The organism is Pseudomonas salicis, assembly GCF_057128705.1.
This window is the reverse complement of record NZ_JBSKHU010000004.1, coordinates 288,358-403,700: the sequence shown is the minus strand read 5'-3', so window position 1 is coordinate 403,700 and position 115,343 is coordinate 288,358. Positions and strand designations below refer to the sequence as shown.

104 protein-coding genes and 1 pseudogene are annotated in these 115,343 nt (G+C 60.3%); 46 read left to right on the top strand and 59 right to left on the bottom strand.

Annotated elements, in window-relative coordinates:
- Positions 1-163 precede the first annotated feature (163 nt).
- The 13 genes from glpK (at position 164) to ACWKWE_RS16560 (ending at position 14,876) form a co-directional block, all read left to right on the top strand.
- A complete protein-coding gene (glpK, locus tag ACWKWE_RS16620) occupies positions 164-1,669 on the top strand; it encodes a glycerol kinase GlpK (RefSeq protein ID WP_483851140.1) in 1,506 nt (501 codons plus the stop codon).
- Between the two features lie 185 nt (positions 1,670-1,854).
- Complete coding sequence (locus tag ACWKWE_RS16615) at positions 1,855-2,610, top strand: DeoR/GlpR family transcriptional regulator (RefSeq protein WP_166593474.1); 756 nt, start codon at positions 1,855-1,857, stop codon at positions 2,608-2,610.
- 325 nt (positions 2,611-2,935) lie between these two features.
- Entirely contained in the window at positions 2,936-4,474 is a 1,539-nt protein-coding gene (gene glpD, locus ACWKWE_RS16610) for a glycerol-3-phosphate dehydrogenase (protein ID WP_483851139.1), read from the top strand.
- A 434-nt stretch (positions 4,475-4,908) separates the two neighbouring features.
- Positions 4,909-5,826, top strand: a complete 918-nt coding sequence (locus tag ACWKWE_RS16605) for a glutamate/aspartate ABC transporter substrate-binding protein (RefSeq protein WP_483851138.1) — start codon at positions 4,909-4,911, stop codon at positions 5,824-5,826.
- A 115-nt stretch (positions 5,827-5,941) separates the two neighbouring features.
- Positions 5,942-6,688, top strand: coding sequence for an amino acid ABC transporter permease (locus ACWKWE_RS16600; RefSeq protein ID WP_166593477.1), 747 nt, complete (start codon positions 5,942-5,944; stop codon positions 6,686-6,688).
- On the top strand, positions 6,685-7,353 hold the full coding sequence (locus ACWKWE_RS16595) for an amino acid ABC transporter permease (protein WP_483851338.1): 669 nt from the start codon (positions 6,685-6,687) through the stop codon (positions 7,351-7,353). The genes ACWKWE_RS16600 and ACWKWE_RS16595 overlap by 4 nt, the downstream gene beginning before the upstream one ends.
- Entirely contained in the window at positions 7,350-8,084 is a 735-nt protein-coding gene (locus tag ACWKWE_RS16590; RefSeq protein WP_341959565.1) for an amino acid ABC transporter ATP-binding protein, read from the top strand. The genes ACWKWE_RS16595 and ACWKWE_RS16590 overlap by 4 nt, the downstream gene beginning before the upstream one ends.
- A 104-nt stretch (positions 8,085-8,188) precedes the next feature.
- The gene (gene aauS, locus ACWKWE_RS16585) at positions 8,189-10,081 is read left to right on the top strand and encodes a two-component sensor histidine kinase AauS (RefSeq protein WP_483851137.1); all 1,893 of its coding nucleotides are present in this window, start codon (positions 8,189-8,191) and stop codon (positions 10,079-10,081) included.
- Between the two features lie 130 nt (positions 10,082-10,211).
- Positions 10,212-11,537, top strand: a complete 1,326-nt coding sequence (gene aauR / locus ACWKWE_RS16580; RefSeq protein ID WP_166593481.1) for a two-component response regulator AauR — start codon at positions 10,212-10,214, stop codon at positions 11,535-11,537.
- Between the two features lie 473 nt (positions 11,538-12,010).
- Positions 12,011-12,931, top strand: a complete 921-nt coding sequence (locus ACWKWE_RS16575; RefSeq protein ID WP_483851136.1) for an arginase family protein — start codon at positions 12,011-12,013, stop codon at positions 12,929-12,931.
- On the top strand, positions 12,928-13,302 hold the full coding sequence (locus ACWKWE_RS16570) for a DMT family transporter (protein WP_166593484.1): 375 nt from the start codon (positions 12,928-12,930) through the stop codon (positions 13,300-13,302). Before ACWKWE_RS16575 ends, ACWKWE_RS16570 begins: the two co-directional genes overlap by 4 nt.
- 7 nt (positions 13,303-13,309) lie before the next feature.
- The gene (locus ACWKWE_RS16565; RefSeq protein ID WP_483851135.1) at positions 13,310-14,470 is read left to right on the top strand and encodes a GNAT family N-acetyltransferase; all 1,161 of its coding nucleotides are present in this window, start codon (positions 13,310-13,312) and stop codon (positions 14,468-14,470) included.
- The gene (locus tag ACWKWE_RS16560) at positions 14,463-14,876 is read left to right on the top strand and encodes a DMT family transporter (RefSeq protein WP_483851134.1); all 414 of its coding nucleotides are present in this window, start codon (positions 14,463-14,465) and stop codon (positions 14,874-14,876) included. The genes ACWKWE_RS16565 and ACWKWE_RS16560 overlap by 8 nt, the downstream gene beginning before the upstream one ends.
- 240 nt (positions 14,877-15,116) lie before the next feature.
- On the opposite strand, the gene ACWKWE_RS16555 is transcribed toward ACWKWE_RS16560, so the two are convergent.
- Positions 15,117-15,983 (bottom strand): fatty acid desaturase family protein, encoded by an 867-nt coding sequence (locus ACWKWE_RS16555; protein ID WP_483851133.1) that lies wholly within the window; start codon positions 15,981-15,983, stop codon positions 15,117-15,119.
- 376 nt (positions 15,984-16,359) lie between these two features.
- Between ACWKWE_RS16555 and ACWKWE_RS16550 the strand changes: the two genes are divergently transcribed.
- From ACWKWE_RS16550 to ACWKWE_RS16525, 6 genes are read left to right on the top strand one after another with little or no spacing between them, the layout of a single operon-like run.
- Positions 16,360-17,058, top strand: a complete 699-nt coding sequence (locus ACWKWE_RS16550; RefSeq protein ID WP_166593488.1) for an MtnX-like HAD-IB family phosphatase — start codon at positions 16,360-16,362, stop codon at positions 17,056-17,058.
- On the top strand, positions 17,051-18,445 hold the full coding sequence (locus ACWKWE_RS16545) for an aspartate aminotransferase family protein (protein WP_483851132.1): 1,395 nt from the start codon (positions 17,051-17,053) through the stop codon (positions 18,443-18,445). The genes ACWKWE_RS16550 and ACWKWE_RS16545 overlap by 8 nt, the downstream gene beginning before the upstream one ends.
- A complete protein-coding gene (locus tag ACWKWE_RS16540) occupies positions 18,442-19,365 on the top strand; it encodes an alpha/beta hydrolase (protein ID WP_483851131.1) in 924 nt (307 codons plus the stop codon). Before ACWKWE_RS16545 ends, ACWKWE_RS16540 begins: the two co-directional genes overlap by 4 nt.
- Positions 19,366-19,368: 3 nt before the next feature.
- A complete protein-coding gene (locus tag ACWKWE_RS16535; RefSeq protein WP_166593490.1) occupies positions 19,369-20,493 on the top strand; it encodes a GNAT family N-acetyltransferase in 1,125 nt (374 codons plus the stop codon).
- The gene (locus ACWKWE_RS16530; RefSeq protein ID WP_483851130.1) at positions 20,493-22,262 is read left to right on the top strand and encodes an ATP-binding protein; all 1,770 of its coding nucleotides are present in this window, start codon (positions 20,493-20,495) and stop codon (positions 22,260-22,262) included. The genes ACWKWE_RS16535 and ACWKWE_RS16530 overlap by 1 nt, the downstream gene beginning before the upstream one ends.
- Positions 22,259-23,656 (top strand): sigma-54-dependent transcriptional regulator, encoded by a 1,398-nt coding sequence (locus ACWKWE_RS16525; protein WP_483851129.1) that lies wholly within the window; start codon positions 22,259-22,261, stop codon positions 23,654-23,656. The genes ACWKWE_RS16530 and ACWKWE_RS16525 overlap by 4 nt, the downstream gene beginning before the upstream one ends.
- A 133-nt stretch (positions 23,657-23,789) precedes the next feature.
- Here the strand turns inward: ACWKWE_RS16525 and ACWKWE_RS16520 are convergent, their stop codons facing one another.
- The 7 genes and pseudogenes from ACWKWE_RS16520 to ACWKWE_RS16490 all read right to left on the bottom strand — a co-directional run.
- Positions 23,790-24,719 carry a PfkB family carbohydrate kinase gene (locus tag ACWKWE_RS16520; RefSeq protein ID WP_483851128.1) on the bottom strand — a complete coding sequence of 310 codons (930 nt, stop codon included), beginning with the start codon at positions 24,717-24,719 and terminating at the stop codon, positions 23,790-23,792.
- Positions 24,709-26,178, bottom strand: a complete 1,470-nt coding sequence (locus ACWKWE_RS16515; RefSeq protein WP_341959579.1) for a purine-cytosine permease family protein — start codon at positions 26,176-26,178, stop codon at positions 24,709-24,711. Before ACWKWE_RS16515 ends, ACWKWE_RS16520 begins: the two co-directional genes overlap by 11 nt.
- 180 nt (positions 26,179-26,358) lie before the next feature.
- Complete coding sequence (locus ACWKWE_RS16510; RefSeq protein WP_483851127.1) at positions 26,359-27,375, bottom strand: ADP-ribosylglycohydrolase family protein; 1,017 nt, start codon at positions 27,373-27,375, stop codon at positions 26,359-26,361.
- Complete coding sequence (locus tag ACWKWE_RS16505) at positions 27,372-28,085, bottom strand: GntR family transcriptional regulator (RefSeq protein WP_166593495.1); 714 nt, start codon at positions 28,083-28,085, stop codon at positions 27,372-27,374. The genes ACWKWE_RS16510 and ACWKWE_RS16505 overlap by 4 nt, the downstream gene beginning before the upstream one ends.
- A 170-nt stretch (positions 28,086-28,255) precedes the next feature.
- Positions 28,256-28,924 carry a DsbA family oxidoreductase gene (locus tag ACWKWE_RS16500; protein WP_483851126.1) on the bottom strand — a complete coding sequence of 223 codons (669 nt, stop codon included), beginning with the start codon at positions 28,922-28,924 and terminating at the stop codon, positions 28,256-28,258.
- Between the two features lie 171 nt (positions 28,925-29,095).
- Entirely contained in the window at positions 29,096-30,088 is a 993-nt protein-coding gene (locus tag ACWKWE_RS16495) for an alpha/beta fold hydrolase (protein ID WP_483851125.1), read from the bottom strand.
- 379 nt (positions 30,089-30,467) lie between these two features.
- Positions 30,468-31,103 (bottom strand): annotated as a pseudogene (locus ACWKWE_RS16490) (5-methyltetrahydropteroyltriglutamate--homocysteine S-methyltransferase); the annotation flags it as partial.
- Positions 31,104-31,293: 190 nt separating this feature from the next.
- On the opposite strand from ACWKWE_RS16490, the gene metR reads away from it, so the two are divergent.
- Positions 31,294-32,211: a transcriptional regulator MetR gene (gene metR / locus ACWKWE_RS16485; RefSeq protein ID WP_166593499.1), complete on the top strand. Its 918-nt coding sequence runs from the start codon at positions 31,294-31,296 to the stop codon at positions 32,209-32,211.
- 143 nt (positions 32,212-32,354) lie between these two features.
- Here metR and ACWKWE_RS16480 read toward each other — a convergent pair whose 3' ends face one another.
- Positions 32,355-32,759, bottom strand: coding sequence for an NUDIX hydrolase (locus ACWKWE_RS16480; protein WP_166593500.1), 405 nt, complete (start codon positions 32,757-32,759; stop codon positions 32,355-32,357).
- Positions 32,756-33,847 (bottom strand): D-alanine--D-alanine ligase, encoded by a 1,092-nt coding sequence (gene ddlA, locus ACWKWE_RS16475; RefSeq protein WP_483851124.1) that lies wholly within the window; start codon positions 33,845-33,847, stop codon positions 32,756-32,758. Before ddlA ends, ACWKWE_RS16480 begins: the two co-directional genes overlap by 4 nt.
- 201 nt (positions 33,848-34,048) lie before the next feature.
- On the opposite strand from ddlA, the gene ACWKWE_RS16470 reads away from it, so the two are divergent.
- The 3 genes from ACWKWE_RS16470 to tsaA all read left to right on the top strand — a co-directional run bounded on the left by ACWKWE_RS16470 (position 34,049) and on the right by tsaA (position 36,008).
- Positions 34,049-34,759 (top strand): rRNA pseudouridine synthase, encoded by a 711-nt coding sequence (locus tag ACWKWE_RS16470; protein ID WP_483851123.1) that lies wholly within the window; start codon positions 34,049-34,051, stop codon positions 34,757-34,759.
- Between the two features lie 66 nt (positions 34,760-34,825).
- Positions 34,826-35,287: a YehS family protein gene (locus ACWKWE_RS16465; protein WP_166593503.1), complete on the top strand. Its 462-nt coding sequence runs from the start codon at positions 34,826-34,828 to the stop codon at positions 35,285-35,287.
- 16 nt (positions 35,288-35,303) lie between these two features.
- On the top strand, positions 35,304-36,008 hold the full coding sequence (gene tsaA / locus ACWKWE_RS16460; RefSeq protein WP_483851122.1) for a tRNA (N6-threonylcarbamoyladenosine(37)-N6)-methyltransferase TrmO: 705 nt from the start codon (positions 35,304-35,306) through the stop codon (positions 36,006-36,008).
- Between the two features lie 189 nt (positions 36,009-36,197).
- On the opposite strand, the gene fpr is transcribed toward tsaA, so the two are convergent.
- A complete protein-coding gene (gene fpr / locus ACWKWE_RS16455) occupies positions 36,198-36,977 on the bottom strand; it encodes a ferredoxin-NADP reductase (RefSeq protein ID WP_005616041.1) in 780 nt (259 codons plus the stop codon).
- A 121-nt stretch (positions 36,978-37,098) separates the two neighbouring features.
- On the opposite strand from fpr, the gene ACWKWE_RS16450 reads away from it, so the two are divergent.
- A complete protein-coding gene (locus tag ACWKWE_RS16450; RefSeq protein WP_166593505.1) occupies positions 37,099-38,025 on the top strand; it encodes a LysR family transcriptional regulator in 927 nt (308 codons plus the stop codon).
- A 28-nt stretch (positions 38,026-38,053) separates the two neighbouring features.
- On the opposite strand, the gene ACWKWE_RS16445 is transcribed toward ACWKWE_RS16450, so the two are convergent.
- Together ACWKWE_RS16445 and erdR are read right to left on the bottom strand one after the other, a co-directional pair.
- On the bottom strand, positions 38,054-38,422 hold the full coding sequence (locus ACWKWE_RS16445) for a diacylglycerol kinase (RefSeq protein WP_166593506.1): 369 nt from the start codon (positions 38,420-38,422) through the stop codon (positions 38,054-38,056).
- Between the two features lie 107 nt (positions 38,423-38,529).
- Positions 38,530-39,177 carry a response regulator transcription factor ErdR gene (gene erdR / locus ACWKWE_RS16440; RefSeq protein ID WP_166593507.1) on the bottom strand — a complete coding sequence of 216 codons (648 nt, stop codon included), beginning with the start codon at positions 39,175-39,177 and terminating at the stop codon, positions 38,530-38,532.
- 227 nt (positions 39,178-39,404) lie between these two features.
- Here erdR and ACWKWE_RS16435 point away from each other — a divergent pair, with 227 nt between their 5' ends.
- Positions 39,405-40,289: a DMT family transporter gene (locus ACWKWE_RS16435; RefSeq protein WP_483851121.1), complete on the top strand. Its 885-nt coding sequence runs from the start codon at positions 39,405-39,407 to the stop codon at positions 40,287-40,289.
- A 4-nt stretch (positions 40,290-40,293) separates the two neighbouring features.
- Here the strand turns inward: ACWKWE_RS16435 and ACWKWE_RS16430 are convergent, their stop codons facing one another.
- Entirely contained in the window at positions 40,294-41,007 is a 714-nt protein-coding gene (locus ACWKWE_RS16430) for a tRNA-uridine aminocarboxypropyltransferase (RefSeq protein WP_483851120.1), read from the bottom strand.
- Positions 41,008-41,228: 221 nt separating this feature from the next.
- Between ACWKWE_RS16430 and ACWKWE_RS16425 the strand changes: the two genes are divergently transcribed.
- Positions 41,229-41,654, top strand: a complete 426-nt coding sequence (locus tag ACWKWE_RS16425; protein ID WP_166593510.1) for a PA3611 family quorum-sensing-regulated virulence factor — start codon at positions 41,229-41,231, stop codon at positions 41,652-41,654.
- A gap of 9 nt (positions 41,655-41,663) precedes the next feature.
- Here the strand turns inward: ACWKWE_RS16425 and ACWKWE_RS16420 are convergent, their stop codons facing one another.
- Positions 41,664-41,852, bottom strand: coding sequence for a hypothetical protein (locus ACWKWE_RS16420; protein ID WP_483851119.1), 189 nt, complete (start codon positions 41,850-41,852; stop codon positions 41,664-41,666).
- A 496-nt stretch (positions 41,853-42,348) separates the two neighbouring features.
- On the opposite strand from ACWKWE_RS16420, the gene ACWKWE_RS16415 reads away from it, so the two are divergent.
- Positions 42,349-43,461 carry an LOG family protein gene (locus ACWKWE_RS16415; protein ID WP_166593512.1) on the top strand — a complete coding sequence of 371 codons (1,113 nt, stop codon included), beginning with the start codon at positions 42,349-42,351 and terminating at the stop codon, positions 43,459-43,461.
- A 47-nt stretch (positions 43,462-43,508) separates the two neighbouring features.
- Here ACWKWE_RS16415 and recX read toward each other — a convergent pair whose 3' ends face one another.
- The 3 genes from recX to ACWKWE_RS16400 form a co-directional block, all read right to left on the bottom strand.
- A complete protein-coding gene (gene recX / locus ACWKWE_RS16410) occupies positions 43,509-43,979 on the bottom strand; it encodes a recombination regulator RecX (protein WP_483851118.1) in 471 nt (156 codons plus the stop codon).
- A gap of 8 nt (positions 43,980-43,987) precedes the next feature.
- Positions 43,988-45,049, bottom strand: coding sequence for a recombinase RecA (gene recA / locus ACWKWE_RS16405; RefSeq protein WP_166593514.1), 1,062 nt, complete (start codon positions 45,047-45,049; stop codon positions 43,988-43,990).
- Positions 45,050-45,134: 85 nt separating this feature from the next.
- Positions 45,135-45,653, bottom strand: coding sequence for a CinA family protein (locus tag ACWKWE_RS16400; RefSeq protein ID WP_483851117.1), 519 nt, complete (start codon positions 45,651-45,653; stop codon positions 45,135-45,137).
- Positions 45,654-46,132: 479 nt separating this feature from the next.
- Here ACWKWE_RS16400 and mutS point away from each other — a divergent pair, with 479 nt between their 5' ends.
- Together mutS and fdxA are read left to right on the top strand one after the other, a co-directional pair.
- A complete protein-coding gene (gene mutS / locus ACWKWE_RS16395; protein ID WP_166593802.1) occupies positions 46,133-48,700 on the top strand; it encodes a DNA mismatch repair protein MutS in 2,568 nt (855 codons plus the stop codon).
- Between the two features lie 228 nt (positions 48,701-48,928).
- The gene (fdxA, locus tag ACWKWE_RS16390; RefSeq protein ID WP_166593516.1) at positions 48,929-49,252 is read left to right on the top strand and encodes a ferredoxin FdxA; all 324 of its coding nucleotides are present in this window, start codon (positions 48,929-48,931) and stop codon (positions 49,250-49,252) included.
- Positions 49,253-49,830: 578 nt separating this feature from the next.
- Here the strand turns inward: fdxA and rpoS are convergent.
- The 8 genes from rpoS to ACWKWE_RS16350 all read right to left on the bottom strand — a co-directional run bounded on the left by rpoS (position 49,831) and on the right by ACWKWE_RS16350 (position 57,181).
- The gene (gene rpoS / locus ACWKWE_RS16385) at positions 49,831-50,835 is read right to left on the bottom strand and encodes an RNA polymerase sigma factor RpoS (protein WP_166593517.1); all 1,005 of its coding nucleotides are present in this window, start codon (positions 50,833-50,835) and stop codon (positions 49,831-49,833) included.
- Between the two features lie 104 nt (positions 50,836-50,939).
- Positions 50,940-51,851: a peptidoglycan DD-metalloendopeptidase family protein gene (locus ACWKWE_RS16380; protein ID WP_483851116.1), complete on the bottom strand. Its 912-nt coding sequence runs from the start codon at positions 51,849-51,851 to the stop codon at positions 50,940-50,942.
- Between the two features lie 190 nt (positions 51,852-52,041).
- Positions 52,042-52,719 (bottom strand): protein-L-isoaspartate(D-aspartate) O-methyltransferase, encoded by a 678-nt coding sequence (locus tag ACWKWE_RS16375; protein ID WP_166593519.1) that lies wholly within the window; start codon positions 52,717-52,719, stop codon positions 52,042-52,044.
- Complete coding sequence (surE, locus tag ACWKWE_RS16370; protein WP_166593520.1) at positions 52,719-53,468, bottom strand: 5'/3'-nucleotidase SurE; 750 nt, start codon at positions 53,466-53,468, stop codon at positions 52,719-52,721. Before surE ends, ACWKWE_RS16375 begins: the two co-directional genes overlap by 1 nt.
- Complete coding sequence (truD, locus tag ACWKWE_RS16365; RefSeq protein ID WP_483851115.1) at positions 53,456-54,514, bottom strand: tRNA pseudouridine(13) synthase TruD; 1,059 nt, start codon at positions 54,512-54,514, stop codon at positions 53,456-53,458. The genes surE and truD overlap by 13 nt, the downstream gene beginning before the upstream one ends.
- A complete protein-coding gene (gene ispF / locus ACWKWE_RS16360) occupies positions 54,511-54,984 on the bottom strand; it encodes a 2-C-methyl-D-erythritol 2,4-cyclodiphosphate synthase (protein ID WP_166593522.1) in 474 nt (157 codons plus the stop codon). The genes truD and ispF overlap by 4 nt, the downstream gene beginning before the upstream one ends.
- Before the next feature lie 139 nt (positions 54,985-55,123).
- Positions 55,124-55,969, bottom strand: coding sequence for an S-formylglutathione hydrolase (gene fghA, locus ACWKWE_RS16355; protein WP_166593523.1), 846 nt, complete (start codon positions 55,967-55,969; stop codon positions 55,124-55,126).
- A gap of 99 nt (positions 55,970-56,068) precedes the next feature.
- Positions 56,069-57,181, bottom strand: a complete 1,113-nt coding sequence (locus tag ACWKWE_RS16350; RefSeq protein WP_483851114.1) for an S-(hydroxymethyl)glutathione dehydrogenase/class III alcohol dehydrogenase — start codon at positions 57,179-57,181, stop codon at positions 56,069-56,071.
- Between the two features lie 103 nt (positions 57,182-57,284).
- Here ACWKWE_RS16350 and ACWKWE_RS16345 point away from each other — a divergent pair, with 103 nt between their 5' ends.
- Positions 57,285-58,178: a LysR substrate-binding domain-containing protein gene (locus ACWKWE_RS16345; RefSeq protein ID WP_166593525.1), complete on the top strand. Its 894-nt coding sequence runs from the start codon at positions 57,285-57,287 to the stop codon at positions 58,176-58,178.
- A gap of 189 nt (positions 58,179-58,367) precedes the next feature.
- On the opposite strand, the gene ispD is transcribed toward ACWKWE_RS16345, so the two are convergent.
- The 23 genes from ispD to rpsB all read right to left on the bottom strand — a co-directional run bounded on the left by ispD (position 58,368) and on the right by rpsB (position 84,484).
- Positions 58,368-59,078, bottom strand: a complete 711-nt coding sequence (gene ispD, locus ACWKWE_RS16340; protein WP_166593526.1) for a 2-C-methyl-D-erythritol 4-phosphate cytidylyltransferase — start codon at positions 59,076-59,078, stop codon at positions 58,368-58,370.
- An 11-nt stretch (positions 59,079-59,089) separates the two neighbouring features.
- Positions 59,090-59,368 carry a cell division protein FtsB gene (gene ftsB / locus ACWKWE_RS16335; RefSeq protein ID WP_074752716.1) on the bottom strand — a complete coding sequence of 93 codons (279 nt, stop codon included), beginning with the start codon at positions 59,366-59,368 and terminating at the stop codon, positions 59,090-59,092.
- A gap of 158 nt (positions 59,369-59,526) precedes the next feature.
- A complete protein-coding gene (gene eno / locus ACWKWE_RS16330) occupies positions 59,527-60,813 on the bottom strand; it encodes a phosphopyruvate hydratase (protein WP_166593527.1) in 1,287 nt (428 codons plus the stop codon).
- A gap of 168 nt (positions 60,814-60,981) precedes the next feature.
- Positions 60,982-61,827: a 3-deoxy-8-phosphooctulonate synthase gene (gene kdsA / locus ACWKWE_RS16325; RefSeq protein WP_483851113.1), complete on the bottom strand. Its 846-nt coding sequence runs from the start codon at positions 61,825-61,827 to the stop codon at positions 60,982-60,984.
- 15 nt (positions 61,828-61,842) lie between these two features.
- Complete coding sequence (pyrG, locus tag ACWKWE_RS16320; protein ID WP_166593529.1) at positions 61,843-63,474, bottom strand: CTP synthase; 1,632 nt, start codon at positions 63,472-63,474, stop codon at positions 61,843-61,845.
- Between the two features lie 268 nt (positions 63,475-63,742).
- Positions 63,743-65,080, bottom strand: coding sequence for a tRNA lysidine(34) synthetase TilS (gene tilS, locus ACWKWE_RS16315; protein ID WP_483851112.1), 1,338 nt, complete (start codon positions 65,078-65,080; stop codon positions 63,743-63,745).
- Between the two features lie 47 nt (positions 65,081-65,127).
- Positions 65,128-66,075, bottom strand: coding sequence for an acetyl-CoA carboxylase carboxyltransferase subunit alpha (locus ACWKWE_RS16310; protein ID WP_483851111.1), 948 nt, complete (start codon positions 66,073-66,075; stop codon positions 65,128-65,130).
- A gap of 128 nt (positions 66,076-66,203) precedes the next feature.
- Entirely contained in the window at positions 66,204-69,725 is a 3,522-nt protein-coding gene (gene dnaE / locus ACWKWE_RS16305; protein ID WP_166593532.1) for a DNA polymerase III subunit alpha, read from the bottom strand.
- A gap of 71 nt (positions 69,726-69,796) precedes the next feature.
- Positions 69,797-70,438, bottom strand: coding sequence for a ribonuclease HII (gene rnhB, locus ACWKWE_RS16300; protein ID WP_483851110.1), 642 nt, complete (start codon positions 70,436-70,438; stop codon positions 69,797-69,799).
- 11 nt (positions 70,439-70,449) lie between these two features.
- A complete protein-coding gene (lpxB, locus tag ACWKWE_RS16295) occupies positions 70,450-71,586 on the bottom strand; it encodes a lipid-A-disaccharide synthase (RefSeq protein ID WP_483851109.1) in 1,137 nt (378 codons plus the stop codon).
- Between the two features lie 2 nt (positions 71,587-71,588).
- Positions 71,589-72,365 carry an acyl-ACP--UDP-N-acetylglucosamine O-acyltransferase gene (gene lpxA / locus ACWKWE_RS16290; RefSeq protein WP_166593533.1) on the bottom strand — a complete coding sequence of 259 codons (777 nt, stop codon included), beginning with the start codon at positions 72,363-72,365 and terminating at the stop codon, positions 71,589-71,591.
- The gene (gene fabZ / locus ACWKWE_RS16285) at positions 72,362-72,802 is read right to left on the bottom strand and encodes a 3-hydroxyacyl-ACP dehydratase FabZ (protein ID WP_166593534.1); all 441 of its coding nucleotides are present in this window, start codon (positions 72,800-72,802) and stop codon (positions 72,362-72,364) included. The genes lpxA and fabZ overlap by 4 nt, the downstream gene beginning before the upstream one ends.
- Before the next feature lie 112 nt (positions 72,803-72,914).
- Positions 72,915-73,970: a UDP-3-O-(3-hydroxymyristoyl)glucosamine N-acyltransferase gene (lpxD, locus tag ACWKWE_RS16280; RefSeq protein ID WP_166593535.1), complete on the bottom strand. Its 1,056-nt coding sequence runs from the start codon at positions 73,968-73,970 to the stop codon at positions 72,915-72,917.
- A 4-nt stretch (positions 73,971-73,974) separates the two neighbouring features.
- The gene (locus ACWKWE_RS16275; protein WP_166593536.1) at positions 73,975-74,478 is read right to left on the bottom strand and encodes an OmpH/Skp family outer membrane protein; all 504 of its coding nucleotides are present in this window, start codon (positions 74,476-74,478) and stop codon (positions 73,975-73,977) included.
- 46 nt (positions 74,479-74,524) lie between these two features.
- Entirely contained in the window at positions 74,525-76,915 is a 2,391-nt protein-coding gene (gene bamA / locus ACWKWE_RS16270) for an outer membrane protein assembly factor BamA (RefSeq protein ID WP_483851108.1), read from the bottom strand.
- Between the two features lie 74 nt (positions 76,916-76,989).
- Positions 76,990-78,342, bottom strand: a complete 1,353-nt coding sequence (gene rseP, locus ACWKWE_RS16265; RefSeq protein WP_483851107.1) for a sigma E protease regulator RseP — start codon at positions 78,340-78,342, stop codon at positions 76,990-76,992.
- Positions 78,343-78,435: 93 nt separating this feature from the next.
- Positions 78,436-79,626, bottom strand: a complete 1,191-nt coding sequence (gene ispC, locus ACWKWE_RS16260) for a 1-deoxy-D-xylulose-5-phosphate reductoisomerase (protein ID WP_483851106.1) — start codon at positions 79,624-79,626, stop codon at positions 78,436-78,438.
- A complete protein-coding gene (locus ACWKWE_RS16255; protein ID WP_483851105.1) occupies positions 79,623-80,441 on the bottom strand; it encodes a phosphatidate cytidylyltransferase in 819 nt (272 codons plus the stop codon). Before ACWKWE_RS16255 ends, ispC begins: the two co-directional genes overlap by 4 nt.
- Positions 80,441-81,196, bottom strand: a complete 756-nt coding sequence (gene uppS / locus ACWKWE_RS16250) for a polyprenyl diphosphate synthase (RefSeq protein WP_166593541.1) — start codon at positions 81,194-81,196, stop codon at positions 80,441-80,443. The genes ACWKWE_RS16255 and uppS overlap by 1 nt, the downstream gene beginning before the upstream one ends.
- Positions 81,197-81,212: 16 nt before the next feature.
- On the bottom strand, positions 81,213-81,770 hold the full coding sequence (frr, locus tag ACWKWE_RS16245) for a ribosome recycling factor (RefSeq protein ID WP_166593542.1): 558 nt from the start codon (positions 81,768-81,770) through the stop codon (positions 81,213-81,215).
- Positions 81,767-82,510 (bottom strand): UMP kinase, encoded by a 744-nt coding sequence (pyrH, locus tag ACWKWE_RS16240; RefSeq protein WP_019692086.1) that lies wholly within the window; start codon positions 82,508-82,510, stop codon positions 81,767-81,769. The genes frr and pyrH overlap by 4 nt, the downstream gene beginning before the upstream one ends.
- Positions 82,511-82,703: 193 nt before the next feature.
- A complete protein-coding gene (gene tsf / locus ACWKWE_RS16235) occupies positions 82,704-83,567 on the bottom strand; it encodes a translation elongation factor Ts (protein WP_166593543.1) in 864 nt (287 codons plus the stop codon).
- 182 nt (positions 83,568-83,749) lie between these two features.
- A complete protein-coding gene (gene rpsB, locus ACWKWE_RS16230) occupies positions 83,750-84,484 on the bottom strand; it encodes a 30S ribosomal protein S2 (protein WP_166593544.1) in 735 nt (244 codons plus the stop codon).
- Between the two features lie 338 nt (positions 84,485-84,822).
- Here rpsB and map point away from each other — a divergent pair, with 338 nt between their 5' ends.
- From map to ACWKWE_RS16195, 7 genes are all read left to right on the top strand, one after another.
- Positions 84,823-85,605 carry a type I methionyl aminopeptidase gene (gene map, locus ACWKWE_RS16225; RefSeq protein WP_166593545.1) on the top strand — a complete coding sequence of 261 codons (783 nt, stop codon included), beginning with the start codon at positions 84,823-84,825 and terminating at the stop codon, positions 85,603-85,605.
- Positions 85,606-85,642: 37 nt separating this feature from the next.
- The gene (locus ACWKWE_RS16220) at positions 85,643-88,342 is read left to right on the top strand and encodes a [protein-PII] uridylyltransferase (protein ID WP_483851104.1); all 2,700 of its coding nucleotides are present in this window, start codon (positions 85,643-85,645) and stop codon (positions 88,340-88,342) included.
- Positions 88,343-88,419: 77 nt separating this feature from the next.
- Positions 88,420-89,616 (top strand): succinyldiaminopimelate transaminase, encoded by a 1,197-nt coding sequence (gene dapC, locus ACWKWE_RS16215; RefSeq protein WP_483851103.1) that lies wholly within the window; start codon positions 88,420-88,422, stop codon positions 89,614-89,616.
- Between the two features lie 250 nt (positions 89,617-89,866).
- On the top strand, positions 89,867-90,235 hold the full coding sequence (locus ACWKWE_RS16210; protein ID WP_483851102.1) for an ArsC family reductase: 369 nt from the start codon (positions 89,867-89,869) through the stop codon (positions 90,233-90,235).
- Between the two features lie 174 nt (positions 90,236-90,409).
- Positions 90,410-91,444 carry a 2,3,4,5-tetrahydropyridine-2,6-dicarboxylate N-succinyltransferase gene (gene dapD, locus ACWKWE_RS16205; protein WP_166593549.1) on the top strand — a complete coding sequence of 345 codons (1,035 nt, stop codon included), beginning with the start codon at positions 90,410-90,412 and terminating at the stop codon, positions 91,442-91,444.
- Positions 91,445-91,558: 114 nt separating this feature from the next.
- Complete coding sequence (locus tag ACWKWE_RS16200; protein WP_483851101.1) at positions 91,559-92,764, top strand: aminotransferase class V-fold PLP-dependent enzyme; 1,206 nt, start codon at positions 91,559-91,561, stop codon at positions 92,762-92,764.
- Positions 92,761-93,165, top strand: coding sequence for a SufE family protein (locus tag ACWKWE_RS16195; protein WP_166593551.1), 405 nt, complete (start codon positions 92,761-92,763; stop codon positions 93,163-93,165). The genes ACWKWE_RS16200 and ACWKWE_RS16195 overlap by 4 nt, the downstream gene beginning before the upstream one ends.
- A gap of 51 nt (positions 93,166-93,216) precedes the next feature.
- Here the strand turns inward: ACWKWE_RS16195 and tcdA are convergent, their stop codons facing one another.
- Positions 93,217-94,041, bottom strand: a complete 825-nt coding sequence (tcdA, locus tag ACWKWE_RS16190) for a tRNA cyclic N6-threonylcarbamoyladenosine(37) synthase TcdA (protein WP_166593552.1) — start codon at positions 94,039-94,041, stop codon at positions 93,217-93,219.
- 395 nt (positions 94,042-94,436) lie between these two features.
- Between tcdA and ACWKWE_RS16185 the strand changes: the two genes are divergently transcribed.
- The 7 genes from ACWKWE_RS16185 to ACWKWE_RS16155 all read left to right on the top strand — a co-directional run bounded on the left by ACWKWE_RS16185 (position 94,437) and on the right by ACWKWE_RS16155 (position 103,480).
- Complete coding sequence (locus ACWKWE_RS16185; protein ID WP_483851100.1) at positions 94,437-97,025, top strand: glycosyltransferase; 2,589 nt, start codon at positions 94,437-94,439, stop codon at positions 97,023-97,025.
- 99 nt (positions 97,026-97,124) lie between these two features.
- Positions 97,125-98,276: a succinyl-diaminopimelate desuccinylase gene (dapE, locus tag ACWKWE_RS16180; RefSeq protein ID WP_166593554.1), complete on the top strand. Its 1,152-nt coding sequence runs from the start codon at positions 97,125-97,127 to the stop codon at positions 98,274-98,276.
- Positions 98,276-99,085, top strand: a complete 810-nt coding sequence (locus ACWKWE_RS16175; RefSeq protein ID WP_166593805.1) for a putative RNA methyltransferase — start codon at positions 98,276-98,278, stop codon at positions 99,083-99,085. The genes dapE and ACWKWE_RS16175 overlap by 1 nt, the downstream gene beginning before the upstream one ends.
- Before the next feature lie 76 nt (positions 99,086-99,161).
- Positions 99,162-99,539 carry a hypothetical protein gene (locus tag ACWKWE_RS16170; RefSeq protein WP_483851099.1) on the top strand — a complete coding sequence of 126 codons (378 nt, stop codon included), beginning with the start codon at positions 99,162-99,164 and terminating at the stop codon, positions 99,537-99,539.
- Positions 99,540-99,787: 248 nt separating this feature from the next.
- Complete coding sequence (gene plsB / locus ACWKWE_RS16165) at positions 99,788-102,280, top strand: glycerol-3-phosphate 1-O-acyltransferase PlsB (RefSeq protein ID WP_483851098.1); 2,493 nt, start codon at positions 99,788-99,790, stop codon at positions 102,278-102,280.
- A gap of 63 nt (positions 102,281-102,343) precedes the next feature.
- Positions 102,344-102,745, top strand: a complete 402-nt coding sequence (locus tag ACWKWE_RS16160) for a YbaY family lipoprotein (protein ID WP_166593557.1) — start codon at positions 102,344-102,346, stop codon at positions 102,743-102,745.
- A 45-nt stretch (positions 102,746-102,790) separates the two neighbouring features.
- Positions 102,791-103,480: a DUF4197 domain-containing protein gene (locus ACWKWE_RS16155; RefSeq protein ID WP_166593558.1), complete on the top strand. Its 690-nt coding sequence runs from the start codon at positions 102,791-102,793 to the stop codon at positions 103,478-103,480.
- A 70-nt stretch (positions 103,481-103,550) separates the two neighbouring features.
- On the opposite strand, the gene ACWKWE_RS16150 is transcribed toward ACWKWE_RS16155, so the two are convergent.
- The 4 genes from ACWKWE_RS16150 to ACWKWE_RS16135 all read right to left on the bottom strand — a co-directional run bounded on the left by ACWKWE_RS16150 (position 103,551) and on the right by ACWKWE_RS16135 (position 109,895).
- Positions 103,551-104,117, bottom strand: coding sequence for a DUF4337 domain-containing protein (locus tag ACWKWE_RS16150; protein ID WP_166593559.1), 567 nt, complete (start codon positions 104,115-104,117; stop codon positions 103,551-103,553).
- Between the two features lie 132 nt (positions 104,118-104,249).
- Positions 104,250-105,617 carry a Fic family protein gene (locus tag ACWKWE_RS16145; protein ID WP_483851097.1) on the bottom strand — a complete coding sequence of 456 codons (1,368 nt, stop codon included), beginning with the start codon at positions 105,615-105,617 and terminating at the stop codon, positions 104,250-104,252.
- 96 nt (positions 105,618-105,713) lie between these two features.
- Positions 105,714-108,788, bottom strand: a complete 3,075-nt coding sequence (locus ACWKWE_RS16140; protein ID WP_483851096.1) for an efflux RND transporter permease subunit — start codon at positions 108,786-108,788, stop codon at positions 105,714-105,716.
- A gap of 6 nt (positions 108,789-108,794) precedes the next feature.
- Positions 108,795-109,895 (bottom strand): efflux RND transporter periplasmic adaptor subunit, encoded by a 1,101-nt coding sequence (locus ACWKWE_RS16135; RefSeq protein WP_166593562.1) that lies wholly within the window; start codon positions 109,893-109,895, stop codon positions 108,795-108,797.
- A gap of 93 nt (positions 109,896-109,988) precedes the next feature.
- Here ACWKWE_RS16135 and ACWKWE_RS16130 point away from each other — a divergent pair, with 93 nt between their 5' ends.
- Positions 109,989-110,636 carry a TetR/AcrR family transcriptional regulator gene (locus tag ACWKWE_RS16130; RefSeq protein WP_483851337.1) on the top strand — a complete coding sequence of 216 codons (648 nt, stop codon included), beginning with the start codon at positions 109,989-109,991 and terminating at the stop codon, positions 110,634-110,636.
- A 173-nt stretch (positions 110,637-110,809) separates the two neighbouring features.
- Here ACWKWE_RS16130 and ACWKWE_RS16125 read toward each other — a convergent pair whose 3' ends face one another.
- Positions 110,810-111,592 (bottom strand): class I SAM-dependent methyltransferase, encoded by a 783-nt coding sequence (locus tag ACWKWE_RS16125; protein WP_483851095.1) that lies wholly within the window; start codon positions 111,590-111,592, stop codon positions 110,810-110,812.
- Between the two features lie 98 nt (positions 111,593-111,690).
- On the opposite strand from ACWKWE_RS16125, the gene ACWKWE_RS16120 reads away from it, so the two are divergent.
- The gene (locus ACWKWE_RS16120) at positions 111,691-112,320 is read left to right on the top strand and encodes an energy transducer TonB (protein ID WP_483851094.1); all 630 of its coding nucleotides are present in this window, start codon (positions 111,691-111,693) and stop codon (positions 112,318-112,320) included.
- A gap of 118 nt (positions 112,321-112,438) precedes the next feature.
- Here ACWKWE_RS16120 and ACWKWE_RS16115 read toward each other — a convergent pair whose 3' ends face one another.
- From ACWKWE_RS16115 to tsaB, 4 genes are all read right to left on the bottom strand, one after another.
- The gene (locus tag ACWKWE_RS16115) at positions 112,439-113,137 is read right to left on the bottom strand and encodes an extensin-like domain-containing protein (RefSeq protein WP_483851093.1); all 699 of its coding nucleotides are present in this window, start codon (positions 113,135-113,137) and stop codon (positions 112,439-112,441) included.
- Positions 113,138-113,182: 45 nt separating this feature from the next.
- Positions 113,183-114,055 carry a DUF72 domain-containing protein gene (locus tag ACWKWE_RS16110; RefSeq protein WP_483851092.1) on the bottom strand — a complete coding sequence of 291 codons (873 nt, stop codon included), beginning with the start codon at positions 114,053-114,055 and terminating at the stop codon, positions 113,183-113,185.
- Entirely contained in the window at positions 114,052-114,348 is a 297-nt protein-coding gene (locus tag ACWKWE_RS16105) for a hypothetical protein (protein ID WP_166593566.1), read from the bottom strand. The genes ACWKWE_RS16110 and ACWKWE_RS16105 overlap by 4 nt, the downstream gene beginning before the upstream one ends.
- A 280-nt stretch (positions 114,349-114,628) precedes the next feature.
- The gene (gene tsaB / locus ACWKWE_RS16100; RefSeq protein WP_483851091.1) at positions 114,629-115,303 is read right to left on the bottom strand and encodes a tRNA (adenosine(37)-N6)-threonylcarbamoyltransferase complex dimerization subunit type 1 TsaB; all 675 of its coding nucleotides are present in this window, start codon (positions 115,301-115,303) and stop codon (positions 114,629-114,631) included.
- Positions 115,304-115,343: the final 40 nt, after the last annotated feature.

Sequence of the window (115,343 nt, the reverse complement as noted above, 5' to 3'; positions counted from 1 at the left end):
GAGGCACCGTTCACTTTCGACTTTGACAATGTTCGTTTACGTCTATATTTTTTCGAATACGAATATTCAGCCTTCAACGGTGAGGCCGCCTCATCACCTGACGGGTTTTCGCACGTACACTGACGACAGTCCCGAACACCCGCTTTATCACCAGGCAATCGACATGACTGACAACGACAACAAGAACTACATCATCGCCCTCGATCAAGGTACGACCAGCTCCCGCGCGATTATCTTCGACCGCGACGCCAACGTGGTGAGTACCGCCCAGAGCGAATTCGTGCAGCACTACCCCCAGCCAGGCTGGGTGGAGCACGATCCGATGGAAATCTTCGCCACCCAGACTGCCTGCATGACCAAAGTGCTGGCCCAGGCCAACCTGCATCACAACCAGATCGCTGCCATTGGCATCACCAACCAGCGCGAAACCACGGTGGTCTGGGAGAAAGACACTGGGCGGCCGATCTACAACGCCGTGGTCTGGCAATGCCGTCGCAGCACCGAGATTTGTCAGCAGCTCAAGCGCGACGGGCTGGAAGACTACATCCGAGACACCACCGGTCTGGTGATCGACCCGTACTTTTCCGGCAGCAAACTGAAGTGGATTCTCGACCACGTCGAAGGCAGCCGCGAACGTGCCCGTCGGGGCGAGTTGCTGTTCGGCACCGTTGATAGCTGGCTGATCTGGAAATTCACCGGTGGCAAGGTGCACGTCACCGATTACACCAACGCCTCGCGCACCATGATGTTCAACATCCATACCCTCGAATGGGATCAGCGGATGCTGGATGTGCTCGACGTGCCTCGGGAAATGCTGCCCGAGGTGAAGTCATCATCTGAAGTTTACGGCCACAGCAAAAGCGGCATCGCCATCGCCGGTATCGCAGGGGACCAGCAATCGGCCCTGTTTGGCCAGATGTGCGTGGAACCCGGCCAGGCCAAGAACACGTACGGCACCGGCTGTTTCCTGTTGATGAACACGGGCAAGAAAGCCGTGAAATCCAACCACGGCTTGCTTACCACCATCGGCTGCGGCCCACATGGCGAAGTGGCGTATGCGCTGGAAGGCGCAGTGTTCAACGGCGGCTCGACGGTGCAATGGCTGCGGGATGAGCTGAAGATCGTCAACGACTCCATGGACACCGAGTACTTCGCGACCAAGGTGAAGAACAGCAACGGCGTATACCTCGTGCCCGCGTTCACGGGACTTGGCGCGCCCTATTGGGACCCTTACGCCCGTGGCGCGCTGTTCGGCCTGACCCGGGGCGTGAAGGTCGATCACATTATTCGGGCGGCGCTGGAATCCATCGCCTACCAGACCCGCGACGTCCTCGACGCCATGCAGCAGGACGCTGCCGAACCGCTCAAGGCCCTGCGCGTGGACGGCGGCGCGGTGGCCAACAATTTCCTGATGCAGTTCCAGGCCGACATTCTCGGCACCCAGGTCGAGCGCCCGAAAATGCGCGAAACCACGGCCTTGGGCGCGGCGTATCTGGCGGGCCTGGCCATCGGTTTCTGGAGCGGGCTGGACGAGTTGAAAGACAAAGCGGTGATCGAGCGAAAATTCGAACCGCAATGCGACGAGGCGGAGAAGGAAAAGCTGTACGCGGGCTGGCGCAAGGCGGTGGAGCGCACGCGGGACTGGGAGCCGCACGAAGACGTCGAATAACCCACATACCCTGTAGGAGTGAGCTTGCTCGCGATAGCGATTTGTCTGTGACAGATTTGAGCTAACGGAACGCATCGCGAGCAAGCTCACTCCTACAGGACATCATTGGACTTCAGGTTCTTTTTCCGGCTGACAGGTAATGGCTGCCTGCGGCATCATGGGCGCTCTTGCCCGAAGGAAGAAAAATGAATCTGCCACCCCGTCAACAGCAGATCCTCGAGCTGGTCCGTGAGCGCGGCTACGTCAGCATCGAAGAAATGGCCCAATTGTTTGTCGTGACCCCGCAAACCATCCGGCGCGACATCAACCAACTGGCAGAGATGAACCTGCTGCGTCGTTATCATGGCGGCGCGGCCTACGATTCCAGCATCGAAAACACCGCCTACGCCATGCGTGCGGACCAGATGCGCGACGAGAAACAGCGCATCGCCGAAGCCATCGCGGCGCAGGTTCCCGATCACGCCTCGCTGTTCATCAACATCGGCACCACCACCGAATCCATCGCCCGCGCCCTGCTCAACCACAGTCACCTGAAGATCATCACCAACAACCTGCACGTGGCGTCGATCCTCAGCGGCAAGGACGACTTCGAAGTGCTGCTGGCGGGGGGCAACGTGCGCCGTGACGGCGGTGTAGTAGGTCAGGCAAGCGTTGATTTCATCACCCAGTTCAAGGTCGATTTCGCGCTGGTGGGCATCAGCGGCATCGACGAAGACGGCAGCCTGCTGGATTTCGACTATCAGGAAGTCCGCGTCTCCCAAGCGATCATCGCCAATGCGCGTCAGGTCATTCTGGCGGCGGACTCCAGCAAATTCGGCCGCAACGCCATGGTACGCCTGGGCCCGATCACCCTGATCGACTGCCTCGTCACCGACCAGCCCCCCGCGCCTGCACTGGCGCAATTGCTGACGCAGAACAAGATTCGGCTGGAAGTCGTTTAAGCCCCTTTCGTAGTGCGCCTCACCTTCATGTGGGAGCGAATTCATTCGCGACGCGGTGGTACATCCGACAAGCCTGCATCAGATGTACAGGCCTCCCGCGAATGAATTCGCTGCCACAGAGTGCAGCGTTTCTCCCGATCAGCAGCGGGAGCCTTTACGCGCTCTTTCATATTCGCTTTTGTTCCTTTCCCCCTCCTCCCATCAGTATTTTCAATCAATACTGAGTGGTGGCCTCGGTCTTATTGCGTTACTATTTTCGAAAATGAACGTAAATGTTCGAATTCGCCAATATCGAACGTGACCGAATTCTCGACAGGAGGCCCCGATGGCCCATTCCGCCTTGCCCACCCCACCGCTTTCCGAGGTCTATGACATTGCCGTGATCGGCGGTGGCATCAATGGCGTCGGTATCGCAGCGGATGCATCGGGACGCGGCCTGTCAGTGTTCCTTTGCGAAAAGGATGACCTCGCCAGCCACACCTCGTCGGCCAGCAGCAAGCTGATCCACGGCGGCCTGCGCTACCTCGAACATTACGAATTCCGTCTGGTGCGTGAGGCGTTGGCCGAACGTGAAGTGCTGCTGGAGAAGGCGCCACACATCGTCAAACCCATGCGGTTCGTGCTGCCCCACCGCCCGCATCTGCGCCCGGCGTGGATGATCCGCGCCGGTCTGTTCCTTTATGACCACCTCGGCAAACGCGAAAAGCTGCCCGCGTCGAAAAGCCTGCGCTTCGGCGCCAACAGCCCGCTCAACGCCAGCATCACCCGCGGTTTCGAATATTCCGATTGCTGGGTCGATGACGCCCGCCTCGTGGTGCTCAACGCCATGGCCGCACGGGAAAAAGGCGCGCACATCCACACCCAGACCCGCTGCCTTAGTGCCCGACGCAGCAACGGCCTGTGGCACCTGAACATGGAACGCGCCGATGGCAGCCTTTTCTCCATTCGTGCCAGGGCGTTGGTGAACGCGGCCGGCCCATGGGTCGCCAAGTTCATTCGCGAAGATTTGAAGCTGGAGTCGCAATATGGCATTCGCCTGATCCAAGGCAGCCATTTGATCGTGCCAAAACTGTACGACGGCGAAAACGCGTTCATCCTGCAGAACGAAGATCAGCGCATCGTCTTCGCGATTCCGTACCTGGAGCGGTTCACCATCATTGGCACCACCGATCGCGAATACACCGGCGACCCGGCCAACGTGGCGATCACCGAAGGCGAGACCGATTACCTGCTGAAGATTGTCAACGAACACTTCAAGAAGCAGCTCAGCCGCGACGACATCATCCGCACCTATTCCGGCGTGCGCCCGCTGTGCAACGATGAATCCGACAACCCGTCGGCGATCACCCGCGACTACACCCTGTCGCTGTCGGGTGGCGCGGGCGAGCCGCCGATCCTGTCGGTGTTCGGTGGAAAACTGACGACCTATCGCAAGCTGGCGGAATCGGCGATGCAACAGCTGGCGCCGTTCTTCACCCAGATGCGCCCGAGCTGGACCGCCAAGGCGAGCCTGCCGGGTGGGGAAAACATGACCACGCCAGCGGCCTTGGCAGCTGAGTTGCAACAACGCTCCCCTTGGCTGCCTGCAGACCTCGCCAAGCGTTGGTCGATCACCTACGGCTCGCGCAGCTGGCGCATCATCGAGGGCGCGCAAGGGTTGGCGGATTTGGGCGAACACCTCGGTGGTGGCCTTTACAGCCGCGAGGTGGATTATCTGGGCAGCGAAGAATGGGCGACGAAAGCTGACGACATCCTGTGGCGTCGGACCAAGCTCGGCCTGTTCACCACGGCGGAAGAACAGCAGAACGTGCAGGCGTATCTCGATAAAGTGGCGCGCAACAAAAGCGCTATAGAAGCTGCCTGATTTCTCACCGGCACCACTCGACCGGCGGACACGCCTCGGCCTCTCTGTGGGAGCGAATTCATTCGCGAATGATCCGACGGGCGATGCATCGTCATCGTCTGTAACCTCTTTCGCGAATGAATTCGCTCCCACAGACAGCGAGCGTTTTACCTGAGTCATCCACACACAGGCATTCGGTTTTCCGAACACCCCTCTCTCGCCTATTCGGCATTCCGTACGACTCATCCTCCCTCTATCGCAACAATAAAATAAAATTCCTTTATTTTCAGTGAGTTAAAACGTGTCACATGCTTGGCATGACTCATGCTCTACACTCAATCACGATTGCTCCGATGTAGCGTGCCGCCTGAATTGGGCCGCCGTTGTAGCGTTCTGAAACCGATAGGGCCGACCCAACACGGACCCATAAGAAAAACAAAGTCGAGGAGAAACAGATGCGTATCGTTCCCCACATTCTGGGCGTTGCCATTGCTGCAGCCGCTTTGATCAGCACCCCAGTGTCCGCCGCCGAGCTGACCGGCACTCTGAAAAAAATCAACGATTCCGGCACCATCACCCTCGGTCACCGCGACTCGTCCATTCCGTTCTCGTACATCGCTGATGCTTCCGGCAAACCTGTCGGTTACTCCCACGACATCCAGCTGGCCATCGTCGAAGCGATCAAAAAAGACCTGAACAAGCCAGATCTGAACGTCAAGTACAACCTGGTCACTTCTCAGACCCGTATCCCGCTGGTTCAGAACGGCACTGTCGACGTTGAGTGTGGTTCGACCACCAACAACGCCGAGCGCGCTCAGCAAGTCGACTTCTCCGTCGGCATCTTCGAAATCGGCACCAAGCTGCTGACCAAAGTCGGTTCGCCGTACAACGACTTCGATGACCTGAAAGGCAAGAACGTCGTGACCACCGCGGGCACCACGTCCGAGCGCATCATCAAAGCGATGAACGCTGACAAGCAGATGGGCATGAACGTCATCTCCGCCAAAGACCACGGTGAGTCCTTCCAGATGCTGGAATCGGGCCGTGCCGTTGCGTTCATGATGGACGACGCACTGCTGGCAGGCGAAATGGCCAAGGCCAAGAAGCCAACCGACTGGCACGTGACCGGCACCCCGCAATCCTATGAAATCTACGGCTGCATGGTTCGTAAAGACGACCCAGCGTTCAAGAAAGCCGTGGACGACGCGATTGTCGGCCTCTACAAGTCGGGCGAGATCAAAAAGATCTACGACAAGTGGTTCACCCAGCCAATTCCTCCAAAAGGCCTGAACCTGAGCTTCCCGATGAGCGAAGAGCTCAAAAAGCTGATCGCCAACCCGAACGACAAGCCAGCGCCGGACAAGAAGGCTTAAGCCCTTCGCTCCGTTATCACAAAAAGATAAGCCTGATTTCCGGGGACGTAATAAGTCCCCGGAAGCCGCTGCCTCTGGCATGCGCGCATAACGATCGATCAGAGGGGAGACCCTGATGAATTACAACTGGGACTGGAGCGTATTCTTCAAGTCCACCGGCGTCGGCACCGAGACCTATCTGGACTGGTATGTATCCGGTCTGGGCTGGACCATCGGCATCTCCATCGTCGCCTGGATCATCGCGTTAATCCTGGGCTCAGTGCTCGGGGTGATGCGCACGGTGCCCAATCGCATCGTGTCTTCCATCGCCACGGTTTACGTGGAAATTTTCCGTAACGTGCCACTGCTGGTGCAGCTGTTCATCTGGTACTTCCTGGTGCCGGATCTGCTGCCTGAGAACCTGCAGGAGTGGTACAAGCAGGACCTGAACCCGACCACCTCGGCCTTTCTGAGCGTTGTCGTGTGCCTGGGTCTGTTCACCGCCGCACGGGTTTGCGAACAAGTGCGCACCGGTATCCAGGCGTTGCCTCGCGGCCAGGAATCCGCCGCACGCGCCATGGGTTTCAAACTGCCGCAGATCTACTGGAACGTGCTGCTGCCGCAAGCTTACCGGATCATCATCCCGCCGCTCACCTCCGAATTCCTCAACGTGTTCAAGAACTCGTCGGTGGCCTCGCTGATCGGTCTGATGGAATTGCTGGCCCAGACCAAACAGACCGCCGAGTTTTCCGCGAACCTGTTCGAAGCCTTCACCCTCGCCACCCTGATCTACTTCACGCTGAACATGAGCCTGATGTTGCTCATGCGTCTGGTCGAGAAGAAAGTCGCCGTGCCGGGCCTGATCTCCGTGGGAGGTAAATAATGGACTTCTCTGGAATCATCCCCGCCATTCCAGGCATGTGGAACGGCATGATCATGACCTTGCAGTTGATGGTCATGGGCGTGGTGGGCGGCATCATCATCGGGACCCTTCTGGCCCTGATGCGCCTGTCGTCGAGCAAGTTGCTGTCGCGCATCGCCGGTGCCTACGTCAACTATTTCCGCTCGATCCCGCTGCTGCTGGTGATCACCTGGTTCTACCTGGCGGTGCCGTTCGTGCTGCGCTGGATCACCGGCCAGGACACCCCGGTCGGCGCGTTCACCTCCTGCGTCGTGGCCTTCATGATGTTCGAGGCCGCGTACTTCTGCGAAATCGTCCGTGCCGGTGTGCAGTCGATCTCCCGTGGCCAGATGGGTGCTGCGCAAGCGCTGGGCATGACCTACGGCCAGATGATGCGCCTGATCATCTTGCCGCAAGCCTTCCGCAAGATGACCCCGCTGCTGCTGCAGCAGAGCATCATTCTGTTTCAGGACACCTCGCTGGTTTACACGGTCGGTCTGGTGGACTTCCTCAACTCAGCCCGTTCCAGCGGCGACATCATTGGCCGTTCCAATGAATTCCTGATCATCGCGGGTCTGGTGTATTTCACGATCAGCTTCGTGGCCGCGCGTCTGGTCAAGCTCATGCAGAAAAGGTTAGCCGTATGATTTCCATCAAAAATATCAACAAGTGGTATGGGGACTTCCAGGTGCTGACCGATTGCAGCACTGAGGTCAAAAAGGGCGAAGTGATCGTGGTCTGCGGCCCGTCCGGTTCGGGCAAATCGACCCTGATCAAGTGCGTCAACGCGCTGGAACCGTTCCAGAAAGGCGACATCGTGGTCGATGGCACCTCGATTGCCGATCCGAAGACCAACCTGCCGAAACTGCGTTCCCGCGTGGGCATGGTGTTCCAGCATTTCGAGCTGTTCCCGCACCTGACCATCACCGAAAACCTGACCATCGCGCAGATCAAGGTATTGGGCCGCAGCAAGGAAGAAGCCACCAAAAAAGGCTTGGCCCTGCTGGAGCGCGTCGGTTTGTCGGCTCACGCTCACAAGCACCCTGGCCAGTTGTCCGGCGGCCAGCAGCAGCGCGTGGCGATTGCCCGTGCGCTGGCGATGGACCCGGTGGTGATGCTGTTCGACGAACCGACCTCCGCCCTCGACCCTGAAATGGTCAACGAAGTGCTGGACGTGATGGTACAGCTCGCCCACGAAGGCATGACCATGATGTGCGTGACCCACGAAATGGGCTTCGCCCGAAAGGTGGCCGACCGCGTGATCTTCATGGACAAGGGCCAGATCATCGAAGACTGCGTCAAGGACGAATTCTTCGGCGACGTCAGCGCCCGTTCCGAACGCGCTCAGCACTTCCTGAACAAAATCCTGCAGCACTAACCAGATCTGCCTCACGAGGGCAATGCCCCAAAAGGGCAAAAAACCACTGGCTGTCTGTGTCGCTATCAATGACACGGGCAGCTGGTCGGTCCAGGACGACTGTGATGAAATGCGATCCACCTCTTAGCGCGCCGCCATCACTTGCCGTGAAACCCCGCCTGATACGCCACCTGTTTCTGCCGCCGCTGATCATTCTGCTGATGATCGCGCTCGGCTACGTCACTTATCTGTACAGCGAAAAGAACGGCATCAAGGCCCTCGGCGAAAACGGCGAACGGCAGCTCGAACTGCACGCCCGCACCGTCGAAAGCGAAATCAACAAATACAACTACCTGCCCAGCGTGCTGGAGCTCGAATCCAATGTCTCGGACCTGCTCAACGACCCGTCACCGGAGTTGCGCTCGAAGGTCAACGATTACCTGGAAGGCCTGAATCGCCGCAGCCGCAGCCGCGCGATCTACGTCCTCGACACCACCGGCCGCGTGCTGGCCACCAGCAACTGGCGCGACGCCGACAGCTATCTCGGCGAAGACCTGTCGTTCCGCGCCTATTACCAGGACGCGATTCGCGGGTTGCCGGGCCGCTTCTACGGCATCGGCAGCACCACCGGCGAGCCGGGTTATTACCTGGCCCACGGGCTGGAAGAGAAAGGCAAGATCATCGGCGTCGCCGTGATCAAAGTGCGCCTCGAAGCGCTGGAAGAACGCTGGCAACGGGCGCGTCTGGAAGCCTTTGTCAGCGACGAAAACGGCATCATTATTCTGTCCAGCGACCCGGCGCGACGGCTGAAATCGGTTCGCCCCCTGACTCCGCAAATCAAGGAGCGTCTGGCCCGCAGCCTGCAATATTACTGGTGGCCGCTCAACGAGCTGGTGCCGTTGGAACGTGAGCTGATCGCCGACGGGGTCGAGAAGCTGACCTTCCCGGCCAACGTCAGCGTCGACCACGAACACTCGGCCGTCAGCTACCTCGCGCAAACCCGGGACCTGGCCGACACGCCGTGGCACCTGACGCTGCTGACTCCGCTGGAGGATTTACGGCGTGAAGCGGCCAATCAAGGCATGCTGGTGGCCGTGGCCTGCGCGCTGGCGATGTTTTTGCTGATCGCCTGGAATGAGCGGCGCAAGGTGATTTCGACCCGCCTCGCGGCCCGTGAAGCGCTGGAAGAAGCCAACAACGAACTGGAGCGTCGGATTACCGAACGCACCGCCGACCTGCGCGCCAGCAACGAGCGGCTCAAGGGTCAGATTCGCGAGCGGCGTCAGGCCGAAGAAACCTTGCGACAGGCCCAGGACGAATTGGTGCAGGCGGGCAAACTCGCGGCCATCGGGCAGATGTCCACCAGCATCGCCCACGAACTCAATCAGCCGCTGGCCGCTCTGCGTACGTTGTCCGGGAACACGGTGCGGTTCATCGAACGCGGTGCGCTGGATACGGCGAGCACCAACCTGCGCACGATCAACGACCTGGTCGATCGCATGGGTCGCATCACTGCCAGCCTGCGGTCCTTCGCCCGACGCGGGGAAGACAAGGGCCAGGCCTCGCTGGCCAAAGCGGTGGATGCGTCATTGCAGGTGCTCGGCGGACGTCTGGAAAACAGCGCGCTGGAATTGCATCAGGCCTTCGATGACGTCGAACTCGCCATCGACCAGACGCGGCTGGAGCAGATTCTGGTCAACCTGATTGGCAACGCGCTGGACGCCATGCAGGCGCAACCGCTGCCGGTGCTGTGGCTGCAAGGCGACCTGTGCGAAGGCCGTTACCGCCTGCGCGTGCGCGACAACGGCCATGGCATCGACGCCGAAGCGCGCAAGCATTTGTTCGAACCGTTTTTTACCACCAAGCCCGGCGAACAAGGGCTGGGGCTGGGCTTGACCCTCTCCGCCAGCCTCGCAGCCGCCGCCGGTGGCAGTTTGAACGCCGAAGACCCGGCCGAAGGCGGCACGATGTTTGTGTTGGTGTTGCCGTTGGTGGACGGGGGGGCGGCGAAGGTATGACGTACTTTTCGGACATTACCGTCGGCCGAAAAAAAATTGCGGATGAATCCGCTCCCACAGGGGCATGCGTTCTGTCTGTGGGAGCGAGTTCATTCGCGATGAAGGCAACGCTGACGCATTGGATTTGCACATGAACACTGAACTGACCGTCCTCATCGTTGAAGATGACCCCCACGTCCTGCTCGGCTGCCAGCAGGCACTCGCATTGGAAGACATCCACAGCCAGGGCGTAGGCAGTGCCGAAGAGGCGTTAGCGATGGTGGGCGACAACTTTGCCGGGATCGTCATCAGCGACATTCGTTTGCCAGGCATCGACGGGCTGGAATTGCTCAAGCGCCTGAAAGAACGCGACCGCAGCCTGCCGGTGGTGCTGATCACCGGCCACGGCGATGTGTCGATGGCGGTCGGAGCCATGCGCGACGGTGCCTACGACTTCATGGAAAAACCCTTCTCCCCCGAGCGTCTGGTGGACGTCGCACGCCGCGCCCTGGAACACCGCGGGCTTGCGCGGGAAGTCTCATCGCTGCGTCGCCAACTGGCCGAACGCGACTCGCTGGAAGGCAAGATCATCGGTCGCTCGCCCGCCATGCAGAACCTGCGCGCACTGATCACCAACGTCGCGGACACCTCAGCCAACGTGTTGATCGAAGGTGAAACCGGCACGGGCAAGGAACTGGTCGCCCGCTGCCTCCACGACTTCAGTCGTCGGCATTCCAATCAGTTCGTCGCGCTGAACTGCGGTGGACTGCCGGAGAACCTCTTCGAAAGCGAAATTTTCGGCCACGAAGCCAACGCTTTCACCGGGGCGGGCAAGCGCCGCATTGGCAAGATCGAACACGCCCACAACGGCACGCTGTTTCTCGATGAAGTGGAAAGCATGCCGATCAACCTGCAGATCAAATTGCTGCGGGTGTTGCAGGAACGCACGCTGGAGCGCCTCGGTTCGAACCAGAGCGTCGCGGTGGATTGCCGGGTGATCGCGGCGACCAAATCCGACCTCAATGAGCTGAGCAAGGCCAGCCAGTTTCGCAGCGACCTGTATTACCGCCTGAACGTGGTGACCCTGGAATTGCCGCCGTTGCGTGAACGCCGCGAAGACATCCTGCAATTGTTCGAACACTTTCTGCAGCTCTCGTCCCTACGTTTCGACCGCGAGCCGCCGCAACTGGACCCGCACACCGTTTCCGCGTTGATGAGCCACGACTGGCCGGGCAACGTGCGGGAACTGCGCAACGTCGCCGAGCGTTATGCCTTGGGGCTGCCAGCGTTCAAGAAAACCGGCGTCGCGGCCCTGAGCCAGAGCCTGGGGTTTTCCGAGGCGGTGGAAGCCTTCGAAAAAAACCTGCTCAGCGAGGCCTTGCTGCGCAGCGGCGGCAATCTCAGTCAGGCGAGCCAGGAACTGGGCATGGCCAAGACCACGCTGTTCGACAAGGTGAAGAAATACGGGTTGGGGTGACGCCATCCACGTCACGGCGGTCGGTGCTGCTACCGACCTGCACACGTCTTCAGGCCGTGCGCGGTCTCTCCTGTGGGAGCGAATTCATTCGCGAATGGCCGGTACATCCGGCACATCACCTTCGCCTGAACCTTTTTCGCGAATAAATTCGCTCCCACAGGTTATGTGGGTTGCTCAGGTTTTGAGGGCAACGCGGTCTCTCCTGTGGGAGCGAATTCATTCGCGAAGGGCCGGTACATCCGGCACATCACCCCGCCTGAACCTTTTCGCGAATAAATTCGCTCCCACAGGTTTACGTGGGTTGCTGAGACTTGCGAGCGACGCCCGTACAACGCACGCGTTTCCTCAGGCCTGTTCAGCCCCCATTCAACCCCTTGGCCCACCCTTTGCACTTCCCCTGAAAGGCCCGCCCGGCCGGTGTTCATGGCCATGAACCCGGTGTCCGGGGCGGCATTTCTGGGGTGAAGGCAACCTTGAACATTCTCGATCTCGATCACAGCCTGACGCAGCAGGCGCCGATCAAGGAGCGACTGCATGACGGCCGGGCGATACGCCTGGATTTGCTGGCGTTAGGGCCGGTGTTGCGGCTCTGGTCCACGGAAACCCATTACCAACGTTTTGCCGGGCACCTGAGCCATCGTGCGCGACCGCTGGGCAATCGGCCGGAAATCTTCTTCGTCGGCTCCGGTGACTATCACCACCTGACCCCTGCCCTGCTCGCCGATCTCCCCGAGTCGATCACACTGATCCACTTCGACAATCACCCGGACTGGGTGCATTTCGCCCCCCGGCGCCACTGCGGGTCCTGGGTCAACCGGGCGCTGAAGCTGCCCAACGTCAAGCGCATCATCACCCTCGGGCCGTGCAGCGATGACCTGCAAAGCCCACAGCTCAAGGGCGGCAACCTCCGGGCATTGAAGCGCGGCGATCTGCAGTTGTTTCCGTGGTGCCATCCGCCCTCGAAAGTCTGGGGCAAGATCGGCGACGGCCCCGGACATCGGCAGATGGACGGCCACTTGCACTGGCACAACCTGGCTGATGTGGACTGGCCGGCTTTCCTCGAACAACTGGTGGCGAGCCTGCCCACCGACGCCGTGTGGATCACCATCGACAAAGACGTGCTGGCCAGCGAAGACGCCGCGACCAATTGGGATCAGGGCGGCATGCGCCTCACCCATCTGCTCGACGCGATTCGTGCGCTGGCCGTGCAAACACGGGTGTTGGGGATCGATGTCTGCGGCGAGTTCGCCCCGCCCGCGTTCAGCAATCCGCTCAAACGCTGGGAGGCAAAATCCGATCAGCCACCCGCCGAACGTTGGAGCGACGCGGACATTGCGCGTAATGCCGAGACCAATGCGGCGTTGATCGCGCTATTCGAGGAGCTGTTTCCATGACCCCGATTGTCGTGCTGCTGACGGCGTTCTCGATCCTGCTGGACGTGATTGGCCAACTGGCGTTCAAGATCGGCCTGGATCGCTTGCCCGCGCAGGAAGGCGGGTTTCGCCTGCGCAGTTTCTGGGTGCAGATCGCGGGCGCGCCGATGCTCTGGTTCGGTGTCGGCGCGTACGTGGTCGAGTTCATCACTTGGCTGTTCGTGCTGTCCCTGGCGCCGCTCAGCCTGGTGTTTCCGGCGGCGAGCCTGAGTTACGTGGGCGTGGTGCTGGGCGGGCGACTGGTGCTTGGCGAGCGGGTCAGCCGCCGTCGCTGGCTCGGCACGCTGGTCATCACGGCGGGCGTCATGTTGGTGTGCGCCACGGGCGCGTGAGGTGGTCATGACACACATTCAATTCATTCCCGAACAGGCCTCTGCGATCACGTTGAGCGACCGCTTGGCGTTAAGCGTCGAGGTCAGTCACAGCATCCACCGGGTCAGCCGCAGCGACTGGGCACAGCTCGACAGCGACCCACTGGAAGGTTACGACTATTACGCGGCCATCGAAGACAGCGGGCTGCCCGGCATCGAGCCGCGCTATTTCATGATTCGCGACGGCCAGCGACTGATCGCGGTGGCACCGGCCTATCGCGACCGGTTGAAGCTGAGTCACCTGCTGGACGGCGTGCACGGCAGATTGCTCGGCCATTTTTCAGTACCGATTCTGGCGGTGGGTTCGCCCGTCACCGAGACCTGCTCCATCGCCTGCGCCCCGGACTGGCTGGCGCGCACGCCCGAGATCCTGCAGGTGCTGATCGACGCGCTGCATCGGCAATCACGTCTGGAAGGCACGTGGCTGTACCTGTTCAAGGACGTGGCCGAAGAGCGCGTGACGCTGCGCAGCGCTCTGGAACATCTGGATTTCGTTCGCGTGGCGGGGATGCCGGGAACTTCATTGCCATTGCCGTTCACCGAGCTGGACGGCTATCTCGCCAGCCTGGGCCGGGTGATGCGCAAGGGCCTGAGACGCAAACTCAAGGCCCCGTCGAACCTGCGCATCGAGGCGCGGCAACATCAGGTGGAAGACGTGATCGAGCGCATGCTGGCGCTGTACGCCGACACTGTGGCGCGCAGTGGCGAAGAGATCGAACCGCTGACCGCCGACTATTTTCGCGCCGTGCTCGCCAAGCTGGGCGAGCGTGCGACCTGCTACCTGTTCTGGTCTGGCGACACGCTGATCGGCTTCAACCTGCTGCTGGGCGATGGAACACGACAGATCGACAAGGTCTTCGCCTCCGACAGTGCCGCCGCCCGCGAACACAACCTCTACCACCGCACCTGGCTCGCCCACGTGCAGCGCTGCATCGAGCACGGCATCCCGACGTTCGAGGCGAGTCAGGCGGCGTATGGCGAGAAGCTGCGTCTGGGGTGCCAACTGCTGGGTAACGATCATTACGTCCGCCACCGCCGCCTGTGGGTCACCCGTGTTTTGGGGTGGCTGGTGCGCAAGGCCGGGCTTGATCAGTCGACTGTGGCAATCAGGAATACCGACGATGAGTGAACAGACCTTGAATCAAAAACCGGCCTGGCGCTGGCTGGAAGGCCGTGCGGCAACCATCGGCCTGTGGTGCCTGTTGATCGGCACCGAAAGCGCGGCGCAAATCGCCTTGAAACTGGGGGGCGATGGACTGGCGGCGATGCCGTTCGGGCTGGACTGGCTGCGGGCGGCGCTGACCAACGTCGCCGTGCTGGCGGCAGTCGGCTGCTACATCGGTTCGTTCCTGAGCTGGATGCTGATCCTGCGGCGCAGCAGTTTGTCACTGGCCTTCCCGCTCAGCTCGCTGGTGTTCGTGGTCGTGCTGCTGGGGTCGTGGCTGGGTCTCGACGAACACATCAGCGCCCTGCACTGGCTGGGCGTGTGGGTGATCATTGGCGGGATCGCGTTATTGGCGGAGGGCGAGCAGTAAAGCTGTGTAGCGGTACGGCTCTCCGGTGGCAGCAATCTCACGCGCCACCGTCGGCAAGCCGTGCTGCGACCCCCGCCGGGGAGCCTGCGCAAGGTTTCTTCTGTGGGAGCGAATTCATTCGCGAAGGGCCGGTACATCCGATACATCACCATCGCCTGTACTTTTTTCGCGAATAAATTCGCTCCCACAGGTCTACGTGGGTGACTCACGTTTTGCGAGCAACGCGCCCCTCTCCTGTAGTCAGGTCTTGGAATGGTCCACCAAAAAACCTAACCCATGGGACACGGGGATTTCTTTCACGCCCATCATCCGCTGCTGGTCCTTGATCTGCTTGTGGAAGGCCTTGACCTTGGTCCAGTGCATTTTCGGACGGTAGTGGTGTTCGGCGTGGTAGCCGTTGTTCATCCAGATGACGTTGTACAGCGCGCTGTACGAACTCACGCCCCAGGCGATCGGCAAGTCAGGATTGCCACCGAGGTGCTCGTAATAGCCGTTCAGGGAAGACAACGACTGCCCCAGGTACCAGAACGGCAGCAACAGCAACACTGCATGCCAGTCATAGATCGCCAGCAGCAGATAGGCTGCGAGGGTCACGTAGATTTCAACCCTGGCCCAGCGCGCGTCATCCGGATGTTTACGCTTCATGTCTTCGTAATAGCTCTTCGGCTCGTCACGAAACGCGCTGAGGAACACATAACGCCACAGGGCCTCAGGTTCGCCATTGTGGCCATAGCGGTAGATCGACAGCGGGTCCACGGTGTCGCCCTTTTCGTCGGGGCGATCCGAGTTGCCCCGGTGATGGCGGTTGTGGATGTCGCGGTACAGGGTCTGGGAAAACCCGATGGTCACCGACAGCAGCAGGTCGAACGCTCGGTTCATCGGCTTATGGGTGAAGTACGGGTTGTGAATATGGTTGTGCGAGATGCTGTTGATGCTCCACGACAGGCTGACGGCGTACACCAGCGCCAGCGGCACGATGGCCCACCACGACAGACTGTGGAAGGCCACGACCAGCCACAACACGAATGCGAAATGCGCCAGCGCCATGGCAATCGGGACGACGTCCCAGAGTGAATACGCGAGCCAGCGGTAAACGGGACGAGCCATGAAGAACTTCCTCGAAAACGATGAGTGCTTCGGCTCATTGCAAGGGCCAGACCAACCCGTGCGCTACTTGAAGGGCTACGCCACGGCGACGTCCAGCTCGCCTGGATTGACGCGGCCCTGCTCGCGAACGATGCTGCTGTCGGCGGCCGATCCCACCTGTATCCCCAGGGGTCGCTGTCAGCGCAAGCACTGATGTTGTTTGTAGCGACCTACAAAAATTGTAGCTTCACACCCCTCGCTTTTTCGTCGACACCCGCCAGCGCCCCTGCCCACCGGGCTTTCAGGCCTTTGGCACAGTCCCTGCTCTTACCCTGTCACGAGCGACACGGCGACTCCCTCGCCTCGCTCTCTCTTTGGACAAGACAGGCAAACGCAGATGATGCATTGGCATATCGTGTGTGATTTCGACGGGACGATCACGCCGACCGACGTGATCGACAACATTCTCGAACGCTTCGCCGACCCCAGTTGGGCCGACATCGAAGACGAATGGCTCAGCGGTCGCATGGGTTCGCGTGAATGCCTCAGCCGCCAGCTCGCGCTGGTCAAGGCCTACCCCGCGCAACTGCTGGACTACTTCGACAGCGTGACCATCGACCCGGACTTCCCGACCTTCGTCGAACACGTCCTCGGCCTGGGCTTCACCCTGGACATCGTCAGTGACGGCCTCGAACAAGGCATCGCGCGGATTCTGTCCCGTCACCAGATTCCCCTGTTGCCGATCATCGCCAACGGCCTGCGGCAAGTGGACCAGAACAGCTGGCGCATCGTGTTCCCCCACGCCAGCGACGCCTGCCGCGCCGCGTCGGGCAACTGCAAATGCAAATCCACACCGAACGACAAACGCGTGTTGGTGATCGGCGATGGCAAGTCCGACATGTGCGTGGCCAGCACCGCTGATTTCGTCTTCGCCAAAGGCCGCCTGGCCGACCACTGCGCGCACAACGGCATCCCCCACGCGCGCTTCGAATCCTTCGCTGAACTCCCCGCGTTGCTGGCCTTCCTGCCGCACAGCCTGCCCGCGCCGGTCGCTCATCTCTCTACCGAATCCCAGGAACGCTTCCACCATGTCTGATATCCGCATCGCCACCGCCGAAGACCAGATCCTTCTGGAAAAAGAAGCCAAATACTGCTCGTTTGGCGACACCGTTCACTACATCGACCCACCGCGCATTTTCAGCCGCTGCGAAGGTTCGTACGTCTACGACACCAGCGATCAGGCCTACCTTGATTTGCAAATGTGGTATTCGGCGGTGAACTTCGGCTACGCCAACCCGCGCCTGAACAACGCACTGAAACAGCAGATCGACACCCTGCCGCAGATCGCCAGCCAGTACCTGCACAAGGGCAAGATCGAGCTGTCGGAGCGCATCGCTGTCGATGCCAAGAACAAGTTCGGCCTGGACGGTCGTGTGCATTTCAACGTCGGGGGTTCGCAGTCCATCGAGGATTCGTTGAAAGTCGTGCGTAACGCCAGCAACGGCAAGAGCCTGATGTTCGCCTTCGAAGGCGGCTACCACGGCCGCACCCTCGGCGCATCGTCGATCACCTCCAGCTACCGCTATCGTCGCCGCTACGGCCATTTCGGCGAGCGTGCGCAGTTCATCCCGTTCCCGTACCACTTCCGCGGCCAGAAAGGCATGACCAAGGAAGAATACGGCAGCTATTGCGTGCAGCAGTTCGCCCGCCTGTTCGAGACCGAATACAACGGCGTGTGGGACCCGAAAGTTGGCCAGAGCGAGTACGCCGCGTTTTACGTCGAGCCGATCCAGGGCACCGGCGGCTACGTGATTCCGCCGATGAACTTCTACAGCGAACTCAAGCACGTGCTCGATCAGCACGGCATCCTGATGGTCGTCGATGAAATCCAGATGGGCTTCTACCGCACCGGCAAGCTGTGGTCGATCGAACATTTCGACGTCAAACCCGACGTGATCGTGTTCGGCAAGGCGTTGACCAACGGCCTCAACCCGCTGGGCGGCATCTGGGCCCGCGAAGAATTGATCAACCCGAAAATCTTCCCGCCAGGTTCGACCCACTCCACCTTCGCGTCCAACCCGCTGGGCACGGCCGTGGGTCTGGAGATGTTCAAGATGACCTCCGAAGTCGACTACGGCGCGATGGTCATGAACAAGGGCAAATACTTCCTCGAAGGTCTGCGCGACCTGCAAAAACGCTATCCGATCATTGGCGACGTGGACGGACTGGGCTTGGCCCTGCGTGCTGAAATCTGCCTGCCGGACGGCTTCACGCCAGACAAGGCGACCCTGGATTTCATGGTCGAAGAAGGCATGAAAGGCGACATCGAGATCGACGGCAAACGCTTGGGTCTGGTGCTCGACGTGGGCGGTTACTACAAGAACGTGATCACCCTCGCGCCGTCGCTGGAAATCAGCTACCCGGAAATCGACCTGGGCATCGCCCTGCTCGACCGCCTCCTGCACCGGGCCATGAAACGATGAGCCCGACGCCCTCGCACACCGCGATCGACATGGGCGAAGGCGATGCCGGGTTCATTCTCGGCAACGGCGCCGTGGGGGTATTGCTCATCCATGGCCTGACCGGCACCCCGACGGAGTTGCGTCGAGTGGCCCAGGGCCTGGCGGACAGGGGCTGCACAGTGTACGTGCCGACCCTGGCCGGGCACTGCGGCGACAACGACGACCTGCAACGCACGGTCTGGACCGACTGGTATGAAAGCGCCCGACGCACCTTCGTCGGCGTGCGCCAGCGCCACGCTCAGGTGTTTGTCGGCGGGCTGTCGATGGGTGCCGTGATGTCGATGCACATGGCCGCGCAGCACCCCGGTGAAATCGCCGGGCTGCTGCTGTATTCCACGACCTTGCGCTACGACGGCTGGAACATGCCGTTCGTGGCCAAGTTCACCCATTTCTACATGATGCTGCCGTTCGGCGTGCACCTGTGCCGCTTCAACGAAAAGTCGCCCTACGGCATCAAGAATCCGCGACTGCGCGCCATCGTCGAAAAACAGATGAAGGAAGGCGAAAGCAGCAACGCGGGGCTGTTGACCATGTCCGGCATCAGCGTGCGCGAGCTGCATCGGCTGATTGCCGTGGTCAAGCGCCACATGCCCAAGGTGACCACGCCGGCACTGGTGCTGCATTCGCTGGAAGACGACATCACCAGCCGCTGGAACGCCGATTACGTGGAGCGGCATTTGGGCGGGCCGGTGGTCAAGGTGCTGCTCGACAACTGCTATCACATGATCACCGTGGACCTCGAATACCGGCAGGTCATCGACCTGAGCGCGTCGTTCATCGAAACCCGGCTGCAAAGTGCTCCCCGCAAGGAAATCCCGGCACAGGAAGCCCTCGCGAATGACGAAATGATCACCCCCGACGACCATCCACAACTGGCCTGAACCATGATCAGCACCCACGCCTTTTCCAGCATCCGGTCCATTGATCGTGACGAATGGAATGACTGTTTTCCCGGTCAGCTGGAAGACTGGGATTTTTATCTGGCGGTCGAACAGGCGGGCGTCGAGCGCTTTCACTGGCGCTACCTGGCCGTGTTCGACGGGCCGCGCTTGCTGGGTGTCGCTCCGGCGTTTTACACCTGCTACAGCCTCGACACCACGATGCAAGGGGCCAGCAAACGCATGACCGAAAAGCTCAGGCGCCTGTGGCCGCGGGTGTTCGACTTGCAACTGTACGCAGTGGGTTCGCCCGTGGCCGAGCGCTGCAATGCCGGGGTCGCGAGCCACGTGCCCGCAGCGCAGCGGCAGGAGGTGTTCGACCGTTTGCTGCAAAGGGCGCGGCACGACGCCGACGGTCTGGGCATCGGCCTGCTCGCGGTGAAAGACGCGCCGCAACAGGATCATCTGTGGGCAAACACCTGCCGCAACGCCGGTCTGCAAGTGATGCCGAGCCTGCCCAGTGCGTTGTTGCCCGTCACCTACACGTCGCTGGACGCCTACCTTGGCTCGTTGGGAAAATCCACGCGCAAGGACCTGCGTCGCACCCTGCGCGGACCGGCGCCGCAGATCGAATGGCGGCGGCAGATCGACGATGTATTGCCAGACATCATGCAGCTCTACGAAGCGACCCTGTCGCGCAGTGATCTACAATTCGAACGGCTCGGCCCGGCCTATTTCACCCGCATCCTCCAACAGCTCGGCGAGCGGGCGGTCTGCGTGTTGTACTGGGTCGATAACCGGCTGGTGGCGTTCAACCTGATGTTGCTGAACGAGCAACGCCTGATCGACAAGATTTTTGCCCACGACCTCGAACACACACGGGACCTGAACCTCTATGCACGCAGCTGGCTGGCGAATGTCGAATACTGCATCCACAATCGCATCCCGGTGTACGAAGCGGGCCAGGCCGGGTACGCGAGCAAGATCCGTTTCGGCTGCCGCTTCGAACCCAACCTGCTGTTTTTCCGTCACCGCAACCGGCTGCTGAACACCGTGCTCAAACTGATCAAGCGCGTGATCAGCCCCGACCGATCCGATCCCGCCCTGGCGGCGGCAATAAGCGACCATTGATGACTGAACTCCCGCCACGCTCCGTCCACTCACTGTTTTCCCTCTCGCGTTGGAGCGTGCAACGCAAACTGGTCTTGGCGTTCTGGCTGGTGAGCGTGATTCCGACGATGATCGCCGCCGAATTGGCGGCCTCCACGCTGTCGCAGATTTTCGATAGCAACGTGCGCATCTGGTTGCAGGAGTCGACCAAGATCGTCATCGACGAAACCACCGAAATCATGCACAACAACGCTCGGGTCGCGCAGTTGTTCCAGGCCTATGCGCGCTCGACTGTCGAGACCGGCAACCAACGCGACAAGCTGATCGCCGACGTGGCGGACGCCATGGGCATCGACGTCGTGGCGCTGATCCGCAGCGACGATCACAAGGTCATGTTCTCCACGGCCGCCGACGACATCGTCAGCCAGATCAGCCTCGCACCCAAGGCCGTTTTGCAGACCATTCACGAAGGCGGCAGCGCCGTGGGCACCGTGGTCTCGACCTTCCATACCGTCGAGGGCGGCGTGGATTACGAGCTGGTGATCGCGACGTACTTGGACAGCAGTTTTCTCACCAGCGTGGCCGATGTGCACTCGCTGGACCTGCGCCTGTATCTGCGCAACAAGGAAGGGTTCGGCGAGATTTTTTCCACCCAGCGTTTCGAAGATCACCCGCCTCAGGTGCCGCCAAAAATCGAGGACATCCTGCGCAGGACCAAGGAAGCCAGCGAGCAATCCACACCCCGTTACAGCGGCCTGTATTCGCCCATCCTCAACGACAACGGTGAGCTGCAAGGGGTGATTTTCAGCGGCCTGTTGCGGCACTCGTCGCTGGTGGGACTGGTCAATCAGACCAACCTGTTTCTGGCGATTTTCCTGGTAGGATCGGCGCTGTCCCTGGGGGTCGGCTCCCTGGTCTCACAACACCTCACCCGCCCCTTGCGCGGCCTGCGCGAAGGCGTGAGGGCCGTCACCGCCGGGGACTACCATCGTCAGGTCGAAGTCATCGGCGGCGATGAGCTGGCCGAGTTAAGCGTGACTTTCAACCACATGACTGAACGTCTGCGCGAACTCCAGCATCTGGAAGCGCAACTGCGCAGGCGCGACCGGCTGCACACCCTCGGTGAAGTGGCGATGGGGCTGGCCCACGAAATCCGTAATCCGCTGGGCATCATCAAGACCGCCACGCAACTGCTGCACCGCCGCGCCAGCCTTCCGGAAACCGACATGCGCCACTTGGAATACGTGATTTCCGAGGTCACGCGGATCAACGACCTGATCACCGAATTCCTCGACTTCGCCAAACCGAGCGCGCCGATCCGTTCCACCCTCGCCGCCCGCGGGCTGCTGGAAGACGTGCTGGGCTTTTGCGCGCCGGAGCTGACCAACCACAACGTCAGCGCGTTGATCGAAGAACAGGCACCCGGCGCCACGGTCTACGCGGACGCCCGGCAGTTGACCCAGGCCTGTCTCAACCTGATCCTCAACGCCATTGACGCCATGCCCGACGGCGGACAGTTGACCCTGTCCATCGCCCGTGGTCAGGCTGACAGCGAAAGGCCTATGACGCGCATCAGCGTGTCCGACACCGGCGAGGGCATCGATGCAGACATCATCGAGCGCATCTTCAACCCGTTCGTGACCACCAAGGCCTCAGGTACGGGGCTTGGGCTGGCGAAGGTGTTTTCAATCATGGAGAACCACGATGGCCGTGTAGAGTGCCTGAGCGAACCGGGCGCGGGCGCCACGTTCAATCTGTACTTGCCGGCCGATGAAGGAGAACAGGCATGAGCCATAACGTGCTGGTGGTCGATGACGAACCCAAGCTGTGCGACCTGCTGGCGTCGGCCCTTAGCCAGAACGGCATTCAGGTGTTCACCGCCGGCAACGGCCTGCACGCCCTGACGGTGCTGGAACGCGAAGAGATCGATCTGGTGATCAGCGACTGGCGCATGCCTGGCATGGACGGCCCGCAACTGCTGGCGGAAATCAAACAGCGTTTTCCGCAGCTGCCCGTGATCGTCATGACCGCCTACAGCACGGTCAAGAATGCCGTGCAATCGATGCGCAACGGCGCCTACGACTACATCAGCAAACCCTTCGACATCGACGAGCTGGACGTTACCGTTCACAAGGCCTTGCAGTTCCGGGACATCCTGCGGGACAACCAGCGGCTGCGCGCCGAGCTGGACGAGCACCAGCAGATCGAGAGTCTGGTGGGCGACAGTCCGGCGTTCCGACGGGTGCTGCAAGCGGTGGACTCGGTGCGTGAAAGCAGCGCAACGATCCTGCTGACCGGAGAAAGCGGCACCGGCAAGGAAATGGTCGCACGGGCCATCCACAAACACGGCAACCGCGCGGACAAACCCTTCGTCGCGGTGAACTGCGCGGCCATCCCCGAAGGACTGCTGGAAAGCGAGATGTTCGGCCACAAGAAAGGCGCGTTCACCGGCGCGGTGTCGGACCGGGTCGGACGCTTTCAACAGGCCGACAAGGGCACGCTGTTCCTCGACGAAGTGGGCGACATGCCGCTGGCGTTGCAGGCAAAAATCCTGCGTGCCCTGCAGGAGCGCGTGATCGAGCCAGTGGGCGACCCTCGGGAGCGCAAGGTCGATGTGCGCGTGATCGCGGCCACCAACAAAGACCTGCTCGACGCGGTGGCCCGCAAAGAATTCCGCGAGGACTTGTACTACCGCCTCAACGTGTTTCCGATCCCCCTGCCCGCCCTGCGCGAACGGACCGAGGACATCCCATCATTGGCCCGGCATTTCGCCCACGTGCTGGGCGCCACGGCAGGTAAACGCATCACCGGTTTCAGCCCCGAAGCGCTGCTGGCCATGGCCAACTACACGTGGCCGGGCAACATCCGCGAACTGCAAAACTGCGTCGAACGCGCGACTATCGTGGCCTCGACGCCGACCATCGAAGAGTCGGATTTACCGGCTTATCTGTTTGGTGCACGGCAGTCGTCTTCGTCGACCGTGAGCATTCTCAGCGAAGGCCCCGGCATCCCCAAAGACCTCGACGCCGCGTTGGCGGAAGTCGAAAAAGCCTACATCCTCGCCGCCCTCCAAGAAACCAACGGCGTCCAGGCCGCCGCCGCACAACTCATCGGCATCTCCGAACGCAGCTTCTGGTATCGGCTGAAGAAACTGGAGATTCATGTGGACAAGATTGTGCGCTAACGGCCCTGCTCGCCCCGATTACCGGCCCGGACACAACACCTGTGGGCGCGAATTCTTTCGCGATGCGGTTGTACATCCGATGAAGGTGTATCGGCTGTAACGGCCCCTCGCGAATGAATTCGCTCACACAGATTTAGCCCTCATCTGCCTTGATCAACGCGTCGACCTCTGCGGCCACAGGCGCGGTCGCCGGCCCCCACCGGGTCACGGCAATCGCCGCTGCCGCGTTGGCCCGCAATGTCGCTTGCTCCGCCGAAAGCCCCGCCGCAAGCCCTGCCAGCAAGACCCCGGCATGGGCGTCGCCCGCGCCGTTGGTGTCGATGGCCCTCACCGGAAAACCGCGCACATGCTGCGCATCACGGCCCTGTCGAAGCCAGCAACCTTGCGGGCCGTCACGCACGACAATCAACGCGTCCTCGTTCAGCCACTGCGCAAGTTTCTCAAGGGCATCGCCGATCCCCTCGCACCCGGTAAACCGCAGCGCCTCTTCGCAGTTGCTGGTCCACAACGTAATCATCGGCAAGACCGCTTGCATCTCGGCGCCCTCCGGCGAGCTCACCAGCGGGCCCGGATCGAACACCACGTTCGCTCCGTTCGGCAAACCGCCCAGCCACGTCAGCAGCGTCGAGACTTTGCCCTTGTGCAGCAGGCTGTAACCGCTGACGAACACGTAGTCGTCGGGCTGCACGACAACGCTGCTCAAATCCATAGCCGACAACCCGCCCTCGGCGCCCACATAGGAAATGAACGAGCGCTCCGCCGACGGTTCGATCAGGGCGACCGAGAGGCCGGTGTCCTGATCGTCGGACACTGGCGTGGCGGCTTCTATACCTTCCACCGCCAGCGCCTGGCGCGCCAGATCGCCAAACCGCCCGGCGCCGTGTCGTCCAAGGTAGACCGTCTGCAAGCCATTGCGACACGCAGCCGCCATGACGTTGAAACCGCCACCGACCTCGAATTGCGCGGAGCGGGCGAGGACGTCGCCCCCCGAGCGTGGCAAGGCGTCGAGCCCCATGACCAGGTCAACCACGACCTGGCCGGTGTACAGCAATCTAGCGGGCATGAGCAGCCTCTTCAGTGACGACGCGGCGGTCGCGGGAACCGCCGAGGATGGCATACAGACCGCCTGCGACCACGAAGGTCACGATCCAGCCCAAGCCGTTATGGCCGAACCAGGAGTCGGACAGGAAGCCTTTGAACAAGACATTTTCCGGCGTGGTGGCGACGGTGGTGAAGCTGAACCCCAACACGATGGCCAACGCCCATGCGCCGACCGCACGCCATTCCACACCGCCGCTGTACCAGTAGGCGCTGCGCGGCGAGACGTCCATCAGGTCTTTCGCGGAATAGACATGGCGATGGAGCAGGTCAACCACGAAGATCCCGACCCACGCGGTGATCGGCACCGCCAGCATCGAGATGAAAGTAATGAACGGACCGTAGAAGCTGTCAGCGATCAGCATGAAGTAGATCGACCCGCAGAAGATCGCCACGATGTCGACGATCACCGCGTGCACGCGTTTGATCTTCAGGCCGAGGGTCAGCGTGGTGAGGCCCGCCGAGTACACCGACAGGTTGTTCGACAGCAACAGCCCGCCGAACGCGGTGATCAGGTACGGCACCGCCATCCAGGTCGGCAGCAGCTCGCGAATGGCGATGATCGGGTCGGTGGCCGAGGCCAGGTGATCGTTGCCCACCGACAGCAAGCCGCCGAGCGTGATCAGCAGCACCAGCGGAATGCCTGCGCCAAACGCGGCCGATGCCACCAGCCGGGTCGCCTTGACGCTGCGATGCTGATAGCGCGACATGTCGGCACCCGCGTTGGCCCAGCCGATGCCGGTGCCTGCGGCCATGGTGCCGACGCCGATGATCATCGCGCTGACCGGTGCAGGCGTCGCAGCGAACACGGCGTTCCAGTCGATGTGCGCAATCAGGAACCCGCCCACCACGATGTTCAACGCGCCGAAGATGTACGTCGCCCACTTCTGGATGACCAGCAAGGTCGCGTGGCCCAGGCCGGAAACGGTGAGGGTCATCAGCACGAAAATCGCAATGAAGATCAGGGTCAGGACGGGCGAGTTTTTAGCCTCGACCGCCGTGCCGAACAGGATCGAACACAGCGACAGCAGCACGAACGCTGCCGTGGTGGTGTTGACCGTTTCCCAACCAAGGCGGGACATCAGCGAAACGATGGTAGGGCCGATGTTGCCGCGCATGCCGAAGATGGCGCGTGAGAGTGTCAGACTCGGCGCACGGCCTCGGCGGCCGGCGATGGAAATCACCCCGACGACGGCAAAGGAGCCCGCAGCGCCGAGGATCGCCACGATGATGGCCTGCCCAATGGAAAGCCCGCGAAAAGCCACCAGGGTCGCGCCGAGCGGCAAACCGAGAATGCTGATGTTGGCCGCGAACCAGACCCAGAACAGTTGCAGCGGATGGCCGTTGCACTCGTTTTCCGGAACCGGCTCGATGCCGCGTGTTTCAAGCTGACCTGCGCCTTGTGCGGCGTTGGATGACGTCATGGGAAATGCTCCTGTTGCCATTTGTTCTGGTTGTGGGCAGTACGCAAAGCAAGTGACGTCCGTGTCAGGTGGAGGTTATCGCGCCTTTCGCGAGGCGCAGGAACCCCCGGTCGCCTTAATATTCAAGGCGACATGTGGATATCTCTTATTCAATTCGGCACGCGGACGTGCCCGCGTCGGTCAAGCCGCGCGCAGGGACAACAAGTGTTCGACCAGCGTGGAAAGCTCAAGCCCGTTCACCACCTGGACCTGCTCGATCAGATCGGCGGGCCAGGCGTGCATGCCATGACACGCGCCCAACATGGCCCCGAGGATCGCCGCGATGGTGTCCGTGTCGCCGCCGAGACTGGCCGCCATGCACAACGCATCGAACGCCGACAATTGGCCGGACGCAACCTGATGCGCCAGCGCGAACGCGGCGATGACTGATTCCTGAGACGCCACCGACGTGCCGATCACGTCATAAATCAGATCGGGCAGTTGTTCGTTGCTCACTTGAGCGCAAAGCTGTTTGGCCCAGACGATGCGGGCCGAGATGCGTCCTCCCGCGATCCAGTGACCATGGCGCTCGGCCCGCTCGGCGATCCGCGCGCCGATGTCCAGCGCGTCACCGAGGCCGACGCCGTTGATCCCCGCTGAGATGACGGCTGCCACAGCGGCTGCGCTGGAAATGCCAAGGGTGGTGTTGTGCGTGACCTGACAGGCTTGCACCACTGACTCGACGAACTGCTGCTCATCGGCCACGTCTGCCGCGATCCCGACCGGTGTGATGCGCATGGCCGCGCCGTTGGTGGTGCCGAAGCGGCCCGCCTCTTCCGGACTGTGGCCTGCCAGAATCATTTCGATGGCGCGTTTGGTCGAAGGGCCAAGGAGGTCTTGCGAGCCCTTCGCCTGCATCACCGCTTCCCAGTCGATCAGGCTCTGCGCCAGGTCTGAAGGACGGATCAGCCCTCCCCCGGCAATGAACAATTCAGCCACCAACACGGCCTGTTCGGTGTCATCGGTGATCGACCCGGCGACCATGTTCGGCGCAATCGGTTGATCGGCGTCGGCCGCGGTCAGGGTGGTGATCCGGTCGAAGCGCTGCTTGATCTGCTCGCGACTCAGGGATTGCGTGGGCATGCCCAGCGCGTCTCCCAAAGCCAGGCCATAAAAGGCGGCCAGTGCGCGGTCGCGAGTGTCGATCAATGCCGTCATGTAGTCGATCCAAATGCCAGATGCAGACGAAAATGCACGGGGTCCAGAAGGCTCTCAACGTGCTCCATGAAACGCTCGCGGCGGTCGAACGTGGTTCGTGTCGCTTTGAGAAATACGGTGCCCGGTTCACGCAACATCAGCGCTGCGTCATCGTTGCTCAGGGGCTCAGCGCCGATCCATTGATCGCCGCGATCCCCGACGTAACCGTGGGCGGCCATGGTCACGGTCAGTGAATCGTCGATCAGCCCGTGCTGTGGCAGGTTTTCCAGGCCATCGACGGCCGGGATCAATACCCGCTCCAGTGACACCACGCTGCCGTCGCCTGCCGTGCGGCGCCGATCCAGCGCGACGAAATCCGCCGTGCCGAATCGTACGGCCAGGTCAGGCCGTTGCACCGTCACCAGCCGCAGAATCTCGGTGCTGACCTTCGCACCGGTGTCGGCCAATGCCTGCGCCCACCCGGCGCGCTGGTCCAGCGAAATACCGTCGTAGGTCACGATGGAGCCGACGCCGGTCTGCGTTGCGATGTAGTTGCGACGCTTGAGCTCGGACAGCGCTTCACGCAGCGTGCCGCGACTGACGTTGAACTCTTGGGCCAGCAAGTTTTCACCCGGCAACAATTCGCCCGATCCCATCTGACCGGTTTCAATACGGCGCGCCAGCTCATCGACTACGCGTTTTTTCTTGTCAAATCGAACCTGTCTAATCATGTACAAATTGATATCCGAAAAGGGTTGGTAGGAGCAAGCTATTTTTAATTTGCAATCAGAGATTTGTTACATCTGTTACGTCAAGTTGCGACCGACTTTGCCCCAGCTGGATGCTTTGAAGATCCCTCTGGAACAAGGTCGCTCGCAACGACGTCACTCAGCGTAGTCGATCATTGGGCGTCGTTAACGACACTCGATTGTTCGCTGATGATCTGACGAATGGCACCGACGAAAACGTCGACCGGTTGACCACCGGACACCGCGTATTGGTCGTTGAAGACGATGGTCGGCACCGAACTGACACCACGAGAGACCCACAGCTGTTCAAGCTCCCGCACCTCGGCGGTGTATTCGTCAGACGAAAGAATGGCTTCGGCGCGTGTGCGATCCAGACCCACCTTCTGTGCGACGTCAGCCAGTATTTGGTGGGAAGACACGTTGGCGTGCTGGCTGAAATAGGCCGTGAACAGCGCTTCTTTCAGCGCGTGCTGCTTGCCTTCCCCTTCAGCCCAGTGAATCAGGCGGTGGGCATCGAAGGTGTTGTAAACGCGTCGGTCGCCCTGTTTGAACACGAAGCCCAACTCGGCACCGCGCTGACGAATGTTCTCGGCGTTGGCTTGGTATTGCTCACGTGTGGAGCCGTACTTCTGGGCGATGTGTTCGAAGATGTCCTGGCCTTCAGGCCCCATTTTCGGATTCAGTTCGAACGGCTGGAAGTGAATCTGCGCCTGGACCTCGTCGCCCAGATGCTCCAGCGCCTGATCCAGCGCCCGCAGACCGATGATGCACCAGGGGCAGGCGACGTCGGAGATAAAATCGATTTTCAGTGGAGTACTCATGGCAGCCTCGTTCCAAAGCGGAAAAGGTGCACGATACGCCTCTGTCGTCGAGCGAAAAACCTGTAGGAGTGAGCTTGCTCGCGATTGCGCCCTGTCAGACAACCTCGTTGCGCCTGCTGAATCGCAATCGCGAGCAAGCTCACTCCTACAGCGCTCTTGCGGCTTGCCTGTCTAGAGCTGGGCGACGTGGGACGCATCCTCGCGATGCTCACGCAGATACGGCAACACCGCCGCAAGTAACGGCGCCTTGAACGCCTCCTGGAAACGATGCGCCAAGCCAGGAATCAGCTTCAACTGACTGCCCTGAATATGCGCGGCGACGTGAATGCCGTGCATCACCGGCAGCAACGGATCGGCTGTGCCATGCACCACCAGCGTCGGAACCCGCAGGCGATTCAACAGTTCGACGCGGCTCGGTTCAGCCAGGATCGCCAGAATCTGCCGCTTCACCCCTTCAGGGTTGAACGCTCGGTCGTAGGAAATCGCCGCCTGCTGCAACAGCTTCTGGCGATCGTCTTTGACTTCCGGACTGCCCAGCGCCGCCAGCAAATCCGCCTGTTGCTCCAGCGCCGTTTGACGGTCCGGTGCGCCGCGACGGGCGAGCAATTGCAGCAATGCAGGACTTGGCATCGGCAGGCCCGGTGCGCCGGAGCTGGTCATGATCAGGGTCAGGCTTTCAACCCGTTTCGGCGCCATGTCGGCCAGGTGCTGAGCGATCATCCCGCCCATACTCGCGCCCAGCACATGAAACCGCTGAGCGTGGATCGCGTCCATCAGACCCAAAGCGTCCTGCGCCATGTCGGTCAGTGAATACGGCGCCGACACCGGAAGGCCGATCTTGTAGCGCAGGACTTCGTAGGTGAGGTTGGCGGTGGCGGGCGCCTGCACCCATGTCGACAGGCCAACGTCACGGTTGTCGTAACGAATCACCCGGAAACCTTGCTGACACAGCGCGACGACCACCTCGTCCGGCCAGTGGATCAACTGGCCGCCGAGGCCCATGACCAGCAGCAACGCAGGGTCCGAATCGCGACCGACGCTTTGATACGCCAGGTGTACCTCATCGAGCTCGGCCACTTGCGTGGGAACGTTGACGTCGCATCGAGAGGCCGCAAAAGACGGCAAGCTGCACATGAGCGCAGCCAGGAAAAATAGAAACCGCATGAAAAACACCGAAACGCAGAACCCCAGTAGGCCGCGAGTCTGATGAAGTTTTCCAAAGCGCGCTGCCACAGTTGCGTGACATTTTGATGAAGGGGGCTGAACGGCGCTTTTTGAGCGGCAAGCGGCAAGCGGCAAGCAAGAGCAGTGCGCAGTACCCTTGAGGAATTTGGCAAAGCACATAGTGCTGTGGGAGCGAATTTATTCGCGATTGGCCGGTGCAGACGACACATGTGCGTCGCCCGGCCGATTTTTCGCGAATGAATTCGCTCCCACAGTTAAATCCGCAGCAGCCTCACTTCCCCGGTGTGCTCGAACAGGGATTCAACAGCAGCCGGAAGAACGTTTGCGGATGCCAAACCGACATTTAAGCCGCGTTCTGATCGACGTGGTTAACCAGCAATGCGCCCGTATCCGTGATCCACAGGTTCTCCCCAAATCGCGCCTTAGCCTCGCTCAACAGCTCGCGGGCGACGCGCAGATCGCAGCGCCAGACGTTGAGGTCAGTGGCCACGCCCAGGGACAGCACTTTATAGGTCGGCAACCGGTCCAGCAGCGTAGGCAATTGCTCTGGAGCGCGCACCAAGTCCACATGCAGGCCATTCACGGCCAGGGAAACTGCCAGACCAAGGTTGGCTTCCAGGCCACCGAAATCGGTCGAGATGAGCTTTTTCAACGGCGAATACTGCAGGGTGTGGTAGGCGCGCTCGAACGCGTTCTTCCAGTCTTGTGGCAGCTCAAGGCTCAGGATCGGTTCGTCGATCTGCACCCATTCAACGCCTTGTCCGGCGAGACGCCCGAGGAGGTCGCCGTAGATCGGTAGCAAACGGTCGAGCAATTCGAGCGTGTCGAAATTGCCGGCTTTGGCCTTGCCGAGCCACAGGTAAGTCAGCGGGCCGATGATTACCCGTTTGCCCTGCGTCCGGGCCTCTTCCACTTCATCGAGTGGTGAGTCCATGTTGAGTTCGAAACGCTGGTCCCGAGTGAATTCCGGGACCCGGTCGAGGTAGCTGGCATCGTCTCTCCAATAGGCCTCAATGGCTTTCTTCAATTCAAGACCCGCTTGAAGGGGTGCGAATTCGAGGGTATGGGCCGAGGCCATGATGACGTCTCCTACAAAAGATGGCGCCATTGTCGACACTTCACCCCGCATGAGACAAACTCATTGTTTTCGTGTTGATCACAAAATTCATTCATGGAGCGCCCCGGTGCTTGAGATACGCCACCTGAAAACCCTGCATGCGCTGCGCGAGGCTGACAGCCTGGTCGATGCCGCTGACCGGCTGCACCTCACGCAGTCAGCCCTGTCCCACCAGTTCAAGGAGTTGGAAGAGCGCATGGGCATGCCGCTGTTCGTGCGCAAGACCAAGCCGGTGCGGTTTACCAGCGCGGGCCTGCGACTGCTCCAATTGGCTGATTCGGTGCTGCCGCAGCTGCGCAACGCCGAACGCGACATTTCGCGGTTGGCCGGTGGCGTGGCGGGCCGCTTGCACATGGCCATTGAATGCCACAGCTGCTTTCAGTGGCTGATGCCGACCATCGACCAGTTTCGCGATGCATGGCCGGAGGTCGAACTGGACCTGGCCTCGGGTTTTGCCTTCGCCCCTTTGCCAGCGTTGGCCCGTGGCGATCTGGACTTGGTGGTGACGTCCGATCCGGTGGACCTGCCAGGCATTACCTACGTGCCGCTGTTCACCTACGAAGCCATGCTGGCGGTGGCCAATCAACACGCGCTGGCGAGCAAGCCGTTCGTGGTGCCGGAAGACCTGGCGAGCGAAACCCTGATCACCTACCCGGTCGAGCGGGATCGTCTGGACATTTTCACGCGCTTTCTGGAACCGGCCGACATCGAACCGGCGCAAGTACGCACGTCGGAGCTGACCGTCATGATGATGCAGCTTGTGGCCAGCGGCCGAGGGGTGTGTGGGATGCCGCACTGGGCGCTGCATGAATACAGCTCGCGGGGTTATGTGAAAGCCAAGCGGCTGGGTGAGAAAGGGCTGTTCGCGACGCTGTACGCGGCGATTCGCGCCGATATGCTCGACGCACCGTACATGCGCGACTTCCTGCTGACCGCAAAAGACACGTCGTTCTCGACGCTGGATGGGGTGAGCGCGGTGAGGTGAGGCCCAGCCACGCGCAGCTTTGAACTGTGGGAGCGAATTCATTCGAGAGACGGAGGTACAACCGATAAACATGTGTCGGATGTTCCTTCATTCGCGAATGAATTCGCTCCCACAGGTTTGACCTGCGTTGAGTTCCGGACACGTCAGGCGATTTGAAGAGACCGGTACAACGGCAAAATCGAATCCCGGGTCAACGGCGCGAGGTGCAGGTGATCAACACGCTCTGCGTCGACCCAGACGATTTCCTCGATCTCCGCCGCAGGCACGACCGCTTGGTCAACGTCCAGCCGATACAACTGGCAGTTCACTTCAAAGCCCGGCTCATTCGCGGCCACCGCCGAAAACTCGCCCAGAAACTGCGCCTGCTCTGGCTCAACCAACAGGCCCAGCTCTTCGTTCAGCTCTCGCGCCAACGCCACGGCAGCGGTTTCACCCGCGTCGATCTTGCCACCGGGCTGCATGAACGCCTGGGTCCCGCGTTTGCGCACCAGCAGCGTTCGCCCGTCCGCGCCAATCAGCAACGCCGCCGCGATGCGGATGACCTTCACAGCACCACCTCGGTTTTCAAGGCGCGGGCCTCATCGGCACGCTCCAGCGCCAGCACGATCAAGCGATCAATCAGCTCCGGATAGCCCAGTCCGCTGGCCTGCCAGAGTTTCGGGTACATGCTGATAGAGGTGAAACCGGGCAGCGTGTTGACCTCGTTGATGATGATTTCCCGCGCCTCAGTGACGAAGAAATCGACCCGCGACAGCCCTGCGCAACCGAGCACGCGATAGGCCTGCAACGCGACCTCTCGGACTTCATCACTCAGGTCTGTCGGAAGATCGGCAGGGATCGCAATACGCGCCTGGCCGTCGTTCAGGTATTTGGTGTCGTAGGCGTAGAACTCGTCGTTGGCGACCACTTCACCGCACACGCTGACTTGCGGTTCGTGGTTGCCCAACACGGCGCATTCCACCTCGCGACCGACGATGCCCTGCTCGATCAGCACTTTGTTGTCGTAGTCGAAGGCGAGTTTCAACGCAGCGTCGTAGCTGGCTTGATCGGTGACTTTGCTCACGCCCACCGACGAACCCTGGCTCGCCGGTTTGACGAACAGCGGCAATCCCAGTTGTGCGGACACGCTGACGAAATCCACCGACTCGCCCCGGTGCAGCACGGCGAACGGCGCCACAGCGATGCCCGCGTCACGCAGCAGACGTTTGGTCACGTCCTTGTCCATGCACACCGCCGAGCCCAGCACATCAGGGCCGACGCACGGGATGTCGAGCAGTCGCAACAGGCCTTGCAGCGCGCCGTCTTCGCCGGTGCTGCCGTGGATCAGGGGGAACACCACGTCAATGCGCGGCACGTCCAGACCGGTTTCCACTTCAACGAATTGCGGGCCTTTGGTGCCCGGTCTCAGGGACAGCAGACGCCCCGACTCGCTGAGTTTGATGTGCGCAGGGTCGTTGACATTCTGCAGGTAGTCGCGCTCGTCGAAACGCAGCCAGTGGCCTTGTTTGTCGATGCCGATCAGGGTGATGTAGTAGTTGTTGCGATCAATCGCATTGATCACGTTGCGCGCCGATTGCAACGACACTTCATGTTCGGAGGATTGCCCACCGAAAACGATGGCGACTGACTTTTTCAAAGGGGAAACTCCTGGATTTCAGGTCGCAGAGTCAAAAGCAATTTGCGCCGTTAGTCCAGCCCCGAGGGCGTTTGGTTGACGGAATGCAGACGTGTAAAGCGCAGGATTGGCACGATTCACCCGGCATTTTCAATGTGGCCGCGATTAACGGAGCCCGCGCGGGTACAATGGCCCCCTTTCTCTTCTGCTACGGCTTTTCTCATGACTGACCCCATTCGCCTTTCCAAACGCCTTATCGAGCTGGTCGGCTGCTCAAGACGCGAGGCCGAGCTGTTCATCGAAGGCGGCTGGGTGACAGTGGACGGCGTCGTCATCGACGAGCCGCAATTCAAAGTCGAAGGCCAGACCGTGGCCCTCAGCCCCGACGCCAAGGCGGTCACCCCGGAAGCGGTGACGATTCTGTTCAACGTACCCGCAGGCATGAGCCCCGAGCAGGCATTGCCGCTGATCACGCCCGACTCACTGTCGGCCGAGCACAGTTTTGGCAAGCGCCCACTCAAGGGTCACTTCCTGCGCCTGGAAGCGATTTCCACGCTGCAAGCCAACGCCAGCGGCCTGATGGTGTTCAGCCAGGACTGGAAAATCCTGCGCAAGCTCACCGACGACCGCAGCAAGATCGAGCAGGAATACGTGGTCGAAATCGACGGCGAGATGGTCGCTCACGGCCTCAATCGCCTGAACCACGGCCTGATGTACAAAGGCAAAGAGCTGCCGAAAGTCAAAGCCAGCTGGCAGAACGAAACCCGCCTGCGCTTCGCCATGAAAAACCCGCAACCCGGCGTCATCGCCCAGTTGTGCGAGGCCGTGGGCCTGAAGGTCGTGTCCATTCGCCGGATTCGCGTCGGCGGCGTGTCCATCGGCAAGGTGCCCGAAGGTCAATGGCGCTACATGACCGAAAAAGAAAAGTTCTAATTCCCCCTTTTTTGAGCGCCGCGATCCATCGCGCGCTGACACCCGATTGCTCAGGAAACACGCATCATGATGAACAACGACGTACTGCGTAGCATCCGCTACATGCTCGATATCAGCGACGCCAAGGTGGTGGACATCGCCAAGTTGGGCGGCATTGAGGTGACCAAGGCGCAGGTCATCGCCTTCACCAAGAAAGACGAAGAAGAAGGTTTCGAGCCGTGCAGCGATGAAATCATGGCGCACTTCCTCGACGGTCTGGTGTTCTTCAAGCGCGGCAAGGACGAGAGCCGCCCGCCGCTGCCCGTCGAGCTGCCGATGACCAACAACATCGTGCTGAAAAAGCTGCGCGTCGCCTTCGAACTCAAGGAAGAAGACATGCACGCGATCCTCAAAGCGTCGGACTTTCCGGTGTCCAAGCCGGAGCTGAGCGCGCTGTTCCGTAAGGCCGGTCACAACAACTACCGCGTGTGTGGCGACCAGTTGCTGCGCAACTTTTTGCGGGGCCTGACCCTGCGCGTTCGTGGCTGAGTCTGACGGTCATTCGATGAGCCAGTCTTACAGCGTTTCGCCCATCGGCTTCGTGCGCTCGTGCTTCAAGGAAAAATTCGCCATTCCGCGCCAGCCGCAGCTTGCCCCTGCCGCTCGTGGGGTGCTGGAGCTGGTGCCGCCTTTCGACCAGGGCGATGCCGTGCAGGGATTGGAGCAGGTCAGCCATGTCTGGCTGCTGTTTCTGTTTCACGAAGCGCTTGAAGACAAGCCTCGCTTGAAGGTCCGCCCTCCTCGCCTGGGCGGCAACCAGTCGATGGGCGTGTTCGCCACCCGAGCCACCCACCGCCCCAACGGCATTGGCCAGTCGGTGGTCAAGCTGGAGAAGGTCGAAGCCGGTCGCCTGTGGTTGTCGGGCATCGACCTGCTGGACGGCACGCCAGTGCTGGACGTCAAACCCTACGTGCCTTACGCCGACGTTATCATCGATGCCCGCAACACCATGGCCGCTGCGGCACCCGAGTTGATCCCGGTGTCGTGGGACGACGACGCGCTGCATCAGGCCCGCGAACACGGGCTGCGTCTGGCCGAACCGTTGATCGAGCTGATCGAGCAATGCCTGGCCCAAGACCCTCGGCCTGCTTATCAGCAGCCTGCACCCGAGCGGCGTTACGGTGCGCAATTCTGGGATGTAGACGTGCGCTGGCATTACCCGCACCCAGGACAGATCCGAGTGCTGGAAGTGGTGCTGTCAGGCAACTGACCTGCTGACAAGCGCCCACAAAAAAACCGCCTGGTCCGTGACCTCCAGGCGGTTTTTTTCAGACGCCCAAATGGCAGGCGCCTGTACTGACTTGGTCGCGGACAAATCCGCCCCCACAGTCACTGTGCGAGCGGTTCATCCACGATTGGGTCGATCCTGAACCTGCTCGTTACAGCAGGCTGAAAAGGCTTACTTCTCGACGAATGCGCGCTCGATCAGGTAATCGCCTGGCTCGCGCATGCGTGGCGAAACGGTCAGGCCGAAGCTGTTCAGCACTTCGCTGGTCTCGTCGAGCATACTCGGGCTGCCGCACAGCATGGCGCGGTCGTCCTGCGGGTTGATCGGTGGCAGACCGATGTCGCTGAACAGCTTGCCGCTGCGCATCAGGTCGGTCAGACGGCCTTCGTTTTCGAACGGCTCGCGGGTCACGGTCGGGTAGTAGATCAGCTTGTCGCGCAGCGATTCGCCGAAGAATTCGTTTTGCGGCAGGTGCTCGGTGATGAACTCGCGGTAGGCGACTTCGTTCACGTAACGGACGCCGTGGCACAGGATGACCTTCTCGAAACGCTCGTAGGTTTCAGGGTCTTGAATGACGCTCATGAACGGCGCCAGACCGGTGCCGGTGCTCAGCAGGTACAAGTGTTTGCCAGGCTTGAGGTCGTCAAGCACCAGCGTGCCCGTAGGCTTTTTGCTGATGATGATCTCGTCGCCTTCTTTCAGGTGTTGCAGCTGCGAGGTCAGCGGGCCGTCCGGCACTTTGATACTGAAGAACTCCAGATGCTCTTCCCAATTCGGGCTGGCGATGGAGTAAGCACGCATGAGCGGGCGCCCGTTAGGCTGCTGCAGACCGATCATGACGAACTGACCGTTCTCGAAGCGCAGACCAGGATCACGGGTGCACTTGAAACTGAAGAGGGTGTCGTTCCAGTGATGAACGCTGAGGACACGCTCGTGATTCATGTTGCTCATGGTACGTGGGAACTCCTGAAATTTGCCTGCGCCGATGAAAGCGCCATTGCGCGATATTCTAGTGGCAGACACAATATCTGTTAACTGGATTATCAAGATATGGGTTATCGGTTATATAGATATGCGATTCACTCTCCGTCAACTGCAAGTGTTCGTCGCCGTGGCCCAGCAGGAAAGCGTTTCCCGCGCGGCCGTGCTGTTGTCGCTATCGCAATCAGCGGCCAGCACCTCGATTACCGAACTTGAGCGGCAATCCAGCTGCCAGCTGTTCGACCGCGCCGGTAAGCGCCTGAGTCTGAACGCCACCGGGCGACAACTGCTGCCCCAAGCGGTGGCCCTGCTCGATCAGGCCAAGGAAATCGAAGACCTGCTCAATGGCAAGTCGGGCTTCGGCTCGCTGGCCGTCGGCGCCACCCTCACCATCGGCAATTACCTGGCGACCCTGCTGATCGGCAGTTTCATGCAGCGCCATCCGGAAAGCCAGGTGAAACTGCATGTACAGAACACCGCCAATATCGTGCAGCAAGTCGCGCACTACGAGATCGACCTGGGCCTGATCGAAGGCGATTGCAGTCATCCTGACATCGAGGTCCAGACGTGGGTCGAAGATGAGCTGGTGGTGTTTTGCGCGCCACAGCACCCGCTGGCCAAACGCGGCCACGCGACCCTGGCGGAATTGACCCATGAAGCGTGGATTCTGCGGGAACAAGGTTCAGGCACGCGCCTGACCTTCGATCAATCGATGCGCCATCACCTTAACAGCCTCAACGTGCGCCTGGAGCTTGAACACACCGAAGCCATCAAACGGGCCGTGGAGTCGGGTCTGGGGATTGGCTGTATTTCTCGACTGGCGCTGCGTGACGCCTTTCGCCGGGGCAGTCTGGTGGCGGTGGAAACCCCCGAGCTGGACCTGGTTCGCCAGTTTTACTTCATCTGGCACAAGCAAAAGTATCAGACCAACGCGATTCGAGAGTTTCTGGACCTGTGCCGTGCATTCACGGCCGGGGTGCGGCGCAGCGACGAGATCGTGCTCCCGAGCATCGCTTGAAACGACGCTGGGCTCATTAAAGGCAGGCTTACCCCAGCAGGATCAACGCCCACACCACCGCAATCATGCTCAACGCCACGAACTGCGCCGCACTGCCCATGTCCTTGGCGTTCTTGGACAGCGGGTGGCGGTCCAGCGAGATGCGGTCGATAGCGGCTTCGATGGCGGAGTTCAGCAGTTCGACGATCAGTGCCAGCAGGCACACGGCGATCAGAATCGCACGCTCTCCCCGGCTGACATGAAATACGAACGACAGCGGAATCAGAATGACGTTGAGCAACACCAACTGACGGAACGCCGCTTCGCCTTTGAAGGCGGCGGTCAGGCCGTCGAGGGAATAGCCGGAAGCATTGAGGATACGTTTGAGGCCAGTCTGGCCCTTGAATGGGGACGTCATAAAGAAAACTACTGAGCAATGAAGACGGTGGAGGCTAGTGCAGCGGCGGTCAAAAAAGTGTGAAGAACCACCGCTGAAGAGCCAGATAAAGCGCCGAAACAGCCTTTTCAATTCGGCGAAATAGATTCCAGTTGTTGCAGCAACAACGCCGCCTGGGTGCGGGTGCGTACGTTCAACTTACGGAAGATGGCAGTCACGTGGGCTTTGATCGTCGCTTCTGACACGCTCAACTCATAGGCGATCTGCTTGTTCAACAACCCCTCGCAGACCATAGTCAGCACCCGGAATTGCTGAGGTGTCAGGCTGGCAAGGCCTTCGCTGGCGGCTTTGGCTTCCGCCGAAACACTGACGCTCTCGTTGACCTGCGCGGGCCACCAGACATCGCCATCCAGCACGGTCCGTACAGCCTGTTGAATCGTTTCGAGCGAACTGGACTTCGGAATGAAACCGCTGGCGCCGAACTCGCGGGACTTGACCACCACGGCCGCCTCTTCCTGAGCCGAGACCATCACCACCGGCACCTGCGGGTATTGACCGCGCAGCAATACCAGCCCTGAAAAGCCATAGGCGCCCGGCATATTGAGGTCCAGAAGAACGAGGTCCCAATCGGCCTTTTCAGTCAAGCGCGCTTCCAGATCGGCGATGCTTTCGGCTTCGACCAGTCGAGCGTCCGGGCCGAGGCCCAGGGTGAGGGCTTGGTGCAAGGCACTGCGAAACAAAGGGTGGTCATCGGCGATCAGGATTTCGTAGGTCATTTCATGATCCTGTTTATAAGTGAGCGCCGACGGATTCAGCCCTCACGATGGCATCCGCAGATGCCAGCCTTCACGGTGCGTCAATCTGACGCGTGCCATGCCGTCCAAAGCAGACAGATGACGGCGTTCAGACATTCACGCGGCGCCAAGGATGCCCAGCACAGCCGGGGTGGTCAAGCCTGACGGTTTACGGCACAGTTCGCGGCCCTGCCTTGACGAGTGCCACCATGCAAAACCACGCCCTGCGAGCGGATCTGCTCATGCTCCTGACCGCGATGATCTGGGGCAGCGGCTTCGTCGCCCAGACCGCTGGCATGGATCACATCGGTCCCTACCTCTTTTCAGGGCTGCGCTTTGCCCTCGGTTCGCTCTGCCTGCTGCCACTTATAGTGCGCCGCCCCGCAACAGGGCCTCAGCCGGAACCCCTGCTGACCCGAGGCTTGCTGCAAGGCGGCATCGTGATGGGCCTCGCACTGGCGCTCGGCATCAACCTGCAACAGGTCGGCCTGCTGTTTACCAGCGTCACCAATTCGGGCTTCATCACCGGGCTGTATGTGATTGTAGTGCCCATTCTGGGCCTGTTTCTCGGGCATAAGACCGGCATCGGTACCTGGCTGGGCTGCCTGCTCGCCGTGCTGGGGATGTTTCTGCTGAGCGTGGGCGAGAACTTTCACGTCGCGTCCGGCGACTGGCTGCAACTGATTGGCGCCTTCGTCTGGGGCGGGCATGTGATCCTGGTGGGGGTGTTCGCCAGTCGTCACGACCCGGTGCGTCTGGCGTTTTTGCAGTTCGTCACCTGCTCGGGGGTGAGCCTGATCCTCGCGCTGGTTTTCGAACCCATCGCGCTCGACGCCATCGTCGCGGCAGCGCCTTCTGTCCTGTACGGCGGCGTAGTCGCGGTGGGGATCGGCTACACCTTGCAAGTCGTCGCGCAAAAACATGCGATTGCCTCTCACGCCGCAATCATCCTGTCGCTGGAAGCGGTATTTGCGGCCATTGCCGGGGCCTGGATTCTGAGCGAAGCCTTGCAGGTACGCGGCTATGTGGGGTGTGGATTGATGCTGGCGGGGATGTTGCTGGCGCAGCTGTGGCCGAGGAAAGCGCACAGCTGACCGCTCACTCTATAAACGCCTTCAAATAGCGGTGCGGGGCATCGTCCGGATCAATCGGCAGTTGAAACTTCGCGCCCAGATAATGGGCGCTGAACACATCCAGATAGACGTCCAGCACACTTGCCGCCTGCTGGTCGTCCGCCAGTTCCAGACACAGCGCCGCGACCTCAGCCGTGCAGAAGTGATCATCGCGTTTCGAGCGGCGCAGGCGGTAACGCGACATGTGTTCCGGCGCCAGACTCAACACCGGCAGTTGATCCAGGTACGGACTCTTGCGAAACATTTTGCGCGCTTCCGGCCACGTGGCGTCGAGCAGAATGAACAACGGGCGCTTGCCGTTTTCCACCTTCACCTCGGTGACCACCCGCTCAGCCGCGACGAACTCGCCGGGGAACACGATGTACGGCTGCCATTGCGAGTCGCTCAGCAGCGCGGGCAGCTTCTCGTCGATATCGGTTCGGGACCAACTAAAGGCCTCCGTGTCCTTGATCACATCAGCGATCAGCCAGCCGGTGTTGGTGGGTTTCAGCGGTTCAGTGTCGTACATCAACAGACAAACCGCTGACTTGGCCTCGACCGTTGGTTTCCATCCACACAGGCAGTAACTCTCGATCACCCGACACCCGGCACATCGCGGCGCGCGAGAACCTCGAGCGATGAAAGGCTTGGTGCTGCGGGCGAGGCGTTCGGCGCGCAGACGCGCAACGGCGTGGGTCATGGGACAAGGCAACCGTGCGAGGGCGTCGGGTAGCGACAAGACAGGAACACAAAGGACATCCGGGATGTAAAAAAGTCGGCGCAGTCTAGCAGAGCTACCCGGTTCACTGGTGTCCGCCGAGGCGACTCACCTATACTGCTCGCCCTCGAACACCCCCAGTCACCAGTGAACGCCCACGGCCGCTGCCGGTCCAACGACGTTCATTGCCCCAGGAGAGTCCAATGCTTCGCCTTATCGCCCCCACCCTCACGCTTTTGCTCGTCGCTCCGCTGTTCGCCAACGCGGCGTCCAAACAGGATTACGAACTGAACAAAGAGCTGGAACAAGTCGCGGCGAAAAGCAACGTCGGCAAGCCCAACGCCATCAGCGAAGACATTCTCGACGAAGGCTACACCGTTGATGGCCGCGTGCTGATCGACCATCTCAGCGTGCAAGCCGGCCAGGCCGCGCAGATGCGTGAAAACCCGGAACTGATGGGTCGCCAACTGGGCACCAGCGTCTGCCGCAACCCTGGCTATCGTCAGTTGATGGCCAAAGGCGCGATCCTGCGTTACGAGTTCAAGGAATACAAAACCAACCGCCTGATCACGACCCAGCAGATCACCGCAGCCGACTGCGCCGCCAAGGCGCCCGCCAAGAAGAAATAACGCCGCTTTTCAGGACGCCGCGCGCCGTTGTTGATCTTCGGCGCGCAGCTCGGCGACCAGCGCTTGAAGGTAGTAAGAACGCCTACCGTTTTGACTCAGACGCCTGATGCACTCCTGCTCTAAGGTCGAATGGCTTCTACGCGCCGCCTCGCTCAATGACCGATACAGATCCACATCGATTTCCAGCCTGATCTCCATTTCATCCCTCCATGGGGCTGTCCATGCCATACCTTCAGCATGGGCAAACCTCGACGACTTCTCGTCGGTGCGCACTCGAACCGCTGAGCACGAACCGCCGCTATCCAGGTTGCACTGGCATTCACCTTGCCATGCCTATCAGTAAATCAGAGGCCGCGCCCGAGACCCGACTGACCGACGAGTGGGAAAACATTCATGTTGTGGCGGAAGGTGGGCATTGCCAGCCTCAGTGTTCGGGCACATCATCACGCCATCGGTTTTTACGAACAGTCACGGTTTCGTCACGCCGTCGAGGCAAAAGGGGTTGCCTGCCGCTGTCGTTACGCTCAATGTTTTTTTCTTTTCAACCAAGGACATAGACAGAATCAGTGGCGCGACCCTGTCGCCATCCAACCTGAGCCCTATTATGGAGATGGCCAGCAGCAGCGACGCATGAAGCGTCGTGACCCTGTCTCGACGGACAGGGTCGATGATTCTGCAGAAGGAGAAAGTTTGCATGCCTTACGTACCCAATGACGTGTTGTCCCGTCACTTCCAGGACAACGGGATCGACCTGGCGAAGATCGAAGAACAACTCAGCCTGGTCGCCCCCAACAGCCCGAACCTACCGCTCTACCGCGACATGATGCTGACCGTACTGCGCATGGCTCAGGACGATCGCAATCGCTGGAACGCCAAAATCACCCTGCAAGCCCTGCGCGAACTGGATAACGCCTTCCGCGTACTCGAACAGTTCCGAGGCCGCCGCAAGGTCACGGTCTTCGGCTCGGCACGAACCCCGGTCGAACACCCCGTCTACGGCTTGGCTCGCGAACTGGGCAAGCAGCTCGCAGCCTCCGACCTGATGGTCATCACTGGGGCCGGTGGCGGGATCATGGCCGCCGCCCACGAAGGCGCGGGGCTGGATTACAGCCTGGGCTTCAACATTACCCTGCCCTTCGAACAGCACGCCAACGCCACAGTCGATGGCACGGGCAACCTGCTGCCTTTCCATTTTTTCTTCACACGTAAGCTGTTCTTCGTCAAAGAAGCCGACGCCCTAGTCCTCTGTCCCGGTGGTTTCGGTACGCTGGACGAAGCGTTGGAAGTGCTGACCCTGATCCAGACCGGGAAAAGCCCGCTGGTGCCGATTGTCCTGCTGGACGCCCCGGGTGGCACCTTCTGGGAAGGCGCTCTGAATTTCATCCGCAACGAACTCGAAGCCAACGGCTACATCCTGCCCACCGACATGAACCTGCTCAAGCTCGTGTACAGCGCAGAGGAAGCGGTGGCTGAAATCAACCAGTTCTACAGCAACTTCCATTCAAGCCGCTGGCTGAAGAACACCTTCATCATCCGCATGCATCACGCGCTGAATGAAAACGCTCTCGATCATCTGCAGAACGCTTTTGCTGACCTGCGACTGAGCGAAGACTTCCAGCAATACGCGCATCAGGACGAACACGACGACGAGCAGTTCAGCCACCTTTCGCGGCTCGCCTTTAAATTCAATGGCCGGAACCATGGACGCCTGCGGGCACTGGTGGACTTCATCAACCTGAGCGAGAACTGGGCGAAGCCGGCACAGGCTCAGGCAGCACGTGGGCGGGAGCCGTTGAAAGCGACGTGATGAGTGGATATCTGTAACCGTCCGGGCCGGGCGGTTACAGCCTCTGGTCAATAGTCGTCATGGCCTTTACCGCTTAACAGGCGGCCTATGAGCTCCGGCGGAAAGCCTCGATAGCTTAGAAATCGCATTTGCTGCCCCCGCTCACGCGCATCCTTGGGCAACTGCCCGCCGAACTTGCGCTGCCAGGACTCTTCCAGCTTTTCTCGCCAATCGATGCCGCATTCCCGAAGCGCCAGCTCGATGTCGGCGCGCTGCAACCCGCGCTGCCCAAGCTCTTCGCGAATACGCAAAGGACCGTATCCGGAACGGGCACGGTAGGAAACGAAACTTTCGAGATAACGGGATTCGGACAGCAGCCCCTCTTCCGTCAGACGGTCGAGGGCAGCTTCGATCAATTCAGGAGGGGCGCCGCGCTGACGCAATTTACGCGTCAGCTCGACTCGACCGTGCTCGCGACGTGCGAGCAGGTCCATTGCAGTACGCCGTACGGCGACGGGCGTATCAAGCACTACCGACATGGCTGCTATCAGATGTCAGCGTCTTCGACTTCGGCCACATCATCTGCGGCAACGCGAGACGATTGGGCTTTGACATCCGGCGCTGCGGTCAGCAGTTTTTCACGGATTTGCTTCTCCAGGGTCGCGCCGATTTCCGGGTTGTCCTGCAGGAACTTGGCCGAGTTGGCTTTACCCTGACCAATCTTGTTGCCTTGGTAGCTGTACCATGCACCGGATTTCTCCAGCAGACCGTGCAGCACGCCCAGGTCAATGATTTCGCCGTTACGGTAAATACCCTTGCCGTACAGAATCTGGAATTCAGCCTGACGGAACGGAGGCGCCACCTTGTTCTTCACGACTTTGACGCGGGTTTCGCTACCGACCACCTCGTCGCCGTCTTTCACCGCGCCGGTACGGCGGATGTCCAGACGAACCGAAGCGTAGAACTTCAGCGCGTTACCACCGGTGGTGGTTTCCGGGCTGCCGAACATGACGCCGATCTTCATACGAATCTGGTTGATGAAGATGACGAGGCAGTTGGCGTTCTTGATGTTACCGGTGATCTTACGCAGCGCCTGAGACATCAGACGGGCTTGCAGGCCGACGTGCATGTCGCCCATTTCACCTTCGATTTCAGCTTTCGGCACCAGTGCGGCCACGGAGTCGACGACGATCACGTCGATGGCGTTGGAACGCACCAGCATGTCGGTGATTTCCAGTGCCTGTTCGCCGGTGTCCGGCTGCGAGACCAGCAGGTCGTCAACGTTGACGCCCAGTTTGCCGGCGTACTCGGGGTCGAGGGCGTGTTCGGCGTCGACGAACGCACAGGTGGCGCCCATCTTCTGAGCTTCAGCGATGACCGACAGGGTCATGGTGGTTTTACCGGAAGACTCAGGACCGTAGATTTCAACGATCCGGCCTTTTGGCAGGCCGCCGATACCCAGAGCGATATCGAGACCCAGAGAGCCGGTGGAGATAGCAGGAATAGCCTGGCGGTCATGGTCGCCCATGCGCATCACGGCGCCTTTGCCGAACTGACGCTCGATCTGACCCAAGGCCGCAGCCAAGGCTTTCTTCTTGTTGTCGTCCATTGAAGTCCTCTCGTAATCGGTTAGGCCTGAAGGCCGATATAACTGTATAAGTGAACAGTATTATTCCACAGGGTTGCGCGCGCGCCTACCCCCGATTTGGTATTTCTCCGCGAGCGAGGCGGATCAGCCCCTCTAGAGCGGCCTTTACCGTTTGTCGGCGCACGGCATCCCGGTCTCCAGCGAACTGAAAACGCTCGGCAATCAGTTGATCGGCTGCCCCCCAACAAATCCAGACGGTGCCCACCGGCTTCTCAACTGAACCGCCATCAGGACCCGCCACGCCGCTGACGGCCACCGAGAATTTCGCCGCGCTGTGAACTTGCGCTCCACGGGCCATGGCCTCGACCACTTCCCGGCTGACAGCACCCACGCGGCCGAACAAAGCTTCAGGCACGCCCAATTGCTGGGTCTTCTGACGATTGGAATACGTGACATAACCGGCTTCGAACCAGGCCGAGCTGCCGGGGATACGGGTAATGGCTTCGGCAATGCCGCCTCCGGTGCAGGATTCAGCGGTGCTGACCTGCGCCTTGGCTTCCAACAGGCCCTTACCCAAGGCAGTGGCCAATTGAGTGATTTCGTCCACAACTCTTCTCCGTAACATTCAAGCGATGGGCACACGCTACACGACCGACGTGCAGGTGCAAGGCAGAACGCGGCCTGAGTCGTGACCGCGCCTGCATGAAGCTTTATTTCGGCTCCCGTTTCTCGGGACAGGGTTTCTTGACCGTTTCGATAACGGTCTCCCGAGGGCGGCGGCGCGCTTCGTCCAGCGTAATGAAGCGCCCGTTGGTTGAATCCCTTCCACGTTTACGTCGCATATAAAAGTCCCTTTCGATAAGCCTGCCCGGAATCGGGCAGTGACCCCGACAGCCTAGACAGCCGTTCAGCGCTTATGTCGATCCGGAAACGCGCCGTGACGAATACGCCGAACCTGCGGCCAGCGAACGTGCGTGGTAACCTTGCGCCCATCGCAAAAGCAATCGGATTTGACGTCGGCCCACGTAGGTGGTGTTCCCCGCGACCCCGTCCGTTTGCCCAAATCTCCTAACGAATTTGCCTAAATAACTGATGAATAAAGCAATTTCCGATCTCTCTTCCCACACGCCCATGATGCAGCAGTACTGGAGGCTGAAAAACCAGCATCCGGATCAACTGATGTTTTATCGGATGGGCGACTTCTACGAGATTTTCTACGAAGACGCCAAGAAGGCCGCCAAGCTGCTGGACATTACGCTGACCGCACGCGGTCAGTCGGCGGGCCAGAGCATCCCCATGTGCGGCATTCCTTACCATGCGGCCGAGGGCTATTTGGCCAAGCTGGTAAAACTGGGTGAGTCGGTGGTGATCTGTGAGCAGATCGGCGACCCCGCCACCAGCAAAGGGCCGGTCGAGCGCCAGGTCGTGCGGATCATCACGCCGGGCACGGTGAGTGATGAAGCTTTGCTGGATGAGCGTCGCGATAACCTGATCGCGGCGGTATTGGGCGACGAACGCCTGTTCGGCCTTGCGGTGCTGGACATCACCAGCGGCAACTTCACCGTTCAAGAGATCAAGGGCTGGGAAAACCTGCTGGCGGAACTCGAGCGCATCAACCCGGTGGAACTGCTGATCCCGGACGATTGGCCACAAGGTTTGCCGGCCGAAAAACGCCGAGGCGCACGCCGTCGAGCGCCGTGGGACTTCGAACGGGATTCCGCGCATAAAAGTCTGTGCCAGCAGTTTTCGACCCAAGACCTCAAGGGCTTCGGCTGTGAAACCCTGACCCTGGCCATCGGCGCCGCGGGCTGCCTGTTGGGTTACGCCAAGGAAACCCAGCGCACTGCTCTGCCCCACCTGCGCAGCCTGCGCCACGAGCGCATGGACGACACGGTAATCCTCGACGGTGCCAGCCGCCGCAATCTGGAACTGGACACCAACCTCGCTGGTGGTCGCGACAACACGTTGCAATCGGTCATGGACCGCTGCCAGACGGCCATGGCAACGCGTTTGCTGACCCGTTGGCTGAACCGGCCGTTGCGCGATCTGAAGGTGCTGCAAGCCCGTCAGGAATCCATCGGCTGTTTCCTGGAGCGCTACCGCTTCGAAAACCTGCAACCGCAGCTCAAGGAAATTGGCGACATCGAGCGGATTTTGGCGCGGATCGGCCTGCGTAATGCTCGCCCTCGCGATCTCGCACGCCTACGTGATGCTCTCGGCGCACTGCCTGAGCTGCAACTGGCGTTGGCCGAACTGGAAGCGCCGCACATTCAAGCGCTCGCAAAAACAGCCAGTACCTACCCGGAGCTGGCTGATCTGCTGCAACGGGCGATCATCGATAACCCGCCTGCGGTGATTCGCGATGGCGGCGTGCTGAAAACCGGCTACGACGGTGAACTGGACGAGCTGCTGTCGCTGAGCGAAAACGCCGGACAGTTCCTGATCGATCTGGAAACCCGCGAAAAAGCCCGCACCGGTCTCGCCAACCTCAAGGTCGGCTACAACCGCGTGCACGGCTATTTCATCGAGCTGCCGAGCAAGCAGGCCGAGCAAGCGCCAGCCGATTACATCCGTCGCCAGACGCTCAAGGGCGCCGAGCGTTTCATCACGCCCGAGCTGAAAGAATTCGAAGACAAGGCCCTGTCGGCCAAAAGCCGTGCGCTCGCCCGCGAGAAGATGCTCTACGAGGCGCTGCTGGAAGACCTGATCGGCCATCTCGCGCCGCTTCAGGACACCGCCGCCGCACTGGCCGAGCTGGACGTGTTGAGCAACCTGGCCGAGCGCGCGCTGAACCTGGACCTCAACCGTCCGCGCTTCATCGACGAGCCATGCATGCGCATCGAGCAAGGTCGTCATCCGGTGGTCGAGCAGGTGCTTTCAACGCCGTTCGTGGCCAACGACCTGGACCTCAACGACAACACCCGCATGCTGGTGATCACCGGTCCTAACATGGGCGGTAAATCCACCTACATGCGCCAGACCGCGCTGATCGTGCTGTTGGCGCACATCGGCAGTTTCGTGCCGGCGGCCAGTTGTGAGCTGTCGCTGGTGGACCGCATCTTCACCCGCATCGGCTCCAGCGATGACCTGGCCGGTGGCCGTTCGACGTTCATGGTGGAAATGAGCGAAACCGCGAACATCCTGCACAACGCCACCGACAAGAGCTTGGTGTTGATGGACGAAGTCGGTCGCGGGACCAGCACCTTTGACGGGCTTTCCCTGGCATGGGCTGCGGCAGAATGTCTCGCCCAGTTGCGGGCGTACACCTTGTTCGCCACGCACTATTTCGAGCTGACGGTGTTACCGGAAAGCGAACCACTGGTGGCGAACGTGCACCTGAACGCGACCGAGCACAACGAGCGCATCGTGTTCCTGCACCGCGTCCTGCCCGGCCCCGCAAGCCAGAGCTATGGCCTGGCCGTGGCCCAACTGGCGGGCGTTCCAGGCAACGTTATTACCCGCGCGAAGGAGCACTTGCAGCGTCTGGAAACCACCAGCCTGCCCCACGAGCAGCCCAAGCCAAAACCCGGCAAGGCACCTGCACCGCAGCAGGCGGACATGTTCGCCACCCTGCCGCACCCGGTGCTGGAGGAGTTGTCGAAGCTGAAAATCGATGACATGACACCGCGCCAGGCGCTCGATTTGTTATATGGACTGCAAAACCGGATCTAACGGTATTTGCAACAAGCTGTTAGAATCCCGCGCGGTTTGGGAACGGTACGGCCTTTAGCCTGGCTGTATGAAATCCGAGCCGCGTTCGAACATGGCGAACCAAGCCACGCCCCTCCTGCCCGGCAGGGTGGGCCGGACTGACTGTGTTCTGAATGGCCGGGAACGATCCCAACCGAGCAACCCTGACGTGAAGGGCTCTGCTGCCGCCGCCTGAGGAGAGAATTAGAAATGACCTTCGTCGTCACCGACAACTGCATCAAGTGCAAGTACACCGACTGCGTAGAAGTCTGTCCGGTGGACTGCTTTTACGAAGGCCCGAATTTCCTGGTGATTCACCCGGACGAGTGCATCGACTGTGCCCTCTGCGAGCCCGAATGCCCCGCCACTGCGATTTTCTCTGAAGACGAGATCCCGGCTGGCATGGAAAACTTCATCGAGCTGAACGCCGAGCTGGCAGATGTCTGGCCCAACATCACCGAGCGCAAAGACCCGCTGCCGGACGCTGAAGCGTGGGACGGCAAGCCTGGCAAGATCGCCGACCTGGAGCGCTAAGCCCCGCGCGATCCCCGGAAACGCAAAAGGCCCCTCGGGGCCTTTTTGCTGTGCATCGTATGCCAACTTTTTCGCAGGCAAAAAAAGGGGCGGTTTGACCCGCCCACATTTTTTCCGTAATCCCTTCAATCCTTTTTCATCATCCTGATGAATCGCATCCTGCGATGTCCTTGAGCAGTCTTCCTTGACCGCCTGTACCAATCCGTCGGTACAGTTCTGATAGTAGTGATTTATTCGAACAGGGCAATACCCCGGAGTTTGCAAAAAGATTCGAGGTGGCATACACCACTAAAAATAAACAGTCGCTAAATCAGTGAGATAAACACTATCGTGCAAATTAAGGCGACTCTCACTGTCAGATTTAAGTGCAATGACTGACAGCTCGCGTAAGAAATGTCTTACAACTAAAGTTAGATATCCCCACACTCTGAAGAAAGATTAAACACGACATATACCGCTGCAAATATAATTGATTGTTCATGATCACAACTTCATATCGTCACAATAAAAAAGCCCCGAATGATCGGGGCTTTTTTCGGTGCCATCACGCTATTGAAGCAGACAAGACACGGGCCAAATCATTGAAACAACGATTCGCTGGACAGGCCGTTTTTCTCAAGAATTTCCCGCAGACGCTTCAAGCCTTCGACCTGAATCTGCCGTACACGCTCGCGAGTGAGACCAATCTCCAGACCAACGTCTTCCAGTGTGCTGCTCTCATGCCCGCGCAATCCAAAGCGGCGTACCACCACTTCGCGCTGCTTGTCGGTCAGCTCAGACAGCCACTGATCGATGCTTTGGGACAGGTCGTCGTCCTGCAGCAGCTCACAGGGATCAGTGGGCCGGTCATCCGTCAGCGTGTCGAGCAGGGTTTTGTCCGAGTCAGGCCCGAGCGAAACGTCCACAGAGGAAACCCGCTCATTGAGGCCCAGCATGCGCTTGACCTCACCCACGGGCTTCTCCAGCAGGTTGGCGATTTCTTCAGGGGATGGCTCATGGTCAAGCTTCTGTGTCAGCTCACGTGCCGCACGCAGGTAAACGTTAAGCTCTTTGACCACATGAATCGGCAGGCGGATGGTCCGCGTCTGATTCATGATGGCGCGCTCGATGGTCTGACGAATCCACCAAGTCGCGTATGTGGAGAACCGGAATCCGCGCTCCGGATCAAATTTCTCGACCGCTCGAATCAGGCCGAGATTGCCCTCTTCGATCAGGTCCAGCAATGACAAGCCCCGATTGACGTAGCGTCTGGCGATTTTGACCACCAGGCGCAGATTGCTCTCAATCATGCGTTTGCGTCCGGCCGGGTCCCCTTTCTGCGACAGACGCGCAAAGTGAACCTCTTCTTCCGGAGACAGCAACGGAGAGAAACCGATTTCATTGAGGTAGAGCTGCGTGGCATCCAGTGCCCGCGTGTAGTCGATGTACTTGTGTTGTTTGAGTGCTGTGGAGTTTTTGGCCTTCGCACGAACAGAAGGTGTAGCTGGCTTCTCATCCGCTGCAGAATCCAGGACGATCCCGTGCTCCATAAGGAGGACCTCGTCGTCTATGTCAAACTCCGGCACTTCTCTGTTGAGAGCCATTGTTATAGTCCTTTGGTGAGTTCGACCTCAAGCTCCAGTGGCGCCTTTTTCCTTGGCATCACGTGAGCCTGTCCCCTCTACGGCAGGAACAGGCTGACAACTGATCAACGACGTGGCAAGAATTCCAGTGGGTCTACCGGTTTACCCTGACGGCGAATCTCAAAGTGGAGTTTCACCCGGTCAGTCCCCGTGGACCCCATCTCGGCAATTGCCTGCCCTGCCTTGACCTGTTGCCCCTCCCGAACCAAAAGCCTACGGTTGTGACCGTAAGCACTGACGTAGGTATCGCTGTGTTTGATGATCACTAATTCGCCGTAGCCCCGTAATCCACTCCCGGCGTATACAACAGAACCATCAGACGCGGCCAAAACAGGCTGTCCCAAATCACCGGCGATATCAATGCCTTTATTCAAACTACCGTTTGAAGAAAATTTGCCAATCAAAACACCACTAGTTGGCCATGCCCAACCGCTCGGAGAACGCGCTCCCGCAATAACGGGCGTATTCACTGGCGTCGTTACAGGCGTAGTTGCGGGCGGCCCGTTACTTCCTGAAGTTGAATCAACAGGACGTGTAATAACGGTGGTCTTGATTGAACCCGAAGGCGAACTTGAATTGGACGTGGTGCTCCCGGACGCTGCGGCCTGGGGTACAACCACGGGCGCCGCCGCTACGACAGGTGCACTCGAATTCGAGCGCCCGTCGAAGCGAATGGTCTGGCCGACGTGGATGGTGTAGGGCTCAGGGAGGTTGTTACGGGCTGCCAATGCCTTCCAGTCCCAACCGTAACGAAAGGCAATGGAAAACAGGGTATCGCCGCGCTTGACGACGTACTGACCGGTCGTGACAGGCTGACGAACCGGCGCAGTGGGCTTGGCAGCGTTGCGGTCGACGACACGCACGCCCCCCGAAGGCGCGCTGGAGCAACCGACCAGAAGGACACTCAAAGCAATGCCAATCACCAGACGTGGAAAACTTGCTGAAAACGTACGCTGCCGAATGACTGTGAGACTCACCCGCCACTCCCTTTACTGGTGACTGAATTAAAGCTGCCTATTGTGTCTTGGTGATGACCGGCAGCCATGGGGAAACTGGTTACGAAAAACTTCACGGCGAGAGACGTCGACGGGCCAGGCCCTCATCGAAAATCGCCAGCCTGTAGACAGGTGGCGCCTCACGGAATTCATTGCAGCTGCAAAACAGCGCTTACGCCAGCGGCCCGTTGAGTAAAGGCACGAAACGCACCGCCCCCAGGACATGCCGGGAGAAGCCGTTGTCCTCTCGGATGATTAGCATCAACTGCTGCACCTCACCCGACCCCACCGGAATCACCAGACGACCGCCGGGTGCCAGTTGGTCCAGCAAGGCCTGCGGCACGTCGGTCGCCACGGCGGTGACGATGATGCCGTTATAAGGCGCGAGCGCCGGCCAGCCTTCCCAGCCATCCCCCCAACGAAACACCATATTGCGCAGATTGAGTTCGAGCAGACGTTCCTTGGCCCGATCCTGCAACACCTTGATCCGCTCGACGGAGAACACCCGCTCGACCAGTTGCGCGAGCACGGCGGTTTGATAACCAGAGCCAGTGCCGATCTCCAGCACTTTATCCAAAGGCCCGGCCGCCAACAGCAGCTCGCTCATGCGCGCCACCATGTAGGGCTGGGAAATCGTCTGGTTGTTGCCGATGGGCAGCGCCGTGTCTTCGTAGGCGCGGTGAGCCAACGCCTCGTCAACGAACAGATGGCGAGGGGTCTTGCGGATGACGTCGAGCACTTGAGTGTTGCTGATGCCTTCTTCGTACAATCGTTGAATCAGGCGCTCGCGGGTTCGCTGGGAGGTGAATCCCACCCCACGGCGCAACAGATCATCTTGTTCACGGGACATCAGGCCATTCCCTCCAGCCAGGCGTTCAGGCTGTTGAAACCGTCCTGATAGGTTCGATCCAGCTGCAACGGTGTAATCGACACATACCCTTGCATGACCGCGTGAAAATCAGTGCCTGGCCCACCATCCTCGGCATCGCCGGCAGCCGCAATCCAGTAACCGGCCCGACCACGGGGATCGACCACCCGCACGGGCGCTGCAGCGCGGGTCCGGTGGCCCAGGCGGGTCAGTTGAATGCCGCGCACATGTTCAAGTGGCAGGTTGGGAATATTCACGTTCAATACGGTACGGGGTGGAAGGTCCAGCTGCTCATGCGCTTCGACCAGAAGCCGGGCGTAATGCGCAGCCGTTGCCAGGTTATCGACCTGGCGGGACAAAAATGAAAAGGCAAACGACGGGCGTTGCAGGAAACGGCCTTCCAGTGCTGCCGCCACAGTGCCGGAATACAGCACATCATCGCCCAGATTGGCGCCGAGGTTGATGCCCGATACCACCATGTCCGGTTCATGCTCCAACAGGCCATGGATGCCGAGGTGAACGCAGTCGGTAGGCGTGCCATTGAGACTGATGAAGCCATTGTCCAGGCGATGAGGGTGCAGCGGGCGATCAAGTGTCAGCGAACTGCTGGCCCCACTCTTGTCTTGATCGGGCGCAATGACTGCGCACTCGGCATAGTCCGCCAGCGCTCCGTGGAGCGCAGCGAGTCCGGGTGCCGAGACCCCATCATCATTTGAAATCAGAATACGCATGAGCTGTCCGTCTGTCCTGCGGGCGCCAGATCAACCAGTTCGCGCACCAAAGCGGTGGCGAAGCATCCGGCGGGCAGGACGAATTCCAGTTGCAGAATGTCAGGCTCGGGATAATGCCACGTCAACCGCCCGATGGGCAGTCGCAGGATGCGACGTTCGTGTTCCATTCCCGCTTTTATCAACCAGTTACAAAGCGCGAACTCGCGTTGGGCGACGCTGTTTTCAAGCTCGGCGGTGGCACCACCTGCAGGAGAATCGCCTGCGCCCCATTGCGGGCCGGTCGGGTGCAGATCGAGGATCGCCAGACGCGGGTCGCTGCACTCAGCCTCGCCCGCCGGAAAGAAGCTGCGGCTGTCGGTGAACGCCAACAGGTCGCCCACCTGCGCCCGCTGCCAACTGCCATCGGCGACCCGCGCCGCCAGCACCTGATTAAACAAATAGCTGCGCGCCGTCGACAGCAGTCGCGAACGCACGTTGCGCTGTTCAGGCAGGGCCTGGCGTTCGGCATAGTGACGGGCTTCGCCCACGTTGCCGCCTTCGTAGCCGAAGCGCTGGGCGCCGAAATAATTGGGGATACCGTGCTGCTTGATGGCTTCAAGCCGCTGATCAAGCAGGGACTTGTCGGCCTGCAGGTGCGTCAGGCGCAGGGTGAAACCGTTGGCCGCATGGGCCCCGCGCTGCAATTTGCGCTTGTGACGCTTGCTGTCGAGGATTTTCAGGGTGTCGTTCTCGGCCGCCGACATGTCCGGATCGGCCTTGCCCGGCAACTGGATGCTGAACCACTGACGGGTCAGCGCCTGACGGTCTTTCAACCCGGCGTACGCCACGGTACGCAACGGCACACCGGCGGCTTTCGCCAGACGCCGTGCAGCCTCTTCGGTGTTCAGCCCGCGCTTTTCCACCCACAGCCACAAGTGTTCGCCATCACCCGACAGCGGGATGTCCAGCACCTCATCGACCTGAAAGTCTTCGGCGGTGGCTTTGAGTACCGCGACTCCCAGTGCCTCGCCATAAGCCCGAGGGCCCAAGAGTTCGAATTCAGTCATGCGGCGATCAACAGCGCAACAGCGTGAACCGCGATGCCTTCTTCACGGCCGGTGAAGCCGAGCTTTTCGGTGGTGGTCGCCTTGACGTTGACCTGATCGAGTTCGACTTGAAGGTCTTCGGCAATCAGCGCGCGCATGGTGTCGATGTGCGGCGCCATTTTCGGGGCCTGAGCGACGATGGTGGCGTCGACGTTGCCGACCTTCCAGCCTTTGGCCTGCACTTGCTTGAGGACGTGACGCAGCAGCACGCGGCTGTCAGCACCCTTAAATTGCGGGTCGGTATCGGGGAAATGCTTGCCGATGTCGCCCAGCGCTGCAGCGCCCAGCAGGGCATCGCTCAACGCGTGCAACAGGACATCGCCGTCGGAATGTGCGAGCAAACCATGCTTGTGCGCAATCCGCACCCCACCCAAGGTAATGAAATCGCCTTCGGCGAAACGGTGCACATCATAGCCGTGGCCAATACGCATAAAAAACGCCCTGAAAAAGTCAGGGCGTGATTCTACCTACTTTGTCGGACATTAGGGCGTATGACTGGCTGATACAGTGCTTGTCAGACGAGGCGTCCCTCGCTGTAGGGCTGCATGTATTAAAACCTGTGGCAGCGTTTCAACCCGCCAACGCCACGGCGTGATAGCGCAGGTGATCTTCGATAAAGCTGGCGATGAAGTAATAGCTGTGGTCGTAACCGGGCTGCATGCGCAGTTCCACCGGGTGTCCCACCGTCTTCGCCGCCTGTACCAACGCTTCGGGCTTGAGCTGATTGGCAAGGAAGTCGTCGCGGTCGCCCTGATCGATCAGCAGAGGCAAGCGCTCGGCCGCGTCGGCGATCAACACGCTGGCGTCCCATTCGCGCCAGCGCGAACGGTCTTCGCCCAGATAACGGGAGAACGCCTTCTGCCCCCACGGGCAATCCATCGGGTTGGTGATGGGCGAGAACGCCGACACCGATTTGTAACGCCCCGGGTTGCGCAAGGCACAGACCAACGCACCGTGACCGCCCATCGAATGTCCGCTGATGCTGCGTTTGTCCGAGGCCGGGAAATGCGCTTCGATCAACGTCGGCAGCTCACTGACCACGTAGTCGTACATGCGGTAATGACGCGCCCACGGTTGCTCCGTGGCATTCAGATAGAAACCGGCGCCCAGACCGAAGTCGTAGGCGTTGTCCGGATCACCCGGCACGTCGGCGCCGCGGGGGCTGGTGTCCGGCGCAACGATGATGATTCCAAGCTCGGCGGCGATGCGCTGGGCACCGGCCTTTTGCATGAAGTTCTCATCGGTGCAGGTCAGGCCCGACAGCCAGTACACCACCGGCAGCTTGCCACCCTGCTCGGCCTGCGGCGGCAGATAGACGGCAAACACCATGTCGCAACCCAGCACATCGGAGTGATGCTTGTAGCGTTTATGCCAACCGCCGAAGCTTTTCTGGCACGAAATATTTTCCAGACTCATGGGGTCGTTCCTCCCAGCTACAAGCCTCAAGCCATAAGCTGCAAGCCGGCACAGTGGCGCGCCCTCTTGCAGCTTGCAGCTCGTAGCTTGCCGCTGTTCTTAGAAGTGGATAACGGAGCGGATGCTTTTGCCTTCGTGCATCAGGTCGAACGCTTCGTTGATCTTGTCCAGGCCCATGGTGTGGGTGATGAAGGTGTCCAGGGGGATTTCACCTTTCTGGGCTTTCTCGACGTAGCTCGGCAGCTCGGTGCGGCCTTTGACGCCGCCGAACGCCGAACCGCGCCAGACGCGACCGGTCACCAGCTGGAATGGGCGAGTGGCGATTTCTTGGCCAGCCGGTGCAACGCCGATGATGATCGATTCGCCCCAACCCTTGTGGCAGCACTCCAGCGCGGCGCGCATGAGGTTGACGTTACCGATGCACTCGAAGCTGTAATCCACGCCGCCATCGGTCAGTTCGACGATGACGTCCTGAATCGGCTTGGTGTGGTCTTTCGGGTTCACGAAATCAGTGGCACCCAGTTCGCGGGCGACGTCGAATTTCGACGGGTTAATGTCGATGGCGATGATGCGCGAGGCCTTGGCCATTTTCGCGCCGATGATCGCCGCCAGACCGATGCCGCCGAGACCGAAGATGGCCACGGTTGCGCCCTCTTCCACCTTGGCTGTGTTGAGCACGGCGCCGATGCCCGTGGTCACGCCGCAACCCAGCAGGCAGACCTTTTCCAACGGGGCTTCTTTAGGAATTTTCGCCAGGGAGACTTCTGCCACGACGGTGTATTCGGAGAACGTCGAGCAGCCCATGTAGTGGTACACCGGCTCGCCGTTGTAGCTGAAACGGGTGGTGCCGTCGGGCATCAGGCCCTTGCCTTGCGTTGCACGGACTTTCTGGCACAGGTTGGTTTTGCCGGATTTGCAGAATTTGCACTCGCGGCATTCGGCGGTGTACAGCGGGATCACATGGTCGCCGACCGCTACCGAGGTCACGCCCTCGCCCACGGCTTCAACAATGCCGCCGCCTTCGTGACCCAGAATGCACGGGAACACGCCTTCGGAGTCCGCGCCAGACAGGGTGTAAGCGTCGGTGTGGCAAACGCCGGAGGCGATGGTCCGGATCAGGACCTCGCCAGCCTTTGGCGCTTCGACGTCCACCTCAACAATTTGCAGCGGTTGATTGGGACCGAACGCAACGGCAGCACGTGACTTGATCATCATCTTCTCCAGCGAAGTAAAAACGAGCCCGGAGTGTAAAACAGTGCCGTTTGATTAATAATCCGTGAAAAAGCAAAACATTAATGCTGTACAGGGATAATCGATGTACACCAATCGTTGGGAAGGGCTGGACGAATTCGTCGCTGTGGCTGAATGCGGGCAGTTCACGGCAGCGGCAGAGCGAATGGGCGTTTCGTCTTCGCACATCAGCCGGCAGATCGCCCGGCTGGAAGAGCGGCTGCAAACCCGTCTTTTATATAGGAGTACCCGCAAGGTCGCGCTGACGGAGGCGGGCCAGACGTTTCTGCACCATTGCCAGCGCTTGCAAGATGGCCGCGAGGAAGCGTTGCGCGCAGTGGGCGACCTCACCAGCGAGCCCAAAGGCCTGCTGCGCATGACCTGCGCTGTGGCCTACGGCGAGCGGTTCATCGCACCCTTGGTCACGCGGTTCATGGAGGACTATCCGCAACTGCGCGTGGACATTGAGCTGACCAACAACACGCTGGACCTGGTGCACGAAGGGATGGACCTGGCGATACGCTTGGGTCGGCTGCAAGAATCACGACTGGTCGCCACGCGGCTGGCGCCTCGACGCATGTACCTCTGCGCCTCGCCTTCTTATTTAGAACGGTATGGCCGCCCTCACAGCCTCTCGGAATTGAACCGCCACAACTGCCTCATCGGGAGTTCCGACAGCTGGTTGCTGCAACAGAACGGCCGGGAATTTTCCCAGCGGGTGCAGGGAAACTGGCGCTGCAACAGTGGGCAGGCGGTGCTGGATGCGGCGTTGCAAGGGGTAGGGTTGTGTCAATTACCGGATTATTACGTGCTGGAACACCTGAAAAGCGGCGCACTGATTTCACTGCTCGAAGCCCATCAGCCCCCCAGCACGGCGGTGTGGGGGTTGTATCCTCAGCAACGGCATTTGTCGCCTAAGGTCAGGAAGCTGGTGGATTATTTGAAGACAGGGTTGGCGGCGCGGCCGGAGTATCGATAAAGATCGGCCGAAGGCCGTAGGAGCGCGGCTTGTCCCGCGATCGGCGACGGAGTCGTCGTGAATCCTGCAAGCGCGGTGTATCTGGGACGGCCAATGCGCTTGGTTTCACGACTGTTTCGCAGCCGATCGCGGGACAACCCACGCTCCTACAGGCATCTGCGCATGCAACCGGAAGTAATCACAGTCCTGTTAGCGGGAAAAATCGCCCCGCCGCTGCCGCAACCATTCCAGGTCTTCCGGGCGCGTCACCTTGATGTTGTCGGCACGCCCCTCGATCAGGCGTGGCGATTGCCCTGCCCACTCTATCGCCGAGGCTTCGTCGGTGATCGAGACGTTCGACACCAGGCTGTCCGCCAGCGCCCGATGCAACGCCCCCAGCCGAAACATCTGCGGCGTATACGCCTGCCAGATCAAACTGCGGTCAACGGTTTCCGTCACACGGCCATGGGCGTCGGCGCGCTTGAGCGTGTCTTTGGCCGGGACCGCCAGCAAACCACCCACCGGGTCGTTCGCCAGTTCATTCAGCAGGTTGTCCAGGTCCGAGCGCGCCAGATTCGGCCGCGCGGCGTCATGGACCAGCACCCAGTCGTTGTCATCGGCGCCACTGGCGTGCAGATGCAACAACGCATTGAGGACTGAATCTGCCCGCTCCTTGCCGCCCGCGACCCGCTGAATCCGGGAATCCAGCGCGCACGGCAAGGTGGGCCAATAAGGGTCGTCCGCAGCCAGACTGATCACCAGCCCCTTGAGCCGGGGGTGATCGAGAAAGCAAAGCAGGCTGTGTTCGAGAATCGTGAGACCGCCCAGTTGCAGGTATTGCTTGGGACGGTCTGCCGCCATGCGCGCACCAACGCCCGCTGCGGGAATCACTGCCCAGAAGGCAGGAAGGGATTGAGTCATTTACAGGAACGTCACTGTGCCAACTGATAAAGAGTCTCGCCGTCCTTGACCATGCCCAGCTCATGACGGGCACGCTCTTCAACGGTTTCCAGACCCTTCTTCAACTCCAACACCTCGGCATCCAGCACACGGTTGCGCTCAAGCAAGGCATCGTTTTCGGCATGTTGATCGGCGATTTGCTGGGTCAGACTGGCCACCTGCGCGAGGCTGCCGTTACCCACCCATAGGCGGTATTGCAAGCCAGCGAGCAGCAAGAGCAGAACGAGGAACAACCAGTTGGGACTGCGCATTGTGAATATCTGTTACCCGGTGGAGAAAGACAGCAAAACCGACCATTTCAAATGCCCAAGAGCCCGGTGGTCACCGGGCTCGTGGATCAGGACCCCAGGAACACCCACCTTCCGGTGAATTCCCCTACGACGCCTGCTGCCTTTTTACCATCTTGTAATCAGCCGCGAAACTCGCCGCGACCACGGTAGACCGCTTTGGCGCCCAATTGCTCTTCGATACGCAGCAGTTGGTTGTACTTGGCGATGCGGTCGGAACGGCTCAGGGAACCGGTCTTGATCTGACCTGCCGACGTGCCCACCGCCAGGTCGGCAATGGTCGAGTCTTCGGTTTCGCCTGAACGGTGCGAGATCACAGCGGTGTAACCAGCGGCCTTGGCCATCTGGATGGCTTCCAGGGTTTCGGTCAGGGTGCCGATCTGGTTGAACTTGATCAGGATCGAGTTACCGATCTTCTTCTCGATGCCTTCTTTCAGGATCTTGGTGTTGGTCACGAACAGGTCGTCACCCACCAGCTGGATCTTATCGCCGATCTTGTCAGTCAGGACTTTCCAACCGTCCCAGTCAGACTCGTCCAGACCGTCTTCGATGGAGATGATCGGGTGCTTGCTGACCAGGTCCGCCAGGTAGTCGGCAAAACCGGCGGAGTCATACTCGCCTTCTTCGCTCAGGACGTACTTGCCATTCTTGTAAAACTCGCTCGCCGCGCAATCCAGCGCCAGGGTCACGTCGGTGCCCAGTTTGTAGCCCGCGTTTTTGACGGCTTCGGCGATGGCGTCCAAGGCTTCGGCGTTGGAGTTCAGGTTCGGTGCGAAACCACCTTCGTCACCCACCGCAGTGTTCAGGCCACGGGCCTTCAGAACAGCTTTCAGGTGGTGGAAAATCTCGGTGCCCCAGCGCAGGCCTTCGGAGAAGGTCTTGGCGCCGACTGGCTGAACCATGAATTCCTGGATGTCGATGTTGTTATCAGCATGCTCGCCACCGTTGATGATGTTCATCATTGGGACCGGCATCGAGTAGACGCCTGGCGTGCCGTTCAGGTTGGCGATGTGCGCGTACAGCGGCAGGTCCTGATCCTGGGCAGCGGCTTTCGCGGCAGCCAGCGACACAGCGAGGATCGCGTTGGCGCCCAGGCTGGCTTTGTTTTCAGTGCCGTCGAGCTTGATCATCGCGTGATCCAGGGCCTTCTGGTCAACCGGGTCCTTGCCCAGCAGCAGGTCGCGGATCGGGCCATTGATATTGGCCACTGCTTTCAGAACGCCCTTGCCCATGTAACGGCTCTTGTCGCCATCACGCAGCTCAAGTGCTTCACGCGAGCCGGTGGAAGCACCGGACGGCGCGCAAGCACTGCCGATGATGCCGTTGTCGAGGAGCACATCTGCTTCCACGGTGGGATTGCCACGGGAGTCGAGAACTTCACGACCTTTGATGTCGACGATTTTTGCCATTGTTGTTAACACTCCAAGATTGACGAAAACGACGCAGCTGGGAAAAACGACTGGCGCCCCGGGCACTAGACAGCGGGCAGGCCCGGGATGACAGATTTTCCCGACCCGTTGGTCGGGAAAGAAACGAGCGGCACTCTACCGGAGGGCATCGTGCCGGAGAAGCGGGTTTTACGCCGTTTCTATGGCCGGGAACGCTTTGACCAGATCATCGAGTGCCTTGAGCTGGGTCAGGAACGGCTCCAGCTTGTTCAAGCGCAAGGCGCACGGGCCGTCGCACTTGGCGTTGTCCGGGTCCGGATGCGCTTCAAGGAACAGGCCTGCCAGGCCCTGGCTGATACCGGCCTTGGCCAGATCGGTCACCTGAGCACGACGACCACCTGCCGAATCCGAACGACCGCCCGGCATTTGCAGCGCGTGGGTCACGTCGAAGAATACCGGGTATTCGAATGCTTTCATGATGCCGAAGCCGAGCATGTCCACGACGAGGTTGTTATAGCCGAAGCTCGAACCGCGTTCACACAGGATCAATTGATCGTTACCGGCTTCTTCGCACTTGGTCAGGATGTGCTTCATCTCCTGGGGCGCGAGGAACTGGGCCTTCTTGATGTTGATCACGGCACCGGTCTTCGCCATCGCCACGACCAGATCGGTCTGGCGCGACAGGAAGGCCGGCAGCTGGATAATGTCGCAGACTTCCGCCACGGTCGCCGCTTGATGCGGCTCGTGGACGTCAGTGATCACCGGCACGCCAAAGGTGCTTTTGATCTCTTCGAAAATGCGCATGCCCGCTTCAAGGCCCGGACCGCGATACGAGGTCACGGAAGAACGGTTGGCTTTGTCGAAGCTGGCCTTGAACACGTAAGGGATGCCCAGTTTCTGGGTGACCCGAACGTATTCTTCGCAGACCTGCATGGCCATGTCCCGCGACTCCAGGACATTCATGCCACCGAACAAGGCCATCGGCTTGTCGTTGGCGATGTCAATGGAGCCCACACGGATGATTTTCTGTGCCATGTAATGAATTCCCTATCAGGCGTTCTTCTGGTGCTGAGCGAGCGCTGCCTTGACGAAGCCACTGAACAGCGGGTGACCGTCGCGAGGCGTGGAGGTGAACTCAGGGTGGAACTGGCAAGCCACGAACCACGGGTGGTCCTTGGACTCGACCACCTCAACCAGCGCGCCATCACCGGAACGACCGGACACTTTCAGCCCGGCTTCGATCAGTTGCGGCAGCAGCTTGTTGTTCACTTCGTAACGGTGACGATGACGCTCGACGATAGTGTCGTTGGCGTAGCAATCGTGCACCAGAGAACCCGGCTCCAGCAGGCATTCCTGCGCGCCCAGACGCATGGTGCCGCCAAGGTCGGAGCTTTCGGTACGGGTTTCGACCGCGCCGGTGGCGTCTTCCCACTCGGTGATCAGGCCGACCACAGGGTGCGGGCTGGTGCGATCGAACTCCGTGGAGTTGGCGTCTTTCCAGCCCAGCACGTTACGGGCGAACTCGATGACCGCCACTTGCATGCCCAGGCAAATACCCAGGTAAGGCACCTTGTTTTCGCGAGCAAACTGAACGGCGGTGATCTTGCCTTCGACACCGCGCAGACCGAAGCCGCCCGGTACCAGAATGGCGTCCACACCTTCCAGCAGGCCAGTGCCCTGATTCTCGATGTCTTCGGAATCGATGTAGCGCAGGTTGACCTTGGTGCGGTTGCTGATGCCTGCGTGGCTCATCGCTTCGATCAGCGATTTGTACGCGTCCAGCAGTTCCATGTACTTGCCGACCATCGCGATGGTGACTTCGTGCTCCGGGTTCAGCTTGGCATCGACGACCTTGTCCCACTCGGACAGGTCGGCGCTGTTGCATTGCAGGCCAAAACGCTCAACGACGAAATCGTCCAGACCCTGCGAGTGCAGGATGCCCGGGATCTTGTAGATGGTGTCGGCGTCTTCCAGCGCGATCACAGCGCGCTCTTCGACGTTGGTGAACTGCGCGATCTTGCGACGCGACGAAACGTCGATCGGGTGATCGGAGCGGCACACCAGCACGTCAGGCTGCAGGCCAATGGAACGCAGTTCCTTGACGGAGTGCTGGGTCGGCTTGGTCTTGGTCTCGCCAGCAGTCGCGATGTACGGCACCAGCGTCAGGTGCATCAGCATCGCGCGCTTGGCGCCGACTTCGAAACGCAACTGGCGGATCGCCTCAAGGAACGGTTGCGATTCGATGTCACCCACGGTGCCACCGATCTCGACCATGGCCACGTCGGCATCGCCGGCGCCCTTGATGATGCGACGCTTGATTTCGTCGGTGATGTGCGGGATCACCTGAATGGTCGCGCCCAGATAATCACCACGGCGCTCTTTGCGCAGGACGTGTTCGTACACACGGCCGGTGGTGAAGTTGTTGTTCTGGGTCATGGTGGTGCGAATGAAACGCTCGTAATGACCCAGGTCCAGGTCGGTCTCCGCGCCGTCGTGGGTGACGAACACTTCACCGTGCTGGAACGGGCTCATGGTGCCCGGGTCGACGTTGATGTAGGGGTCCAGCTTGAGCATGGTGACCTTAAGTCCCCTCGCCTCCAGGATGGCCGCCAATGAAGCCGAGGCAATGCCTTTCCCCAATGAAGAAACAACACCGCCCGTGACGAAGATGTAGCGCGTCATGAAAAACCCTAGAAGTCTGCGTTAAAGCGGTCAGAGCCGCCGGGGAAAGCGAAGGAAGGCCGAAGCCCCCGATGACCTGCGTGTTTCACAGTGCATTCCTGAAATTGCTGCGTTGAAAGCGACTGGCCGAATCCGGACCTGTCCATTGCTCGCCACATTTTGAGAATCGCCCAGTAAAGACTGGCTGGTAATCGGCAACTCACGTCGTTCCGAAAGGGTCGACATAAGCTGTATCAAGAAGGGAGCGTAGTCTACCGGAAACGGGCTCTCATCTCAAACTGTGGTCATTCGTCGGTGGTTGCCAGTGCAATCGCCAGTCGCCACGGGGGTCAGCGTCGAGTCCGGGCAGGTTGGCCACCGCCAGCAACTGTTCACCGCGATACAACAGCGGCAATCGGCCGCGCAAAAACACCGGCACGCCTTTTTCATTGAGCAGGCGCTTGAGGTCCCGGCGCCCGCGGTCCGGTACATCCAGCACTTCACCGCCCTGTCGATAGTGCACGTGCAGCCCGCCGCGAGGGATGTCGCCCAGAATGTGCAACATTCCGTTGCCCGGCAAATGAAGCGGCTGCGAGGCCGTGGACCAGTGCTGCGAACCCGCCACGTCCTTGAGCCAGATGCCCGACAGCCACCAGATTCGCCCTTCTGCGCGATGCAATTGTCCGTCGGCCAGACGCCAGATCGGACGACCATCCGGCCCGGCATCACGCAGGGAATCCCACCCCGCCCAGTGATCACTGTCTGGAAGACGTGTCAGCGGACTCAGCCAGCAACGTAGGGCGTTTCTCTGACGTGCAGATGACAGTCCCTCAAGCGGCGCCAGCTCCAGGGACGGCACCGCCAGCCATGGCCACGGGCACGGTGTGTCGGCGAGCGCCAGATCCTGCGTCGCCAGTTCATCGAGCAAGCCTTGGGCCTCGGCCAGGTGCGCGGCGCTGCGGACCATGCTCGCGGTTGCCTGGGGCCAGCGTGCGGTCAGCATCGGCAACACATGGTTACGCAGGTAATTGCGGGAGAAACGGCTGTCTTTGTTGCTCGGGTCTTCGATCCAGCTCAGGCCCTCGTCCTGTGCATAACGCTCAAGCAATGCGCGGGGCTCGTCCAGCAGCGGCCGGAAGACCTGGCCTTTGCCAAGCACTCGATGGGAAGGCATGGCCGCCAACCCTTTCACACCCGCTCCCCGCAGCAGGCGAAACATCAGGGTTTCCGCCTGATCGTCCCGGTGCTGGGCCGTGAGCAACACCTCGCCCGCCAGCAACGTCTGCTCGAACGCGGTGTATCGGGCATCGCGGGCCGCCTGTTCGAGGCTGGCGCCGGATCGTACTTGCACGTCGATGACCTGCAACGGCACGCCCAGAATCTGACACATCTGACGGCAATGTCCCGGCCACGACGCAGCAACAGCCTGCAAACCGTGATGAATGTGGATAGCGGTCAAAGGGGGGAGACGCTGATGGCGAGCAAGCTCGGCCAGCAGGTGCAGCAGGACGGTGGAATCGAGTCCACCCGAGAAGGCGATGCGCCAACCGGCTGCACCGCGCCAGGGTGCAAGGCGCGATAGCAGACGTTGGGAGAGGTCTTTTTTGAATGTGTCCGGCTTGCTCATGCTGGTGGACCCCGCGTTAGCTCACCGGACCTCAAATATGACTCCGATCAGATGCCGTAGCTCATCAGGCGGTCGTAGCGACGCGCCAACAGTTCATCCGCGTTGAATTTCTTGAGCATGGCCAACTGGCTGCTCAATGCTTCGCGGATGGAAGCCGAAGCCGCCGCCGGATCACGGTGCGCGCCACCCAGTGGCTCGTTGATGACCTTGTCGACGATGCCCAGGCCTTTGAGGCGCTCGGCAGTGATGCCCATCGCTTCGGCAGCGTCTGGCGCTTTTTCTGCGGTTTTCCACAGAATCGACGCGCAGCCTTCCGGCGAAATCACCGCGTAAGTGGAGTATTGCAGCATGTTCAGTTGATCGCACACGCCAATGGCCAGTGCACCGCCCGAACCGCCCTCACCGATCACAGTCGCGATGATCGGCGTCTTCAGACGCGCCATGACACGCAGGTTCCAGGCAATCGCTTCGCTCTGGTTGCGCTCTTCAGCGTCGATGCCAGGGTATGCGCCAGGTGTGTCGATGAAGGTCAGGATCGGCATTTTGAAGCGCTCGGCCATTTCCATCAGGCGGCACGCCTTGCGGTAGCCTTCAGGACGCGGCATGCCAAAGTTGCGGCGTACTTTTTCGCGCACTTCGCGGCCTTTTTGATGACCGATCACCATGACAGGCTGTTCGTCCAGACGGGCGATACCGCCCACGATGGCCGCGTCGTCGGAGAAGTGGCGGTCGCCGTGCAGCTCGTCGAACTCGGTGAAAATGTGTTCGATGTAGTCCAGGGTGTACGGACGACGCGGATGACGCGCCATGCGCGCGATCTGCCAACTGGTCAGGTTGCCGAAAATGCTTTCGGTGAGCGTGCTGCTCTTCTCTTGCAGTCGAGAGATTTCATCGCCGATGTTCAGCGAGTTGTCATTGCCTACCAGTCGCAGCTCTTCAATTTTGGCTTGCAGGTCAGCAATCGGCTGTTCGAAATCCAGAAAATTCGGGTTCATAGGCATCCGTCTTGGGTCGACGGCCAAGAGGCCGGCCGGTTGATCCGTAAACGCCATACCTTAAAGGATGTGGCGTGTGAGGGTCGAGGTTAAAAGTGTCGAGCTTAAAAAAAGTCGGGTATCAGCGTTCATCGATACTGCAGGAAGACGTTCTCTCGTCCGAACTGGTCACGCAGCGCCTGAATCAGGCTGTCTGCGGGATCGATTCGCCATGCTTCGCCGAACTGCAATAGCGCCCGGGCCTCCTGCCCGGTGTAGTCGAGCGTAATCGGACATGCTCCCCGGTGCTTCTTGCACAGGTCGCCCAGCCAGCGTAGACGATCACCTTTCAGCGCCTCGCTGCGCACGGTCAGGCGCAAACTCTCAGCCAGACCGGTCCGCGCTTCTTCGAGACTCATTACCCGCTTGGCTCGCAAACGCAGGCCGCCTGAGAAGTCATCGGAACTGACCTCGCCTTCGACCACCACCATCGCGTCGGTCTGCAACAGCGACTGAGCGGCCTGGAACGAGTCCGCGAACAACGACGCTTCGATGCGGCCAGAGCGGTCATCCAGGGTGATAAACCCCATCTTGTCGCCCTTTTTGTTCTTCATCACACGCAAGGCGATGATCAGACCGGCGACGGTCTGGGTGTCACGGGCGGGTTTCAGGTCAACGATTCGCTGGCGGGCGAAGCGACGAATCTCGCCTTCGTACTCGTCGATCGGGTGCCCCGTCAGGTACAGGCCCAGGGTTTCCTTCTCACCGCGCAAACGCTCTTTGAGAGTGACCTCTTTGGCCCCACGATGGTTCGCATAAACATCGGCATCGGGCTCGACGAACAGCCCGCCAAACAGATCGGCATGGCCACTGTCGTGACTGCGCGCGGTCTGTTCGGCCGACTGAATCGCACCTTCCAGCGCGGCGAGCAACACACCGCGATTGCGGTCAATGTTGGCTTGATACTGTTTTGGGTCGTCGTAGAAAAACGGCCCCAGACGGTCCAGCGCACCGCTGCTGATCAGGCCACCCAACGTGCGTTTGTTGACCCGTTTGAGGTCGATGCGCGCGCAGAAATCGAACAGGTCCTTGAACGGCCCGGCCTGACGCGCTTCGGTAATCGCCTCGACCGGCCCCTCGCCCACGCCTTTGATCGCGCCCAGCCCGTACACGATGCGGCCTTCGTCGTTCACGGTGAATTTGAATTCGGAGTTGTTCACGTCCGGCGCATCGAGGCGCAGCTTCATGGTCCGCACTTCCTCGATCAAGGTCACGACCTTGTCGGTGTTGTGCATGTCCGCCGAGAGCACGGCCGCCATGAACGGCGCGGGGTAATGCTTCTTCAGCCACGCCGTCTGGTACGAGACGAGCCCGTACGCAGCAGAGTGGGATTTGTTAAACCCGTAACCGGCGAATTTTTCCACCAGGTCGAAAATGTTACCGGCCAGATCCGGCTCGATATTGTTGGTCTTGCAGCCTTCGATGAAGCCGCCGCGCTGCTTGGCCATCTCCTCGGGCTTTTTCTTACCCATGGCCCGACGCAGCATGTCGGCCTCGCCGAGGGTGTAACCCGCCATGACCTGAGCAATCTGCATCACCTGTTCCTGATACAGGATGATGCCGTACGTTGGCAGCAGCACGGGCTTGAGCCCTTCGTACTGGTAATCGACGTGCGGGTAGGAGAGCTCGGCGCGACCGTGCTTGCGGTTGATAAAGTCGTCTACCATGCCCGACTGCAGCGGGCCCGGGCGGAACAGTGCCACCAGTGCGATAAGGTCTTCCAGGCAGTCGGGCTTGAGCTTCTTGATCAGCTCTTTCATGCCTCGGGATTCAAGCTGGAAGACCGCCGTGGTTTCGGCTTTTTGCAGCAGATCGTAGGTCGGGGCGTCATCCAGCGGGATGAAGGCGATGTCGAGCGGGTCCTCGCCGACTTTGGCGCGGTCGCGGTTGATCGTCTTCATCGCCCAGTCGATGATCGTCAGCGTTCGCAGACCCAGGAAGTCGAACTTCACCAGACCCGCGGCCTCGACATCGTCCTTGTCGTACTGGGTGACCAGGCCGCCGCCTTCCTCATCACAATAGATCGCCGCGAAGTCGGTCAGTTTGGTCGGCGCGATGACCACACCACCGGCGTGCTTGCCGACGTTACGCACAACGCCTTCGAGCTTGCGCGCCATCTCCCAGATTTCTGCCCCTTCCTCGTCGGTCTTGAGGAAGTCGCGCAGGATTTCTTCCTGCTCATAGGCCTTTTCCAGGGTCATGCCGACTTCGAACGGGATCATCTTCGACAGGCGATCCGCCAGACCGAAGGATTTCCCCTGAGCCCGTGCCACGTCCCGCACCACCGCTTTCGCCGCCATGGAACCGAACGTGATGATCTGGCTGACCGCGTTGCGGCCGTATTTCTCGGCCACGTATTCGATCACCCGGTCGCGCCCGTCCATGCAGAAGTCGACGTCGAAGTCCGGCATCGAAACCCGTTCAGGGTTTAGAAAACGTTCGAAGAGCAGGTCATATTCCAGCGGATCGAGGTCGGTGATCTTCTGTACGTAAGCCACCAGCGAGCCGGCACCCGACCCACGACCCGGACCGACCGGCACGCCGTTGTTCTTGGCCCACTGGATAAAGTCCATAACGATCAGGAAGTAACCGGGGAACCCCATCTGGATGATGATATCCAGCTCGAAATTCAACCGGTCGACGTACTCCTGCCGCTTGGCTTCGTAGTTGGGCGTGGTTTCCCTCGGCCACAGCACGGCCAAGCGCTCTTCAAGGCCCTCGAAAGACACCTTGCGGAAGTATTCATCGATGGTCAGGCCATCGGGAATCGGGAAGTTGGGCAGGAAGTGCTTGCCCAGGCGCACGTCAATGTTGCAACGCTGGGCGATTTCCACGGTGTTCTGCAGCGCGTCGGGCAGGTCGCTGAAAAGCTCGGCCATTTCTGCAGCGCTTTTGAGGTACTGCTGATCGCTGTAGTTGTGCGAGCGGCGCGGGTCGTCCAGCGCCCGGCCCTCGCCGATACACACGCGGGTTTCGTGGGCTTCGAAATCTTCCTGCTTGATGAAGCGAACATCGTTGGTCGCCACCAGCGGCACACCGTGGCGATCGGCAAGGGCGACGGCAGCGTGCAGGTGCTCTTCGTCATTGACGCGGCTGGTCCGTTGAATCTCGATGTAGAAACGATCCTGAAAGACCGACACCCACTCCTTGAGCAACTCGTCGGCCTCGGCCGGGTTGCCACCGAGCAGCGCCATGCCAATCTCACCTTCCTTGGCCGCCGACAGCGCGATCAGCCCTTCATGGGCCTCAGCGACCCACTCGCGCTCGATGATCACCACGCCGTTGCGCTGACCATGCATGAAACCTCGGGAGATCAGCTCGGTGAGATTCAGATAGCCCTTGGGGTTCATCACCAACAGGCTCAAGCGGCTGAGGGGGGCATCCTTGTCACGACCTGCCAACCAGATGTCGGCGCCACAGATAGGCTTGATGCCAGCGCCCATGGCGGCCTTGTAGAACTTGACCAGCGAGCACAGGTTGTTCTGATCGGTCACTGCCACCGCAGGCATGTTCAGGCCGGTCAACGCCTTGACCAGCGGCTTGACCCGCACCAGCCCGTCGACCAGAGAATATTCGGTGTGCATGCGCAGATGAACGAAAGAAGCCGACATGGTTGATCCTATAGCGCGCAGAAAACAAAGGCCGGATTGTACCGGCCTCTCATGAAAACATCAGCCCGCGATCAGGTGAGCGGCAGCGAGGTGAAGCCGGTGGAGATCATCATCTCCCGCGCTTCATACGCCGCACGTACCGGGGCGAAGGAGCGGCGGTGGATCGGCGTCGGCCCTAACCGGGCCAGCGCTTCCAGGTGAACCGGCGTCGGGTAGCCCTTGTGGCCACCGATCCCGTACCCCGGATAGATCAGTTCCAAGGCAGCCATCTCCCGGTCGCGGCTGACCTTGGCCAGGATCGACGCCGCAGCGATGGCGGGGACCTGGGCATCACCCTGAATCACCGGCGCACTGGGCACCGAGAGTTGCGGGCAACGGTTACCGTCTATCAGCGCCAGTTTCGGGATGATCAGCAGGCCCTCGACCGCACGCTTCATGGCCAGCATGGTGGCGTGCAGAATGTTCAGCTCGTCGATTTCTTCGACTTCGGCCCGTGCGATATGCCAGCACAGCGCCTTTTCGCAGATCTCGTCGAACAGCTTTTCGCGCTTGGCTTCGGTGAGCTTTTTCGAGTCGTTAAGACCCAGGATGGGGCGATTGGGGTCAAGAATCACCGCAGCCGTTACCACAGCGCCGCACAGCGGGCCACGGCCCACCTCATCGACACCGGCGACCAGATCCTCGACCAGGTTGAAATCCAGACCCATTTGCATTGTTCGAGCGCTCATCGTGAAGGCGACGGGCCAATCAGGTTCAGGACCGCTTCGGCGGCTTGATTGGACGCGTCGCGACGCAAGGTGCGGTGAATGGCGTCGAAGCCGGCGGTCTGCTCCGCACCGTTGTCGAGCAACGGCAGCAGGGTGCTGGCCAGGGCATCGGCGGTCGCCGCGTCCTGCAGAAGCTCTGGAACCAGCAAACGCTGGGCCAACAGATTCGGCAGCGACACGTATGGACTCTTCACCATCCGCTTGAGTATCCAGTAGGTCAGCGGCGCCAGACGATAGGCAACCACCATCGGTCGTTTGTACAGCAGCGCTTCCAGCGTGGCGGTGCCCGATGCGATCAACACGGCATCGCAGGCAGCCAACGCAACATGGGAGCGGCCGTCGAGCAAGGTCAGCGGCAGATCGCGGCCTTGCAACAACTGTTCGATTTGCGCGCGGCGTTGAGGGCTGGCGCAGGGCAGCACGAAACGAACGGTCGGGCGCTGGGCGAGCAGCCGTTCGGCGGTGTCGAAAAACAGCGCGCCCAGTCGGCCCACCTCCCCGCCACGGCTGCCCGGCATCAACGCCACGACAGGCCCGTCACCCAGCCCCAGCTCAGCCCGAGCCGCCTGGCGATCCGCTTCAAGGGGGATGGTATCGGCGAGTGGATGGCCGACGAAACGCACCGGCACGCCCTTTTCTTCGTAAAAACGCGCTTCGAACGGCAACAACGTCAACATCAGGTCGCAGCCTTCGCGGATCTTCAGGACACGCTTCTGCCGCCACGCCCACACGGACGGGCTGACGTAGTGCACGGTCTTGATCCCGGCCTGACGCAGTTTGAGTTCGATATTGAGGGTGAAGTCCGGAGCGTCGATCCCGATGAATACATCGGGTTTCTCATCGATCAAGGTCTGGATCAACAGCCTGCGACGGGCCAGCAACTCCTTGAGACGTCCAAGGACTTCCACCAGCCCCATGACCGACAGGCGCTCCATGGGGAAGTAGGACGCCATGCCCTCGGCTTCCATGAGCGGGCCGCCGACGCCGATGAACTGTGCATCAGGATGACGCGCCTTGATGGCACGCATCAGACCCGAACCCAGGATGTCGCCCGAGGCTTCACCGGCGACCAGCGCGATCCGCAAGGCCCCCATGATTAACGAGTGATGCCGCGGGTCGAGTTCTGAATGGACTCAAGAAACAGCGCGACTTCCGGGAACTGCGCCGCCGGTTCAGCCAGCTCGACCACCGCCTGTTCGACCGTCAGCCCTTGGCGATAGACCGTCTTGTAGGCGCGACGCAGGGCATGGATCGAGTCTTCCGAGAAACCACGACGACGCATGCCTTCGAAGTTCATGCTGCGGGCTTCTGCCGGGTTGCCGAACACGGTAACGAACGCCGGGACGTCCTTGCCAATCGCCGTGCCCATGCCTGAAAAGCTGTGGGCGCCGATGTGGCAATACTGATGAACCAAGGTGAACCCGGAGAGGATCGCCCAGTCAGCCACATGCACATGGCCGGCCAGCGCCGTGTTGTTGACCAGGATGCAATGGTTGCCGATGACGCTGTCATGACCGATATGCGCATAGGCCATGATCAGGTTGTTATCGCCAATCGTGGTTTCGGCGCGGTCCTGAATGGTGCCACGGTGAATCGTGACGCCTTCGCGGATCACGTTGTGGTCACCGATGACCAGACGCGTGGCTTCGCCCTTGTACTTGAGGTCAGGCGTGTCCTCACCTACCGAAGAAAACTGGTAGATGTGGTTGTGCTTACCGATGACGGTCGGACCACGCAGAATCACGTGCGGACCTATCACCGTGCCCTCGCCAATTTCCACACCGGGTCCGACGATCGACCACGGGCCGACCTCCACATTGTCGGCCAGCACGGCCGTCGGATCGATGATTGCGCGAGGGTCAATCAAACTCATAGTTTACGTTCCGCACAGATGATTTCTGCGGAGCATACCGGCTTGCCGTCTACCGACGCCTGGCATTCGAACTTCCAGATCTGGCGCTTGCAGCTCAGAAATTTGGCTTCAAGAATCAGTTGGTCGCCCGGCAGCACCGGCTGGCGGAAGCGCAGCTTGTCGGAGCCCACGAAGTAATACAGGGTGCCGTCAGCAGGCTTCACGTCAAGCATCTTGAAACCCAGGATGCCTGCGGCCTGAGCCATTGCTTCGATGATCAGCACGCCCGGCATGATTGGATGCGCAGGAAAGTGCCCATTGAAGAAGGGCTCGTTGATGCTGACATTCTTATAGGCACGAATGAGCTTATTCTCAACATCCAGCTTCACCACACGATCCACCAGCAGGAACGGGTAACGGTGGGGCAGATATTCGCGAATTTCGTTGATGTCCATCATTTCGAGAGGAAGCCTGTAGTAAAGATTGGGAGTGCGCGACGAATGCGCGGCACTCCTCTAGCAAATCAAGGAGGCAGTTTATCGGCTTTGCACACTTGATAAGAAAAAAGTATCAGCCATCAGATGACGCATTACCGCCTGAGGTCACTGCCTCGACAATCTTTTCTAGCTGCTGCAGTCGGCGGGACATGTCGTCGAGCTGGCGAATACGTGCCGCACTCTTGCGCCATTCGGCAGCGGGCTGCATCGCGGTCCCCGAAGAATAGGAACCCGGCTCGGTGATCGAACGGGTGACCATGGTCATGCCCGTGATGAAAACGCCGTCGCAGATTTCAATGTGCCCGACCAGTCCGACACCGCCGGCGAGCATACAGTGTTTGCCGATCTTCGCACTGCCGGAGATGCCAACGCAGGCCGCCATTGCCGTGTGATCGCCCACTTGAACGTTGTGCGCGATCTGAATCTGGTTATCCAGCTTCACACCGTTGCCGATGCGCGTGTCGTCCATGGCGCCGCGGTCAATGGCGGTGTTCACGCCAATCTCCACGTCGTCGCCGATGGTCACGCCACCAATCTGGGCGATCTTCTGCCACACGCCTTTCTCGTTGGCGAAGCCAAAGCCCTCTCCACCCAGTACGGCACCCGACTGGATCACCACGCGCTGGCCGATCCGCACATCGTGATACAGCGTCACGCGCGGTGCCAGCCAGCCGCCTTCGCCGATGACACTGCGGGCACCGATGTAGCAATGAGCACCGAGGGTCACACCGGCAGCGATGCGTGCACCGCTTTCGATGACGACATACGGGCCCACGCTGGCATTCGGATCGACTACCGCGTCAGCAGCGACGATAGCGGTCGGATGAATACCGGCAGCGGCCTTCGGCTTGGGATCGAACAGATGGGAGATTCGTGCGTACGCCAGGTAAGGGTCGGCGATCAGCAGTGCATCTCCCGCGTAACCTTCGGCATCAGCGGGCTTGAGTAGCACGGCTGCGGCGTGGGAGGTTGCGAGGAATTTTCGATACTGAGGATTGGCCAGAAAGCTGACCTGACCGGGCCCGGCCTCCTGCAAGGTGGCCAGTCCGGTGATTTGCTTGTCCGCCGGGCCACGTAGCGTGGCACCGAGGAACTCGGCCAGATGGCCGAGCGTGATAGTCACGGTCATGAATTTACTTCAGCTGGTTCATGCGCTCGATGACCTGGCGAGTGACGTCGTACTGTGGCTTGACGTCAATCACGGCACCGCGCTCGAACACCAGGTCGTAACCGCCTTTCTTGATCACTTCTTCAACAGCCGAGTCCAGCTTTGGCTTCAGTTGCTTGAGCATGTCACGGTCAGCGACGGCTTTGGCTTCGTTCAGCTCCTTGGACTGGAACTGGAAGTCACGGGCTTTCTGCTTGAAGTCCAGTTCCAGCTTCTCGCGCTCAGGCTGGGCCATCTTGTCGCCACCGGCGACCAGACGGTCCTGGATGCCTTTAGCGCTGCTTTCCAGGGCTTTCAGCTTGGTCAGTTGCGGGCCGAATTTCTTTTCAGCGTCGACTGCATACTTCTTGGCAGCATCCGACTCAAGCAGCGCCATCTGATAGTTCAGAACAGCGATCTTCATGTCTGCGAATGCCGGACCGGCGACCAGTACGGTTGCCAGCAGTGCCAATTGGGTCAACTTACGCACGTTGTAACTCCTACAGAATCCGTTGTCGTGATCAGTGATCAGACCCTTAGAAGGTCTGACCGAGAGAGAATTGGAACACCTGGGTTTCGGTGTTGTTGTCTGGCTTCTTGACCGGCATGGCCAACGCGAAACTCAACGGGCCCAAGGCGGTAACCCAGGTCACGCCAACACCGACCGAACTGGCCAGACCGGAAAGATCAGGGCCGTTACATTCGACTTTTTCGCCCGTAGTCGTGACCTTGGAGCTGCCGCAATTGGTATCAAATACGTTACCCACGTCCCAGAACAGGGAAGTCCGCAAAGAACGCTGATCCTTGATGAAAGGCAACGGGAACAGAATTTCTGCACCGCCGGTGATCAGAACGTTACCACCGAACGGCAGCGGATCCTGATCCGGGTCTGCCAAGGTTCCAGGCTTGCCGCCAGGTACACCTGCGCCCCGACTCGGCGTACTACGAGGACCCAACGTGCTGTCCTTGAACCCACGAACCGAGTTGAAACCACCCGCGTAGTAGTTCTCGTAGAACGGTAGACCGGAAGTCGAACCGTAGCCGTCACCGTAACCCAACTCCGAGTGCAGACGCAGCGTGGTGTTGGTGGTGATCGGGTGGAACAACTGACCACGGTAATCAAGCTTGTAGAACGACAGGTCGCTGCCCGGGATCGTGGTTTCCAGCGTCAGGCTCTGGGAATGACCACGGGTCGGCAGTGTGCCTTTGTTCAGGGTCGATTCGGACCAGCCCACGGAAGCCTTGAAGTTGGTGAAATTGTCGCCTTCTTTCTCCAGGAAGTCGAAAATCTCGTCAACGGTATAGGTACCGGTGTTGATCTCATCACGCTGGACCGTTAGGCCGAAGTTCAGACGCGAGGTTTCGCTAATCGGGTAGCCCATGTTGATACCGGCACCCAGGCTGTCTACCGAGTAGCTCGCCACGTCGACATCGAGGTCGTCGTAGTTGGTCTTGCGGTAGAACGCGCTGTAACCCAGGCTCACACCGTCCGGCGTGAAATACGGGTCGACGTAGCTGAAGTTGTAGCGGGTCTGGTATTCACTTTTGGTCAGGCCAATGCTGACCTTGTTACCGGTACCCAGGAAGTTGTTCTGGCTGATCGAACCACCCAGAATCAGACCCGCGCTCTGCGCGAAGCCCACACTGGCGGTGATCGAACCCGACGCCTGCTCTTCCACGGCGTAGTTCACGTCAACCTGATCGTCAGTGCCCGGCACTGCAGGGGTCTCGACGTTAACTTCCTTGAAGAAGCCCAGCCGGTCCAGACGGGTCTTGGACTGGTCGATCAGGTAAGTGGAAGCCCAACCGCCTTCCATCTGACGCATTTCGCGGCGCAGTACATCGTCCGCTGTCTTCGTGTTGCCACGGAAGTTGATGCGGTTCACGTAAGCGCGCTTGCCTGGATCGACAGCGAAGGTGATGTCTACGGTGTGGTCTTCATCATTCGGGGTCGGCACGCCGTTGACGTTGGCGAAGGTATAGCCCTCGTTACCCAGACGACGGGTGATCAGCTCGGACGTGGTGGTCATCACCTTGCGGGAGAACACCTGACCTGGCTTGACCAGCAGCAGCGACTTCACCTGATCTTCAGGCACTTTGAGGTCACCGTTCAGCTTGACCGATTTGACGCTGTACTTCTCGCCTTCATGAATGTTGACGGTGATGTACACGCTTTTCTTGTCAGGGGTGATCGACACCTGAGTCGAGGCGATATCCATGTTGATATAGCCGCGGTCGAGGTAGTAGGAACGCAGACGCTCCAGGTCACCGGACAGCTTTTCACGGGCGTACTTGTCGTCGTTCTTGAAGAAGGACAGCCAGTTGGTGGTCTTCAGCTCGAACAGGTCGGTCAGGTCTTCTTCTTTGAAAACGGAGTTGCCGACGACGTTGATGTGCTGGATCGCGGCAACGGCGCCTTCATTGATGTTGATCTTCAGGCCGACGCGGTTGCGCGGCTGGGAAACGACTTCAGTGGCGACTTCTGCCGAGTAACGGCCTTGAGCCACGTACTGACGCTGCAGTTCGTTACGGACACCTTCGAGTGTCGCACGCTGGAAGATTTCGCCTTCGGCCAGACCCGACTGTTTGAGGCCCTTCATCAAGTCTTCGGTGGTGATCGCCTTGTTGCCTTCGATCTCGATGCTCGCAACCGACGGGCGCTCAACCACGGAGATGACCAGAACGTTACCGTCACGGCCCAACTGGATATCCTGGAAGAACCCGGTTTTGAACAACGCACGCGTGGCGTCGACCAGACGTGCGTCATCGGCCTGTTCACCCACGTTCAACGGCAACGCGCCAAAGACACTGCCGGCGGACACCCGCTGCAGGCCGTTGACACGGATATCGGAGATAGTGAAGGACTCGGCGTGAACTTCGGCGATCATCAGTACGGCAAGAACCGCAGTTAGCAGCAGACGTTTCATGAAGTCCTTTCTTATTCCAACTGGCAATAAACAAACTGCCGCAAAATGCGGCAGATTCACAATTCGGCGTAGCTTTACAGTCGTCCCAGATCGTTGACCAGTGCGAGCAACATGACTCCAACCACCAGACTTATCCCGATCTGAACCCCCCAACCCTGCACCTTTTCCGACAGTGGGCGACCACGCGCCCACTCGATCAGATAAAACAGCAAGTGCCCCCCGTCCAACACTGGAATGGGTAGCAAATTGAGAACCCCCAGGCTTATGCTCAGATAAGCAAGGAAATTCAAGAAGTCACCTACACCTGACTGGGCCGAAGCGCCCGCCACTTTAGCAATGGTTATCGGTCCGCTCAAGTTTTTTACCGAGAGCTCGCCGAACAACATTTTCCTCAGCGAATCGAGCGTCAATACGCTCATGGTCCACGTGCGCCGCGCCCCCTCTGCGACGGCGGCCACAGGCCCGTAGCTCACCTCGCGCAGCATTTCCGGTGGCCAATCAATGCCTTTTACCCCGGCGCCGAGATAACCCGTCGCTGTCTTGCTCTCGCCACGGGCGACCAATGTGACCGGGACGTCGATTCTCGCATTGTCTCGCTCGACACTCAGCAAAATCCGGGTATCAGGACGGACACGAACCCAGTCCACAACTTGCTGCCACTCGTTGACGGGCTGGCCGTCCAGCGCCAACAGGCGGTCACCGGTTTTCAGACCAGCGGCCTGGGCCGGACCGGCAGGATCGAGCTCAGCCAGCACTGGCGGCAATGCCGGGCGCCATGGACGAATACCCAGCGAACGGATCGGGTCTGGCTCGTCCGCACCCTTGAGCCAGTTATCCAGCGCCAGCGTACGGGGAGTATCGACGTCAGAACCCTGGTCACGGACCTTCAGGGCAATGGTCCCGCTTTCGCCAAGACGACGGACCAGCTGAAGATTCACAGCTGACCAGCCGGTCGTGGCTTCGCCATCAACGGATACAATTTCCTGCCCGGAGACCAATCCGGCCTTCTCAGCGATGCTACCCGCTTCGACGCCGCCGATGACCGGACGCACTTGCTGGCTGCCCAGCGCCGCCAGCACCCAGAAAAAGACGATGGCCAGTAAAAAGTTGGCGACCGGACCCGCGATGACAATAGCGATCCGCTGATAAACGGTCTTGCGGTTGAACGATTGGTCGACCAGCTCCGGAGGCACTTCGCCCTCCCGCTCGTCGAGCATCTTCACGTAGCCGCCCAACGGAATGGCGGCAACAACGTATTCGGTGCCCTTGCGGTCATGCCAACGCAAGAGCGGCATGCCGAAGCCGACGGAAAACCGCAGCACCTTGACACCACAACGCCGCGCCACCCAGAAGTGGCCAAATTCGTGAAAAGTCACCAGCACGCCCAGGGCAACCAGGGTGCCGACAATCATATAAAGCGCACTCATCGCTGTTCTCCGGATACCGGTTTGGCGTTGCAGGCGGGCATCCGGGGACAGCCCACCCACGTCGATGAACCCGTGTCACTTGGCCAATATGGCTTATCGGTCATTACGTTTCAGCCACTGCCCGGCCAGCGCTCGCGCCCTGGCATCGACGTCAAACACAGTTTCAAGCTCGCTCACCGCAATCACCGGTTCGAGGTTCAAGACCTCGTCGATCATACTCGCGATTTCCGGAAAGCGAATGCGCCGGTCAAGAAACGCCGCAACGGCCACTTCGTTCACCGCGTTCAGGACCGCAGGGGCGCTGTCGCCGACTTCCGCAGCTTGCCGTGCGAGACGCAAGCAAGGGAAGCGCACTTCATCCGGCGCCTGGAAGTCCAGTCGCCCTATGCTGAAGAGATCAAGCGGTGCAACGCCCGAATCGATACGCTCCGGCCACGCCAGTGCATGCGCAATCGGCGTACGCATGTCTGGGTTGCCGAGTTGAGCCAGTACCGAGCCGTCCACGTAATCCACCATCGAATGGATCACGCTTTGAGGGTGAATCACCACTTCGATACGAGCCGGTGCAGTGTCGAACAACCAGCAGGCCTCGATCAGTTCGAGCCCTTTGTTCATCATGCTGGCGGAATCAACGGAAATTTTGCGCCCCATCGACCAGTTCGGGTGCGCGCAGGCCTGCTCGGGTGACACATGCTCCAGCTCCGGCAGCGGCGTTTCGCGAAAAGGCCCACCCGAAGCCGTCAACAAGATCCGACGCACGCCGACCGAATCCAGACCGTTGCCATAATGGCCTGGCAAACACTGAAAAATCGCGTTGTGCTCGCTGTCGAGAGGCAGCAAGACGGTGCCGCTGCGCCGAACCGCCTGCATGAACAAGGCACCCGACATGACCAGCGCTTCTTTGTTGGCCAGCAGCACTTTCTTGCCCGCCTCGACCGCCGCCAGTGTCGGACGCAAGCCAGCGGCACCGACAATGGCGGCCAGCACAGTATCCACCTCGGGGTGAGCCGATACTTCGCACAGCCCCCCCTCCCCTACCAACACGCGTGTGTCGAGACCGGCAGCACGCAGATCGTCCTGCAATTGTCGGGCTGCCGCGACTGTCGGCACCACCGCGAACTGCGGGACATGACGGACGCACAGCGCAAGCAACTCCACCAGACGGCTGAACCCGGTCAGGGCAAAGACCTTGTAGCGCGCAGGGTGTCGTGCGATGACATCGAGGGTGCTAAGCCCCACCGAGCCAGTCGCCCCGAGAACCGTGATGTGTTGGAGCCGGCTCACATCAGACCCCAGTCTTTGGCGGCCCAGAGCAACAGGGCGAACACCGGAATCGCGGCGGTCAGGCTGTCGATCCGGTCCAGCACACCGCCATGACCCGGCAAGAGATTACTGCTGTCCTTGACCCCGGATTTACGCTTGAACATGCTCTCGGTCAGATCGCCCACGACGGACACCAGCACGATAATCGCGGCGCACACCAGCGAAAAAACAATCTCGGACACCTGCCAACCGCGGTTCACACCGACGATCAACGTAATCAGCAAACAGGCTGCCAGGCCGCCATACAAACCTTCCCAGCTTTTGCCCGGACTGACCTTCGGCGCCAGCTTGCGCTTGCCGAATGCCTTGCCCGAGAAATAGGCACCGATGTCGGCGCCCCACACCAGCACCATGACCGAGAGAATCAGCCAGTTGCCCATCGGGGCGAGCTTGATGAGGATCAGACCCTGCCATGCCGGCAGGAGAATCAACAGACCAATGACCAGCTTGTACGCCGCGCTGGACCAGTGCTCGCTGGACTCTGGATACGTCAGCACCAGCCACGTCGCGACCAGCCACCAGATCAGTGCTGCGACCAGCACCCAAGGCGCCAGTCCAGGCAAGAGGTACAAGAGAAACAACAGCACCGCGACCACGGCGGCATAGCCCACGCGAATCGACTGAGTTTCAAAACCCGCGAGACGGGCCCACTCCCAGGCGCCCAGTACGACCACCGCGCCGATGAACAGCGCGAAACTGCCACCTTCCAGAAGGAAAAAGCCGCACAGCGCCAAGGGCGCAAGAATCAGCGCTGTAATGATTCGTTGTTTGAGCATTAAGCACGGGCTCCAGCTTCTACCTGCTCGCTGGTTTTCCCGAAGCGGCGTTGGCGCGAAGCGAAATCGGCCAGCGCATCGCGCATGGCTTCGTGTTTGAAGTCCGGCCAGAACAGGTCGGAGAAGTACAACTCGGCGTACGCCAGCTGCCAAAGCAAGAAATTACTGATGCGGTGTTCGCCACCGGTACGGATGCACAGGTCCGGCAATGGCAAGTCACCGGTGGCCAGGCACGTCTGCAGGAGTTCGGGCGTAATGTCGTCCGGGCGCAAATGCCCGGCCTGCACTTCACGGGCCAGACGCTGAGCCGCCTGGGCGATGTCCCACTGGCCGCCATAGTTGGCGGCGATTTGCAGGACAAAGCGGGTGTTGCCGGCGGTTTTCGCTTCGGCCTCGCGAATCGCAGCCTGAAGCTCAGGATGGAAACGTGCACGGTCACCAATGATGCGCAGACTGATACCGTTCTCGTTCAGGCGCTTGGTCTCACGACGCAACGCCGTGAAGAACAACTCCATCAACGCGCCGACCTCTTCGGCCGGCCGCTGCCAGTTTTCACTGGAGAACGCGAAAAGCGTCAGCACCTCGACCTTGGCCTCGGCACACACTTCGATCACCGCACGGACAGCGTCCACGCCAGCCTTGTGACCCGCCACACCCGGCAACAGACGCTTTTTAGCCCAGCGATTGTTCCCATCCATGATGATCGCGACATGACGCGGCACCGATGACGGCACAGCCAGCTTTGTCTTTTCCATGAAAGCTTCCTGACCCTTATACGGCCATCAGGTCTTTTTCTTTCTCTTCAGTGGCTTTTGTGATCTGAGCCTCGAAGTCCTTGATCAGCTTGTCGATCTCGGCCGTGCCACGACGCTCTTCGTCTTCGCTGATTTCCTTGTCCTTGACCAGCTTTTTCAGATCGCCCAATGCGTCACGGCGAATGTTACGCACAGCAACACGAGCATCTTCGGCTGCACTGCGCGCCTGCTTGGTGAAGCCTTTACGTGTTTCTTCCGTCAGGGCGGGCATGGAAATCAGCAGCAGCTCACCGAGGTTGGTCGGGTTGAGGTTCAAGCCTGCACTCTGAATCGCCTTATCGACCGCCGCGAGCATGTTGCGCTCAAACGCCACGACCTGGAGGGTACGGGAATCCTTGACCGTGACGTTGGCAACACCGCTCAACGGGGTATCGGTGCCGTAGTACGGAACCATCACGTTACCCAGGATGCTTGGGTGTGCCTTGCCGGTACGAATCTGGCCAAACGCGTGGTTCAGGGATTCGATGGATTTTTGCATGCGCTCTTGAGCGTCTTTTTTGATTTCGTTGATCATTGTTCGCCTTCCTCGATCAAAGTTCCTTCCGCGCCGCCATGCACGATATTCAGCAGGGCGCCGGGTTTGTTCATATTAAAGACACGCAACGGCATCTTGTGGTCACGGCACAGGCAGATGGCCGTCAGGTCCATTACGCCCAGCTTGCGATCCAGCACTTCATCGTAAGTCAGATGATCGAACTTCTCGGCATGCGGGTCTTTGAATGGATCGGCAGTGTACACACCATCGACCTTGGTTGCCTTCAACACGACATCGGCGTCAATTTCGATCGCGCGCAGGCACGCTGCCGAATCGGTGGTGAAGAACGGGTTGCCAGTGCCCGCGGCGAAGATCACCACTTCTTTGGCGTTGAGGTGACGCATTGCCTTGCGGCGATCGTAGTGATCGGTCACACCCACCATGGAGATGGCCGACATCACGATGGCGGAAATATTGGCGCGCTCCAGCGCATCACGCATGGCCAAGGCGTTCATCACAGTGGCCAGCATGCCCATGTGATCACCCGTGACCCGATCCATGCCAGCCGCGCTAAGCGCCGCACCACGGAACAGGTTGCCACCACCGATGACCAGACCGACCTGAACACCGATTCCTACCAGCTGACCCACTTCAAGCGCCATGCGATCCAGCACTTTGGGGTCGATACCGAACTCTTCGGAGCCCATCAGGGCCTCGCCGCTAAGCTTGAGTAGAATGCGTTTATAGCGAGCTTGATAACCACTGCCCTGCTGAGCCATTGCGAATCTCTCCTGCGGCGTTTAAAAAAAATCTGCGGCCATTTTCAGCCTGCGGTAACTCTAGGCTACTTCGTCAGGAATTCGCAGCCTCATGAGCCACGCACCCTGGAAAAATAAATTCCTGCTGCCGTTTTGACAAAGAGGCTGCGCGCGTGAGCGGGCAGCCTCTTTGGTCGACAGTTGGAGAACCGTCTTATTGCTTGCTGGCAGCTACTTGAGCAGCGACTTCTTCAGCGAAGTTGTCGACTGGCTTCTCGATGCCTTCGCCCACTTTGAAGTAGGTGAACGAGACGATTTCAGCGCCGGCTTTCTTGGCCAGTTCACCGACCTTGACTTCAGGGTTCTTGACGAACGCTTGCTCAACCAGGCTGGCTTCAGCCAGGAACTTGGTGATGCGGCCCTGAACCATTTTGTCAGCGATCTCGGCAGGCTTGCCTTTGATCTTGTCTTCGTTCAGTTGCAGGAAGACACTCTTCTCGCGCTCGATCGCTTCGGCCGAAACGTCGGAAGGCAACAGGAACTCAGGGTTGCTGGCAGCAACGTGCATCGCGATGTCTTTGGCCAGCTCGGCGTCGCCGCCTTTCAGCGCTACAACCACACCGATTTTGTTGCCGTGCAGGTACGAACCCAGTACGTCACCTTCAACACGCGCCAGACGACGGATGTTGACGTTTTCGCCGACTTTGGCAACCAGAGCGGTACGCTCGGTTTCCTGAGCTTCGATCAGTTGCTCAACGGTCAGCTCTGGCTGGTCGAAAGCCTTGTTGACACTGACGGCGACGAAGTTTTTGAAGTCGTCTTGCAGCGCCAGGAAGTCGGTCTGCGAGTTCACTTCGATCAGGACAGCGCGCTTGCCGTTGTCCTTGATTGCGATAGCGCCTTCAGCAGCGACGTTACCTGCTTTCTTGGCTGCCTTGATTGCGCCCGAAGCACGCATATCGTCGATGGCTTTCTCGATGTCGCCGCCAGCCTTGGTCAAGGCTTTTTTGCAGTCCATCATGCCTTCGCCAGTGCGCTCGCGCAGTTCTTTGACCAACGCTGCAGTAATCTCTGCCATTTCAAAATCCTCTTGGATAGGTCTTCAACCATTCCACCCGCCATGCGGGCGTCAAATTCTTGAAAAGCCATGGTGACAGCTGCGCATGACAACTAAGTCGGTGGCAACGCCAGATGGTTTTCGAGGTGGCAAAAAGGGGGCCGAGCCCCCTTTTTGCGTACCGAGTAGACGCTAAGCGTCAGTTACTCGGCAGCAGTTGCCGCTTCTTCAGCGTAAACTTCGGTGCCGCCAGAAACGTTGTTACGACCACGGATGACAGCGTCAGCCATCGAACCCATGTACAGCTGAATGGCGCGAATGGCGTCATCGTTACCTGGGATGATGTAGTCAACGCCTTCCGGGCTGCTGTTGGTATCGACAACGCCGATGACCGGGATACCCAGCTTGTTGGCTTCGGTGATCGCGATGCGCTCGTGGTCAACGTCGATGACGAACAGTGCGTCAGGCAGACCGCCCATGTCCTTGATACCACCCAGGCTGCGGTCCAGCTTTTCCAGATCGCGAGTGCGCATCAGCGCCTCTTTCTTGGTCAGCTTGGCGAAAGTACCGTCTTCAGCCTGAACTTCCAGCTCGCGCAGACGCTTGATGGAGGCACGGATGGTTTTGAAGTTGGTCAGCATGCCGCCCAACCAGCGGTGGTCGACGAACGGCGAACCGCAACGTGCTGCTTCTTCAGCAACGATCTTGCCAGCGGAACGCTTGGTGCCGACGAACAGAATCTTGTTTTTGCCCTGGGCCAGACGCTCTACGAAGGTCAGTGCCTCGTTGAACATAGGCAGGGTTTTTTCAAGGTTGATGATGTGAATCTTGTTACGCGCGCCGAAAATGTATTTACCCATTTTCGGGTTCCAGTAACGGGTTTGGTGACCGAAGTGCACACCGGCCTTCAGCATATCGCGCATGTTGACTTGGGACATGATAGTTCCTTGATAAGTCGGGTTAGGCCTCCACGTATCCCAATGACCAACCAACGGCATGTACCGAGGGCACCCAGGTCATCGTGTCGACACGTGTGTGGGTTTGGGCTTTCGGGGCGGACCCCGTAAAGCGGCGCATTTTATATCACAAAAGTCTGCATAACGGAACCCGGAATAAGATCCTGTTTTCTCGACGCTTTTGCCCGGACAGCCCTGCCGTCTACCGGCCCTGCCAGCCTTTATATAAGGAAGCGATGATAACCCGCTTGGCATCGGTCTGGTAGAATCGCGTTTTTTCCGTGTTTTGCTGCGGCCCCGCCGCGCCGAGAGAGCCTTGTATGACCGTTACCATCAAAACCCCCGAAGACATCGAAAAGATGCGCGTCGCCGGTCGTCTGGCGGCAGACGTTCTGGAAATGATCGGGGCCTACGTCAAGCCCGGCGTCACCACTGACGAGCTGGACCGCATCTGCCACGACTACATCGTCAACGAGCAAAAAGCGATCCCTGCGCCGCTGAACTACAAGGGTTTCCCCAAATCCATCTGCACCTCGATCAACCATGTTGTCTGCCATGGCATTCCCAATGAGAAGCCGCTGAAGGAAGGCGACGTGTTGAACATCGACGTGACCGTGATCAAAGACGGTTACCACGGCGACACCAGCAAGATGTTCCACGTTGGCAAAGTGCCAGAGTGGGCCGAGCGCCTGTCGAAGATCACCCAGGAATGCATGTATAAAGGCATCGAGCTGGTCAAACCGGGCGCGCACCTGGGCGACATCGGTGAAGTGATCCAGAAACACGCTGAAAAGAACGGTTTCTCCGTCGTAAAGGAATATTGCGGCCATGGCATCGGCAAGGTGTTCCATGAAGAACCGCAAGTGCTGCACTACGGCAAGGCGGGCACCGGCATGGAACTCAAGGAAGGCATGACCTTCACCATCGAGCCGATGATCAATCAGGGCAAGGCTGATACCCGTTTGTTGGGCGACGGCTGGACCGCCATCACCAAGGACCGCAAGCTGTCGGCGCAGTGGGAGCACACCATTCTGGTCACCGCGACCGGGTATGAAATCTTCACGTTGCGCAGCGACGACACCATCGCCCGCACCTCCGCCTGATCACCCCGTGCGATATAGATAGAAGGAAAGCAGTTCGATGCCGCAGGTGGACCCAGATTTGTTCGATCGTGGCCAGTTTCAGGCCGAACTGGCGTTGAAAGCGAGCCCCATCGCCGCCTTCAAAAAGGCTATCCGTCAGGCCCGCGAGGTACTGGACGAACGCTTCAAGTCGGGCCGGGAAATTCGTCGGTTGATCGAGGACCGGGCCTGGTTCGTCGACAACATCCTGCAGCAGGCCTGGGAACAGTTCGACTGGAGCGAGGATGCCGACATTGCACTCCTCGCCGTCGGTGGCTATGGGCGCGGCGAACTGCATCCTTATTCGGACATCGACCTGCTGATCCTGCTGGACAGCGCCGATCACGAAGTTTTCCGCGACTCCATCGAGCGTTTTCTGACGCTGCTGTGGGACATTGGCCTTGAGGTTGGCCAGAGCGTGCGCTCGGTCGATGAGTGCGCCACCGAGGCCCTCGCGGACCTGACGGTGATCACAAACCTGATGGAAAGCCGGACGATTGCAGGCCCGGAGCATTTACGCCAGCGCATGCTGGAAGTCACCAGTACGAGCGAAATGTGGCCAAGCAAAGAGTTTTTCCTGGCCAAGCGCGCCGAGCAGAAAGCCCGTCATCACAAATACTTCGACACCGAATACAACCTGGAGCCGAACGTCAAAGGCTCCCCGGGTGGCCTGCGCGACATCCAGACCATTCTGTGGGTAGCCCGTCGTCAATATGGCACGCTGAATCTTCACGCCTTGGCGGACCAGGGCTTCCTGCTGGAAAGCGAACACGCGTTGCTCGCCGCCTCCCAGGAGTTTCTGTGGAAAGTGCGCTATGCCTTGCACATGCTGGCGGGCCGTTCCGAAGACCGCCTGCTGTTCGATTACCAGACCAGCATCGCCCGTTTGCTGGGCTATCAGGACAACGACGCGAAACTGGCCATCGAACGCTTCATGCAGAAGTATTACCGCGTGGTCATGAGCATCGCGCAATTGAGCGATCTGATCATTCAGCACTTCGAGGAGGTGATCCTGTCGGACGACGCCAACACCGTCACCGAATCGATCAACTCGCGCTTCCAATTGCACGATGGCTACATCGAAGCGACCCATCCGAATGTCTTCAAACGCACGCCGTTCGCGATTCTGGAGATCTTCGTGTTGATGGCTCAGCGCCCGGAAATCAAGGGCGTGCGTGCCGATACCATTCGCCTGCTGCGCGAACACCGGCACCTGATCAACGACGACTTCCGCAACGATATCCGCAACACCAGCCTGTTTATCGAGCTGTTCAAATGCGAGATCGGCATTCACCGCAACCTGCGCCGGATGAACCGTTACGGCATTCTCGGGCTGTACCTGCCGGAGTTCGGCCACATCGTCGGACAAATGCAACACGATTTGTTCCACATCTACACCGTCGATGCGCACACCCTGAACCTGATCAAGCATCTGCGTAAGCTCCAATACACGCAGGTGTCGGAGAAATTCCCGCTGGCCAGCAAGCTCATGGCCAAGCTGCCGAAACCCGAGCTGATCTACCTCGCAGGCTTGTACCACGACATCGGCAAGGGCCGCGGCGGCGATCACTCAGAACTGGGGGCGGTGGATGCCGAGGCGTTCGGCATCCGTCACCATCTGCCGAACTGGGACACCCAACTGATCGTCTGGCTGGTGCAGAACCATCTCGTGATGTCGACCACAGCCCAGCGCAAGGACCTCTCCGACCCGCAAGTCATTCACGACTTTGCGCAGTTCGTCGGCGACGAAGTGCATCTGGATTATCTCTATGTGCTGACCATCGCTGACATCAACGCCACCAACCCGACGCTTTGGAACTCGTGGCGCGCCAGTCTGTTGCGCCAGCTGTACACCGAGACCAAGCGCGCCCTCAAGCGCGGGCTGGAAAACCCAGTCGACCGCGAAGAGCAGATCCGTCGTACCCAAAGCGCGGCGCTGGACATTCTCGTGCGCAACGGCACCGATCCGGACGACGTCGAGCAACTGTGGTCGCAACTGGGCGATGACTACTTCCTGCGCCACACCGCAGGCGATGTGGCCTGGCACAGCGATGCGATCCTTCAGCAACCGGCCGACGGTGGCCCCTTGGTACTGATCAAGGAAACCACCCAGCGCGAATTCGAAGGCGGCACCCAGATCTTCATTTACGCACCGGATCAGCACGACTTCTTCGCGGTAACCGTGGCGGCGATGGACCAGCTGAACCTGAACATTCACGACGCCCGCGTGATCACCTCGACCAGCCAGTTCACCCTCGACACCTATATCGTGCTCGACAGCGACGGCGGCTCGATCGGTGAAAACCCTGAACGCATCAAAGCGATTCGTGAAGGTTTGACCGAGGCCCTGCGCAACCCGGACGACTATCCGACGATCATCAAGCGTCGCGTGCCACGCCAGCTCAAGCATTTCGCATTCGCGCCCGTGGTGACGATTTCCAACGATGCGCAGCGACCGGTGACCGTGCTAGAGCTCAGCGCGCCAGACCGTCCGGGGTTGCTGGCACGGCTGGGCAAGATCTTTCTGGAGTTCGACCTGTCGCTGCAAAACGCCAAGATTGCAACCTTGGGCGAGCGCGTGGAGGACGTGTTCTTCCTCACCGACGAGAACAACCAGCCACTGTCTGACCCGCAACTGTGCAGCCGTTTGCAAGATGCCATCGTCACGCAACTCAGCGTCAATCCCGAACCCACCAGCGGGTTGCGCATCAGCATCTGAATCGACACCTTTTTCTGGCTATTCAACGGCGCTCGCCCCCGACGGGCTGGCGCCCCGCTTCCTGAGACCGATTGCCCATGAACAACGCTTTGCAACAGCTCCAGCCTTACCCGTTCGAAAAGCTCCGCGCGCTGCTGGGCACCGTGACGCCGAACCCGGACAAGCGGCCAATCGCCCTGTCCATCGGCGAGCCGAAGCATACTTCGCCTGCGTTCGTCGCCAAGGCACTGGCCGACAACCTCGACCAGATGGCCGTTTACCCGACGACAGCGGGCATTCCAGCCCTGCGCGAAGCCATCGCTCACTGGTGCGAACGCCGTTTCAGCGTTCCGCAGGGCTGGCTGGATGCGGGCAAGCACGTGCTGCCGGTCAACGGCACCCGTGAGGCACTGTTCGCTTTCACCCAAACCGTGGTCAATCGCAGCGATGACGGACTGGTCATCAGCCCGAACCCGTTCTATCAGATTTACGAAGGTGCTGCGTTCCTGGCCGGGGCCAAGCCGCATTACCTGCCGTGCCTGGTCGAACACGGCTTCAACCCCGATTTTGACGCTGTGCCTGCGGACATCTGGAAGCGTTGCCAGATCCTGTTCCTGTGCTCGCCGGGCAACCCGACTGGCGCGCTGATCCCGGTGGACACGCTGAAAAAGCTGATCGCGCTGGCCGACGAACACGATTTCGTGATCGCTGCTGACGAATGCTACAGCGAGCTGTATTTCGATGAAGACACCCCGCCGCCGGGCCTGCTGACCGCCTGCGCCGAACTCGGCCGCCAGGACTTCAAGCGTTGCATCGTGTTCCACAGCCTGTCCAAGCGGTCGAACCTGCCGGGCCTGCGCTCGGGCTTCGTCGCCGGTGACGCCGACATCCTCAAAGGCTTCCTGCTCTACCGCACCTACCATGGCTGCGCCATGCCGGTTCAGACCCAGCTTGCCAGCATCGCGGCCTGGAATGATGAAGAACACGTCAGGGCCAACCGCGACCTGTACCGCGAGAAGTACGATGCGGTGCTGGAAATCCTGTCCCCGGTGATGGACGTGCAGCGCCCGGATGGCAGTTTCTACCTATGGCCAAACGTCGGCGGCGACGACGCGCAATTTTGCCGTGACCTGTTCGAAGCCGAACACGTGACGGTGGTGCCGGGCTCTTACCTGTCGCGGGATGTGGACGGGTTCAACCCCGGCGCGGGCCGTGTGCGCATGGCACTCGTTGCGCCGTTGGCTGAGTGCGTCGAGGCAGCTGAGCGGATTCGCGATTTCGTGACGCGCCGCTGATCGCCGTGCTGTGACGTCAATGAAGGTCGGCGGGACATCTGGCTGACCTTTTGATCGGTGCCGCCCGCAATGCGGCATCGAAGTGCCATATATTTCGTTTACGCTGACGCCTCCAAGCAGCGCGTTGCGAGTGTCCACAGAAAAATACCCGTCGAAACACACAAAGCCTCGCCAAGCCGCGCCCAACCGGTGTGTACGTGGCATAATCCGTCACCGTTTTTTTCAATCGTCCCAAAGAGGGGGCAAGCTCATGGCTGACAAACAGTTGCACCTGTACGGGATCAAGGCTTGCGACACCATGAAAAAGGCGCGCACCTGGCTCGATGAAAAATCGGTGAACTACGATTTCCACGACTACAAAACGCTGGGCATCGACCGTGATCACCTGACTCAGTGGTGCAACGAGCACGGCTGGCAGACGGTGTTGAATCGCGCCGGCACGACCTTTCGCAAACTGGACGATTCGCAAAAAGCCGACATCGACCAGAACAAGGCGATAGAACTGATGCTCGCTCAACCGTCGATGATCAAGCGCCCGGTGCTCGATCTTGGCGACAAGACCCTGATTGGCTTCAAACCCGAACTGTACGCAGCGGCTATCGCCGAACAGGCGGTGTGAAAACGTAGCGAGCGAAGGCAAGACAAGGCAAAAACAGGCGGGAAACGGCCGGGGTCGCGCCCGACTCTAGGTGTTCTAAATGAGCATTTTCCGCCTGTTTTTAACGCAGTAATGCCGAGCGCAGCAGTTTTCACGCCGCTTGTGATTGAGATAGCCATTTAAAGAGGTAATCCCATGTCCACTTCCCTGTTCAGCCTAGCCTTCGGCGTCGGCACTCAAAATCGTCAAGGCACCTGGCTGGAAGTTTTCTACGCCCTGCCTCTGCTCAACCCGTCGGCTGAAATCGTTGCCGCCGTGGCGCCAATCCTGGGTTACACCGGTGGCAATCAGGCCATCGCTTTCAACACCGATCTGGCCTCCAAGCTGGCGGATGCGCTGAAATCGGTCGACGCCGCTCAAGCCGCGCTGCTGACCCGTCTGGCCGAGAGCCACAAGCCGCTGGTCGCCACGGTACTGGCTGAAGACGCCGCACTGACTTCCACGCCTGAGGCTTACCTCAAGCTGCACCTGCTGTCCCATCGTCTGGTCAAGCCACACGGCCTGAGCCTGGCAGGCGTGTTCCCGCTGCTGCCGAACGTAGCGTGGACCAGCCAGGGCGCCATCGACCTGGGCGAACTGCCCCAGCGTCAACTGGAAGCCCGTCTGAAAGGCGAGTTGCTGGAAGTGTTCTCCGTCGACAAATTCCCGAAAATGACCGACTACGTCGTGCCGGCTGGCGTGCGCATCGCTGACACCGCACGCGTGCGTCTGGGGGCTTACATCGGCGAAGGCACCACCGTGATGCACGAAGGCTTCGTCAACTTCAACGGCGGCACCGAAGGCCCGGGCATGATCGAAGGCCGTGTGTCGGCTGGCGTATTCGTCGGCAAGGGTTCGGACCTGGGCGGAGGTTGCTCCACCATGGGCACCCTGTCCGGTGGCGGCAACATCATCATCAAGGTCGGTGAAGGCTGCCTGATCGGCGCCAACGCCGGTATCGGCATTCCGCTGGGCGACCGCAACACCGTGGAAGCCGGTCTTTACATCACCGCGGGCACCAAGGTCGCGTTGCTGGATGAGAAAAACGAGCTGGTCAAGGTTCTCAAGGCCCGTGACCTGGCGGGTCAACCTGATCTGCTGTTCCGTCGCAACTCGCAAACCGGCGCCGTGGAATGCAAATCCCACAAGTCGGCCATCGAGCTGAACGAAGCGCTGCACGCTCACAACTGATCGACTGTGCAAGCGCTTTCATTCGCGATCCGGTATGTCTGACGACCCAACGCCGTCGTCTGACATACCCTTTCGCGAATGAATTCGCTCCTACAGGACAGAGAGCCAATTCCCATGTCCCTCATTTCTCCCTGGCGCGCTGACTTTCCTGCTCTCGACGCCCTCGAACGGCAAGGCCAGACCTATCTGGACAGCGCCGCCACCGCACAGAAGCCCCAAGCCCTGATCGACGCGCTGGCCCATTACTACGCCAATGGAGCGGCCAACGTGCACCGTGCGCAGCACCTTCCGGGCGCGATGGCGACTCAGGCATTCGAGGACACCCGCCGCAAGGCTGCCGAATGGCTGAACGTCGGTTCATCCGGGCACATCGTGTTTACCCATGGCGCCACTTCAGCGTTCAACCTGCTGGCGTATGGGCTCGAACATCTGTTTCAGCCGGGCGATGAACTCGTCATCAGTGCGCTGGAACACCACGCCAATCTCTTGCCGTGGCAGCAGTTGGCGAAACGCCGAGACCTGAAACTGATCGTGCTGCCACTGACCGCTCAGGGCTTGATCGACCTCGACGCCGCTGCCTCGTTGATCAATACCCGCACCCGGTTGCTCGCCGTCAGCCAGCTCTCCAATGTGCTGGGAACATGGCAGCCTGTGGCCGAACTGGTCGCACTGGCCAAGGCGCAGGGTGCGCTGACGGTCATCGACGGCGCTCAAGGTGTCGTGCACGGTCGTCACGATGTCCAGGCGCTGAACTGTGACTTTTATGTGTTTTCCAGCCACAAGCTGTATGGCCCGGACGGCGTCGGTGTGCTGTTTGGCCAGCATCAGGCCTTGGCGCAATTGCAGCATTGGCAGTTTGGCGGCGAGATGGTGCTGAAAGCGGGCTATCAGGATGCAACGTTCCGCCCGGCTCCCTTAGGGTTTGAAGCGGGTACGCCACCGATTTCCGGCATCATCGGGTTGGGCGCCACTCTCGATTATTTGAACGATGTCAATCAGGTCGCTGCGGCTGAACACGAAGCCCGTCTGCACGAACTGCTGCGCGCCGGACTGATGTTGCGCGAAGGTGTTCGGCTGGTAGGCGATCCACACGTGGCGTTGGTCAGCTTCGTGGTCGAGGGCGTGCACAACGCCGACCTCGCGCATCTGCTGACCGAGCAAGGCATCGCGGTGCGTGCAGGCCATCATTGTGCGATCCCGCTGATCAGCAGCCTTGGCCTGTCAGGCGCGATTCGCGTGTCGCTGGCGCTGTACAACGACTCCGAGGACTTGGAGCGCTTCTTCAACGCGCTGGATCAGGCGCTGGAGTTGTTGCGATGAACCTGCCCGAAGACGCGCAAACGGCACTGAACACCTTCAACGGCTCATTGAGCTGGGAGCAACGCGCTCGCCTGCTGATGCAATGGGGTGAGCGTCTGCCCCTTCTGGCTGACAACGAGAAAACCGACGAACGCCTGGTCGATGGTTGCGAGAGCAAGGTCTGGCTGCTGGGCGAGGTGATCGACGGTCACTGGCAGTTTCGCGCGGCCAGCGATGCCCGGTTGATTCGCGGGTTGGTGGCGTTGCTGCTCGCACGGGTCAATGGGTTGTCGGCGGTCGAATTGCAGCACGTCGACTTGAACGACTGGTTCAATCACCTGGGCTTGAGCCGCCAGCTCTCCCCTTCGCGCAGCAATGGGCTGAATGCCGTGTTGCAGAAGATGCGGCGGTTGGCGGGCTGAATACGACGCCGCCCCTGTGGGAGCGTTGCGACAAACAGATGCCATGGGCAATCAGGACTGCGCCGCTTCCTTCGCCTTGGCCCGCTCCGATGGGCGACGCATGCCCGCCACGATTTTCTCCACTGCCTTGGTGGCCGCCACCATGCCAAACGTCGCGGTGACCATCATCACTGCGCCGAACCCGCCTGCGCAGTCGAGTTTCACGCCATCGCCCACAAAGCTCTTCTGCAAACAGATGCTCCCGTCCGGTTTCGGGTAGCGCAGTTGCTCGGTGGAGAACACGCACGGCACGCTGTAATGACGGGTCACGGTGCGGGAAAAGCCGTAGTCGCGGCGCAGGGTCGATCGCACTTTCGAGGCGAGCGGGTCGTTGTAGGTGCGGTTGAGGTCGCAGACCTGGATCAATGTCGGGTCAATCTGCCCGCCTGCGCCGCCAGTGGTGATGATCTGGATCTTGCGACGCTTGCACCAGGCAATCAGCGCGGCCTTGGCGTTGACGCTGTCGATGCAGTCCAGCACGCAGTCGATGTCGGGCGTGATGTATTCGGCCATGGTCTCGCGGGTGACGAAGTCGGCCACGGCATGCACCACGCAATCAGGGTTGATCTCACGGATGCGGTCGGCCATGACATCGACTTTGGAACGACCGATGGTGCTGCTCAGGGCATGGAGCTGACGGTTGCTGTTGCTGACGCAGACGTCGTCCAGATCGAACAGCGAAATTTCGCCCACACCACAACGGGCCATGGCTTCCGCCGCCCAGGAACCCACGCCGCCAATGCCGACCACCGCCACATGGGCCGCGCGCAAGCGCTCCAGGCCTTCAATGCCGTAGAGACGGGCGACGCCAGCAAACCGCGGATCTTCTGTGCTCATGACCAATACCCCAAAAAACCGGCGCGCATTATAGGCCGTGCGTGAAATTGGGACAGCTGTTTGGTGGGGGTGTTTGGTCTGAAAAAGGGCAATCGCCCCCTGAGTCCAACGCAATCCCGAGGGTTGAACATCAACCTGTGGGAGCGAATTCACTCGCGAAAGGTTGTGCAGACGATGCATCTCTATCGGCTGCGCTGACGTCTCGCGAATGAATTCGCTTCCACAGGGGGCACCACGGTCACAAGCCGCCCAGCTACAAAGGCTTCGCCTACACATGATGACGACAAGGCCTACATTTTTTTCAGAATAGAACTTCAACCTTCGTCAGCTGCCAAAGCTCTCGCTGGCTGACGTCTCAGCCTCCCCCTGTTCCCCCTTTGGAACCTGAAGTCGCTATGCCATCCCGCAAATTTGGACTCAACCTGGTAGTCGTCGTGGCGATCGCCGCGCTGTTCACGGGTTTCTGGGCACTGATCAACCGCCCTGTGACCACCCCCAACTGGCCCGAACACATCTCCGGATTCTCTTATTCCCCTTTCCGCCTGGGACAAAACCCACAGAAGGGCGTGTACCCGTCCGACGAAGAAATGCGTCAGGACCTGGAGTTGATGAGCAAATGGACTGACAGCATCCGCATCTATTCGGTGGACGGCCCTCAGCAGGACATTCCCAAACTGGCCGAGGAATTTGGCCTGCGCGTGACACTGGGCATCTGGATCAGCCCCGATCTTGAACGCAATGAGCGGGAGATCACCACCGCCATCCAGTTGGCCAACAGTACCCGCAGTGTCGTGCGGGTCGTGGTCGGCAACGAAGCGCTGTATCGCGAGGAGATCAAGCCGAAAGACCTGATGGCGATTCTCGACCGCGTGCGTGCCGCCGTGAAGGTGCCGGTGACCACCTCCGAGCAGTGGCACATCTGGGAGAAATACCCGGAGCTGGCCAAACACGTGGACCTGATCGCTGCGCACATCCTGCCGTACTGGGAATACATCCCGGTGGACAAGGCCGGGCAGTACGTTCTGGATCGCGCCCGGGAACTCAAACACATGTTCCCGAAAAAGCCGCTGCTGCTGTCTGAAGTGGGCTGGCCCAGCAACGGCCATATGCGCGGCGGTGCAGACGCCAATCAGGCGGACCAGGCGATCTACCTGCGCACGCTGGTCAACAAACTGAACCGTCAGGGCTTCAAATATTTCGTCATCGAAGCGTTTGACCAGCCGTGGAAAGCCAGCGACGAAGGCTCGGTCGGTGCTTACTGGGGCGTGTACAACGCTGACCGTCAGCAGAAATTCAACTTCGAAGGCCCCGTCGTCGCGATCCCGCAATGGCGGGTGCTGGCGGTGGGCTCGGCCGTGCTGGCCATGCTGGCACTGGCGCTGCTGTTGATCGACGGCTCGGCCCTGCGCCAGCGCGGTCGCACCTTCCTGACGTTCATCGCTTTCCTGTGCGGTTCGGTGCTGGTGTGGATCGGCTACGACTACAGCCAGCAATACAGCACCTGGTTCAGCCTGCTCGTAGGATTTCTCCTGGCATTGGGTGCATTCGGGGTGTTCATCGTGCTGCTGACCGAGGCCCACGAATTGGCCGAGGCGGTCTGGACCCACAAGCGCCGTCGTGAATTCCTGCCCGTCCATGCGGACAAGGCCTACAGACCGAAAGTCTCGGTGCACGTGCCCTGCTACAACGAGCCGCCGGAAATGGTCAAACAGACGCTGAACGCACTGGCCGCGCTGGACTACCCGGATTTCGAAGTGCTGCTGATCGACAACAACACCAAGGACCCGGCTGTCTGGAAACCGGTCAAAGCCCACTGCGAAATGCTCGGCGAGCGCTTCAAGTTCTTCCACGTCGCGCCGTTGGCGGGCTTCAAGGGCGGCGCGCTGAATTACCTGATTCCTCACACCGCAAAAGACGCTGAAGTCATTGCCGTGATCGACTCGGACTACTGCGTTGACCGCAACTGGCTCAAGCACATGGTCCCGCACTTCGCCGACCCGAAAATCGCCGTGGTGCAGTCGCCTCAGGACTATCGCGACCAATACGAAAGCGCGTTCAAGAAGCTCTGCTACTCGGAATACAAAGGCTTCTTCCACATCGGCATGGTGACCCGCAACGACCGCGACGCGATCATCCAGCACGGCACCATGACCATGACTCGCCGCTCCGTGCTCGAAGAACTGGGCTGGGCCGACTGGTGCATCTGTGAAGACGCCGAACTGGGCCTGCGGGTGTTTGAAAAAGGCTATTCCGCCGCGTACGCCCACCACAGCTACGGGCAAGGCCTGATGCCGGACACGTTCATCGACTTCAAAAAGCAGCGTTTCCGCTGGGCATACGGCGCGATCCAGATCATCAAACGCCACGCCGCCAGCCTGCTGCGCGGCAAGGACACCGAGCTGACCCGTGGCCAGCGCTACCACTTCCTCGCGGGCTGGCTGCCGTGGGTCGCCGACGGCATGAACATCTTCTTCACCGTCGGCGCGTTGCTGTGGTCGGCAGCGATGATCATCGTGCCGAACCGGGTCGATCCGCCGTTGCTGATCTTCGCGATCCCGCCCTTGGCGCTGTTCTTCTTCAAGGTCGGCAAGATCATCTTCCTCTACCGTCGCGCCGTGGGCGTGAACCTCAAGGATGCGCTCTACGCCGCCTTGGCAGGGCTGGCACTGTCGCACACCATCGCCAAAGCGGTGCTCTATGGCTTCTTCACCACCAGCATCCCGTTCTTCCGCACCCCGAAAAACGCCGACAGCCACGGCCTGCTGGTGGCAATTTCCGAGGCCCGTGAAGAGCTGTTCATCATGTTGCTGCTGTGGGGCGCCGCGCTGGGCATCTGCGTGGTGCAGGGCCTGCCGAGCTACGACGTGCGTTTCTGGGTGATGATGCTGCTGGTGCAGTCGTTGCCGTACCTGGCGGCGCTGATCATGGCGTTTCTGTCGTCGCTGCCCAAACCCAAGGCGCAAACGGAACCGGCCACGGCCTGAAACAATTGAGTGCTGTACTAAACGGCGGCCTTCGGGTCGCCGTTTTGCTTTAAGATACCTGCCGTTTTATCGCCCTACCCTCAACTGCGCGGACCTTTCATGACAGCCCCAGCCGATCTCTCGCCCACTCTGCAACTCGCCTGCGACCTGATCCGTCGCCCATCGGTCACGCCGCTCGACGCCGATTGCCAGGCCGTGATGATGAAACGCCTGGGCGCTGCCGGTTTCAGGCTGGAGCCGATGCGCATCGAAGACGTCGATAATTTCTGGGCCACTCACGGCACGCAAGACGGCCCGGTGCTGTGTTTCGCCGGCCACACCGACGTGGTGCCGACCGGCCCTGTGAAGGCGTGGCAGAACGACCCGTTCGACGCGTTGATCGATGAACACGGCATGCTTTGCGGCCGTGGCGCAGCGGACATGAAAGGCAGCCTGGCGTCGATGATCATCGCCACCGAACGTTTCGTCGCCGACCACCCGAACCACAAGGGCAAGGTTGCGTACCTGATCACCAGCGACGAAGAAGGCCCGGCGCACCACGGCACCAAAGCGGTCGTCGAACGTCTGGCGGCGCGCAAGGAGCGTCTGGACTGGTGCATCGTCGGCGAGCCGTCGAGCACGACCCTGGTAGGCGATGTGGTGAAAAATGGCCGTCGCGGCTCCCTCGGCGCCACGCTGACCGTCAAAGGGGTGCAAGGCCACGTGGCCTACCCGCATCTGGCGAAAAACCCGATTCATCTGGCCGCTCCGGCGCTGGCTGAACTGGCCGCCGAGCATTGGGACGAAGGCAATGAATTCTTCCCGCCGACCAGCTTTCAGATCTCCAACCTGAATGCGGGCACCGGCGCGACCAACGTGATTCCCGGCGATCTGACCGCCATCTTCAACTTCCGCTTTTCCACCGAATCCACCGTCGAAGGCCTGCAGAAACGCGTGGCCGACATTCTCGACAAGCACGGGCTGGACTGGCACGTGGAATGGGCGCTGTCGGGCCTGCCGTTCCTCACCGAGCCGGGTGCGTTGCTCGATGCCGTTTCGTCCAGCATCAAGACCGTTACCGGCCGTGACACCAAGGCGTCCACCAGCGGCGGTACGTCGGACGGTCGCTTCATTGCGACCCTCGGCACGCAGGTGGTCGAACTCGGCCCGGTGAACGCCACGATCCACCAGGTCAACGAACGTATTCTGGCCAGCGATCTCGACGTGTTGACCGAGATTTACTACCAGACCCTGGTCAAGTTGCTCGCGTGATGCTGACCTGCCCGATCTGCTCTGCCCCGCTCGATGCAGCGGACAACGGCGTGGTGTGCCCGGTCGGCCACCGCTTCGACCGCGCGCGTCAGGGTTACCTGAACCTGCTGCCGGTGCAGCACAAGAACAGCCGCGACCCTGGCGACAATCAGGCGATGGTCGAAGCGCGCCGGGACTTTCTCAACGCCGGGCATTACGCGCCGGTGGCGAAGCGTCTCGCTGAGCTGGCCGCTGAACGCGCCCCCGCGCACTGGCTCGACATCGGTTGCGGCGAGGGCTATTACACCGCCCAGATCGCCACAGCCCTGCCCCATGCCGATGGTTATGCGCTGGACATCTCTCGCGAAGCGGTCAAACGCGCCTGCAAACGCGACCCGAACCTGACTTGGTTGATCGCCAGCATGGCTCGCGTGCCGTTGCCGGACGCTAGCGTGCAGTTCATCGCCAGCGTGTTCAGCCCGCTCGATTGGGACGAGGCCAAGCGTCTGCTGTCGCCCGGCGGTGGCTTGATGCGTGTAGGACCGACCAACGAACACCTGATGGAATTGCGTCAGCGGCTGTACGACGAAGTCCGCGATTACGCTGATGACAAGCATTTGGCACTGGTGCCCGAAGGCATGGCCCTACAGCACAGTGAGACCTTGCGTTTCAAACTGACGCTGGTGGACGGTCAGGCGCGGGCCAATCTGCTGGCGATGACGCCCCACGGCTGGCGCGCCAGTGCCGAACGGCGGGCTAATGTCATCGATCAGGCCGAGCCGTTCGAGGTGACCGTGTCGATGCGCTACGATTATTTCGTTTTGCAGTGACCGCCTGACCCGACAACAGACACGAAACACCGAATGAATCCGCGAATGGATTTTCCAGAACAACCCAGAGGTATCCATGCGCCAACCCGATATCGAGATTTACCTGAAAGACGCTGACGTCGATCACAAGGCCATCACCACTTGGCTGACCGCCGACATCGGCTCGTGCAGCGAGTGGGTCCAGAAAGGCCAGACCTGGAAATGCACCGCCGGTGACATCCCGGTGACCTGGATTCCCAAGGCTGTAGGCAAGTGGAACAGCCTGTGCCTGGACAGCGATAAAACTCCGTGGGACGACGACATTGCCTGCGCCCGCGCCGCTTTCAAAGCCTTGAACGTCGAAGTGCGCTGCGCACCGGGCACGTGGGTCGAGGAAGAAAGCGACGAAGACGCTGACCGCTGGATTCGCATCAGTGCGGACGGTGAGGAAGAGATTACCTGGCGCACGTCGTAAAACGCCGCAAACCAGGGTCGGATCTGCGCCATGCGTCGTTTTGACGTGCACCTATAACCTGTGGGAGCGAATTCATTCGCGATTGGCCGGTACATCCGCCAGATGCGTACCGGCTTCACCATCGCATCGCGAATGAATTCGCTCCCACAGGGGATTTACCCGCCCCTTCCCGCCGCCGCTTTGCCCATCCCCGCCATATCCGGCAAACTGACCGCTTCGTGGGCCTTGCCCCTCAGCGCAGAATTCGTATGACCCGCTCCCCGTTTCGTCGTCTCGTGTTTGGCACCCTGCGTCGCCTGCTGTATGTGTGGGTGCGTTCGGAGACGATCAATCAGTCGTCTTTCACCCTCAATCTGGACCGCAGCCGACCGGTGTTTTACGCACTGCAAAACCCGTCGATGACCGATCTGGCCGTGCTCGACACCGAGTGCCGCAAGGCCGGTTTGCCGCGCCCGGTGCTGCCGGTGGCGGTCGGCGATCTGACCGAGGCCGCTGCGTTCTTTTACCTCACGCCTGAGCCCGACTGGCTGGGGCGCCAGGACAAACGTGGCGCCCCACCGACGCTGGAGCGATTGGTCGGTGCCGTCACGCAAAACGCCACCGAAGACGCGCAGATCATCCCGGTCAGCGTGTTCTGGGGGCAGTCGCCAGACAAGGAAGACAGCCCGTGGAAATTGCTGTTTGCCGACAGCTGGGCCGTGACCGGTCGCCTGCGCAAGTTCATCACGATCCTGATTCTGGGCCGCAAGACCCGCGTGCAATTCTCCGCGCCGATCCACGTGCGCGACCTCGTCGATGAAAACAAGGGCTACGAGCGCACCGTGCGCATGGCCCAACGTCTGTTGCGGGTGCATTTCCGCAACCTGAAAGCAGCGGTCATCGGCCCCGACATCTCTCACCGACGCAACCTGGTGAAAGGCCTGATCAGCGACCCCATGGTCAAACAGGCGATCCTCGACGAAGCGGCCCGCGAAAAAATTTCGGAAGCCAAGGCCCGGGAAAAAGCCCTGCACTACGGCAACGAAATCGCCTCGGATTACACCTACACCGCCATCCGTTTTCTGGAAGTGGTGCTGAGCTGGTTCTGGAACAAAATCTACGACGGCATCAAAGTCAGCCACATCGAAGGCGTGCAGAACGTCGCGCAGGGCAACGAGATCATTTATGTGCCCTGCCACCGCAGCCACATTGACTACCTGCTGCTGTCCTACCTGCTGTTCCGCAACGGCCTGACGCCCCCGCACATCGCAGCGGGCATCAACCTCAACATGCCGGTCATTGGCGGACTGCTGCGACGGGGCGGGGCGTTTTTCATGCGCCGCACCTTCAAGGGTAATCCGCTGTACACCGCCGTGTTCAACGAATACCTGCACACCCTGTTCACCAAAGGCTTCCCGGTCGAATACTTCGTTGAGGGCGGCCGCTCGCGCACCGGGCGCATGCTGCAACCCAAGACCGGCATGCTCGCGATCACCCTGCGCAGCTACCTGCGCAATTCCCGTACCCCCATCGTCTTCGTGCCGGTCTACATCGGTTACGAGCGCGTGCTGGAAGGCCGCACGTACCTCGGCGAACTGCGCGGGGCCACGAAGAAGAAAGAGTCGATTTTCGACATCTTCAAAGTCATTGGGGCCCTCAAGCAAAAGTTCGGTCAGGTGGCGGTGAACTTCGGCGAGCCGATCAAGCTGGAAGAGTTCCTCAACCACGAACAGCCCGACTGGCGCACCCAGGAACTGGGGCCGGTGTTCAAGCCCGCGTGGCTGAACGCGACGACCCATCGCCTGGGCGAACGGGTTGCGCGTCATCTGAACGAAGCTGCGGCGGTCAATCCGGTCAACCTGGTGGCGCTGGCGCTGCTGTCGACCAACAAGCACGCGCTGGACGACCGCGCGCTGTCCCGTGTGCTCGACCTGTACCTGACCCTGCTGCGCAGCGTGCCGTACTCGCCCCACACCACCTTGCCTGAAGGCGATGGCGCGGCGTTGATCGCGCACGTCAAAGGCATGGACCTGCTGTCGGAGCAAAGCGACAGGCTCGGCAAAATCCTTTATCTGGACGAGCAAAACGCCGTCCTGATGACCTACTACCGCAACAACGTGCTGCACATCTTCGCGCTGCCCGCGCTGCTGGCGAGCTTCTTCCAGAGTTCTTCGCGCATGACCCGCGAGCAAGTGTTGCGCTACACCCGAGCGCTGTATCCGTACCTGCAATCGGAACTGTTCATCCGCTGGTCGCTGGACGATCTGGATGGCGTCATCGATCAGTGGCTGGCCGCGTTCGTCGAGCAAGGGCTGCTGCGCTTCGAGAACGACGTCTATTTGCGTCCGGCCCCTAGCTCGCGAAGTTTTGTGCTGCTGACGTTGCTGTCCCGTGCCATCGCCCAGACGTTGCAACGTTTCTACATGGCCATCGCGCTGTTGCTGAACAACGGGCAGCACACGCTGACGGCCGAAGAGCTGGAAGACCTGTGCACGATCATGGCTCAGCGCCTGTCGATCCTGCATGGCCTGAACGCCCCGGAATTCTTCGACAAGAGCCTGTTCCGCCATTTCATCCAGAGTTTGTTGGACGAGGATGTGCTGCGCAAGGACGACACCGGCAAACTGGGCTATCACGAGCTGTTGGGCGAACTGGCCGAGGGTGCCGCCAAGCGGGTTTTGCCGGCGGAAATTCGATTGTCGATTCGCCAAGTGGCACTGCACCGCGATGAAGAGGTCTTAGACGCAGGCCCGAGTGTCTGAGCCATCGCGCTCAACGTACGGCATCTGCGGGCACGCCCCCTTTGTGACATGGAGATTCACCCGATGAAACACCTGATTCTGGCCCTGGCCACCACCGTCCTGGCCGCTTGCGCCGGTCACGCACCGGACAATTTGAAAGGCACCCTCGATGGCGAGGTGTTCTACCTGCAGCGCATGGCCCTGCCGCCGACCGCTACCCTGAAAGTCACGCTGCAAGACGTTTCATTGGCAGACGCACCGGCCCAGACGCTGGCCAGCGAGAGCGGCCCGATCAAGGGACAGGTTCCTTTGCCCTTCCATCTGACCTACGATCAGCAACAGGTCAAGCCGGGCCACACCTATGCCGTGAGCGCGCGCATCGAGGTCGATGGCAAGCTGCTGCTGATCAGCACCGAACGCTATACGGTGGACCTGACGCTGGAAGAGAAACCGCGGGTCAAGATCCGTGTAAACCCGGCCAGCTAAAGGGCCTTTGCCCGATTTTCTTCACCTCCGAAAAGGACGTTACCCATGCTGCTTCGCTCCCTCTCGTTTACTGGCCTGTTCGCCGGGCTGTTGCTCTCGGCCAATGCCTTCGCGCTGTCGCTGGGTGACCTCTCACAGTCGGACGCCACCGGTGGTCTCAAGGACGCGCTGACCCAAGGTGCGCAGATTGCTGTCAAGCAGTTGGGCGTGCCGGGTGGTTTCAGCAACAACAAGGACGTGCGCATCGAGCTGCCGGGCAAGCTGGGCAAAGTGGCGAGCAAGATGAAGCTGCTGGGCATGGGCAATCAGGTGGATCAGTTGGAAACCAGCATGAACCAGGCCGCCGAAGCTGCTGTACCGCAGGCCCAGGCGATTCTGGTGGATGCCGTGAAGAAAATGAGCGTGTCTGACGCCAAGGGCGTGCTGACCGGCGGCAAGGACTCGGCCACTCAGTACCTGAACAAATCCAGCCGCGATCAGATCCGCGCCAAGTTCCTGCCCATCGTCAAGCAAGCCACGGACAAAGTGGGCCTGGCGCAGCAATACAACAGCTTCGCAGGCAAGGCCGCGAGTTTGGGCGTGGTCGACGCGAAAGACTCGAATATCGAAGGCTACGTGACCGAAAAAGCCCTCGACGGCCTGTTCGAGATGATCGCCAAACAGGAAGAAGGCATCCGCGCCAACCCGGCCGGTGCCGCCACCAGCCTGGCGAAGAAAGTGTTCGGCGCGCTCTAACGGGCGCACTTTCGCGAGCAACAAAAAGCCCCGACGCTGCAAAGTGCCGGGGCTTTTTGATGAGCCGCGTTCAGAGATGCAGCCAAGCCATCACCCCCAGCAAAACACTGACGCCACCCGCGCCGTACGAGACTTTCTGCAGCCACTCCTTGCGGGTCAGCAAGGTGATCGCCGCGAGGGAAATGGCCATCTGAATCGCCATCATTGCCTGCGCCCAGCGGTGGTGAGAATGCAGCACCTGCTCGGATTTCTCGTCCCACGCTTGCGCCTGCGCCTCAAGAGCTTCGGCCTTGATCTTCGCCGCCTCTTTATCGGCCTTGTAACGCTGGACCTCCGCGACGTAATGCGCGCTGTCCAGACCGGGCATGTGGCTCGCCAGGTCCGCGAGGTTTTCACGACTCGACTTGGCCTGGTAGTAATTCCACTGATTCGACGCCTCGGTCTTCTTGATCGCGGCGTTGTTCTTGTCCATCGCCGCTTCGCTTTCAGTGGAACCGGCCTGATAACTCAACAATGCACCGACCGTCGCCATGATCGCCGTCATGACCGCGATCTTCCCGGCAAACCGATCCCCGGTGGTGTGCGCATGCTCGACATGATGTTCATGAGGGCTGGGGACTTCGAAGGATTCGGACATGGACTTCTATCGCCTGACACGACGTTGACTCGGAGGTGCTTGAGCAGCCGGAGGCTGGCGGCGCGAATATAGGTGATATTGGTGAAGTCGAGAAGCGGAAGTGACGTTTCGTTCAGGCTGTAGAAAGGCGACTTATCCGCCGTCGAACCTCTCCCGAAGCGCCGTTCGATTACGCAGCGTAAACACCCATTCGCGCCCTGCTTTGGTTTTTTCGAACGCGCCGAGAATGGCCAGACCATTCAACGCGGTGGACGCGGTGTTGTACGAGCATTGGAGGTTTTCTTTGACGTTGACCGCCGTAAATTCCTTATCGATGCCGTTGAGTGCTACCTGAAGAATGGCCTTCTGCTTATCGCTGAGTTTGTCGAACAACGAGGACTGCTCAAGCCAATGATCGAAACGCAGGGCGTCGGTCAACGTTTGCCTGTAAAGGGTCAAGAACTCACCCAACGCTCGTGTGATCACGGAGCACTGGTAGTCGATAAAATACGTCAGGTCCATCTCATCGGTTTCGGTGTCCAGGTAGGACTTGCCGTATTTGACCGGCGCATTGCGCAGCAGGACGCTGATCGCGATATAGCGAAACGCCGAAAAGTCGTGGCGAAACAGATACCAATAGAACAGGGCCCGCGCGACACGGCCGTTGCCATCGCGAAACGGGTGTTCGTAGCCGATCGCAAAATGCAAGGCAATGGCCTTGATCATCGGGTGCAGATACCCGACCCCATCCCTCTCGTGATGCGCAAGGTTGACCCACTGCGCCAGCCGCTCCAGTCGGGCGGCCAGAGCCCGAGCAGGCGGCGGCACATGAACGGTATTGCCGTCGCCGTCTTGAACCACGACATCATCGTTCAACCGAAACTGGCCGGGCGAATAGCTGGCGTCGTCGATGCCTGATACGCCCACTTCGTGGAGGCGGGTGATCAGCGCAAGACTCAACGGCTCGCTGCGCTGTTCCCAGGCAAACTGCATCAGCTTGAAATTGCCGATGATCATCCGCTCATCCGGCGTACGGGGCTGACGGTTGCGCTTAAGCATGTCCTTGGCGACCGCCGTCGTGGTTGCGGCGCCTTCAAGCTGGCTGCTGCTGATGGCCTCGTCTTCGATCAGGTCGTTGAGCAGGTAGTGGAAATGCGCGTTCTCACCGATGTGACTGGTCATGTGCTCAAGCGCTGCCAGGGTCGCATGGCGGTCAACGAGGGAGATCGCCTTTTGTGCGACAGGCGTCAGCACATAACCGGCGCTGCCGCGCAGCCCGTCTTGCGCAAGGATGGGCATTTGTTGGGAAAGACGAGCTGACTTGACCATGCTCCAACAGATGCGCGGATCGAGCCCGGCTCGCCAGCGGTGCCGCAGTTGATCGAAATGAAGGTAGCGACCCTGATCGTCCAGAGGTGTATGCAGCGCCAGATATTCTGCCGGGTTTTGCCAAAAGCGATTTTCGGCCGTCTGGGCGAACAACTGCTCATGAGAAACCAGGGGAGGCGGAGACTTGAGCATTGATGTCTCAATCCATTCAATTGCTGAGACAGCAGTACAGCAGCAAAGCAATCATGTCTCAACCGTTTGAAAAATTGAGACATGATTGAACGACCTCTAAACGGCCTCCCCCTTCTTCACCCTGAACCACGCCGCATACAGGGCTGGCAAGAACAGCAATGTCAGCGCGGTCGCGACGATCAGCCCGCCCATGATCGCCACCGCCATCGGGCCGAAAAACACGCTACGGGACAGGGGGATCATGGCCAGAACGGCAGCCAGTGCCGTCAGGACGATCGGGCGGAAGCGGCGGACGGTGGCTTCGATGATGGCTTGCCAACGGTCGAGCCCGGCGGCGATGTCCTGTTCGATCTGGTCCACAAGGATGACCGAGTTGCGCATGATCATTCCGGACAGCGCGATGGTGCCGAGCATGGCGACGAAGCCGAAGGGCTGGCGGAAGATCAGCAGGAACAGCGTCACACCGATCAGGCCCAGCGGCGCTGTCAGAAACACCATGAACATGCGTGAGAAACTGCGCAGCTGGATCATCAGCAAGGTCAGCACCACCACGATGAACAGCGGCACACCGGCGTTCACCGAATTCTGCCCGCGAGCGGAGTCTTCGACGGTGCCGCCAACGTCCAGCAGGTAGCCATCCGGCAACTGGGCGCGCACGTCATCCAGCGTCGGCAGGATCTGATTGACCAGTGTGGCGGGCTGTTCCTTGCCATAGATGTCGGCGCGGATGGTCACGTTCGGCAGCCGGTTGCGGTGCCAAATCACCCCTTCTTCGAAGCCGTATTCCAGCGTAGCGACTTGCGACAAGGCGATGCTGCTGCCGTTGGCGGTGGGCACCGAGAGACTCGCCAGACCGCCCAGGTCGTGGCGTTCCTGTTCGGTGCCACGCAGCAGGATTTCGATCAGTTTGTCGTCCTCGCGGTACTGACTCACGCTGGAGCCGGTCAGCTGGCTTTGCAGGAAGCTCGACAGGTCGGCCGTGGTCACGCCCAACGCTCTTGCGCGGTCCTGATCGACGTTGAGGTACACGACCTTGCTCGGCTCTTCCCAGTCCAGGTGCACATTGACCACGTGAGGGTTCTCACGCACCTTCGCCGCGACTTTGCGTGCCAAGGCGCGCACTTCATCGATGTGCTCGCCGGTCACGCGGAACTGCACGGGATAGCCCACGGGCGGCCCGTTTTCCAGGCGCGTGACCCGAGGGCGCAGCATCGGGAACTGCTCGTCCAGCGTCCGAATCAGCCAGGTGCGCAGCGCTTCGCGGTCTTCGATGGTTTTGGCCAGCACGACGAACTGCGCGAAGCTGGCGGCAGGCAGTTGCTGGTCCAGCGGCAGGTAGAAACGGGGCGAGCCGGTGCCGACATAGGCCACGTAATTCTCGACCCCGGCGTGGGACTTGAGCATCTCCTCCAGACGCTTGACCTGCTCAGTGGTGTTACTCAGCGACGCCCCTTCGGCCAGTTTCAGATCGACCATCAGTTCCAGCCGTCCGGAGGCCGGGAAAAACTGCTGCGGCACGAAACGGAAGCTGAAAATCGACAGCACGAACAGGGCGATGGTCAGCACGATGACGGTCTTGCGCCGCCGCACGCACCACCCCACCAGACCGCGCACGCGCGTGTAGAACGGCGTGCCATAGGGGTCCGGTGCGTCGGGGCCGGAGCCGTGTTTGGTCGCGTGAATTTTCGCCAGATCGGGCAACAGACGTTCGCCCAGGTACGGCACGAACACCACCGCCGCGACCCACGACGCCAGCAGCGCGATGGTCACCACCTGAAAGATCGAACGGGTGTATTCACCAGTGCTCGACTGCGCCGTGGCAATGGGCAGGAAACCCGCGGCGGTGATCAGCGTACCGGTGAGCATCGGGAACGCGGTGCTGGTCCAGGCGAAACTCGCGGCCTTGAGCCGGTCGTAACCCTGCTCCATTTTGATCGCCATCATTTCCACGGCGATGATTGCGTCGTCCACCAGCAAGCCCAGCGCCAGCACCAGCGCGCCGAGGGAAATCTTGTGCAGGCCGATGCCGAGGTAATACATCGTGGCGAAGGTCATCGCCAGCACCACCGGGATCGCCAGCGCCACCACCATGCCGGTGCGCACGCCGAGGGAGAAGAAGCTCACCAGCAACACGATGCCCAAGGCTTCGGCGAGGACCTGCACGAATTCGCCAACGCTGGTTTTCACAGCAGCGGGCTGATCGGACACCTTGCTCAACGCCATGCCCGCCGGGAGGTTGTTCTGCAACCGGGCGAACTCGGTTTCCAGCGCACGCCCCAAGACGAGGATGTCACCGCCGTCTTTCATGGCCACTGCGAGGCCAATTGCGTTCTGCCCCATGAAGCGCATTTCGGGGGCAGGCGGATCATTGAAGCCACGGCGCACGTCGGCCAGATCGTTGATGCGGAACGTGCGATCACCGACGCGAATCGGGAAGTTGCGGATTTCATCGACAGTCTGGAAACGCCCGGTCACGCGCAACTGAATGCGCTCGCTCGGCGTCTCGAAAAAGCTCGCGGCCACGACTGCGTTCTGGGCTTCCAGCGCCTGTTGCACGGCTTGCAGCGGCAGACCGAGGGTGGCGAGTTTGACGTTGGACAGCTCGATCCAGATCTTCTCGTCCTGCAGCCCGATCAGCTCGACCTTGCCCACATCCTTGACCCGTTGCAGCTGGATCTGGATGCGGTCGGCGTAGTCCTTGAGCACGGCGTAGTCGAACCCTTCCCCGGTCAGCGCGTAAATGTTGCCAAAGGTGGTGCCGAATTCATCGTTGAAGAACGGGCCTTGGGTGCCCGGAGGCAGCGTCGCACGGATGTCGCCGATCTTTTTGCGGATCTGATACCACAGCTCCGGAAGCTTGGCCGAGACGAGGGAATCCCGCGCCATGAACGTGACTTGGGACTCGCCGGGCCGCGAGAACGAGACGATGCGCTCGTAGTCGCCGGTTTCCATCAGTTTCTTTTCGATGCGGTCGGTGACCTGCCGCGCCACTTCCTCAGCACTGGCGCCGGGCCACAGCGTGCGAATGACCATGGCCTTGAAGGTGAACGGAGGGTCTTCGCTTTGTCCCAGTTTGGTGTAGGACAACGCGCCGACGACAGCCAGAAGAATCATGAGGTACAGGACCATCTGCCGATTGCGCAGGGCCCATTCGGAAAGGTTGAAACGCATCCGTGCTTACTCCTTCGCCGCCAGTTTCACCGCACGGTTGCTGCGATCGACCGGGCGAACCTGTTCGCCGTCGTGCAGCACATGAACGCCCGCCGCCACCACCCAGTCGCTGGCTTCGAGGCCGCCGAGTACCGGCACCGACTCCTGACCGTAGGCGCCGACTTGCACAGGTGTTCGCTTGAGGGTGTTGTCGCTTTGCAGACGCCAGACGTAGGTTTGCCCCTGCTCGGCAGTCAGCGCTGACAACGGCACGGACAGCGGCACGTTGTGTTCGGACGCAATGAACACGCGGGCGCTTTGCCCCAGTTCAGCCGGGACCTTGCCGCCGGCGAAGGCGATGCGCGCCGCGAAGGTACGGGATTTCGGATCAGCCGCCGGCGACAGCTCGCGAATACGGCCGGGGAAACGCTGCTCCCGTTGGGTCCACAGCTCGACCGATACCGGGTCGCCAATCTTGAAACGGCCGTAGTTCTGCTCCGGCAGGCTGATCGAGACTTCCCGCTCGCCATCGGCGGCGAGGGTGAAGACGGTTTGCCCGGCAGCCACCACCTGACCGACTTCCACCCGTCGTTTGGCGACGACGCCGTCCTGAGACGCACGAAGCACGGCATAGCTGGTCTGATTGTCGGCAACCGTGAGTTCGGCCTTGAGTTGTCTGAGGCGGGCATCACCGGCGCGGTACAGGTTTTCGGCGTTGTCGAATTGGGACTTGCTGACCATCTGCCGGTCCATCAATGTCTTGTAACGGTCACGTTCCGAGCGGACCATCTGCAAGTTCGCCTCGGCGGCAGCGACCTGCGCCCGCGTGGCATCCAGTTGCAGGCGCACGTCCTGGGCATCGAGTTCGGCCAGCGGCTGATTGGCTTTGACGCGCTCGCCCTCTTCCACGAGCCGCTTGCTGACTTTGCCGGGGATACGGAAGGCCAGATCGGGCTCGAAACGGGCGCGGACTTCACCGGGATAGCTGTCCATGGATTGGGACGACGGCTGCGGTTGCACTACCATGGCGGGACGCACGGTGGCGGGAACGGAGACTTCCTGACCGCAGCCCGCGAGGAGCGACACCAGACTGATGGGCACAGCAAGGAACAAGGCATCGCGAAACATGGTGTGGCACCTTGGCAAGAGGGAGCTTTGAATAATTGTACTGGCGAGTATATTAAGAATTACCGAACTGAACAGTCCACTAATCAAACGAATATGCCTGAAAACTATTTAAGCGATTCCCCTTCGACTGCCGGTCCCGGCCGTCCAAAAGACCTGGTCAAGCGCAAGGCGATCCTTGATGCGGCCAAGGACCTGTTCGTGCGCAACGGTTATGCGAGTACCAGCATGGACGCCGTCGCAGCGGAGGCCGGGGTCTCCAAGTTGACGGTCTACAGCCATTTCACCGACAAAGAGACGCTGTTTTCAGCAGCCGTGGTGGCCCGTTGCGAGGAACAGTTGCCTGAACTGTTCGTGGATGTCGCACAAAATGCGCCTGTGGAGAAAGTGTTGGTGGGTATTGCGAGAGGCTTTCACACCCTCATCAACAGCCCGGAATCCATCGAACTGCACCGTTTGATGATCGCCCTCGGCACGCAGGATACGACGCTATCAGCGGTGTTTTTCGAAGCCGGTCCGCAACGAATCCTTCAGGAAATGGAGCGATTTCTGACGCGGGTGAATCACACCGACGGCTTGCATTTCGATTCGCCTGCGAGCGCGGCGGGGCACTTTTTGAGTTTGATCAAGGGCGTGTGCAATTTCCGGTTGCTAATTGGCAACGGCGGCGTGCCGGATGAGCAGACGAGCGAGCAGCATGTGCAGGAAGTGGTGGCGTTGTTTTTGAGGGCGTACAGAGCCTGAGTATCCAGTCACACCACCGAAGGCAGGCCTTGCGTGGATATCTGTGGGAGCGAATTCATTCGCGAATGGCCCGTCCGGTCGATAGAGATCCATCGCCTGAACAACCGCTTCGCGAATGAATTCGCTCCCACAGGTTCGAGGGCGAAATCACGTTCAGCAGCGCCCCTCGCCCATCAGGGCTTCAACGCCTTCTTCGGATACACGTCATACCGGCTGGATTTGCCATCCAGCGCATACCCCGGCTTGGCGCCTTCGATGCACGGGGCTTTGCGCGGGCGTTTGACCACCACACGGTGGGTCGCCAATGCCAACGCCGCTTCCAGCAACGCCGGGGCGTCCATGTCGTCGCCCACCAACGGGCGGAACAGGCGCATTTCTTTCTTCACCAATGCCGTTTTTTCGCGATGGGGAAACATCGGGTCGAGGTAGATCACCTGCGGCGGCTCGCCTTCCCAAGTGCGCATCAGCTCGATCGAGTTGCCCGTCAGCAAACGCATCTGGCCAATGATCGCGCCCACGTCGAGGTCCTGAGCGCCCCGCGCCAATCCGTCCTCCAGCAGCGCGGCAATGATCGGTTGGCGTTCGATCAGGCTCATTTCACAGCCCAGGCTGGCCAGCACGAACGCGTCCTTGCCTAACCCGGCGGTGGCGTCCAGCACCCGAGGACGGACACCCGGCTGAACGCCGACGGCCTTGGCGATCATCTGCCCGCTGCCGCCACCGAACAGGCGCCGGTGGGCCGCTTTGCCCTCAACAAAATCCACTCGCACAGGCCCCGGCGCATCGTCGCCCAGCTGTTGCAACTGCAGGCCGTCATCGTTCAATTGCAGGGCAAAATCCGCTTCGGTGTCCTCCAGCGGCAGGCCCAGACGCGTGGCCCATTGTTCCGCTTTTTCCCGGGCATCGACCGTCAGGGCTTCAACGCGAATGCGGCTGCCCGCTTGCTGCTCAGTCATCTCTTCAACACGCTCAAATTTTCTTAATGATTGGCAACATCTGCCGATAACGAAAGTATCCGGCATTTTGCCAGACCCACGGCATGTACTGAGCGCTTATGTCAGACATTCAGCAAACATCCTCGATAGGTTATTTGACGTACGCAGGCGACTACAGCGTACGCAATACCGAAACCCTGAGCGGCGTCACGCAGCTCTGGCAGGATGCGTTTGCCCGTGCGATGGCGCAGCAGGTCGATGACAACGCCGCCGCGCCTTCCGAGTACCCCGCCGTTGCAGCCGCGACGGACAGCATGACCGGCGAACCCGTTGCGGGCGCCAGAACGTTGGGCAAAATCGTCGAGCAGCGCGAATGCCCCGTCGTGGACACAGAAATTGCCCCGCCTGAGCCGCTGTTTCTGCCCATCGCCGAATTCGAATGGGACCTGGCCAAACGACCCGTGCCGTTCAGCGCCAGCGAAATGATTGAACAGCAACGCAATCTGGAAATTGACAGCAGTTGGGTCCGCCCGACCGTGCTGAACCCTTACGACGACAGCGTCGAGCCGGGCCCCGGTCCTCAGCCTCGCCCTCTGTTCCTGCCGATCGCCGAGTTCGAATGGGATTTGGCCGACAAGCCTGCCACGCCGTACAGCGCTGAAGAAATGAGCGAACAGCAGCGTAACCTGGAGTTCGATAACGGCTGGGCCCGTCCGATCGTGCTGCAGAATCTGCGGATTGCGGCCTGATTAGGGCGCACACGCTGCCCCTGTAGGAGTGAGCTTGCTCGCGATTCAGTGTGTCAGACGGCAAGGTGGTGACTGATCAAACGCGATCGCGAGCAAGCTCACTCCTACAAGACTGACGCTACCGACACACCCGCCACCGTCCCATGTCCACATGAAAATGATTCTGGTGGGCCGCGTTGTAATCCGGCCCCAGCACGGTGTTGAAGTGCTGACAGGCATTGTCCCTGACCAGCCTCAGAAACCTCCCGTTATCGCCCTCGTCTTTCCAGTCCTTGAGCACGGAAATCCGCCTGCCGTCCGCCAGACGAAACCCTGCGATGTCCAGCGCATTGGCCGTGGCGTGCTGACTCAGGCGCCCCTCGCTGCGGTTGTAGACGTTGCGGCAGGCGAAGCTGCCGAGGTGATCGATCTGCGTGACCTTCTCCCCAAACACCGCTTGAGCCGCCGGTTGCAGGCCATGAATGTCGAACAGCGCGTAGGCCACCGCCAACGGGCAGCTCGAAAGAAAACTGCTGCTCAACGCCACGTCTCCGCCTTGAATGCTCAAGGTATTGCTCAGCGGGCATTTGGCGTCGGCGGCGCTGTCTGCCTGATGGGCATAGCGCAGAGTGGAAGTTTGCAAAGCCTGATCGCACAGGGCCGGGTCATCCTGCAAACGCCAGAGTTTGAAGGGGGTGAGCAGGTTCGGCTGTTCCCGCACGTCCAGCGGCGCCCACGGGTTCCAGCGCCCAGGGACAGGCAACCAATCGCGCCACACCGAGAGCCCGATGCCGAGGCACATCAGGAGGAATAACAGGAAAAGGGTCGAGCCGCGCATGGGCGAGGTTTCCGCAGTGAGGACAATGGCATCCCCTAACTGACCTCACAGCAAGCCGAGTTGCTGCACCTCAGGCCCACGCTCCAGCGTTGGCAATTCAGGCAGGCCGGGCAGCAATGTCAGCAATTCCTCATGGAAACGTCTGGCAAGGTCGGGGGCCTGGATGTTATCTGGCGTGTGCAGAAAGACGTAAGGCGTACGCCCTTCCTCGATCCAGGCCGCGACTTTCAGCGCCCACTGCTCGACAAAAGGCTCGTTCGCTTCCAGTTCTGGACGCCCGATGAAACGTACTTGGGGGAATAACGTGAGTGCTGCCGGGCGTACGGGCACCTTGGGTTTCTTCGATTGCGCATGCAGCACGGCCGGGGCCTGTGACACGCAACTGAACAGCGGTCGCGAGTCCAGACAGATACGCTCGACGCCCCGGTCGAGCAGCAGACGATTGAGCATGCGCTCGCCTTCACCCTTGTCGAAGAACCCCATGTTGCGCACTTCCACTGCCAAGGCGCGGCCTTCCAAGGCGTCGATAAACGTTGCTAGCTCGCCGAGGCGATGGGGTGAAAAGGTCGCGGGAAGCTGCAGCCACAGGGGTTGAACGCGTTCACCCAACGGGGCCATCAGCTTCAGAAAGTCTTGCGCGGCAGTCAGGTGTTCGCGCAGGTCGCCCGCGTGGCTGATGTCACCGGGAAACTTGGCCGTGAATCGAAAATGCTCAGGCAAGACCTGCGCCCAGCGTTCGACAGTGGTGTCTTTGGGACGGGCGTAAAACGTGGTGTTGCCTTCGACGGCATTAAAGACCTGAGCGTAGAGTTCAAGCAGATCGGAGGTGCGGGCATCTTGCGGGTACAACGACTGACGCCAGGCGCTTTCGCTCCAGGACGGACAACCGATGAAATAAGGGGGATTGGCGACGTTCAAACGTGCAGATCGAGGCCCGAGACTTCGAGGTCCCAATCGACAAACGTTGAAGTCGTCAGGTAGCTGCTCAGGGCACTGGCCACCCGGCGACTCATGGCGCGCGGGAAAATGATGTCCTGTTGGCGTGCCGGCACATTGGCCGTGCCACCGGTTTGACGGCGAGCGGTCTGCGGAACGACTTCTTCAACGTCGTCGATGATCACCTCTTCGGAGGCGTTATCGATCGTCGCAGCGCCTTTGCGGGGCTTGCGCTTTATGGGGTACGAACGTTGTGAAGGACCGTTAATCCGCATCGATGCTTACTCGGCGTCTTGTAGTGGCAATTTAATCTCACGAACGCACTTAAGCAAACTCGCGAACGATAACTAGACCACAGTTATTGCCGAATGTTTAAAACCGCCGGGCAGAAATGATCGCTTTGTCGCCGAACGGTAGTAAATGCTGTGACTTGGGTCTCAGTTGTGGCGTGTTGATATCGGTTGAACACGTAATAGCGCAGCTTGCTGGCGAGGGAGCCGTGGCGGCTGTACCTCCGCCTCGCGAATGAATTCGCTCCTACAGGGTTCAGATGGATCAACGCGCCTTGGGGGTGGCCACTTTGTCCCGCAGGTAAACGGGCTGTGCGTCGTCCGCGACGATGGCTTCGCCACGGTGCCAGGCGAAGGTGCCGAGGGTCAGCAGATCTTGAGCGTGGGGCAACATGGTGGCGTCATGGCCAGACAGGTTGACGGCGATGCGCTCGGCGTAGCCCCAACCGGTGCCCGCTCCGAACCACTCCCCCGATGCGTCGATGGGCAATGCCGCACGCTCAGGAGGCATCACCGCTTCCTCGCCCAGCAGACGCATTTCCCCGACCGTTTCGCGATAGCAGCCCCAATACACTTCATCCATCCGCGCATCGATGGCCGCTGCCACCTGAGTCACCCCGCGCTCACGAAAGGCGCGTTGCGCCAAGGCGGCGAGGTTGGACACCGGCAAGACCGGGCGCTCCAGGCCGAACGCCAATCCTTGTACCACGCCAATGGCGATGCGCACGCCAGTGAACGCGCCGGGGCCACGACCGAACGCAATGGCGTCCAGTGCGGACAGGCCAATGCCCGCCTCGGCCAGCAGGTCCTTGATCATGGGCAGGAGTTTCTGCGCATGCAGGCGCGGGATCACCTCGTAGTGAGTCAGCACTTTGCCATCGTGCAGCAAAGCAACTGAGCAGGCTTCAGTGGCGGTGTCCAGGGCCAGCAAGGTCGTCATCGGGGTGTCCGTGGTTGAGCGAATGAAGGGGTGCACAAAG

Coding starts and splice junctions, on each gene's coding strand:
- ACWKWE_RS16615 (WP_166593474.1), top strand. CDS start 1,855: ATGAATCTGCCACCCCGTCAACAGCAGATCCTCGAGCTGGTCCGTGAG.
- ACWKWE_RS16140 (WP_483851096.1), bottom strand. CDS start 108,788: ATGCGTTTCAACCTTTCCGAATGGGCCCTGCGCAATCGGCAGATGGTC.
- recA (WP_166593514.1), bottom strand. CDS start 45,049: ATGGACGACAACAAGAAGAAAGCCTTGGCTGCGGCCTTGGGTCAGATC.
- ACWKWE_RS16510 (WP_483851127.1), bottom strand. CDS start 27,375: ATGACGGCATTGATCGACACTCGCGACCGCGCACTGGCCGCCTTTTAT.
- ftsB (WP_074752716.1), bottom strand. CDS start 59,368: ATGCGCAGTCCCAACTGGTTGTTCCTCGTTCTGCTCTTGCTGCTCGCT.
- pyrH (WP_019692086.1), bottom strand. CDS start 82,510: ATGGCTCAGCAGGGCAGTGGTTATCAAGCTCGCTATAAACGCATTCTA.
- truD (WP_483851115.1), bottom strand. CDS start 54,514: ATGACTGAATTCGAACTCTTGGGCCCTCGGGCTTATGGCGAGGCACTG.
- ACWKWE_RS16220 (WP_483851104.1), top strand. CDS start 85,643: ATGCCGCAGGTGGACCCAGATTTGTTCGATCGTGGCCAGTTTCAGGCC.
- rpoS (WP_166593517.1), bottom strand. CDS start 50,835: ATGGCTCTCAACAGAGAAGTGCCGGAGTTTGACATAGACGACGAGGTC.
- ACWKWE_RS16565 (WP_483851135.1), top strand. CDS start 13,310: ATGACACACATTCAATTCATTCCCGAACAGGCCTCTGCGATCACGTTG.
- ACWKWE_RS16135 (WP_166593562.1), bottom strand. CDS start 109,895: ATGTTTCGCGATGCCTTGTTCCTTGCTGTGCCCATCAGTCTGGTGTCG.
- ACWKWE_RS16125 (WP_483851095.1), bottom strand. CDS start 111,592: ATGACTGAGCAGCAAGCGGGCAGCCGCATTCGCGTTGAAGCCCTGACG.
- glpD (WP_483851139.1), top strand. CDS start 2,936: ATGGCCCATTCCGCCTTGCCCACCCCACCGCTTTCCGAGGTCTATGAC.
- ACWKWE_RS16145 (WP_483851097.1), bottom strand. CDS start 105,617: ATGCTCAAGTCTCCGCCTCCCCTGGTTTCTCATGAGCAGTTGTTCGCC.
- ispF (WP_166593522.1), bottom strand. CDS start 54,984: ATGCGTATTGGCCACGGCTATGATGTGCACCGTTTCGCCGAAGGCGAT.
- fabZ (WP_166593534.1), bottom strand. CDS start 72,802: ATGATGGACATCAACGAAATTCGCGAATATCTGCCCCACCGTTACCCG.
- ACWKWE_RS16545 (WP_483851132.1), top strand. CDS start 17,051: ATGTCTGATATCCGCATCGCCACCGCCGAAGACCAGATCCTTCTGGAA.
- ACWKWE_RS16420 (WP_483851119.1), bottom strand. CDS start 41,852: ATGGAGATCAGGCTGGAAATCGATGTGGATCTGTATCGGTCATTGAGC.
- ACWKWE_RS16375 (WP_166593519.1), bottom strand. CDS start 52,719: ATGTCCCGTGAACAAGATGATCTGTTGCGCCGTGGGGTGGGATTCACC.
- ACWKWE_RS16185 (WP_483851100.1), top strand. CDS start 94,437: ATGCCATCCCGCAAATTTGGACTCAACCTGGTAGTCGTCGTGGCGATC.
- ACWKWE_RS16160 (WP_166593557.1), top strand. CDS start 102,344: ATGAAACACCTGATTCTGGCCCTGGCCACCACCGTCCTGGCCGCTTGC.
- lpxD (WP_166593535.1), bottom strand. CDS start 73,970: ATGACCGTGACTATCACGCTCGGCCATCTGGCCGAGTTCCTCGGTGCC.
- fpr (WP_005616041.1), bottom strand. CDS start 36,977: ATGAGCAACATGAATCACGAGCGTGTCCTCAGCGTTCATCACTGGAAC.
- ACWKWE_RS16450 (WP_166593505.1), top strand. CDS start 37,099: ATGCGATTCACTCTCCGTCAACTGCAAGTGTTCGTCGCCGTGGCCCAG.
- ACWKWE_RS16535 (WP_166593490.1), top strand. CDS start 19,369: ATGATCAGCACCCACGCCTTTTCCAGCATCCGGTCCATTGATCGTGAC.
- tsf (WP_166593543.1), bottom strand. CDS start 83,567: ATGGCAGAGATTACTGCAGCGTTGGTCAAAGAACTGCGCGAGCGCACT.
- ACWKWE_RS16255 (WP_483851105.1), bottom strand. CDS start 80,441: ATGCTCAAACAACGAATCATTACAGCGCTGATTCTTGCGCCCTTGGCG.
- dapD (WP_166593549.1), top strand. CDS start 90,410: ATGTCCACTTCCCTGTTCAGCCTAGCCTTCGGCGTCGGCACTCAAAAT.
- ACWKWE_RS16520 (WP_483851128.1), bottom strand. CDS start 24,719: ATGCCCGCTAGATTGCTGTACACCGGCCAGGTCGTGGTTGACCTGGTC.
- ACWKWE_RS16465 (WP_166593503.1), top strand. CDS start 34,826: ATGATGAACAACGACGTACTGCGTAGCATCCGCTACATGCTCGATATC.
- tsaB (WP_483851091.1), bottom strand. CDS start 115,303: ATGACGACCTTGCTGGCCCTGGACACCGCCACTGAAGCCTGCTCAGTT.
- ACWKWE_RS16155 (WP_166593558.1), top strand. CDS start 102,791: ATGCTGCTTCGCTCCCTCTCGTTTACTGGCCTGTTCGCCGGGCTGTTG.
- ACWKWE_RS16425 (WP_166593510.1), top strand. CDS start 41,229: ATGCTTCGCCTTATCGCCCCCACCCTCACGCTTTTGCTCGTCGCTCCG.
- ACWKWE_RS16345 (WP_166593525.1), top strand. CDS start 57,285: ATGTACACCAATCGTTGGGAAGGGCTGGACGAATTCGTCGCTGTGGCT.
- ACWKWE_RS16415 (WP_166593512.1), top strand. CDS start 42,349: ATGCCTTACGTACCCAATGACGTGTTGTCCCGTCACTTCCAGGACAAC.
- eno (WP_166593527.1), bottom strand. CDS start 60,813: ATGGCAAAAATCGTCGACATCAAAGGTCGTGAAGTTCTCGACTCCCGT.
- ACWKWE_RS16310 (WP_483851111.1), bottom strand. CDS start 66,075: ATGAACCCGAATTTTCTGGATTTCGAACAGCCGATTGCTGACCTGCAA.
- ACWKWE_RS16120 (WP_483851094.1), top strand. CDS start 111,691: ATGTCAGACATTCAGCAAACATCCTCGATAGGTTATTTGACGTACGCA.
- plsB (WP_483851098.1), top strand. CDS start 99,788: ATGACCCGCTCCCCGTTTCGTCGTCTCGTGTTTGGCACCCTGCGTCGC.
- ACWKWE_RS16500 (WP_483851126.1), bottom strand. CDS start 28,924: ATGAGTACTCCACTGAAAATCGATTTTATCTCCGACGTCGCCTGCCCC.
- ACWKWE_RS16150 (WP_166593559.1), bottom strand. CDS start 104,117: ATGTCCGAATCCTTCGAAGTCCCCAGCCCTCATGAACATCATGTCGAG.
- ACWKWE_RS16495 (WP_483851125.1), bottom strand. CDS start 30,088: ATGCGGTTTCTATTTTTCCTGGCTGCGCTCATGTGCAGCTTGCCGTCT.
- tilS (WP_483851112.1), bottom strand. CDS start 65,080: ATGAGCAAGCCGGACACATTCAAAAAAGACCTCTCCCAACGTCTGCTA.
- kdsA (WP_483851113.1), bottom strand. CDS start 61,827: ATGGCACAGAAAATCATCCGTGTGGGCTCCATTGACATCGCCAACGAC.
- lpxB (WP_483851109.1), bottom strand. CDS start 71,586: ATGGGGGCCTTGCGGATCGCGCTGGTCGCCGGTGAAGCCTCGGGCGAC.
- ACWKWE_RS16175 (WP_166593805.1), top strand. CDS start 98,276: ATGCTGACCTGCCCGATCTGCTCTGCCCCGCTCGATGCAGCGGACAAC.
- ACWKWE_RS16560 (WP_483851134.1), top strand. CDS start 14,463: ATGAGTGAACAGACCTTGAATCAAAAACCGGCCTGGCGCTGGCTGGAA.
- surE (WP_166593520.1), bottom strand. CDS start 53,468: ATGCGTATTCTGATTTCAAATGATGATGGGGTCTCGGCACCCGGACTC.
- ACWKWE_RS16170 (WP_483851099.1), top strand. CDS start 99,162: ATGCGCCAACCCGATATCGAGATTTACCTGAAAGACGCTGACGTCGAT.
- ACWKWE_RS16470 (WP_483851123.1), top strand. CDS start 34,049: ATGACTGACCCCATTCGCCTTTCCAAACGCCTTATCGAGCTGGTCGGC.
- ACWKWE_RS16590 (WP_341959565.1), top strand. CDS start 7,350: ATGATTTCCATCAAAAATATCAACAAGTGGTATGGGGACTTCCAGGTG.
- erdR (WP_166593507.1), bottom strand. CDS start 39,177: ATGACCTACGAAATCCTGATCGCCGATGACCACCCTTTGTTTCGCAGT.
- ACWKWE_RS16435 (WP_483851121.1), top strand. CDS start 39,405: ATGCAAAACCACGCCCTGCGAGCGGATCTGCTCATGCTCCTGACCGCG.
- ACWKWE_RS16605 (WP_483851138.1), top strand. CDS start 4,909: ATGCGTATCGTTCCCCACATTCTGGGCGTTGCCATTGCTGCAGCCGCT.
- dapC (WP_483851103.1), top strand. CDS start 88,420: ATGAACAACGCTTTGCAACAGCTCCAGCCTTACCCGTTCGAAAAGCTC.
- ACWKWE_RS16550 (WP_166593488.1), top strand. CDS start 16,360: ATGATGCATTGGCATATCGTGTGTGATTTCGACGGGACGATCACGCCG.
- fghA (WP_166593523.1), bottom strand. CDS start 55,969: ATGAGTCTGGAAAATATTTCGTGCCAGAAAAGCTTCGGCGGTTGGCAT.
- recX (WP_483851118.1), bottom strand. CDS start 43,979: ATGTCGGTAGTGCTTGATACGCCCGTCGCCGTACGGCGTACTGCAATG.
- rseP (WP_483851107.1), bottom strand. CDS start 78,342: ATGAGTGCGCTTTATATGATTGTCGGCACCCTGGTTGCCCTGGGCGTG.
- ACWKWE_RS16515 (WP_341959579.1), bottom strand. CDS start 26,178: ATGACGTCATCCAACGCCGCACAAGGCGCAGGTCAGCTTGAAACACGC.
- aauS (WP_483851137.1), top strand. CDS start 8,189: ATGAAATGCGATCCACCTCTTAGCGCGCCGCCATCACTTGCCGTGAAA.
- ACWKWE_RS16200 (WP_483851101.1), top strand. CDS start 91,559: ATGTCCCTCATTTCTCCCTGGCGCGCTGACTTTCCTGCTCTCGACGCC.
- ACWKWE_RS16430 (WP_483851120.1), bottom strand. CDS start 41,007: ATGACCCACGCCGTTGCGCGTCTGCGCGCCGAACGCCTCGCCCGCAGC.
- ACWKWE_RS16525 (WP_483851129.1), top strand. CDS start 22,259: ATGAGCCATAACGTGCTGGTGGTCGATGACGAACCCAAGCTGTGCGAC.
- fdxA (WP_166593516.1), top strand. CDS start 48,929: ATGACCTTCGTCGTCACCGACAACTGCATCAAGTGCAAGTACACCGAC.
- lpxA (WP_166593533.1), bottom strand. CDS start 72,365: ATGAGTTTGATTGACCCTCGCGCAATCATCGATCCGACGGCCGTGCTG.
- ACWKWE_RS16195 (WP_166593551.1), top strand. CDS start 92,761: ATGAACCTGCCCGAAGACGCGCAAACGGCACTGAACACCTTCAACGGC.
- ACWKWE_RS16530 (WP_483851130.1), top strand. CDS start 20,493: ATGACTGAACTCCCGCCACGCTCCGTCCACTCACTGTTTTCCCTCTCG.
- aauR (WP_166593481.1), top strand. CDS start 10,212: ATGAACACTGAACTGACCGTCCTCATCGTTGAAGATGACCCCCACGTC.
- ACWKWE_RS16115 (WP_483851093.1), bottom strand. CDS start 113,137: ATGCGCGGCTCGACCCTTTTCCTGTTATTCCTCCTGATGTGCCTCGGC.
- map (WP_166593545.1), top strand. CDS start 84,823: ATGACCGTTACCATCAAAACCCCCGAAGACATCGAAAAGATGCGCGTC.
- ACWKWE_RS16105 (WP_166593566.1), bottom strand. CDS start 114,348: ATGCGGATTAACGGTCCTTCACAACGTTCGTACCCCATAAAGCGCAAG.
- dnaE (WP_166593532.1), bottom strand. CDS start 69,725: ATGTCGGCTTCTTTCGTTCATCTGCGCATGCACACCGAATATTCTCTG.
- dapE (WP_166593554.1), top strand. CDS start 97,125: ATGACAGCCCCAGCCGATCTCTCGCCCACTCTGCAACTCGCCTGCGAC.
- ACWKWE_RS16350 (WP_483851114.1), bottom strand. CDS start 57,181: ATGATCAAGTCACGTGCTGCCGTTGCGTTCGGTCCCAATCAACCGCTG.
- tcdA (WP_166593552.1), bottom strand. CDS start 94,041: ATGAGCACAGAAGATCCGCGGTTTGCTGGCGTCGCCCGTCTCTACGGC.
- ACWKWE_RS16505 (WP_166593495.1), bottom strand. CDS start 28,085: ATGATTAGACAGGTTCGATTTGACAAGAAAAAACGCGTAGTCGATGAG.
- ACWKWE_RS16570 (WP_166593484.1), top strand. CDS start 12,928: ATGACCCCGATTGTCGTGCTGCTGACGGCGTTCTCGATCCTGCTGGAC.
- rnhB (WP_483851110.1), bottom strand. CDS start 70,438: ATGCAAATGGGTCTGGATTTCAACCTGGTCGAGGATCTGGTCGCCGGT.
- glpK (WP_483851140.1), top strand. CDS start 164: ATGACTGACAACGACAACAAGAACTACATCATCGCCCTCGATCAAGGT.
- rpsB (WP_166593544.1), bottom strand. CDS start 84,484: ATGTCCCAAGTCAACATGCGCGATATGCTGAAGGCCGGTGTGCACTTC.
- frr (WP_166593542.1), bottom strand. CDS start 81,770: ATGATCAACGAAATCAAAAAAGACGCTCAAGAGCGCATGCAAAAATCC.
- ACWKWE_RS16600 (WP_166593477.1), top strand. CDS start 5,942: ATGAATTACAACTGGGACTGGAGCGTATTCTTCAAGTCCACCGGCGTC.
- ACWKWE_RS16210 (WP_483851102.1), top strand. CDS start 89,867: ATGGCTGACAAACAGTTGCACCTGTACGGGATCAAGGCTTGCGACACC.
- ACWKWE_RS16445 (WP_166593506.1), bottom strand. CDS start 38,422: ATGACGTCCCCATTCAAGGGCCAGACTGGCCTCAAACGTATCCTCAAT.
- ACWKWE_RS16130 (WP_483851337.1), top strand. CDS start 109,989: ATGCCTGAAAACTATTTAAGCGATTCCCCTTCGACTGCCGGTCCCGGC.
- ispD (WP_166593526.1), bottom strand. CDS start 59,078: ATGACTCAATCCCTTCCTGCCTTCTGGGCAGTGATTCCCGCAGCGGGC.
- ACWKWE_RS16555 (WP_483851133.1), bottom strand. CDS start 15,983: ATGGCTCGTCCCGTTTACCGCTGGCTCGCGTATTCACTCTGGGACGTC.
- pyrG (WP_166593529.1), bottom strand. CDS start 63,474: ATGACGCGCTACATCTTCGTCACGGGCGGTGTTGTTTCTTCATTGGGG.
- ACWKWE_RS16400 (WP_483851117.1), bottom strand. CDS start 45,653: ATGTTACGGAGAAGAGTTGTGGACGAAATCACTCAATTGGCCACTGCC.
- ACWKWE_RS16540 (WP_483851131.1), top strand. CDS start 18,442: ATGAGCCCGACGCCCTCGCACACCGCGATCGACATGGGCGAAGGCGAT.
- uppS (WP_166593541.1), bottom strand. CDS start 81,196: ATGGAAAAGACAAAGCTGGCTGTGCCGTCATCGGTGCCGCGTCATGTC.
- tsaA (WP_483851122.1), top strand. CDS start 35,304: ATGAGCCAGTCTTACAGCGTTTCGCCCATCGGCTTCGTGCGCTCGTGC.
- bamA (WP_483851108.1), bottom strand. CDS start 76,915: ATGAAACGTCTGCTGCTAACTGCGGTTCTTGCCGTACTGATGATCGCC.